Origin of the sequence: Actinomadura sp. K4S16 (assembly GCF_008327685.1) — a bacterium.
GTDB lineage: Bacteria > Actinomycetota > Actinomycetes > Streptosporangiales > Streptosporangiaceae > Spirillospora.
In genome coordinates, this window is record NZ_BDDE01000013.1 from 57672 (window position 1) to 169888 (window position 112217).

A 112217-nucleotide genomic window follows, 5' to 3' on the forward strand; every position below is an offset into this window, starting at 1 on the left:
ACCGCTTCCCCACCCGCCGCGTCTACTCCGACCCCGGCTACCCGGCGATCCGCCTGATCACCTGCGGCGGACGCTTCGACCGCGCCACCGGCCACTACGTCGACAACGTCATCGCCTTCGGCCACCTCGTGCGCTCCGCGGAGGCCCGCTGACATGCGTCCCGCCCACGAAGCGCCCGAAGGGTCCCGTCCGCGGCCCGGACGCCACCGGTTCACCAGCCCGGCGCCGCCCGGCGGCACGTCCCAGCTCCGGCGGACGTCCGGTTCGGGACACCTTGCGTCCCCGACGGCCTGGGGAGGCCCGCCCGCGTCCCACCGCGCCCCCTCACCGACCACCACCGTGCCCGACCGGATGGCGGCCGCGCTCATGCCGCCGCCGGTGCGGCGGCACCCGGTCGCGCCGCCCCGCCCGACCGGCCCTCGGCCGCGTCCGGTGCCCGGTCCGCCGCGCCAGGAGAAGCGGCCGAAGCAAGAGAAGCGGCCGAAGCAGAAGAAGCGGGACGGCAAGCGCGACCAGCCGCCGGTGCGCGCCGACGCGATGCGCGTGACCGTCCTGATCCCGGCGCACAACGAGGCGAAGCAGATCACCGAGACGATCGCCTCGCTCCGCCGCCAGGAGCGGCCCCCGGACCACATCATCGTGATCGCCGACAACTGCACCGACGCCACCGCCGCGTTCGCCCAGCTGTGCGGCGTCGAGATCGTCGGCACCCGCGGCAACGAGCACAAGAAGGCGGGCGCGCTGAACCAGGTCCTCGACCGGCTGCTGCCGATCTTCGGGCCGGACGACGCGGTCATGGTGATGGACGCCGACTCGGCGCTCGACCCGGGGTTCATCCGGCACGGCGTCGAGTACCTGGCCACCGGCCGGTACGCGGCCGTCGGCGGCACGTTCACCGGCAAGCCGGGCGGCGGCACGGTCGGCATGTTCCAGCGCAACGAGTACGCCCGCTACGCCCGGGACGTCCGGCGCCTGCAGGGCAAGGCCCTCGTCCTCACCGGGACCGCGACGATCTTCCGCGCCGCCACCCTCCAGGAGGTGGTCGCCGCCCGCCGGGAAGAACGCCTCCCCGGGCTGCCGCACGTCTACGACGTCCGCGTGCTGACCGAGGACAACGAGCTCACCCTCGCGATCCTGCACCTCGGGTTCCGCATCCTCTGCCCGAAGGAGTGCACGCTCACCACCGAGGTGATGCCGACCTGGCGGGAGCTGGCCCAGCAGCGGCTGCGCTGGAAGCGCGGCGCGCTGGAGAACCTCGTCGACTACGGCTGGACGCCCATCACCCGCCCCTACTGGGGACGGCAGCTGCTGTCCCTGCTCGGCATCCTGGTGATCACCGCCTACCTGCTCTCGCTCGCCTACTCGGCGGTCTACCTCGGCGGGATCCAGCTCAGCCCGGTGTGGGGCGGCATCACGGTGATCTTCATGGTGGAGCGCGTGGTGACCGTCCGCCAGCGCGGCCCGGCCCAGATGGCGATCGCCGCCACCATCGTCGTCGAAATGATCTTCGACGTCTTCCTCCAGATCGTCCAGGCGCGTGCGTTCTGGCAGGCCGCCTGGCGCAAAGAAAGGAAATGGTAGATGTACAACAACCCCCCGATCGGCGGCGTGGCCGCCGGTTTCGGCGGCGCCGCCGCCGCGTCCCCCTGGCTCGGCCTCCAGGCCCTCTGGCTCGGCCTCGCCCTCTTCACCCTGGTCTCCGCGGGCCTCGCGGTGAAGCGCATCCTCCCCGCCCGCAAGGGCTGACCGTGAGGGCCGGGGACCCCCCTCCCGGCCTTCACGCGCCCGCTCCGGTAGGTTCCGGCCGGTGAACGGAATCGCAGGGACGGTCGCGACGGCAGGCGGCCTGTTCGCGGCGACGAACGTCGACGACCTCATCGTCCTGACGGTCCTGTTCCTGTCCGGCCGCGCGACGGGCTCCCCGAAGCCCCGGCAGATCTGGGCGGGCCAGTACCTGGGCATCGCCGCCCTGGCCCTCGTCTCGGTGGTCGCCGCGCTGGGCCTGGAGATCGTCCCGGACGAATGGATCGGCCTGCTCGGCCTCGTCCCGCTGGCGCTGGGCATCCGCGGCCTCGTGGCGGCCGTCCGCTCCCGCGACCACGACGCCCCTCCCGCGGTGGCCTCGGGCCTGCTCCCGATCGCGGGCGTCACGATCGCCAACGGCGCCGACAACATCTCGGCCTACACGCCGGTCTTCCGCACCATCGGCCCGGCGCCCACCCTGGTCACCCTCGCGGTCTTCGCCGCCGGCGTCGCCCTGTGGTGCCTGGCCGCCTCCTGGCTCGGCTCCCACAAGAAGGTCATCGACCTGCTCGACCAGCACGGCCGCTGGCTGGTCCCGATCGCCTTCATCACCATCGGCACCCTGATAGTCCTGCAGTCGACCACCGCCCTCGGCCTGTAACCGCACACCGCCGCCTCGGCACCCCCGCCGCACGGACGGCAGGCCCGCCGACCGGCTACCCACCGCCCTCCGCCGCGGCATCGGCCTTGATCGCCTGAAGTACCTGCTGGTGGAAGCGATCCATGGCCGTATCGACGGTACGAACGAACCCTGCTTCCTCGGCGCCCCGCTTGGTGCCCATGCCGGTGGCCAGGGTGAGGCGGAACGAGGTGATCTGCGCACCGCCCTCGGGGACGAGAAGGCCGGGCTCGGCCTGGAGGTTCTTGAGGAGGTCGCAGGGCCCGGTCGTCCGGCGCGGGCTGAGAGCCTCGACTCGCATCTCCGGTGGGGCGTCGACCAGTTGCCGGAGCAGCCACTGGACGCGGGTGAGGGTCCGGGCCCGCTCGGCCGCGGGGATCTCCACGGTGGTCTCGATCTGCCCGGTCCGCAGATCGGCCTCGATGAGGACGGGGCCGCCGGCACTCGGAACACGCACCTCAGCGCTCATGCGCCCGTTCTCGACCAGCGAGGTGACGGTCTGGAGGCGCCGCACGGTCGCGTCGCCGTCCCGCCGCCTGCGCAGCACGGGAGCGATGGTCAACCCCGTCTCCCCGCTGAGCCGCAGGCACAGCTGCCAGATCAGCTTCTCCCAGTTCTCGGCGATCTGCATCGCGCGTTTGTCGCCCAGCCGCAGCGTGCCCGAGGCGACGGCATTGCGCACCGGCACCCAGGCGGGCCCCATGTCCTGGAAGCCCTGGCAGCCTGCGTTGTCCTGGCGCAGGTAGTAGAGCAGTTCGTTGAGCAGCCATGCATGGGCCGGATTGGCGACGCCGTGATGATGGCAGAGCATGTGGGCTTCATGGGCGACCTCAGCCCATGACAGGTGACGCAGGGCGGCCTTGCGCAAGCGTCGCTTGTCGACGGGCAGAGGGTGTTCGCCATCCGGGGCGAGGTCGTTGGACAGGGTGATGACGGTTTCGTACCCGTGCCGTGCCGCGACGTCCAGATAGGACTCGACCTGCTCCAGCTTGAGCGGGTTGCCGCCCGTCTTGGTCTCGATCAGGGCGGTCCAGATCCTGCCGGCGCGGGCGACACGAATGATGCCGTCGGGACGGACCTTGGAATCACCGTGCTTGAAGGAGGCTTCGGTGAAGGTCTGGATCGTTCCGGCAGGGGCGTTGAAACGTGCGGTGAGGCGCCGCCCGAACTCCGGTACCTGGGCCATCACCGCGAGCAGGGTGGATGTCGCCCGGGCCTCCCGCTCCTGGTTGCTGCGCAGACCGGAGACCGAGAACAGGCGCGCGTCGTGCCACGAGGCGTGCTCGGCGAGGTTCACCTTGGCCGCCTTGGGCAGCGTGGCCTTCTTCTTGGCGGTCCGGACCCGGCCGGGACGGCGGCGGTTCTCCACCTTGGTCGGCTGGACGTCCGGTTCTGCGGGGGCTGAGCCGTCGACCTCCGTCGGCTCGTCTGCTTTCGGCTCGGCCTGCGACTGGTCGTCGTCTTCGTCGATGCCGATACCGAAGTCGGTGGCCAGGCCCGCCAGACCCGCTTCGTACCCCTGGCCGACCGCCCGGAATTTCCAGCCCTCACCTCTGCGGTACAACTCGCCGAAGATGAAGGCCGCCTCCACCGTCGCGTCGTCGATGTCGAAGGCCAGCAGGACCTCCCCCGCGCTGTCGGACACGGAGAGGCGGAGGTCGTTCAGGTCTCCGAACGTGGCAGGCGCATCGCGGCTGGCCGCGATGAGCACGCGCTCCACCTCAGGCGGAAGCGCGCGCAGGTCGACGAGGATGCGGTCCTCACTGCCACTGCCGGTCGGTGTCTTGCCCAGCAGTTGGACTGACTGATCAGCCGTGGCCGGCTGGTTGTAGAAGATGAAGTCGCCCTCGCTCCGCACCCTGCCATCGGAGTCGAGCAGCAGCACCGACACATCGGCTTCTCCGGCACCGCTGGGATCGGTCCAACCGAGGACCACCGTGATCGGTCCTGAAGCTTCGGACAGGCTCGCCAGGTCGACGTTGGCGCCCTTGGACATCTGCTGCACAGTCCTCACCCCTCGGCTCTCGACGTCTTCGGCGTGAGCGGCCGCCGAAGCGACGACCCTCGATGCAGCGAGAAACCTTCGTGGCCCACGCGCCCGAGAAGTGTCGCTATCAGTGACCGGATGCACGCGTAGCGGCAACCATAGGGAAATTGGGGCGCATCGCAAAATCAGCAGGCCGAACTGGCCACGTACGGCCGGAAGACCCCGTGGAACCTCGGTCTTCGCTTACGCCCCACAGCTCAATCGGGGCGGCCGCGTCCCTTTACCGGGTGGGCTGCCTGAGGCTGATGGAGCCGTTGGAGTTCGTGTTTTCGACGGCGACCGACCTGCTGGCGTTGCGGGATTCGCGGCCTTAGGCGCGGTCGCCGGATGGGTGTCTCTCCGTCCCGCAGCCAGGCGTTTGGATCGGTTTCTGGGCGTCATCACGCTCGGAATGCCGGTCCAGGGTCGGCGCGCTACAACCTCAATTACGGTCTGCCCGGATGGACATCCATCCGGTTTCTCGCTGTCACTCGGTCGCGGCAATTCTTCCCTGCGGAGCCGGGTGTTTGAATCTTCATCAAGATGTGACGTGTTTCTCAGGGCCACCCGACTTACGATCTTGGTCGGCAGTCGTTTATGCGCGGATCGGGAGGAAGTCGATCATGTATCGCACCGGGGGAAGGAGGACCATCCTCAGCGTCCTGGCCGCGGTCGTTCTCGGGCTCTCCGGGCTCGCTGCGCCGGCCGTCGCCGACGCGTCCCCGAGCGCCTGCGGTCCGTGGCTCAAGGCGCTCGATCTCCCGGACGGGAAGGTTCATTCGGGGGCCAAGGCGCAAGGAACCGTGACGGTGAGCTGCAGTTCGCCGGTTCCCCTCGTCGTGGCGATGACGTCCGCGGATCCGTCCTGGGTGACCGTGCCCGACGAGGTCGTCGTCCCGGCCGGAGCCACGGAAGCGAGCTTCCCCATCCAGACGCACCAGCCGGACTACATCTACGAAGACCTCGGCATCCTCCTCTCGGCGGAGTTGCGGGACCGGACACTGACCCAGCCGCTGACGCTGCAGCCAGGGCTGAAATTCATCGACTTCGGTGGTGTTTCGTCGATCGTCAGCGGGGATCGGCCCTCGATCACCGTCGGTTTGAACGGCCCGGCGCCCGCCGGCGGGATGACCATCTCGCTGGAGAGCGACAACCCGGCCCTCGAGGTCCCCGCGAGCGTCACCATTCCGCGCGGTGCTCTCGGGATGGGAGTTCCGGCTCCGCTGGTGAAGAGCACGCGCATTCCGGAGGACGCGGACGTCACCGTGACGGCCGGCCTCGGCGGGCGGAGCATCAGCGGCGTCATCAAGCTTCTCGCGTGGAATTACGATCCCGGCGCCTGGAGCCTCTCCGGGCCGGCCGAGACATACGGCGGGTCCTACCCCATGGTCCTCGACCTGCCGAATCCCGTCCCGCACGGCGGCATCAAGGTCACCTTCAGCTCCGACAACCCGAAACTCGACAGTCTCCCTTCGCCGCGAGAATTCGCGGAGGGAACCACCGGAACGTTTCAGGTGCCGGTGTCGATACCCGCCGACATCGACGGTGACGTCACCATCACGGCGAACATCGAGGGAGTGGGCGCCCGGAGCCACACCTTCCGCGTCCACCCCGGCCTCATCGGCTTCGACATCGAGCCCATGCTGATCACGGGCGGCCAGCCGTTCGAGGCCACGCTCCGCCTGGGCACGACCACGAGCGTGCCGATCACGATCCAGCTCGAAAGCAGCGAGCCGATCGTTCAGCTCCCCGCAGAGGTGACCATCCCGGCGGGCCAGTCCTCGGTCTCCTTCCAGGGCACCACGTCCCAGGTGGACGACTTCGGGTTCGCCACCCTCACAGCCCGACTCCCGTCCGGCATGACATGGCAAACCGACGTCCTCATCGACCCCGCGTCGTAGCAGCCGCCAAGCCTCTTCCGTACTCGGCCCTGGTACGTCCATGGCGACGTCCCGCCGCGGCCTCATCCCAGGGCGGCTGAGCGGGCGGCCGTCGCTACCATCGGTCGATCATGGGGCGGATATCGACTTCGCGGGGAGTGCGGCTACTGGGCTTGGCGGCCGTCGCCGCGGCAGGTGCGCTGCTGGCACTCGGGTGGGGGCGCAGAAGCCTGGTGGTGGTCACCGTGCACGGGACCAGCATGATGCCCACAATGCGGGACGGCGACCGCGTGCTGGTCAGGCGGCGTCCTCTACGGCAGGTCAAGCGCGGGGACGTCGTCGTGCTCGAACCTCCCCTGGACGGGCCCTACCTGCCCGGCCCCGCGGGTCCCGACGGACGGATCTGGAACGTCAAGCGCGTCGCCGCCCTCCCCGGTGACGAACTGCCGGCCGGCATACCCGGCGCCTCGGGCCTCGCCGGGGAGCGGGGCACGGTGCCGCCGGGGGCGCTCGCGGTCCTCGGCGACAACCCCGACAGCATCGACTCCCGCCACCGGGGCCTGTTCTCGGGCGACCGGCTACTGGGCGTCGTGGTGCGCCGCCTGAGCGTCACACCGGACCCGAGTCAACGGCCGGGCGGGTGGCAGATGCCGACAAGATCCTTCAGATCTTGATCGGAGAGTGCACAAGGCGGCATCGCCGGCCGGCCGCCCCCTTGCCGTAAATGATCAACGTCATTAGCTTCGGCACCGGCGGGCGTGATCATCTTGGCGCGACGCGCCGCCGCTCGGAACCCCGGGCCGGAACGATCCGGCCCCGACTTGAGGAGTCCCTCATGATCCGTGCACTCAACCGCCTGGGCGACCGGATGCTCGGCCGGGTCCTGCCGAACACGACCGCCCGCGCCGAGCCCTGCTGGTGGACGTCGACCGGCGTCCGCTGCTGCATCTACGCCGGCAAGACCTACTGCGGCATCTGACACCCGCCGCCGCTCGCCTTGCAGTACGTCACGCTGACCGCGCGCTGCGCCCTGGGGCTGATCTTCCTGGTCGCGGTGATCGGCAAGGTCCGCGGCCGGGACGCCTTCCGGGAGTTCCGGCTGTCGGTGCCCGGCCTCGCGCCCGGCCTGCCTCCCACGGCGACGTCCGCCGCCGTGGTGGCCACGGAGTCCGCCGCTGTCATACTGCTGGCCGTCCCGCGGACGGCGCCGGCCGGCCTCGCGCTGGCCGGCGCCGTCCTGCTCGCGTTCGCCACGGCGATCCACCTGGCGGTCCGCGACGGCCGGACCGCCGCCTGCCGCTGCTTCGGCGCACGCCCGTCCCCCGCCGGACGCGTGCACGTCGCGCGCAACCTCGCCCTCACCGCGTTCGCCTGGGGCGGCCTGGCCTCGCACCTCGCGGCCCCCGGGCCGGTGCACCCCGCCGGCGCCGTCATCGCGATGGCGGGCGCGGGCGTCCTGACCCTGGTGTTCGTCTTCTTCGACGAACTCGCCGACCTGCTGCTCGCGCCGTCCGCACGCTCTACGCAGTGACGCGTCCCGGCACCATCATGAGGGAGCACCGTTGCCCTACCTCGCCGCGGGAGTCGTCTTCGTCGGCGCCCTCTGCGCGTTCGACCTGGTCCTGACGCTGGCCGTCGTCCGCCGCCTGCGCGAGCACGCGGCCCTGCTGGACGGCGGGCGGGCACAGGTCCCGTTCACGCCCCCGGGCACCTCGCTGCCCGAGTTCAGCGCGCCCGGCCTCGACGGCACCGCCGTGACCCGCGCCTTCTTCACCGAGCCGACGATCGTCGGCCTGTTCTCCACCACCTGCGCCGCATGCCGCGAACGGCTGCCCGAGTTCACCGAACGGGTCCGGGGCCTGGACGCCCGGCGCGTGCTGGCGGTGATCGAGGGCGAGCGGGACGACGCCGAGCCCTTCACCGCCGCGCTCACACCGGTCGCCACCGTGGTCGTCGAGCCGGTGAAGGGGCCTGTGAACACGGCGTTCGGGCACCCGGCGTCCCCCAGTTTCTACGTCGTCGGGCAGGACGCCGTGGTGACGTCCTCGACCCTCACGCCTGCCGGGCTGTCGCTGCCGGCCCGCACGTGAGCCGACCCGGGGCGCGCACCGCGGTCGTCGCCGCCCTGGCATGGCGCGCCCACCGGACCGCGACGGCCGCGTCGGTGGTCCTCGCCGTGCTCACCGGGCTGGCGCCGGTCGCGACCGCGTGGCTGACGAAACTCGTCCTGGACGCACTCGCCGGTGGCGGAGACCGGAGCGTCCTGCCGGGCCTCGCCGCAGGGCTGGCCGCCTGCGGACTGTGCGTCATCGTGCTGCCGCACGCGTCCACCTATGCCCAGGCCCAGCTGCGCCGCGCCGTGCGCGCCCTCGTCGTCGAGCGCCTGTTCGGCGCGGTCAACGCCCATACGGGCCTGCGCCGCCTTGAGAACCCGGCGTTCCAGGACACGCTGCGGCTGGCGCACGAGTCCAGCCAGACCGCGCCGGACCGGCTGATCCTCGGGACGCTGGCCATCGGCCAGGCGGCCATCACCATGTCCGGATTCGTCGGCACGCTGCTGGTGATCAACCCGCTGCTGGTCCTGGTGATCTTCCTGGCGGCGCTGCCGTCGGTCTGGATCCAGCTCGGCCTGAGCCGGGAACGGGCCCGGACGATGTGGAGCATCAGCCCCGGGAAGCGCCGCGAAGTCTTCTACGGGGAACTGCTGACCAGGCCGGAGGCGGCCAAGGAGGTGCGCCTGTTCGGGCTCGGCGGGCACTTCCGTTCCCGGATGCTCGACGAGGTCCGCTCGACCGGCGACGCCGAGCGGCGGATCGACCTGAAGACGCTCCGCAGTCAGGGGCTGCTGGCACTGGTGGGCAGCGCCGTCGCGGGCGGGGGCCTGGTATGGGCCGTGCTGGCGGCCGCATCCGGCGCCCTCACCGCGGGCGACGTGACGATGTTCATCGCGGCGGTCGCCGGAGTCCAGGCCGCGTTGACGTCGATCGTCGACCGGTGGGCGGACGCGCACAACGCACTCCTGCTGTTCGGCCACTTCACCGCGATCGTGGACGCCGAACCCGACCCGCCTCCACCTCCCCGCCCTCGCCCCGTCCCACCCCTGCGGCAGGGGATCGAATTGCGGGACGTATGGTTCCGCTACAGCGAAGCGCATCCCTGGATCCTTCGCGGCGTCGATCTGCACATCCCGTTCGGCCAGAGCGTCGCCCTGGTCGGAGTGAACGGGGCGGGCAAGAGCACGCTGGTCAAGCTCCTGTGCCGCCTGTACGACCCGGACAAGGGCGCCGTCCTCTGGGACGGCGCGGACCTGCGCGACCTCGACCCCGAGGAACTCCGCGAACGCATCGGCGCGGTATTCCAGGACTTCATGGAGTACGACCTGACCGCGTCCGACAACATCATGCTGGGCGACCTGAGCAGCACCGGCGAAAAGATCGTGGACGCCGCCCGGCGCGCCGGGGTCCACGAGGCGCTCGAGGCGCTGCCGCACGGCTACGACACCATGCTCAGCAAGATCTTCGGCAGCGACGGAACCGGCGTCGCCCTGTCCGGCGGCCAGTGGCAGCGCCTCGCCCTCGCCCGCGCGCTCCTGCGCCAGGACCGCGACCTCCTCCTACTGGACGAGCCGAGCTCCGGTCTGGACGCGGACGCGGAGCAGGCCGTCCACGCGTCCCTCCGCCGCCACCGCCACGGCCGCACCAGCGTCCTCATCTCCCACCGCCTGGGCGCGGTACGCGACGCCGACCTCATCGTCGTCCTCTCCGAAGGCAAGATCATCGAGCGCGGTCCGCACGACGCCCTGATGAACCTGAACGGCGAATACGCCCGCCTCTTCACCCTCCAATCCAGCGCCTACTCACCTTCCCGGGAAGGTCGGCACGCAGGTAGGGCCCCTTCTGGCGGACTTGGCTGACATGGTGGTGCCCCGGCCTGCCAGAAACCCAGAAGGGGTGATCGTGGACGGCGTCGGGGAGCAGCCGAGCACGCCGAGCAGGAACCGGCCGGCGAAGGCGAGCCTGTTCTTCGCCGGCTCCGGCCTGGCGGCACTGGCGAACTTCGCCACCGGCATCGCCTGGATCAATCCCATGATCTTCGTTGCCCTGGCGATGCTGTGCGCACTTGCGGCGATCGCCTTCGGGCACGTCGGCCGCCTCCGCGGCCGCCGTCTCGACGGGGACGGGCGCGGAACGGCGCTGCTCGGGATCCTGCTGGGCTGGCTGCTGATCTTCGTCTGTGTCCTGGCGGTCATCGCGGTGCTGGGACTCATCGCCGGCCTGGCCGTCCTCGTGGACTCTCTCGACTCCGAGTAGAGCCAGGCGCTTCCGCCATCGGCCCAGGTCACGATCGCGCAAGCTCCTCGGGCGTCAGGCGACCGCTCCGCCCTCAGGGGTCCCATGAAGATGATCGGGGCGTCGGCCAACAACAGGGTGACCGCGGCCCGAAAGGAAGTCGATGAAAGCTCCTCCGGAGGCAGGACCCGTGCCGGACGACGCCGAGCTCGTGGCATCGTCCGTGCGCGAGCCCGAACGCTTCGCTCTGCTGTACGACCGCTACTTCGATGACATCCACCGCTACCTCGCCGCGCGACTCGGCCGGGAGAACGCCGACGACCTCGCCGCCGAGACGTTCCTCATCGCCTTCCGCCGCAGGACGGACTTCGACGCCTCGCGCGGCGGCGCCCTCCGTCCCTGGCTGTACGGGATCGCCACCAATCTGGTGTCCCAGCACAAGCGCACCGAGCAGCGCCGGCTCAAGGCGCTCGGCAGGGTGAAGGCCGATTACGCCACCGACGGCCATGAGGAGCACGTGGCCTCACGCGTCACGGCCGAAGCCCTCCGGCCGGATCTGGTGCGGGCGATGCGGGACCTCGCGCCAGGCGACCGGGACGTGGTGTTCCTGTCGGTCCTGGGCGGGCTCGGCTACGACGACATCGCCCAAGCCCTCGGCATCCCCAGCGGCACCGTGGGCTCCCGCCTCAACCGTGCCCGAAAGCGGCTTCGACGCGCTCTGGGCAGCGGAATCAACTCGACGGAGGAGGACTGATGGACGAGATGACGCTGATCGAGCGCGTTTTCAGCGAGCCGAAGGCCGACCCGAGCGTCGCGGCAGCGGGCCGGGCCCGGCTCCTGGACCTGGCGAAGGCCGCCGAACCCGCCCCGCGCCGGCGGCCAGGACGGCCGCGCGGCCGCTGGCTGCTCGGGGCGGGGCTGCTGCCCGTGGCGGCGGCGGCCACCGCGGCGATCGTGGTGGCCGGGGGCACGTCGACGCCGGCTCCCCGTCCCGCGGACCCCTCGGCCCGCAGGATCCTCCTCGCCGCGGCGACCCGGTCCGCGGCGGTACCCGCGACCGGCCGCTACTTCCGGTTCACCAAGGAGGAAGCGCAAGCGCACACCGTCGGCTCGAAGGAACGTCCGTACCGGATGCTGAGCCGCAGCGTCGACGACCTGTGGTACTCCACGGAGCCCGGCGCCACCGGTTGGGTCTCCTCCCAGGATCTGGGCGCCCAGCCCGCGACTCCCGCGGACGCCGCGGCATGGCGTGCCGCGGGAAGCCCGAAGCGGGTCAGGGAGCAGTGCGACGAGGGCAAGATCATCGGATCCAGGTCCGGCAAGCGGCGATCCGACGGCACCTTCGAAGAGGTCCCGGTCAGGCAGCGGTGCAGCTGGTTCGACGTCCGGCCCGGGCCGAAGACGACCACGCGGATGCCGGGCGGCGAGGGCATGATGGGGCGGCCGCCCGCCGGTCTGGACATCGCCAAGCTCTCCGACGACCCGGCCACCCTGCGGCGCCAGCTCCTGACCTGGACCCGCTCAGGCGGCCTCGCCGGCCCGGTGGAGGGCGACTCCGCCCAGTTGTGGGCGGCCGCCGGCATCCTCATCGCCTCCCCCGTCGGCCCCGTGCGCCCGAACGTGCGCGCGGCCGCATACCGGGTCCTGGCGGACCTCCCGGACGTCCGCTCGCTCGGCCCGGTCACCGACCAGAAGGGGCGGCAGGGCCAGGCGCTGGCCCGGACGGGCACGGGCGGCGAGGGCGTCGGGCCCGGCACCTACAGGCTCATCATCGATCCGAAGACCGGGTCGCCGTTGGGGACCGACTACCGAGGGGCCGGTTCCGGGGAGTACTCCCTGGTGCTCAACTACGGGTACACCGACGAAGCCCCGAAGATCCCGAACAGCAACCGCCCCTGACCCCGGGCACCTAGCCTGGCGAAGCCGGAAACGAGGCTGGCCGCAGGCATCGCGCTGGGGTAGCCGCCGGCCGGCCGCAGCACTCGGCGATGGCTCAGATGCCCTGCACCACCTGGCCGTGTCCAGGTGGTGCAGGGCCGAGGTGCAAGCAGCTCAGGTGGCCGAATGCGCGGAGGTCTCGTGAGCAAGACGTGCTTCGATGATCGAGCTGCGGCGCGACACGGTCGATACGGCGCCGGTGGTCGAACTTGGACAAGGTGTGCTGCAACTCCTCCGTGAGACCCTTCAGCCCGCCCCCGAGGGAACGTGGTGGTTCTACGGCGTGCAAGGCGGCCGTCAGACCATCCCCATGCGGCACACGGAGCGCTGAACTCGTTTGCGGGTCGTCTCGTCCGCCGTCGGAGCCGCCTCTGCTCATGCGGGTGCTAGGAGTTGACCGCCGCGCGCTTGCGGGCGCTTCGGACCGCAGCGGAGAGGGTGGCGATGTCGTAGGCGCCGACGTGGCGCCGTCCGTTGACGAAGAACGTCGGGGTTCCGGAGACGCCGCTCAGGTCGGCCGAGTCGACGTCTTCGGCGATCCGTCCGGCACCGGTGTGGCGGCGCAGGTCGGCACGGAAGCGCTCGACGTCGAGTCCGATCTCGCCGGCGTAGCGGACCAGGTCCCGGGGTCTCAGCGCGTCCTGGCGGTCGAGCAGCAGGTCGTGCATCTCCCAGAACCGGCCCTGCGCGGCGGCCGCCTCGGCGGCCTCGGCCGCGAGCTGCGCCTGGGGATGGATGTCGTTGAGCGGCAGGTGGCGCCACACATACCGGACGTCGCCATGGTCGGCGAGCAGTTCCCGGACGACGGCCTCCGCCCGCCCGCAGTACGGGCATTCGAAGTCGCCGTACTCCACCACGGTGACCGGCGCCTTCGCGGGACCGCGGACATGGTCGCGCTCCGGCTCGACCGGTGCGGCCAGGTCGATGATGCTCTCCGCCGTCCCGAGCAGCGCGCGCAACCGCCTGCGCGGCGGCAGCAGCGCGGTCGCGCGGACGACGCCCCAGGTCACGACCGTGGCGCCCAGCGCCGCGGACAGCACACCGATCTTGGCCTCCTCCAGCCGCGCACCGGTGAAGGAGAGCGTCGCGATCAACAGGGCCACGGTGAAGCCGATACCGGCGATCGCGCCGCCGCCGCCGACCGCGGCCCACCCGACCGGCGGACGCAACCGGCCCCGGCTCAGCTTGGTCACCAGCCATGAGGACCCGAGGATCCCGAGCGGCTTCCCGGCCACGTAGCCGACCACGATGCCGAGCGTCACCGGCGAGGTGAAGGCGCGGCCGAGGAACCCGGCAGTGATCGTGACGCCCGCGTTGGCCAGCGCGAACAGCGGCACGACCACGTAGCTCGCCCACGGGTGGATCAGCAGCTGGAGCCGCTCGTTGGGGGAGATCGCCGCGGCCACCCCCGTCCGGGCCGACCGGGCGAACTCCGGGGTGGGCTGCTCCCGGAACAGCCTGAAGACCTCCGTGGCGCGTTCCAGGTCGTCGCGCGCCGCCGGATGGGCGTACGTCAGCAGTCCCATGACCAGGCCGACGACCACCGGCTCCACCCCGGCGGACTGGACCGCCGCCCACGCGGCGACGCCCAGCACGACGTACACCGGTACCTGCCGGACCCCGAGGGCGCGCACCAGCACGGTCACCGCGAAGATGCCGACCGCCAGCAGCAGCGGCGGCGCCGCGACCTCGCCGCTGTAGACGACCGCGATCACCACGAGCGCGATGACGTCGTCCACGACGGTGGCCGTCAGCAGGTAGGTGCGCAGCCGTGCGGGGAAGGTCCGTCCGACCAGCGCGAGCACGCCCAGCGCGAACGCGGTGTCGGTCGACATCGCGATGCCCCAGCCGTGGGCTGCCGGACCGCCGGCGTTGAAGGCGAGGTAGATGGCCACCGGCACGACCATCCCGCCGACACCGGCGGCCAGCGGCAGCGCGAACCGCCGCCGGTCGCGGAGCTCTCCCATGTCGAACTCGCGGCGCGCCTCCAGCCCGACCACGAAGAAGAACACCGTCATCAGGCCGCTGTTGACCCACGTCCGCAGATCCTGCGAGAGACCGGCGCCGCCGATCCGGATGGACGCCCGCGTCTCCCACACCCGCGCGTAGGAGGACGCGTCCGCGTTCGCCCAGACCAGTGCGGCGAGCGTCGCGGCCAGCAGGACCACGGCGCCGCCCGTCTCGGTGCGCATGAACTCCCGCAGCGGGGTCTGCAGGTTGCGCGCCCATGCGGTCCGGTCGGCGAACGATCCGGAGGGCGGGCCCGCTCGTCGCTCCGTCATCGCCGGACGCTCACGAGCGCCCCTCGCCCGCGTCCGGCAGCCGGACGTGCAGGGAGACGGTTCCGGTCAGGTCGATCCAGGCCGAGTCCGGCGTCCGGACGAAGCGCACGAGGACGTGGTCGCATCCGGGACACCGGGCGACCAGGCCGGGCGCCCGGTCGTACACCCGCAGCTCGGCGATCGGGCCGGTGCGCCCGCAGTTGACGCAGCGGCAGGTGGCCGCCGTGACGTCCACGGCGAACAGCTCGCCCAGCGGACCGGCCAGCACGTTGCCGTCCACATGATCCGCGGGACGCCGGTCCGGTTCTCCATGGGGCGCGTTCATCTCGATCAGCCTCCGCTCAGCCGAACCGTTCGGTCTTGATCCGCCGCGGGTCGTGACCGCGGGCGAGCAGCATGTCGGCCGCCGCCTCCACGAACCCTGTCGGCCCGCAGACGAAGCAGTCATGGTCCGGCGGGCCGTCGCCGAGATCGGCCGGCATCAGCCGACCGGGCGGGCGGGCCCAGCCCTCGGGCGCCACCCGGGTGTAGACGTGCGTGACGTCCAGGCCGGGCTCGGGACGCCGCAGCTCGTCGGCGTAGAACACGTCTTCGGGCGTGCGCGTGGAGTACACCAGCCGGAACCGCGCTCCACTCCCGGCCAGGCGGCGGGCACGGACCATGGCCATCAGCGGCGCGATGCCGGAACCGCCCGCGATGAGCAGGACGTCCCGTCCCGACTCGGGCCGCCACACGAACCAGCCGCCCACCGGACCCCGCATCTCAACGGGATCCCCGACTGCAAGCCCGTCGATGAGATACGGGGAGACCTCACCGTCCGGGACCCGCTGCACGGTGAGCTCGACCCGGTCAGGCGCGGAGAGCGAGTAGCTGCGCTGCGCGGCATAGCCGTCCTCGGCGGTCAGCCGCACGTCGACATGCTGACCGGCCAGGTGCCCCGGCCAGTCCGGCACATCGAAGACCAGCGTGCGGGCCGTGCTCGTCTCCGGGCGCGTCTCGGCCAGCCGCGCCACGCGCCACGCTAGTCGCCCTGGTACCGCTGCTCGCGCCATGGGTCCCCATAGTCGTGATAGCCGGCGGTCTCCCAGAAGCCCGGCTCGTTCTCGGTCAGCAGGTCGATGCCGCGCAACCACTTGGCCGACTTCCAGAAGTACAGGTGCGGCACCAGAAGCCGCACCGGCCCCCCGTGCTCCGGCTCCAGCTCCTCACCGTCATAGCGGTAGACGACCCATGCCTGGCCGTCGAGCAGATCCTCGAGCGGCAGGTTGGTGGTGTACCCGCCATAGGAGGACACGAGCGCGAAATCGGCCGTGGTCTCCACGTCGTCGAGCAGGACGTCCAGCGACACCCCCTGCCAGTCCGTGCCGAGCTTGGACCACTTGGTGACGCAGTGGATGTCCACCCTCGGCGTCTCGAACGGCAGGTCCAGCAGCTCCTCCCACGTCCACCGGTGTTGCTGCCCGGTCTCCGTGGTCACCGTGAGCTCCCACTCCCCAGCCGGGATCCGCGGGGTCGGACCGGCCGACAGCACGGGAAAATCCTCGGTCAGGTACTGCCCCGGCGGCAACTGGACCTTAGAATCCCGCCGCCGCCCATGGAACCCGGGCGAAACGATCCCCATCACAGCCTCCTCTCATCAGGCCGAACGGCCCCCGTCCCTCGGGCCCTACCTTCCCAATCCCACCAACCCCGATGCGATTCCCCTCGCACTCCCCCTCGCCCCCGCCACCCCACCCGACTCAACCTCCAGCCAGCCTGACAGGACGCTTCCGGCGGGGCACCGCCCGCCCGTGATCTCCTTCGCCCGGGAGCCCCCTCCGGCTCGCAGGGCCCGTGGGACGCAGCCCCCAGCTACAAGCTCGCTCAGCCGGATTTCCGTGGGAGCCCCGTGGGAGCATGACGACTGTGATCACCTACCGTGTCCTGCGGTTCGACGAGGTCGTGGCGCGAGGCGGCCACGGAATCGACATCTCATGGATCTGGGAGCTGGATCGCGACCTGATCCCGATGCTCTGGCACCTGTTGGCATACGCCGACACGATGTTCAACAGCTCCCAGGCAGCCTCACTGCTCACTGAGCTTGACCGCTTGCCTGTGAGCAGTGCCTTGGTCCCCGCCGTGCGGGACGACCTCAAGCGCCTGTGCGAGATCACCAGCCGGCACGGACACAGCCAACTCTGGTTCTTCGGAGACTGAGAGGGTCGGCGGGCCGCCACAGCGAGCAGACGGGACGAGGCCGGCAACCCGCCACGATGCGCATCCCGGCGCGATGCGCATCCCGGCGCGGCGACCGGTGACCGCCGCCCATGCCCGGAGCTGGGGTCCCTCCGGCTCAGGTGGCCGAGTGGGCTGGGCCGAACTGTCAGTCCGCGTTGCCAAGGACGCCGCGGGCCTGGACACGGAACTCACTGACTGCCTGGTAGAGCCGTCGCTCTTGCGCTGCGGCGGTGGCGGAGTGTTGCGCTCTCTCGCCGGTGTCTCCCGCGTGGGCATCCTTCACCATGCGCTGCATGACCTCGGAGAGGCCGCTGGACTCCTTTGCGATTCGGTCGATTGCTTCGACGATGGAGGGCGGGCCTTCAAGGATGACGACTTCCGCTGCGCGGTGGACATCGCGGGCCCGAGCGATGAAGTGCTGCACTGTCCCGTCCAGTTCAGGCAGGTCGAGAGAAGGCCCCCGCAGAACGCTGAGGATCGCGTCCATGGCGATATCGCGGTCATGGAGAACACTGAGGTAGGCGGCATAGGCGTCGCGTCGATGCTGACGGCGCCACTGGACGTGTTGTGTTCGTGCTTGCGCCCTGCCGTTCACGACAGCCGCACCCAGCGTGCCGAGGGAGCCAACGGCGGTACCGAGTAGGGCGGCAAGACCTGCGTCCATGGCCACATTGTGGCGTCACGAGCTTGAGGTTCGTGAGACCCACATCCTGGGCGGCGGCGCGCACTCCCACGGAGAGCGGACGGAGCGGACCGGCTCCGGCGTTCCGGGCGACCGAGGTCGCCGAACGCGCCTGGCACAGCGCAAGGTTCTGATGCGGGTCTACGCCATGCCGACCGGGCAGATCAGCGATGCGCTCGACGACGGGGCTCCGGTTCGCTCCGGAGCCCCTTCGGCGTTCCCGGGCGACCTGCGCGAATGCGCTCGGAGTCGTTCCGCGTATATTCCGGACCGATGACATCCGAGTACACCCGGTGGCGCCTTGCCGCGCGTGGGGATCTTGGAGACGAGAACAGCCCCTGACCGCGTTGATGCTGGTCAGAGGCTGTTTCGCTTGGTGTGGCGGGTGCAGGGTTCGAACCTGCGTAGGCTAAGCCGACGGATTTACAGTCCGCTCCCATTGGCCACTCGGGCAACCCGCCGTGGTGTTTCGCTGGAAAGGATAGCGGACCATCGGGGTGGGTGTGACATCGAGGCGGGGCGTGCGGGGGTGGGGAGTCGATACGCTCTGTGGATCAATGATGCTGCTGAGGGGATGTGTGGGCGATGGCCGACTCGTCGTTTGACATCGTGTCGAAGCTCGACCGGCAGGAGGTCGACAACGCGCTGAACCAGGCCGCCAAGGAGGTGGCGAACCGGTTCGACTTCCGGAACGTGGACGCGGGGATCAAGTGGTCCGGGGAGACGATCGAGATCCAGGCGAACACCGAGGAGCGGGCGAACGCCGTGTTGGACGTGCTGAAGGACAAGCTCGTCAAGCGGGGGATCTCGCTGAAGGCGATCGATCCGGGTGAGCCGAAGCTGTCCGGCAAGGTGTACAAGCTGGGCGTGGGGCTGAAGGAGGGCATCGCCCAGGAGGACGCCAAGAAGATCGGGAAGATCATCCGGGAAGAGGGGCCGAAGGGCGTGAAGGCCCAGGTCCAGGGGGACGAGCTGCGGGTCACCTCGAAGAAGAGGGACGACCTCCAGCAGGTCATCTCCCTGTTGAAGGGCAAGGAACTGGATGTCGCCCTGCAGTTCGTGAACTACCGGTAGGACGAAGGGGAGCGCGCCGGCCCCATCCCCCGCAGAAGTGGCCGGCGCGCTCTTGTGTCTTATGACGCGGCCGCGTCCCGAGTGGTTCGGTCGAATCAGCGGCGGCCGGCCATGCGTTCCAGGCGGGCGATGCGGTCGGCGGTCGGGGGGTGGGTGGAGAAGAGCTTGCCGATGCCGGCGCCCTGGAAGGGGTTGGCGATCATCAGGGAGCTGGTGGTGGCGAGCTCGGGGTCCTGCGGGAGCGGCAGGGCTCGGGTGCCCGCGTCGATCTTGCGGAGGGCCGAGGCGAGGGCCAGCGGGTCGCCGGTGAGGCGGGCGCCGGCGGCGTCGGCGGAGTACTCGCGGGTGCGGCTGATCGCCATCTGGACGACGGCGGCGGCGACCGGGCCGAGGACGAGCATCAGGAGCGCGCCCAGGATGCCGGGGCCGTCGTCGTCCTCGGAGCGCCCGATCGGCAGGAAGATCGCCAGATGGGACAGGTACGTGATGACCGTGGCGATGGCGGCGGCCACGGAGGAGATGAGGATGTCCCGGTTGTAGACGTGGGACAGCTCGTGGCCGAGGACGGCGCGCAGTTCCCGCTCGTCCAGCATCTGGAGGATGCCGCGGGTGCAGCAGACGGCGGCGTTGCGCGGGTTGCGTCCGGTGGCGAACGCGTTGGGCTGGCGGGTCTCCGAGACGTACAGGCGCGGCATGGGCTGGCGGGCGGAGGTCGACAGCTCCCGGACGAGCCGGTAGAGCACCGGCGCCTCGACCTCGCCGACCGGGTGGGCCAGCATCGAGCGCAGCGCGATGCGGTCGCTGAAGAAGTACGCGACACCGTTGGTTCCGAGGGCTATGACCAGCGCGATCGCCAGGCCGGTGCTGCCGCCGAACGCCCAGCCGGCGACCAGCATCAACGCCGACAGTGCGGCGATCAGTGCTGCCGTCTTGACGCCGTTGAACTGCACCTGCGTCGCCTCCCCGTCGGTCCTGCCATGAACATCAACGGTTTGACCTGGGCGAACGTTCCCAAACGTGGACGGGTTACGTGGCCTGTCCGACCGTCTGCAGGACGATCTGCGGCGCGACCGACAGCACGACGGCGCCGGCCGCCGCGGCGGTGATCGCGACGCGGACGGCGGGGCCGGGGGCGGCGTCGTAGTCCTCGCCGGTGGCGGACGGGGTGAACAGGCGGACCGCCCAGGCGAGGTAGTAGTACAGCCCGATCACCGTGTTGATCGCCATCACGACGGCGAGCCAGGTGACGCCGCCGGCGAGGGTGGCGCGGAACACCACGACCTTCGCGAACAGCCCCATGACGCCGGGGGGCAGGCCGGCGAGGCAGATGAGGAAGAAGGCGAGGGCGGTGGCGACGGCGGGGCTGCGGCGGGCGAGGCCGCGGTAGTCGTCGAGGGTGTCCCGGCGTCCGGTGGCGGTGCCGCGGCGGGAGAAGCCGATCACGACGGCGAACGCGCCGATGTTCATGACGGCGTAGAGGGCGACGTAGGCCGTGGTGGCGGCGACGGCCTCGGGGAGGCGGTGCGAGCCGACCGCGAGCGGGGCGAGCATGTAGCCGGACTGGGCGACGGACGACCAGGCGAGCAGGCGGATCGCGGTCCGCTGGCGGAGCGCGGCGAGGTTCCCGAGCGTCATGGTGAGCGCTGCGAGGACGGCGATGACGGGCCCCCACACGTGGCCGTAGGCGGGCAGGCCCAGGGCGAGGACGATCGCGAGCCCGGCGAACCCGGCGGCCTTGGACACCACGGCGAGGAAGGCGGCGACGGGCAGCGGGGAGCCCTGGTAGACGTCCGGGGCCCAGAAGTGGAACGGGACGGCGGCGACCTTGAACGCGAACCCGGCGAGGACGAGCACCGAGCCGAGCCCGGCGACGGGGTCGAGGTCGGCGGGCAGCCGGGACAGGGCGGGGGCGATCCGGTCCAGGTGCATGGCGCCGGTCGCGCCGTACACGAGGCTGATCCCGAACAGCATGACCGCGGTGGAGACGACGGAGACCAGGAAGAGCTTGAGCGCGGCCTCGGACGCCGTCCCGTCGTAGCGGCGCAGCGCGGCCAGCGCGAACACCGGGAGGGAGAGGGTCTCCAGCGCGACGAGCAGGAGGACGAGGTCGCGGGCGGCGACCAGGGAGAGGGCTCCTATGACGGCCGAGAGGAGGAGGAAGTGGTACTCCCCGACCGGGATCTTCGAGTCGGTGATCTCCTGGAGGGACAGCAGCACGACGATCACGGCGGCGCCGAGGATGATCCCCTGGAAGAGCAGGGTGAAGTCGTCCGCGACGTAGGAGCAGGAGGCGGGGCCGCCCGAGCGCAGGCCGTCCGGCAGGCAGAAGGTGGCGCGGCGGTCCCCGGCGGCCAGCGCGACCACGGCGGCCAGCGCCGCGGCGAGGGACCCGCCGGACAGCAGGGTCAGGACGCGGCGGGGCGCGTCGAAGGCGTCGGCGAGCAGCAGCCCGATCGCGGCGACGGCGAGGACCAGCGGCGGCGCGATCGCCGCGTAGTCGATGCTCTGGATCATCAGCCGCCTCCGAACAGCGCGCGGACCGGACCCGTGGTCACGTCCAGCAGGGTCTTCGGCCAGAGGCCGACCAGCAGCGTCAGCGCGATCAGCGGCACCCAGGCGGCGTACTCCTGGAGGGAGACCGGCGCGACCGGGCCGCGCGGCACGGCGACGCCGTCGGACGGCCCGTGGGTGAGCTTGGCGAGCATCCGCAGGAAGTAGGCGGCGGTCAGGACGGTGCCGAGCGCGGCGACGGCCATGAACGTCACGAACGTCTCGCGGGGCAGGGATGCGTGCGGGCGGTACGCGCCGATCAGCGCGAGCACCTCGCCCCAGAACCCGGCCAGCCCGGGCAGCCCGAGGGACGCGACGGACGCGAAGGTCAGGATCGAGGCCAGCCGCGGGGACGTGCTGAGCATGCCGCCGCCGATGGCGTTCATGTCGCCGGTGCCCCAGCGCTCCTTGACCGAGCCCGCGAGGAAGAACAGCAGGCCGGTGATGAGGCCGTGCGCGATGTTGCCGAACAGGGCGGCGTTGACGCCGACGGGGGTGAGGGTCGCGATGCCGAGCAGGACGAACCCCATGTGCCCGACGGACGAGTAGGCGATCATCCGTTTGAGGTCGCGCTGGGCGAGGCAGGCGAGGGCGCCGTAGACGATCCCGATGACGGCGAGGAGGCCGAGCCACGGCGCCCAGACCTGCGCGCCGTCCGGGGCGAGCGGCAGCGCGACGCGGACCAGGCCGTAGGTGCCCATCTTCAGCAGCACGCCGGCCAGCAGGACGGACCCGACCGTCGGGGCCTCGGTGTGCGCGTCCGGCAGCCAGGTGTGCAGCGGCCACATCGGCGCCTTGACCGCGAACCCGATTCCCATCAGGGCGAACGCGGTGACCTGGAGGCCGTGCGACAGGCCGGACCCGTGCCGGGCGGCCAGGTCGGTCATGTCGAGCGTGCCGGCCTCGGCGCCGACGAGCAGCATCCCGGCGAGCAGGAGCCCGGAGCCGAGCAGCGTGTAGAGGATGAACTTGGTGGCGGCGGCGCGGCGCCCCGTCCCGCCCCACAGCATGATCACCACGTACATGGGGACGAGGACGGTCTCGAAGAAGACGAAGAACAGCACGAGGTCGAGCGCGACGAACGTGCCGAGCATCCCGACCTCCAGGACGAGCAGCAGCGCGGTCAGCAGCCGGATCCGGCCGCCTTCCGGCGGGTGCCGCAGCGTGTAGAGGAAGCACAGGAACGTCAGCAGGGCGGTCAGCACGACGAGCGGCAGGGAGATCCCGTCCACGCCGAGGTGGAACCGCAGGCCGATGGCGGGCGCCCAGGGCCGGTCGACCTCCAGCTGCATGCGGGACGTGTCGCCGAAGTCGAACGCCGTCGCCGCCGACACCGCGACGAGGAGGGTCGCGGCGGACACGGCCGTCCCGAACGCGCGGACGGCGAATCCGGTGCGCAGGAACCGGTCCGCCGGGACGAGCATGGCGAGCGCCCCGAGCAGCGGGATCGCCATCATCAGCACGAAGATCACTGGAAGATCACCACCGCGGCCGCGATGACGGCGACACCGGCGAGCAGGCCGGTGAGGTAGGTCTGGGGGTTTCCGTTCTGGACGAACCTGACCAGGCCGCCGAGCCTGCTCGTGGCCCTTCCGGTGCCGACGACGGCCCCGTCCACGCGTCTCTGGTCGAAGATGACGACGTGCCGCGCCAGCGTCTGGACGGGCCGGACGATGACCGCCGTGTAGAGCTCGTCCACGAAGAAGGCCCGCGCGAAGACGGTGCGGACCGGGCCGAGCGCCCGCGCGGGGTCCAGAGCCGGGTCGCGGTTCCACACGAGGAACGCGCCTCCGGCGCCGGCGGCGAGGAGCAGGATGCTGAGCACCGAGGCCCCGAACTGGGGACGCAGCTCCGACGCCCCGAGCCCGAAGAACCCGAGAATCGCGGCGGGGACGGCCAGCGCCGCCACGGTCCACGACATGAAGCGCGACGGGTCGCGCACCTCGTACGGTCCGCGACGTTCACCGAAGAACGTCATCAACCACGCGCGCATCGCATAGGCGGCCGTCAGGACGACCGTGACGAGCAACCCCAGGTAGACCAGCCACGCGATCCCGCCCGACACACTGATCGAGTTGGGCCCTGCGCCAGGGGCCTGTGAGAGGGGCGCGTAGGAGAACCAGCCGGCCGTCTCGATCTCGCCGCCGTGCAGGGCCGCGTGCTGGGCGGCCTCGATGACGGCGTCCTTGCTGAACCATCCGCTGAACGGCGGGACGCCCGCGAGGGCGGCGAAACCCACGGTCATCGACCAGAACGTGAGGGGCATGCCGCGCCGGAGCCCGCCGTACTGGGCGAGCAGGTTCGACCCGGCGGTCACGATCACGCAGCCGGCGGCGAGGAACAGCAGCGCCTTGAACGCCGCGTGCGTCAGCAGGTGGAAGACCGCCGCCGACCGCGCGCCCACCGCGAGCCCGGCGGCCATGACGGCGAGCTGGCTGATGGTCGAGTACGCCAGGACGCGCTTCAGGTCGTCCTGCGCGAGGGCCGCGCACGCCGAGCCGACCATGGAGACCACGGCGATGACGCCCAGCACGGCGAGCGCGGACGGGGCCACGAGGAACACCCCGTACAGGCGCGCCACGACGTAGATCCCGGCCGCGACCATCGTCGCCGCATGGATGAGGGCGCTGATCGGCGTGGGGCCCGCCATCGCGTCCGGGAGCCAGGTGTGCAGCGGGAACTGGGCGCTCTTGCCCGCGACCCCGGCGAGCAGCAGCAGCGCGGCCGCCGTCGCCGTCGTCTGCGGGAGCTCGCCCGCCGTCCGGACGATCCGGTCGATCTGGAACGTCCCGGCGCCCACGCCGAGGACGATCACGCCGATGAGGAAGCCGACGTCGCCGAGCCGCGTGACGAGGAACGCCTTGACCGCCGCCCGCGAGTTGGCCCGGTCCTCCCAGTGGTGGCCGATCAGGAAGTACGAGCAGATGCCCATGACCTCCCAGCCGACGTACAGGACGAGGAGGTCGCCGGAGTAGACGACCAGCAGCATCGCGGACGTGAACAGCGAGATGAACGCGGCGTAGGACGAGTACCGCCGGTCCCCCGACATGTACGCGACCGAGTACACCTGGACGGCCAGCGCCACGCAGCAGACCATGAGCCCGACGACCGCGGCGAGGCCGTCCACCTGGAGCCCGACGCTGATCGGCACCGAGCCGGTGTCGACCAGCGCGAGCGCGCCGGTGCGCTCGCCCGGGTCCCGCCAGACGACGAACGCGACGATCGCCGACAGGACGAGCGACACCGCGACCGGCGCGCAGGCGATCAGCGCCGGGCCGTTGCGCAGCGGCGAGCCCGCGGGGGTGCCGCGCAGCACCCGGGTCAGGGACGGGCCGAACAGCATCCCGGCGAAGGCGGCGAGGAAGGGCAGCAGCGCGACGAGCGACGCGAGCCAGATCACGGCGACGCCTCCTCGCGCTCGGGTTGCGGTCCGGGTTCGTCCCCTCGTCCGGCGGCTCCGTGGTCTACGGGTCCGCGTCGGGCCAGAGCGGGGCTCGCGGAATCCGCGGGCTCCTCGGGGTTCTCGGAGAGGGTGCGCAGCCGGTCTACGTCGATCATCTGGCGGTTGCGGAACACCAGCAGCACGATCGCGAGGCCGAGCCCGACCTCGGCCGCGGCGATCACGATGGTGAACAGCGTGAGGACCTGGCCGCCGTGCAGGCGGTCGCGGTACCAGACGTCGAACGTGACGAGGTTGAGGTTCACCGCGTTCAGCATCAGCTCGACCGACATCAGGACGAGGATCGCGTTGCGGCGCGCCAGCACCCCGTACACGCCGACGGAGAACAGCAGGGCGGCGACGACCGTCGGGTAGGCGAGATGCATCAGGCGCCGCCCTTCCCGTCCGGCGTCGCCGCGGGCTCCGCACCGGGCTTCGCGCCGGATTCCGCCCCGGGTTTCGCGCCGGGTTCCGCGCCGGGCTTCGCCTTCCGCTTCGCGCGGGGCTTCCCGCCGGCGGCGGGACGGGCCCGGATGTCCGACCGCGAGAGGACGATCGCGCCGACCAGTGAGGCCAGCAGCAGCACCGACAGGACCTCGAACGGCAGCACCCACGTCCGGAACACCGCGCCGCCGAGCTCGTCCGCCGATCCGCCGCCCGCGCGCAGCGGCATCCGCGCGTCGCCGAACCCCATGACCATCACCGCGACCAGGACGGCGGCGGTGCCGGCGGCGACGGCCAGCGCGGCCCACCGGTTCCCGGAGTCGAGGTCGGCGGACTCCCCGATCGGCGCGCGCGTCAGCATGATCCCGAACAGCAGCAGCACCACGATGGCGCCGACGTAGATGAGGACCTGCACCCAGGCGACGAACTCCGCGGTGAGGACGAGGTAGCCGCCGGCGAGCGCGCCGAACGACACCACCAGCCACAGCGCCGCGTGAACGAGTTGCCGCGTCGTCACCACGAGGACCGCGGACCCGACCGCCACCACGCCGAGCAGCGCGAACACGATCTCCTGGCCGCTCATGCGCGCGCCCCGGGCGGGGGCCGGCGGGCGGCCCGCGCGGCGGCCTTCTCCGCCGCGGCCACTTCCTTCGGCGGCTCGGCGGCCGGGTCGTGGGCCTGCGGCGGCGGGACGGTCCACATCCACTCCCGCAGGCGCTCCTTCTCGTGGGTCAGCTCGGCGATGTCGTACTCGGCGTACTCGAACTCCGGCGACCAGAACAGCGCGTCGAACGGGCACACCTCGATGCAGATGCCGCAGTACATGCACAGCGCGAAGTCGATCGCGAACCGGTCGAGGACGTTGCGCGTCCGGGGACGCCCGCCGCCCTCGGCCGGGAGCGTCTCCTTGTGCGAATCGATGTAGATGCACCAGTCGGGGCACTCGCGGGCGCAGAGCATGCACACCGTGCAGTTCTCCTCGAACAGCGCGATGACGCCCCTGCTGCGCGGCGGCAGGTCCGGTTGCACTTCGGGGTACTGGCGCGTTATGGACCGCCGCGTCATCGTCCGCAACGTGACCGCCAGCCCCTTGGCCAGCCCGCCTCCTGGTAGCCGTCCCACGCGCCCCATGATTGCGCACGATCGGCGCGGGGGGAACGCGGCGGGTTCCGCGTTCGTCCAACGAGGTATAGGTCGTGTGCTGATGAGCTGGTTTGCGGCCGGGGAGGGCATGTGAGTCATCACGCGGACCGCCCGCACGACCCGGAGCCCGGTCACCGCCCCGGTCCGGCGTCCGACCGCGCCCGTCCCGCGCACCGGCACCCGCCGCGGCCTCGGCAGAAGCCGCGCACCCCACCCGGCTGGAGTCCCCCGTACCCCGGGCCGCCGGTGCCTCCGCAGCCGCCCTATCCGCCGCCCATTCCGGCACCGACCCCGGAGACGGCCCGAGGTTTCGTTTGGGCCTGCGTGCCCTTCCTCACTCTCGGCTACGGGACGCCGGTCTCGTTCCTGTACGCGGCCGTCCGGCGTCGGTCGCCGGGGCTCGCGGTCACCGCCGCCGGGTACGGCGCCGGGTCGGCCGCCGTACTGATGATGCTCCAGTCCGGCCAGCTGTTCCTCACCGCACTCGGCGTGTTCGCGGCGATCCTGCTGTGGATCGCCGGTACGGGGCACGCGATCGCCCTCCGGACGTCCGTCTTCCCCCGGGAGGTCCCCCGCCACCGGCTCAACGAGCACGCGGTCGAGGTCGCCAAGTACCGCCGGTCGCTGCGGGAGGAGGCCCGCGCACTCGCCGCCGAGGACCCGGCGCTCGCCCGCGAGCTGCGCATCGGCCGCCCGGACATGCCGCGCACCTACGACGACGGCGGCCTCGTGGACGTCAACCACGCGTCCCGCGAGATCATCGAGGCGCTGCCCGGCGCGACCCCGGAGATCGCAGACCGGATCGTCCGCCGCCGCGAGCAGACGGGCGGGTTCGTCTCGGCCGAGGAGATGGCCGTCGACGCCGACGTCCCGCCGGACGTCCTCCCGCTGATGGCCGACTTCACGATCTTCCTCAGGTGACGCCGGGGCCGACGAGGCTGCGAGGGCTACCGGGGCCGATGGCGCTCAGAGGGCGACCTTGAGGACGCCGGTCAGCGCGAGCTGGGCGAGCGACAGCGGGACGAGCCACGCCCAAGCGAGCTTCTGCAACTGGTCCTCGCGCATGCGCGGATAGCTGACCCGCAGCCAGATCACGCAGAACGCCAGCACGCCGGCCTTCAGCAGCGTCCAGAGCCAGCCCAGCTCGGTGTTCAGGAACGGGCCCTTCCAGCCGCCGAGGAACAGCACGGCCGTCAGCGCGCACAGCACGACGATCCCGGCGTACTCGGCCAGGATGAACAGCGCGAACCGCAGCCCGCCGTACTCCGTGTACGGGCCGAAGATGATCTCCGAGTCGGCCACCGGCATGTCGAACGGCGGCCGCCGCAGCTCCGCCAGGCCCGCGACGAAGAACACCACGCCGCCGACCGCCTGCCACGGCAGCCACCACCAGCGCCACTCCTCCACGACGCCCTGCAGCGACAGCGTCCCCGCCGCCATCGCCACCGACGACGCCGCGAACACCATCGGCAGCTCGTAGGACATCAGCTGCGCGGCGACCCGCATCCCGCCGAGCAGCGAGTACTTGTTCGCGCTCGCCCAGCCCGCCATGATCGCGCCGATCACGCCGACGCCCATCACGGCGAGGGCGAAGAACACCCCGGGACCGAGGTCGAGCGCGACCTGCCCGCCCGGCCCGACCGGGACCACGAGCAGCACGAGCAGGTACGGCACGATCGCGACGCCCGGCGCCAGCTTGAACACCCACCGGTCGGCGTCGCGCGGGACCACGTCCTCCTTCTGCGCGAACTTGACCCCGTCGGCGACGAGCTGCGCCCAGCCGTGGAAGCCGCCCGCGTACATCGGGCCGAGGCGGCCCTGCATGTGCGCCATCACCTTGTGCTCGGCCTGCCCCACCAGCAGCGGGAGCACCGCGAACGCGCCCGCGACCAGCACCAGCTTGACCACGACCTCAAGCATTCGGACCCCAGCCCTCCGGGACGCCGGGCGGGCGGACGCGGCGGCGGCTCGGCGCGCCGTGCCCCGACTCGCCCGGTTCCTTCGCACCCGGCCACGGCTTGGCGACGCGGGCGGCGAGCACGAAGTCCTTGCGGAGCGGATGGCCCTCGAAGCCCTCCGGCAGCAGCAGCGGGACGAGGTTCGGGTGGCCCTCGAAGAGGATGCCGAACATCTCCGACGTCTCCCGCTCGTGCCACGCGGCGCCCCGGTAGACGCCCGTCGCGGTCGCCAGCACGGGCGCGCGCTTGGAGACGCGCGTGCGGATCAGCAGATGGTGGCGGCGCTCCAGCGAGTAGACGTGGACGACGACCGCGAAGCCGTCCTCCATCTCGTCCACGCCGGTCAGCCAGTCGAAGAACCCGCAGGACAGCTCGTCGCGCGCGAATGTGAGCGCGTCGATCCAGTGCTCGGGCGGCACCCCGACGGCCAGGCCGCCGTGCGTCTCCTCGCTGGTGATCTCGTCGCCGAAGCGGGCCGTCCAGGCGTCCATGAGTTCCGCCGCGAGGGATTCGGAGCTCATCGGTCACGTCCGATCTGGTCGTCGTGCTCGTCGTCGACCAGGCCGGGGATGATCGAAGGATCGTGCTCCGGGTTCACGCCCCCGCCCTCGGGCGCGGTGGCGTGCTCGTCCTCGGGCATGTGGACGGGCTGCGTCGTGTCCGTCGGCAGGACGGGCGGCGTCTCGGGCTCGGGCTCGGTCTCGGTCTCGCCCAGGTTCCGGACGGGCTGCGTGACGTCGGCCGGCCCGACGGCCTCCGGCTCGGGTTCCGCGGGCGGCTCCGCATCGCCGAGATGTCCGACCGGCTGGGTGACGTCGGTCGGTTCGACGGGCGGCGCCTGGGGCTCGGGCCTCCCCGGGGCCTCGGCATCGTCGAGGTGCCGGACGGGCTGGGTCGTGTCCGTCGGCCGGGCGGCCGGCGCCTGCGGCTCCGGCTCGGCCGGAGGTTCGGCCTCGCCCAGATGCGGGACGGGCAGCGTCTCGTTCTCCGCGGCCTCGTGCCCCACCGCTTCCGGCTGCACCGCCTCGTCCTCCGCCCCCTCCTCCGGTGCGCTGTTCCAGTGCTCGAAGGTCTCGTGCTGGTCGGGCGGGGGCGGCGGCTGGAGCGGGCGGCGCAGGACGGTCGCCGTGAGCGGGCGCGGCGCGGGCGGCGGGGCCACGGGCTCGCGGTCGGCGCCGTCCCCGCCGTAGCGGTCGCCGAGCGACTCGGCCGCGATCTTCTCCTGGAGGTGGACGATGCCGTGCAGCAGCGCCTCCGGGCGGGGCGGGCAGCCGGGCACGTAGACGTCCACGGGGATGATCTGGTCGACGCCCTTGGTCACGCAGTAGGAGTCCCAGTACGGGCCGCCGCAGTTGGAGCAGGCGCCGAAGGAGATGACGTACTTGGGTTCGGGCATCTGCTCGTAGAGGCGGCGCACGGCCGGGGCCATCTTGTCGCTGACGGTCCCGGAGACGACCATCAGGTCGGCCTGCCGCGGGCCGGGGGCGAACGGGATGACGCCGAGCCGGATGAAGTCGTGCCGGCTCATCGACGTCGCGATGAACTCGATGGCGCAGCAGGCCAGCCCGAAGTTGAACACCCAGAGCGAGTAGCGGCGGCCCCAGTTGAGCACGAACCTGATCGGCTTGGGCGCGAGCCGCGACAGCGGCCCGACGCTCGGCGGGGGTAGATCGATGGTGCCCACACCGCCATTGTTACAGCGCCCGGCGGTCAGACCCAGGACAGGACGCCCTTCTTGCCCGCGTATGCGAGCCCCGTGGCGAGGAACGCCAGGAAGACGAACATCTCGCCGAGCGTCGTCGCGCCGTAGCCGGGGTCCGAGAAGACGGTCGCCCAGGGGAACAGGAAGACCGCGTCCACCGCGAACACCACGTACAGGTAGCCGAAGACGTAATAGCGCACGTAGGAGTGGGCCCAGCCCTCACCGACCGGATCGACGCCGCACTCGTACGTGGTCAGCTTCTCGACCGTGGGACGATGGGGACGCAGCAGCCGGTTCGCCGCGAGCGCTCCCCCGACGATCCCGGCGCCCACGAGGAGCAGCACGACCACGACGACATATGTGTCGAAATAGTTATGCACCAGATCCTCCTCGCGTGCGTCACATCAAGTATCTCGCGGAGCAGCCAGTATCTCGCGGAGCAGCATCGAGCTATGTGACGTCGTACCTCCACACCAGGGGGATCACAATGTCATGGTCTTGCTGCACACTAGGTTCGCATGGGTCAGTTTGACCTGGAAGGACGTGACCGGATGAGCAACCCCCCTCCTCCCCCGGGCTGGGAATCCCCGGGCGGGGCCTCCTGGCCGCCTCCGCCGCCGCCAGCGGGCCCGGGCGGGCCCGGTCCCGGCGGGCCCGGCGGCCCGGGCGGGGCTCCGCCGCCCGGCGGCTTCGGTGGTCCCGGAACCCCGCCTCCCTTCTTCCCGCCGCCCCCCGGCGCCCCGATGGGCCCCCCGATGCCGCCGCCGAGGCGCGGCGGTGGCGGCGGCCTGGTGATCGGCCTCGTCGGCGGCGGCGTCGCCCTGCTGGTGATCATCGCGATCGTGGTGTTCGTGGTGGCCAAGGGCGGCGGCAAGTCCCCCGAGGAGAAGCTGACCGCGGCCGCCTCCGACATGGACTCCGCCCGCGCGGTCGCGCTGAAGGGCACGTTCGGGGGCAGCGAGACGCTGCGCGGCGAGCTGAACGTCACCAAGGGCGGCCGCGCGATGGGGCCCGTCACCTGGAACAGCGACCAGGTCACCGTGCTGTCGGCCGACGGCAAGCTGTTCGTGAAGGGCGACAAGTCGTACTGGACGCGGCAGATCTCCTCCACCGACGACCCGTACTACCTCACCTCGGGTGAGCAGTGGGGCCGCCTGAGCGCGGACGAGCTCGACCTCGACTTCAAGGAGCAGCTGTCCCCGACGGCGCTGGCGAGCAAGATCCGCTCGGCCCGGCTGTCGCGGGTCAAGCCGATCGAGACGACGTGGATGGGCAAGAAGGCCCTCAAGTTCAGCACCTTCTCCTCCACCCTCTACATCACCGACGAGGACGACGCGAAGCTGCTGCGCTACGAGGCGACCACGCCGCGCGTGGCGGTCGACGTCACCCCGAAGGACTCCAGCGACGCCTCGTCCATCATCTCGGACATGCGCACGAGCATGGGCGAGCTGAAGGACTCCTTCAACGGCTCGGCCCGGCCCACGGTCGACGAGTGGAAGAAGGGCGGCTGCAACGGCAACTCGGGCTGCACGGTCGAGGCCAAGATCCGGCCGCCGTACGACGCGGAGAAGCCCGTCTCCATCGACGTCCGGTTCCGGCTCACGGCCGGCACGCTGACCGGCCGCGACCTCGGCAACTGCACCACCCGCATCACGATCACGAGCACCCTCGCCCAGTGGGCGAGCTGCCGGGTCGTCAGCAGCGCGTGGACGAGCTGGGCCAAGGCCACCGGCGGCACCTTCTTCAAGCACGCCGAGTACAAGGTGATCGGCGCCACCTCGGCCGAGGTGTCCGCCCTGCAGAACGGCCTCGACAGCGAATGACGCCGCAGGTGAGGCGCATCGCGCGCTGAGCCGCGGCCGCAAGGGTGCCCGGCGGCGCCCTCCTCTTCCGGGGGGAGGCGCCGCCGGGCACCCTTATGCTCTTTGTGGACGGCCCCTCCAGGGCCCGGCGGCCGCCCCCATCCCCCGGAACGTTCCCGAGCCCGTCGGTGCCCAGCGGGGGACGCCTCCTACCCCTTGCTTTGTGTCTGACGGTCGGGCCGAAACCGGGCCCCGGAAGTGAGCAGAGTGAGCCCCGAGTGAGCGTTGACAAGGACGAGCCGTCACCGACGGCCTCTTCCCGACCCCCGTCCCCGGACGGTCCCGGGACGGCCGCCCCCCGCCCGGACGCCCGCCCCCGCCAGGGCGGCCCCGTCCAGGAGGGGCCCCACCCCGGAGACGTCCGCGTCGCCGGCGGCCAGGCCCCGCCGGGCGCGGCCTCCACCACGGATCCGGGCACGGGGCCACAGGCGGCGCCGGCCCCCGCGGCTCCCTCCGGTTCGGACCCGGGCGCGACCCCGACCGACCCGCACGGCACGCCCACCCTCGTCCCGCCCGGCGCGGACTCCGCCCTCCCGCCCGGCGTGGTCCCCATGGTCCCCGTGATGCAGCCCGGCGCGGCGTCCCCCTCCCCGCCCGCGGCGCCCTCCGGTCCGGGCTTCGGTCCGCCGCCCGGTGCGGGCGGCCCCGTCCCGCCTGACTCGGGCTTTCCGGGCGCGGCGTTCCCGCAGGGCGGCCCCGTCCCGCCGGGCTCTCCCCGGCCTGGCCAGAAGCGCAAGCCTCGGGGGCGGCGAGTGGTGGTCGTCGCCGGGGCGGCGGCCGCCGTGGTCGTCGTCGGCGCGGTGACGGCCGTGGCGCTCACCGGAGGCGAGGAGTCCGCGAAGAAGAAGCCGAAGCCGACCGCGTCGGCCGCGCCTCCCGCGTGGACGATCGCGGCGGGCCGCGACCTCACCTCCGGGACGGGCCTGCGCTACGACGGCACCGTGACGGTCAACGGGCAGCCCGTCCAGGCGCACCTGCGCGTGACGCCCGCGGGGGCGGCGACCGGCACGCTCACCGGGGGCGTGCTGACGGCGGAGGTCGTCGCGGTCGGCGGCGTCACCTACCTCAAGGCAGGGACGTCGTTCTGGCAGACCTACGCGAGCGGCGTCGCGCATCCGGAGTACTACGCGGGGCGCTGGTCCAAGGCGCCCGCGTCGGTGCCCGGCTTCGACGTCCCGGACGTCCTCGGGCCCAAGGCGATCGCGAAAGCGCTGGCCAAGGCTCCCGCGAAGCCGCCCACGGAGGACGTGAACGGCGTCCGCGCCTTCAGGGTGAAGACGTCCGACGCGGAGTACGTGCTCACAGCGGCCGCCCCCTACCGGCTACTGGCGGTGCGGCCGAGCGGGCAGGCGGGGCCGCGCTTCACCGCCGCGCCCGTCGCGGCCCCGGCCACGCTGTTCGCCGAGCTGCGCCCGCGCGTGGCCAGGCTCGGCGGGGCGTCCGATCCCGGCCTGCGCTTCACGCCGGGGACGCTGACGTTCAGCAACTGCGACCAGAACACCAGCGGCTGCACGGTGAGCATGCCCGCCACGCTCACCGAGCCCGCGACGGTGCCGGACGGCGCGCGCGCGGCGCTGCGGGCGGCGATCTCGTCGAAGGGCGAGCCGCTCGGGACCTGCACCGGGTCGGGACCGGTCCCGGCCAACCGTTCGCTGGTTCTGCGTTGCACCGTGACGAGCAAACTGTGGCGGCACTGGATGCGCGCCGCCCTCGACAACCCCGGCTCCTACCCGTACGAGGCGAAGGCGCGCGTCGTCGGCGAGGCGCTGGACGTCGCCGACGTGCCGAAACTCCTCGCCCGCGTCGACAAGGAGCGCAAGGCGGTCATGAAGGCCGTCACCGCCACGCCGGGCCCGGCGGTGTCGGGGGAGCCGTCCGTCAAGCACTCGGAGGGGCCAGAAGTCGCCACATCCCAGACACCAGGGACACCGTGAACCCCACCTTCAGGGGCGGTGCGGTCGAACGGGATTCCGGCTGTCTACACTTCGGGTCGTGAACTCCACGCCTCTGGGGAGCGAATGCTCCTCGACGAGTCCCGCGCGGCTGCTGGTCCGGCGTCTGCACGTCGACCTGTGCCGCCAGCGCAGCTGCCTGTGTTCGGGATGAACCCGGGGGCCCGTCCAGGTCGTATCGCCCGATAGGACCTGCGGAGCGTTCCGCCGCCGTCGCTCGCCTCCAAGACGCGCGGCCACCGGCACCCCGCGGGGAGCGCACGTCTTCATCCTGTGCGGTCATCCCGGTGTGCGGCCTGTCCCCGCTCATCCATCCCGTCCCGGACATACCATGAAGGTAAGCCTTAGTAGCATCACGATCCTGGGTGCCTCCCCCAGGACGGATGCTGCGCGTCGAGGAGGTCTTCCTCTGTGACCAAACAGGTCCAGCAGCTCGACCGCGTCATCATCCGCTTCGCCGGGGACTCCGGCGACGGCATGCAGCTGACCGGCGACCGCTTCACCCAGGAGACCGCGGCGTTCGGCAACGACCTTTCGACGTTGCCGAACTTCCCGGCCGAAATCCGCGCCCCCGCCGGGACCCTCCCCGGCGTGTCCAGCTTCCAGTTGCACTTCGCCGACCACGACATCCTGACGCCCGGCGACGCGCCCAACGTCCTGGTGGCGATGAACCCCGCCGCCCTCAAGGCGAACCTCGGGGACCTGCCGCACGGCGCCGACCTCATCGTCAACACCGACGAGTTCACCAAGCGCAACCTCGCCAAGGTCGGCTACGCGACCAGCCCCGTCGAGGACGACTCGCTGTCGGAGTACCGGGTCCACGCGCTGCCGCTGACCTCGATGACGGTGAAGGCGCTGGAGGACTTCGACATCTCCAAGAAGGACGCCGAGCGCGCGAAGAACATGTTCGCGCTCGGCCTCCTGTCGTGGCTGTACCACCGTCCCACCGAGGGGACGCTGGCCTTCCTGGAGCGCAAGTTCGCCAGCAAGCCCGAGATCATGAAGGCCAACATCGCGGCCTTCCAGGCGGGCTGGTCCTACGGCGAGACCACCGAGGCGTTCTCGGTGCAGTACGAGATCAAGCCGGCCGAGCACGAGCCCGGGCTGTACCGCAACATCACCGGGAACCTCGCGCTGGCGTACGGGCTGGTCGCGGCGGGCGTGCAGAGCGGGCTGCCGATCTTCCTCGGCTCCTACCCGATCACGCCGGCGTCCGACATCCTGCACGAGATCTCCAAGCACAAGCGGTTCGGCGTCCGGACCTTCCAGGCCGAGGACGAGATCGCCGCGGTCGGCGCGGCGCTCGGCGCCTCGTTCGGCGGGTCGCTCGGCGTCACCACGACGTCCGGGCCCGGCATCGCGCTGAAGAGCGAGACGATCGGCCTCGGCGTCGCCACCGAGCTTCCGCTGCTGGTCATCGACGTGCAGCGGGCCGGGCCGTCCACCGGCCTGCCGACCAAGACCGAGCAGGCCGACCTGCTGCAGGCCATGTACGGCCGCAACGGCGAGGCCCCCGTCCCGGTGGTCGCGCCGCAGTCCCCGTCGGACTGCTTCGACGCGGCGATCGAGGCGGCGCGGATCGCGGTGAAGTACCGCACGCCGGTCATCCTGCTGTCGGACGGCTACCTCGCCAACGGGTCCGAGCCGTGGAAGCTGCCGGACGTGGCGTCCCTGCCGAAGATCGAGCCGAACTTCGCCGAGCCCTCGCAGGAGGAGTTCCAGCCGTTCGAGCGCGACCCGGCCACCCTCGCCCGCCCGTGGGCGGTCCCGGGCACGGCGGGGCTGGAGCACCGGATCGGCGGCCTGGAGAAGGCCGACGTCACCGGCAACATCTCCTACGACCCCGCGAACCACGACCGCATGGTCCGGCTCCGCCAGGCCAAGATCGACGGCATCGCGAACGACATCGCGCCGCTCGCCGTGGACGACCCGTCCGGCGACGCCCGCGTCCTGGTGATGGGCTGGGGCGGGACGTACGGGGCCATCTCCGCGGCCGTCCGGCGCGTCCGGGCGTCCGGGCGGAACATCGCGCAGGCGCACCTGCGGCACCTCAACCCGTTCCCCGCGAACCTGCCCGAGGTGCTGCGCTCCTACGACAAGGTGATCGTCCCTGAGATCAACCTCGGCCAGCTCGCGCTGCTGCTGCGCGGCCGGCTGCTCATCGACGTGATCGGCTACAACCAGGTCCGCGGCCTGCCCTTCAAGGCCGAGGAGCTCCAGGGCGTCATCCAGGATGTGATCGACAGTGAGTGACAACGGAGCGAACGGCAACGGCTCCCCGAACGGGAACGGCAACGGCGCGCCGACCGGGAACGGCCTGCTCTCCCTCGTCCCGAAGGCGGACGGGAAGCAGACGATGAAGGACTTCAAGACCGACCAGGAGGTGCGCTGGTGCCCCGGGTGCGGTGACTACGCGATCCTCGCGGCCGTCCAGTCCTTCCTTCCCGAGCTCGGGCTGCGCCGCGAGAACATCACGTTCATCTCCGGCATCGGCTGCTCGTCGCGGTTCCCGTACTACATGAACACCTACGGGTTCCACTCGATCCACGGCCGCGCGCCCGCGATCGCGACGGGCCTCGCCACGTCCCGTCCGGACCTGTCGGTGTGGGTGGTGACCGGCGACGGCGACTCGCTGTCCATCGGCGGCAACCACCTGATCCACGCGCTGCGCCGCAACGTCAACCTCAAGATCCTGCTGTTCAACAACCGGATCTACGGGCTGACGAAGGGCCAGTACTCGCCCACCTCGGAGCTCGGCAAGATCACCAAGTCGACGCCGATGGGCTCGCTCGACGCCCCCTTCAACCCGCTGTCGCTCGCGATCGGCGCAGAGGGCACGTTCGTCGCCCGCACCATCGACTCCGACCGCAAGCACCTCCAGTCGGTGCTGCGGGCCGCCGCGCAGCACCGCGGCACCGCGCTCGTCGAGATCTACCAGAACTGCAACATCTTCAACGACGGCGCGTTCGACCCGCTGAAGGACGCGGCGGTGCGCGACGACGTCACCGTCCGGCTGGAGCACGGCGAGCCGATCGTGTTCGGGGCCGACCGCGCCAAGGCGCTGCGCCGCACCCCGTCGGGGTCGTTCGAGGTCGTGAACGTCGCGGACGTGGACCCGTCCGAGATCGCCGTGCACGACGCCCACAACCCGGACCCGTCGCAGGCGTTCGCGCTGTCGCGGCTGGACCAGCCGGCGTTCGAGCACACCCCGATCGGCATCTTCCGCGACGTCGACCGCCCGTCCTACGACGAGTTGATGCGGGCCCAGCTCGACGAGGCCGTCCGGACGCAGGGCGAGGGCGACCTCGCGGCCCTGCTCGGCAGCGGCGACACCTGGCGCATCGACTGATCGCGACGACGTAGGAGAGCACTCTCCGAGGCCCGGCCCCGCCACCGCGGGGCCGGGCCTGCGCACGCTTGGAAACCCCGGGAACGGGGCACTGTCTCTCACGTGCCGACGGCCGGCGATCCGCGGGAGTCTTCCAGACGGGACGCCATGCGCGGCGGCGTCCCCGCCTGACAGACTGAGGAGATCATGAACCGGGGAGGTGACGATGCGGGTCATACCGCGCCGTAACAAGGGTCGTTCGCGGGACGAGGATCCCGCGCCCACCCCGGCGCCTCCCGCCCCGTCCCCCGAACCCTCGCCTTCGAACGTGAAGCGGCAGGCCCCGCTCATCCCCGAAGATGCCGCGCAGCCGACGCAGCCCCAGCCTCCCGTCCCCGCCCCGTCCGGCGACACGCGTCCCATGAAGGCCTCGCCCGAACCGGGCCGCGACCCCGCCGAGGCGCTGGGGCAGAAGAGCCTGCGCGACGCGGACCGGCGCGCCGAGGCCACGACGGCCGTGCTGCCCGCGGCCTCCCGACCGCTGGACACGGAGGCGGAGCGGCGGCGTGCGCGGGCCGCGCAGCGGCAGCGGCAGGCCGCGGAGATGAAGCGGAGCCGGGCGGCGCGGCGGCGGGGCCGCACCTACCGGGAGGCCCCGCCCGCGGGGGCCGCCGAGCAGCACCGGTCGGCGATGCTGGTCATGGTGCTCACGCTGGGCCTGCTGATCGCCGCCGTCGCGGTGACCGGCGGGCTGATCGCGTCCTCGATGCGGACGCGGCCGGTGACGCTGGCCGCGCCGCTGCACATCTACCCGGTCGCGCAGGCGGTCCCGGGCCAGTGCCCCGCCGGGACGCAGGGCATCACCGGGCAGACCGCCACCGGGGTGACCTGCTACCGCCTCACCCAGGGGCTCGCCATCCACAAGGTCGCCGACCTGCGCGTGCAGAAGTCGCGCGTGAAGCCCGGCGGGTACGACGTGGCGGTGACGCTCCGCCCGAGCGACCGGCAGGCGTTCGCCCAGCTGACCCGCGCGACGGTCGGCCGCGACCTGGCCTTCGTCGTCCGCGAGCGGCTGGTCACCCTGCCGCGCGTCGACATGGCCATCACCGACGGCAAGGTCATCGTGACCGGCTCCCCCGACCGCGCCTCAGCGAACGCCCTGGTCCGCCAACTAAAGGGGCACGCTGGCTAATTGCGTTTCTCTCCTCCTTCGGGCCTGGCGGCCCTCCATCGTCGAGAAACGCGGGCGATCGCTGGCATCGCTCCGGCTCGCCTTGCGGCTCGCTGCGCGATCAGATTCTTGCTTCGCTCGAATCTGCCTTCGGACGCGATCGCAACCATTCAGGTTGTCGGGTGGTGCGGCGCGGGCTGAGGTCGGTGCGCGGCTCGTTCTTACGTCGGCAGGTCTTCGCCTTGGACGGCTTGGATTTCCAGTTCGACCTTCAGGCTTTCGCCTACCAGGGCTACGCCCGCTTCGACGATCTGGTTGAAGCGGATGCCGAAGTCGGTGCGGCGGAGTTCGGCGGTCGCGCGGAACGCGGCGCGGAGGCCGCCCCACAGGTCGCCGCCGCTGCCGAGGTAGGTCATGTCGAGGTCGACCGGCTGGGTGACGCCGTTGAGGGTGAGGCGGCCGTGGACGGTCCAGCGGTCGGGCCCGGCGGCGGTCAGCCCCTCGCCCTCGTAGGTGACGACCGGGTGGACGTCGGCGTTCAGGAAGTCGGCAGAGCGCAGATGGTCGTCGCGCATCTTGTTGCCGGTGTCGATGGACGCCGCCTCGATGCGCGCCGTGACGCGTGACTCCTCGACCGGCTCGGCGATCTCGATGCGTCCCTCGAAGGCGCCGAACCGGCCGCGGACGCTCGACAGGCCGAGGTGCTGCGCGACGGCGCCGACGTTGGAGTGCGCCGGGTCGATCGTCCAGGCGCCGGCCGGCGGGAGCTCGGTGCCGCCCGCCCGGCCGAGGACGATCTTCCCGATGTCGGCGGTGCCCGCGCTGGAGACGATCATCGTTGAGGCGGCCGGCTGGAAGCCCATCGCCGTCACGATCACCGTGTAGGTGCCGGGGGGCAGCGGGCCGGCGGCGAGCACGCCGTCCTCCCCGGTCTGCTCGCGCGCGACCTGGTCGCCCGCCAGGTTCGTGACCGTGACGATGGCGTGCCGCACCGCCCAGCCGTCCTTCGTCCGCACCGTCCCGCGCAGACCTCGGTTCGCGTCCATCAACGACCCGCACTCCAGGTTCCGTGTTCTGGGGCCGCCGCCCGCGGGCGGCCCGGCTCGCTCGCGTCCGTCACTCGTCCGGGTAGCCGAGCTTCAGGTCGTGGTCGTCCAGTCCGCCGCCGGAAAGCGACAGACCGGTCGCGACCGGAGGATATCCGGACGCGATCAGCGTGTACTGGCCGCCGGTGAGGTCGGTGAAGGCGTACTCGCCGTCCGGTCCGGTGATGACCATCGCGACGACGTTCCCGGCGGCGTCGACGAGCGTGACCCGCGCGTCCCCGACCGGTTCGCCCGACTCGTTGCGGACCGTCCCGCGAATCCGGGCGCCGGGCGGCATGTCCACGTCCAGCACCGTCTGCCCGCTCCCGGCGACCTCCACCGGCATCGCGACCGGGCGGTGCGCGGCGGCGCTGACGGCGAGCGTGTAGGCGCCGGTCACGATGTCCTTGAACGCGTAGCGGCCGTCGGGGTCGGTGCGTCCGGTGCCGACGACGTCGCCGCGCACGTCGGTGACGACGACCATCGCGTTGACGATGGGGGTGCCGTCGGCGCTGCGGACCGTTCCGACGAGGCCGCCGCTGCCGGCCAGCAGCACTTCGAACTCGACCGGCCGGTCGCCGACGACGAGCGTCGCGGCCTGCGGCTCGTGCCCGCCGGTCGCGGCGATCAGCACGTAGCTGCCGGGGCCGGGCGTCGGCAGCGCGTACCGCCCGTCCTCCCGGGTGATGGTGCGGGCGAGCTGGTGGCCGTCCACGCCGATGAGAGTGAGGGCGGCCGAGGCGACGGGCTCGCCTTCGCGCGTCCGGACGACGCCCCGCACCGGAACGCCGCCGGGCTCGTGCAGCCCGTTCTGCTGGGCCAGGAGGTGCACCTGGGAGGCCAGGTCCAGAGTGGCCGAGGGCGCCGCCGGCTCCTCGGGCGGGGTCGGCGGCGTGGCGGTCTTGGCGAAGCGGCCGTCGTCCTGGGGGCCGTGGCCGCGCGCGTGCCTGCCGGCGCCGATCGCACCGACGGCACCCGTCCGCACCGCCGGGGACGGCGGGTGGACGACGCCGCTCTCCGCGGGCGCCTCCTGCTGGACGGCGGGCGCCGGCTCGCCCTTGCCGCGGTGCGCCGAGCCGCGCAAGGGGAGTTCCTTCAGCGCGAGCACCGCGAGGAACCCGACCAGGGCCACCGGGATGCCGACGAGGAAGACGGTCTGCAGCGAGTTCGTGAACGCCTCCTGGATGATGCCCCTGACCGGCGGGGGAAGCTTGCTGATCTCCTCCGGGGAGCCGAGACCGTGCGCACCGCCGCCCGGCATGGGGATGCCCGCGGCGCGGAAGCCACTGGTGATCTCGTCCGCGACCCGGTTGGTGAGGATAGCGCCGAACGCGGCCACGCCCATAGCACCACCGAGATTACGGAAGAACGAGACACCGGACGTCGTGGAGGCGAGATCGGCGGGCGCCGCGGCGTTCTGCGCGGCGAGGATGAGGATCTGCAGGCTGAGACCCATCCCGACGCCGAGGACGGCGAGGTCGGTCCCGACGAGCACCTTGGGCGAGTCGGTGTGCAGCAGCGACAGCAGATACAGCCCGCCGGCGACGCACAGCAGCCCGAACACCGGGAAGATCTTGTAGCGGCCGGTGCGGGTGACGACCTGCCCGGAACCGGTGGAGGTGACGAGCATGCCGACCACCAGCGGCAGCGTCATCAGGCCGGACGCCGTCGGGCTCATCCCCTTGACGATCTGCAGGTACTGCGGCATGTAGATCATCACGCCGAACATCGCCATGCCGACGCAGACGGAGACGAACGAGGTCAGCAGGAAAGTGGGGTTGCGGAACAGCCGCGGCGGCAGGATCGGGTCGCGCGCGACGCGCTCGGCGACGATCGCGAGGACGAGCAGCACGGCCGCGGCGCCGAGCAGGATGTAGGTCCACTGGGAGTTCCAGGCGAACTCCGTCCCGCCCATGGACAGCATCAGCATCAGCAGCGCGGCGCTGCCGGTGATGGTGAACGCGCCGAAGACGTCGATGCGGGTGTCGCGGCGCACCTTCGGCAGCTTGAGCACCTTCTGGATGACGAGGAACGCGACGACCGCGAGCGGCACGCACACGTAGAAGCACCAGCGCCAGCCCAGGCCGTCGGTGTCCACGATGAACCCGCCGAGCAGCGGCCCGGCGACGGTCGAGACGCCGAAGACCGCGCCCATGAACCCGGCGTAGCGGCCGCGCTGCCGGGGCTCGACGACGTCCCCGAGGATGACCTGGGCGAGCGCGGACAGGCCGCCGACGCCGAGGCCCTGGAACGCGCGGGCCGCGATGAGCTGGCCGATGTCCTGCGACAGGCCCGCGCCCACCGAGGCCGCCACGAAGATGATCAGGGCGGTCTGGAACATGAGCTTGCGCCCGGCGATGTCCGACAGCTTGCCCCACAGCGGCGTGGACGCCGTCATGGTCAGCAGCGAGGCGCTCGCGACCCAGGAGAGCTTGTCCTGGCCGCCGAGGTCGCCGACGATCGTCGGCAGCGCCGTCGCGACCACCGACGTCGAGATCATCGACGTCAGCATCGCCATCATCAGACCGGCGAGGATCTCCAGGATCTGACGGTGCGTGTAGTGCGGTCGCGCTTGCTCTGGCGCCGCCGGGCCGTGCGACGCCACGCTCGCCTGAGCCACCCTGCCCCCACAACTCGGATGAAATACCTGTGTTCTGCATATACCTTATGTAGACGGTTGTTTACTTGCAACTCATTGGATAATGGGGATGGACCGTTACCGGTGACCGGGAGCTGGGGATGCAGGTCGAGAAGGAGCCCCGCCGCGAGGCCGCGCGGCGGCGCAAGCGCGACCGGGAGGCCACCCGGCGCCGCATCCTGGACGCCGCCCGCGACCTGTTCGGCGAGCACGGCTACGACGGCGTCACCGTCCGGATGATCGCCGCACGCGCCGAGGCGAACATGGCGCTGGTGAACCGGTACTTCGGCTCGAAGGCGGCGCTGTTCGGCGAGGTGCTGGCCGGGGAGTCGGTGATCCGCGGCGTCATCGCGGGCGCCCCCGAGGGGCTGCCGCGCCGCCTCGCCGAGCACTTCGTCCGGCAGGTCGACCAGCGCTCGGCCACCGCCATGTCCCGGATGCTGGACCGGTCGGCCGGCCACCCCGAGGTCAAGGAGATCCTGCTCCGCTACCTGGAGGACGTGATCGTCGAGCCGATGGTGGCGCAGCTGGACGGGCCCGACGCGCGGGCGCGGGCGCTGCTGGCGTCCACGATCATTATGGGCGGCGGGCCGGTGCGGCGGCTGCTCGGCCTCGGCGACCTGCGCGCCGCCGACCCCGCCGAACTCACCGACCGCCTCACCGCGATGTTCACCGCCGCCCTCGCCCCGTCCGTCCGTCGCGAGGCGTAGCGGCGCCGGGCCGCGTACCGCGGCGGGAGCAGCCGAGATCGGCTTCAGGGCGGAGCGGACGGTCGCGGGGCGCGCATAGGGTTCTGGCATGAGGCGGGCGGGCGCGCTCAAGGCGCGGTGGGGCAGGACGGGACGGTCCGCGCGCTGGACTGCGGCCGGGGTCGCCGTGGTGATCGCGGGCGGTGCCGCGGCGTGGGGCGCGACGGCCGACGGGGAGGCCCGCGTCCGGGAGACCGAGCAGCGCGTCACCGTCGTCGACGGGCCGAAGGACGACCAGCGCGTCACGCTCGACACGACGTTCTACAAGCCGGTCGGGCGGGCGAAGGGCCCGGCGGTCCTGCTGGGGCACGGCTTCGGCGGCAGCAAGCGGGACGTCGCGGGCGAGGCGCGCGGCCTGGCCCGCGCCGGGTACGCGGTGCTGGCCTGGTCGGCGCGCGGCTTCGGGCGCTCGACCGGCGAGATCGCCCTCAACTCCCCCGACTACGAGGTGAAGGACACCCGGCAGCTGATCGACTGGCTGGCGCGGCGCCCGGAGGTCCGGCTCGACGGCCCCGGCGACCCGCGCGTCGGGATGGCGGGCGAGTCCTACGGCGGCGCGATCGCGCTGATGACCGCCGCGTACGACCGGCGGGTGGACGCCATCGCGCCGCAGATCACCTGGAACAGCCTGCCCGACGCGCTCTTCCCCGACGCCGCCGCGGGCGCGAAGCCCACCGACGGCGTCTTCAAGAAGCTGTGGGCGGGCCTGTTCTTCACGGGCAGCGCCGGCCGGACGGCGTGCGGGCGTTTCCTGCCGTCCCTGTGCGACATGTACCAGGAGGTCGCGGAGAAGGGCCGTCCGACCGAGTCGGCGATCGCGACGCTGCGGCGGTCGAGCCCCGCGTCCGTCGCCGACCGGATCAGGGTGCCGGCGCTGATCGTCCAGGGGCAGTCCGACTCGCTGTTCCCCCTCGACCAGGGCGACGCCAACGCGCGGGCGATCGCGCGGAACGGCGCGCCGGTGTCGGTGGTGTGGTTCCAGGGCGGGCACGACGGCGGCGACCCGGAGACCGAGCGGGTCGAGGGGCTCGTGCGCGACTTCTTCGACGCGCGGCTCATGCGGACGTCGGCGCCGTCCCCGGACGGGTTCACGGTGACGCGGGCGGGCGGGCTCGACTCCTCCACCCAGGCGGTCGTCGTGGACGAGGCGTCGACGCGGCGTTATCCGGGGCTTTCTGGTGACTCGTCGAACCTGCCGCTGGCCGGGAGCGAGCAGACGATCTTCAACCCGGCGGGCGGGGCGCCCGCGTCGATCTCGGCCCTGCCGGGGCTGGGGGCGCTCGGTTCCCTGGGCGGGTCGCTCGGCGGCTCCCTGGGCGGGCAACTGCCCTCGGACATGCCCGGACAGACCGCCACGTTCGACACTCGTCCGCTGGACCGTCCGCTGTGGCTGACGGGCGCCGCGACCGTCCGGCTGAAGGTCAGCGGGGACGGCCCGCTGTTCGCGAAGCTCTACGACGTCCCCCCGGGCGGGGCGGCGGTCCCGGCGCGGCGGCTGGCGGCGCCGTTCCGGGTGTCGGGCGGCGAGGTCACCGTGACGCTCCCGGCGATGGACTACCGCTTCGACCGCGGGCACCGGCTCCGCCTGGCCATCGCCACCACCGACATGGGCTTCGCGACGCCCGCCGAGCCCTCGTCGTACAAGGTGCAGGTGGTGTCGCCGCTGAGCGTCCCGTCCGTCCCGTCGCTGAAGACCGCGCCGGCGCCTCTGCCCGCCTGGGTGTGGGCACTGCCTCTCGTTGCCGTCGCGTTGGCGCTCGCCATCCTTCTCCCTGGACGCCGCAGGCGCGGCACCGAAACGGACAACGACGTTCCCCTGGAGATAACCGGGCTAACGAAGGCGTACAAGAACGGGCATCTCGCGGTTTCGGACCTGTCGTTCCGTGTGGAGAAGGGGCAGGTGCTAGGGCTTCTCGGGCCGAACGGTGCAGGGAAGACGACGACGCTGCGCATGCTGATGGGGCTGATCCATCCGGACTCAGGCTCGATCCGCATCTTCGGGCACCGCGTGTACCCGGGCGCGCCCGTGCTGTCCCGCCTGGGGTCGTTCGTAGAGGGACCTGGATTCCTGCCCCATCTTTCCGGCCGCGACAACCTGGACCTCTACTGGCGCGCCACCGGCCGTCCCCTGGACGAGGCCCACTTGGACGAAGCGCTGAAGATAGCCGACCTGGGCTCGGCGCTGGACCGGGCCGTCCGCACGTACTCGCAGGGGATGCGGCAACGTCTCGCCATAGCGCAGGCCATGCTGGGGCTGCCCGACCTCCTCGTCCTGGACGAGCCCACCAACGGACTCGACCCGCCCCAGATCCGCGAGATGCGGGAGGTGCTCGTCCGGTACGCGGCCGCCGGACGGACGGTCATCGTCTCCAGCCACCTGCTCGCCGAGGTCGAGCAGACCTGCACGCACGCGGTCGTCATGGCCGCCGGCCGCCGCGTGGCCGCCGGCCCGGTCGCCGAGATCACCGGGTCCGGCCGCCGCCTGGAGGACGCGTTCCTGGAGATCATCGGAGAGGGTCCATGACCGCCTACCACGTCCGGCGCACCCTTCCGCTGCGGGTGGAGGCCGTCCGGCAGTTCCGGCGCCGGCGCACGCTGGTGGCCTTCGCGATCCTGCTCGTGCTGCCGTGGGTGCTGGTCGCCGCGTTCAAGCTCGGCGGCGACCCGGGCCCGGACGGCGTCCCCAGCCTGGTCGACGTCGCCACGTCGTCCGCGCTGAACTTCGCCCTGTTCGCCCTCTTTGTCTCGACCGGTTTCCTGCTGGTGGTCGCGGTCGCCCTGTTCTGCGGCGACACGGTGGCGAGCGAAGCGGGCTGGTCGTCCCTGCGCTACCTTCTCGCCGCGCCCGTGCCGCGCGCCCGGCTGCTGCGGCAGAAGCTGATCGTCGCCCTGTCCTACGCGGTCGTCGCGGTCGTCAGCCTGCCGCTGATGGCGCTGGTCGCCGGGACGGCCGGGTTCGGCTGGGGCGACGTCGAGCTCCCGACCGGCGGCACCGTCCCGGTGAGCACCGCGCTCGGCCGCATGGCGATCATCATCGGCTACTCCCTGGTCGCGCAGCTCGTCGTCGCCGCCCTGGCGTTCCTGCTCTCCGTGACGACCGACTCCCCTCTGGGCGCGGTCGGCGGCGCGGTCGGGCTCGTCATCGTCAGCAACATCCTGGACGCCGTCACAGCGCTCGGCTCCTGGCGCGACTTCCTGCCGACGCACTGGATGTACTCCTGGATGGACGCCCTGCAGCCCGAAGTCCAGTGGGCGGGCATGGCCAAGGGCGCCGCCATCTCCGTCTCCTACGCCGCCGTCCTGTTCGCCCTGGCGTTCCGCCGTTTCCGGACGCGCGACATCGTCTCTTGATTCGATACCGTCACCTGATTTCGGCCACGATCCGCGATCTTCTGGACGCGAACCGTGGAAATGGGCTTCCCAAAAATCGGTCGAACGGGCAGTGTTGGTCGCATAAGCTCAGCGAACCTCGTCCGGCCCGGCCGCGTCACATGAGGTAACCGCTCGATCCACGGGTTTTAAAGGCAGCCCGGCGGGGGGAGATGATCACCATGGCACGGCAGCAGCTCATCAAGCGCCCCAAGCCCCCACGTCAACCGAGCCAGCCCGACCTGCGAACCCCCTCGGGCCGCCTCCTGCCGTACTGACCCTCAACGGGAGAGCCGCGAAAGGAAGCTCTCCCTGTCCACGACCACCCGCTCGACCCGGCCCTCACCCACCACCGCGCCCCGTCCGTCGACGGCTTCGAACGCGAAGGCCAGGCGCGTCCCGTCCACGCCCCGCAACTCGGCGGTGACCGTCACCCGTCCGCCGACGGGTGTGGCCGCGCGATGCCGGACCTCGACCCGCGTCCCGACCGAGGTCGCGCCCTCCTCCAGCCAGGGCCCGACCGCCTTCACCGTGGCCGCCTCGGCGAGCGCGAGCAGCCGCGGCGTCGCCAGCACGGGCACGTCCCCGCTCCCCACCTGGACGGCCGTGTCCGCCTCCGCGACCACGATCTCGACCTCGCCCCGCAGCCCCGGCGTCAGTTTCATGCGCCCATCCTGCCCGGCTAGGCGTGCAGCTCACGCTCGAGCCGCGCGGCCACCTCCCGATACCGGCTGACCGGCACCAGGTGCACCCCGTCGAACGCCCCGCTGTCGCGCACGGCCAGCACCTGCTCGCACGCCGCCGCGACCCCGGCCGCCCGGTCGCGCTCGACCGCCTCGACCAGCTCGTCCGGGATGTCGATGTCCGGAATCGACGCGGCCAGGTTGCGGGCCATCCCCGCGCTCGCCAGCACCATCACCCCGGCGTACACGGGCCCCTCGACGTCAACGGTGTCCCGCCACCGCAGCAGGCTCTCCACCGAGTAGCTGACCTGGACGAACATGAAGTCCGCCGCCCGCTTCCAGTCAGGGACCCGCCGCAGCCCGGAGGTCACCCCCACCTGGAACGGGGCACACCCGGCGAAAGCGGCATCCTCCCCCGCCGCCCGGGCCTCCTCGATCATCGCGCGCACGGTCAGCTCGCTCGTCCGTCCGCCGGCCGAGGGCTTGTCCCCGTAGACGAAGAGGAACCGCTCGACCCCGTAGGCAGCAGCCGTCAGCAGGTCGCGCCGGAACCCGAGCAGGTTCCGGTCGCGGGAGTTCAGGCACGCGATCCCGCGCGCCCCCATCGCCTGCACCTCATGAGCGACGGCCACACTCGACACCGTCGCCCGCCCGATGTGGTTGTCCGGGATCAGGAACGAGTCCGCCACCGGACTCAACACCCCGATCTGATGCCGCACCCGCCGCAGATCCGGCCGCGTAGGCGGCTCCACCTCACAAACAACCTCAAACCCCATCCCCCAACCCTAGCGAGCGACCAGAGGTCGGGGCCATCCAGAAGGCAAAACGCCATATGGCACAACGCGAGGTGTCCACACGCCACCCCGCAAGATACAACTGAACTCTTGCCGTGACGTCTATGCAGGTGAAGGAGCGGTGGCAGTCTGCTCCGCCCTTAGCCAGAAGCTACCGGCGAAGTGCCATGTTGCTAACCGACTCATGTTGCCCTGCACATAGCAGGATGCATCGGGCACAATCGAACTGACGGCGGCTTCTAGGACGGCAGATGATGCTTCGATGGCCCTGGCCCACCGGTGGGAGGCGGCTCGCGTACCGCCTGCTCCTCGCCGTGGACCTGGAGAAGTACAGTCACCTGGACGCGCAGCGGCAACTCGCCGCCCAGAAGGACCTTCGCAGGTTACTCAACGGCTCCGCGAGAAGGTCCGGGCTCCGAACCAGCGGCTGGTACCGCCAGCCGGGCGGGGACGGGGAACTCGTCGTCATGCCCGCCGACGTCGACATCCCCCACGTGGTGGGCGCCTTCGCCTGCGACCTCGAACACGCGCTCGCCGAGCTCAACGAGCATCGGGCCACCCGCCTGCGCATGCGGCTCGCGTTCCACTACGGCACCATGATCGAAGGGCCGCTCGGCCCGGCCGGCGACGCCCCCGTCGTGGTCTCCCGGTTGCTGGACGCGGCACCGCTGCGCGACCACCTCGCCGAGCACCAGGACCGTGACCTGGCCCTGGTGGTGTCCGACATCCTGTACAAGGACGTCGTGGGGAGCGGCTTCTGTGCCCTGGACCCCACGAACTTCGTCAAGCTGGAAGTAGTGATCAAAGAGAAGCCGTACAGCGGCTACATCCACCACGACCCGGTGCTGCCGCGGGAGCCTCTCCTCCCGGAGCCCGCCGCATGATCGGTCTTCAGTCCTGCGCAGCGCCGTACCGCCTGCGGAGCGAGCTCCGCAGAAGCAGCCACTGCACGCTCGAAATCGACAGGACAGCGCTCAGGCGATCAGTGGAATCCCGCATCAGGACGGAGTCCCCGTCAAAGGCGATCTCGACGCAGTTCCCGCCCCCGCTGCGGCTGCTCTTTCTCCAGACCACCTGCGATCGTTCCGTCCTGTCCACACTGGCCCCTTCCAACCGCCGGCCCTCGCGACGCGGCTGTCAGAATTCCTGGGCACAACCTTGGAGGCGTCCTCGCAGGCCGATCAGGATGCGAACGGCGACCTTCTGTTCGGGCGGACATCCTCAAGCTCGGCCATGCCCTTCGGCGCACGATCTCAGGCACACCACAGTCCTGTGTCGTGCTCTGTCAATGTGAAAGTGTAAGTGTTCACCGTAGATCAAGCCATAGGTGGATCAATCACCCGTCGCCGGTGATGCGGGCAAGGCTTCTCAGAGGGATTCCGCGGCCGTGTTGAGCAGCACGGCCGAGCCTTCCGGGCCGAGCGAAATTCGGCGCAGCACCTCGAACTTCTCGCGATACCGGACGATGTCCTCGCGATAGTCGCGCCCGATCAACTCCCCCTGTGCGCCTTCGAGGTAGAGCACGTCGTCGTCCTCGGGCTCAACGAACTCGATGAGCTTGAACGGCCCGCTCAGCCCCGGATGCGCTCCATGGCCGAACGGGACGATCTCGATCGTCACGTTGGGGCGCTTCGTCATCTCCAGCAGATGCGACAACTGGGCCCGCATCACAGCGGCACCGCCGACCGGCCTGCGTATCGCCGCCTCGTCGATGACGAAGTAGAACCTGGGCGGAGCGTCGCCTTCGAAGATGTCCTGTCTGCGCAGCCGCACCTCGACCAGTTCGTTGATCTGCTCGGGTGCGGCCTCTCCGCGCAGGTTGGTGAGGATCTCCTTGGCATAGGCGCTGGTCTGCAGCAGCCCGGGAATGAGCAGAGGATCGAACTCCCGGCATACGCCGGCGGCCGACTCGAAGCCGATGAGCTCGGCCATCTGCGAACTGAGCACCCTGCGATAGGCGCTCCACCACGCCGTTTCGCGAGCTGCCCGTGCCAGGCCCAGGAACTCGTCGAACCGCTCCGGCCCCACCCCGTACTCCTGCAACATGACACGGACGTCGCTCACCGCGACCCGGACCGTCCCACCCTCAATACGAATGATCTTCGAGAGGGACCAGTCCAAGGCCTTCGCCGCCTGCTCCTGCGTCAGCCCGGCGGCCTCGCGCGCCCTGCGGAGCTCTACCCGAAGGCGTCGCTGGTGAACAGTCGGACTGTCCGGCATGCCCCTACACCTTCCACTGCTCTGCCAGACGGCAGAGTGCAACCTTTCAAAGTGCCTAGGTCGCAAAGACTAGTGCACCACCAGCCGTATGGGGCCCCGCTCGTCCAAGGATTTGCCTAAACGGGACAGTCGAACACCCACAGAAGTACGCACTCGGCCACATGCGCCACATCCCACGCCTGAACTGCTAAGCAGCCCCAATCCGGGCTTGATGGGTCGTCCTTCCTCCTAAAGGAACAACCACACGACAAGCCACGCCAGGCATGGCAGCAGCCACAGAACCGTCGGCGGCGTCTCCCAAGTCATCAGGTCGCTCTCGCTCGGTACCGAGGGAGAAAGTAGCGTACGGTCCATGCAAAACCGGACACCATGAGGTCGGCTAATTCGACCCGATCTGCGGGCCCACCGAGGTCGGCGGGCCCATGCCGAGGTGTTCGGGATCAGCGGCCCCGGCCGGGGGCTCTAGGGTTCTCGGGTGCGCATGTATCTGTCTTCCTGGCGGACCGGGGAGCATCCACAACAGATGCTGGGGCTGCTGACCGGTGCCGCCGGGACGCGGGCCGCGGTGATCGCCAACGCTGTTGACGCCCTGCCCGACGCCGAGCGCCGAGCGGCGGTCGAGCGGGAGATCGACGCCCTCGCCGCCCTCGGCCTGCGGCCGGTCGAAGTCGACTTGCGGGCGTTCTTCGGCCAGGACCCCAGCCGAGTCGCGGCCACGCTTCGCGGATTCCCCCTCCTCTGGGTCCGGGGAGGCAACGTGTTCGTCCTGCGCCACGCTCTGGCGGCGAGCGGCGCCGACCGCGCCATCGCCGAACTGCTGCGCGAGGACGCCGCCGTCTATGCCGGTTACAGCGCCGGCGCTTGCGTCCTGGCCCCGGACCTTCACGGCCTAGATCGGTGCGACGCCCCCGAGGCAGTGCAGACCGCCTATGGCACCCCGGCCCGTTTCGACGGCCTCGCCGTCCTCGATTACGTCGTGGTGCCGCATATCGACTCCCCCGGCCATCCCGAGACCAAGATCCTCGGTGAGGTCGCCGACCACTACCGCGCGCAAGGCACCGCCCATCGCACCTTGCGCGATGGTCAATCTCTCGTGATCAACGGCCCCACCACCGCCGTCCACTGACCCGACGCCGCCGGGTCAGTCATCGAGGATGCTGTTCAGCTCCGCGAGGATGTCGTGCCAGCCGGGCATGCGCGCCTCCGGAGGGGCGGCAGGGTCGAAGAGCACGTGGGCGCCCATAGCGCGAAGAGCTTCCAGATTCCGGCGGAAGGCCACATGGCCGGCCAGTTCGGCTTTGACCTGCGGCACCGCCAACGTCGGCACGCCCATGCCCAGGAGCTCGCACAGCATCCCGACCGCGACCGTGTCCGTGATGCCCAGCGCCCACTTGTTGATCGTGTTGAACGTGGCCGGAGCCACCACGACGGCATCGGCGGGAGGCAGGCCGTTCGACGTCTCGTGCGGCCGGCGGAAGTCGGTCCGCACCGGCCCGCCCGTCAGGTCTGCGAGCCGCTCCATGTCCAGGAACTTGGCCCCCATCGGGGTCGCGATCACCCGGACATGCCAACCCTCGCCCTGCGCCAGCCGTACAAAGACCTCCACATCGGACGCCGCAGAGGCTCCACAAGCGATCACGTAGAGGACCCGTCCTGTGGGCATGCCCTTACTCGGCGGGGGCCAGGCCGCCGGAACGGCTCAGCCCTGTGCCGCCGAGGCCCCGAACGAAGCTTCCACCGAGCGTGCCCCACCACATCCGTGTCGCCACCTACCCGCGTACCTCGACTGAACAAGAACGAGATGAGCATCGCACCCGGCGCGGGCACGAGGTCAAGTCCGCCGCCAAGTACGACATCATCACGCGGCTTCCTCCGCGCACACCGCGCCGGGGAAGCGAGTGCGTTTGCTACGCGGCCGCACGGGCTCGGCCGATCGGTACCGGCCGGTTGAACCGACATATACCGGACGCTTTGCGATAGGCTCCGCGCATGCGCGCGGACCAGCAATGGGAAGTCCATCGGACGCCGGCCGATTCGATACGGACCATTGTCACCACGCTGGACGGGCTGAACTGGAAGGACATTGCCTGCCAGGGTGACACCATCCACGCTCGGAAAGGCTCCCGATTGCTACTTCGCCTCTTCGGCGCTCTTATCCGGAGCGGAGCTTTCCCTATGAAGGCATCCATCGTCGCAACTCCATCGCATTCGGGCACCCTGATCAACATGACACTGGCCAGCGACGAAGGCTGGTATGCGTTCAGGCTTCCCGTCGTTCAATCGATGTTCGAATTCGCGGCCGCGCGCTGGTTCGCAGCCGTACAAGCCGCGACCAAGGGATAACGCACTCCGGATTCAGCCATCACCACAAGATGGCACCTCCCCCGCAGAGCGCGGCACGTGCGCTGGGGAGGGGTTCACGCCCGCTTGGCACCGGCATGTCGTAACCCAGACGGGGCCGGCCTGCCGATGAGCTGGCGGCGGGGCCGTCGACTCGCCCCACAGGGCATCCGGGCAACGGCCGAGCCCGAATACCACGACCTACGGCTACGGCGCTTGACCTGCGCCGCTATCGAAGAGATGCAGTAGATGCGTCTAAATTCGATCGACAGGTATGCGCGAGGCCCGCATCCTGCCTTTATGGGAAAAATGGATACGATCGCCGCGCGAGTCGCGGAGGGGGCCACCGTGGAGTTCCGGCCTTCCGGGTCCTCCATGGTGCCGCTGATCCGAAGCGGGGATCTGGTCACCGTCGCGCCGGTCGATCCGGTGAAACTCGAGGTCGGCGACATCGTGCTCGCTCGGGTGGCCGGGACGGTCTACCTGCATCTCGTCTCGGGCATCGATGCCGCCAAGGGCCGTGTGCGGATCAGCAACAACCGCGGCCGGATCAATGGCTGGACAGGACGGGAGCGGATCTTCGGAATCTGCGTCGCCGTCAGGGGCAACCCCCGGCCGGGCGCCCTGGCGAAGACCGCGCCCCAAGAGCCAGACGCACAAATCTGACCGTTAGCCACCAAGCTGCAGCCACACGGGACGGCCCCCCAGGTGCACGAAGTGCTCGACACCTACGTCGCCTGAGCGTCACCGCTACCGCAGAGAAGCGGCGATCAGTTCCGCCATGCGGAGCAAGCGGGCCACGTACTCGGCGCCGTCGCCACGCAGCTGCGGCATGACGCCACGAAGATCGCTCAGCAGGCCGTTCAAGGCGGACCGGCGTTCGGTATCAAGAGTCCCTCCCAGCAGGTACGCGGAGATGCAACCCGCCACGTAGGCGTCGAGCGTCGCCACTGACTCACCGCTTGGAGCGTCCAGCCACCGCAAGGCGTCTGGGAACGCGAGATCCAAATGCTCTGCCCAGAGGGCCGAGACCTCTTCGTCCGCCGTCCAAGTCACCCCGCGGAGGCTACTCCTGCGGGGGACGAGAGGCCGGTGCCGCCTGGGCCGCGGTAGCCGTTGGGGTTTTTCTGGAGGTAGGCCTCGGCGAAGTGGAAGTCGGTGGCGGAGGTTAGTCCGGTACCGGGATGGGCTCGTCCCTGCCGGGGAGCGCCTTTTCTGGAGTGACCATCTTGGTCTTCGCTAAGCCGAACATGCTCTCAAGGTCAGTGAGCCAAATGACATGAGCGTTGTTCCGTTTGGTTGATTACCTGCTGGTATGTTGCGTTCGTGAGGCGGGGCATGGTGTGCGGGGTCGCGGCGTACGTGATGTGGGGGTTGTTCCCCCTGTACTGGCCGCTGCTGAAGCCCGCGGGGGCGGGAGAGATCCTCGCGCACCGGATCATGTGGTCGCTCGTGGCGGTGGTCGCGGTGCTCGCCGTGCGGCGGAGCCGGGGGTGGCTGCGGACGCTGGGATGGCGGCGGGGCGTCCTGCTGACGCTGGCGGCGCTGGCGATCAGCGTCAACTGGGGGACGTACATCTACGCCGTCAACAGCGGGCACACGATCGAGTCCGCGCTGGGGTACTTCATCAACCCGCTGATCACCGTGGTGTTCGGGGTGCTGGTCTTCCGGGAGCGGCTGCGGCCATGGCAGTGGGCGGCGGTCGGGACGGGGGCGGCCGCGGTGGTCGTGCTGACCGTCGACTACGGGCGGCCTCCGTGGATCGCGCTGGTGCTGGCGTTCGCGTTCGGGGTGTACGGCCTGCTCAAGAAGTTCGCCGACATGCCGTCGGCCGAGAGCCTGGCCGTCGAGACGGCCGTGACGTTCCTGCCGGCGCTGGCGTTCGTGCTGGTGCTGGAGGGACGGGGCGAGGCGGCGTTCGGGCATCACGGCGTGGGGCACGCGGCGCTGCTGGCCGCGGCCGGGATCGTGACGGCCGTCCCGTTGATGCTGTTCAACGCGGCGGCCGTGAGGCTGCCGCTGAGCGCCCTCGGCATGCTCCAGTACCTGGCGCCGGTGCTGCAGTTCGCGATCGGTCTCCTCGTGCAGCACGAGGAGATGCCGCCGAGCCGGTGGGCGGGGTTCCTGCTGGTCTGGGTCGCGCTGGTGACGCTCACGTGGGACGGGTTGCGCGCCGGACGCCGGGAAGCGGTGCCCGAAACCGCCCTGAGGGGCTAAAGTGCCGGACGTCACACGCCCGAGTGAGGGAGTCGTCGTTGCGTCTGCTCAGCGTCACCGTGTTGGGAACGGCGCTCGTGGCGGCGGGCATGCTGGCTCCGGCGACGGGAGAGGCGACCGCGACCGGGAGGAGCCCGGTGTCGGTGGAGCCCCGCGCCGTGCGGCCCGGTGAGCGGGTCCGGCTGGCGGTGCCCGGTTGCACGGGCAGGGTGACCGCGAGGTCTGAGGCGTTCGCCGGACGCGCGGTGGACGGCGCCGCCGTCGTCAGGCGGGACGCCCCGCCGAGCACGTACCCGGTCGTGGCGCGCTGCGGATCACGGACGGTGATCGGCGAGGTGCGGGTGGCGGGGCGCGTCGCGTGGCCCGATCTGGCCCCGATCGACCGCGCCGCAAAGTAATTCGGTATAAACCGGAAGAGAGCTCCACTTAACCGGCATCACTCTCTGTGGTGTCCGGTGGGAGCGTACGCCCTTTTCGCGAGCCATTTGATCATGCTTGTAAGGCCGACTCGACAACGGGACAACACAGCCGGCAAGTGATAAGGGTCACGTCGAAAAGGTTGAGATTTCTACCGCTCCAAGCCTTGCCGATGTTAATTGATCATGTGATACTCCCACAGAAAGCTACATAACACCGCAACCTTCCCACATACCCCTAATCACTCATTCCTGGCGTCCCGCCGCGAGGGGCGCCGGACGTCCCGGGCGGCCCCGCGCTCCGGGACGGTGTGACCGCGAGCACTGGCACTCCAACTCAACATCGAGGGGCAGTCGGTAATGTCCGTTGACGTCGGCGCCGTCCCAGTCCAGAAGGCGAAGAACTTCCCCCTGTACCGCACGGTCGCCGGATTCGTCCGCGACCCGCTGCGCCAACTGGAGCGGATCAGCACGGAGGGGGACGGCCGGCTCATCCGGCTCGACCTCGGTGCATCGCACCCCTACCTCGTCACCCATCCCGACCACATCCAGCAGGTCCTGCGGCGCGAGTCGGAGATCTTCCAGCGGGACGGGGTGTTCTGGCGGCCCCTGCGGGAGTTGATGGGCGACAGCATCCTGTCCGAAGGCGCTGAGTGGGAGCACAGCAAGCGAGTGCTGCAGCCGGTGTTCACCACCCGCAACGTCAACCGGCTCACGGGGCTGATGGCGGAGGCGATCAACGACGCCGTCGCCAAGCTGGACGAGCCGGCGCGCGCGGGACGGCCCATCGACGTGCTGCCGGAGATGAGCCGGATCGTCAACGAGACCGTGATCAAGGTCCTGTTCGGCGACAAGATCTCCCCCGTCGAAGCCAACAAGCTGATCCCGACGTTCGACCAGATCGCGACCTCGATCTCGGTCCGGTTCCTGCTGCCGTTCCTGCCCCGCGTCCTGCCGATGCCGGGCGACAAGGCGTTCAAGGACGCCGTCCAGGTGATGGACGAGGTCCTGTTCGAGCTGGTGGCGCGCTACCGGGACGACCCGGGCGACGGCAGCGACATCTTCACCGCGCTCTGCCAGGCCCGGACCGAGGACGGCGCCCCGCCTGACGACAAGTGGATCCGCGACAACCTGCTCGCCATGTTCGCGACCAGTACCGAGACCACGACGCTGGCACTGACCTGGCTGTGGCCGCTGCTGCACGACCACCCCGACGTCAGGGACAGGCTGGTCGAGGAGATCGAGGGCGTGGTCGGCGGCGAGCCGGTCCGTCCGGACCACCTTCCGCAACTGCCGTACGTGTCGCAGGTCGTCCAGGAACTGCTGCGCCTTTACCCGGTGGGTTGGATGTTCCCGCGCATGGCGACCGCCCCGACGATCCTCGGCGGCGTGCACATCGAGCCGGGCGACCCGGTCCTCATCAGCCCGTTCCTCACGCACCGGCTCGCGTCGGTGTGGGAACGTCCGCTGGAGTTCGACCCGGAGCGGTTCACGCCGGAGAACTCCCGCAAGCGGCACCGCTACGCCTACTTCCCGTTCGGCGGCGGGCCGCACCAGTGCATCGGCCGCCACGTGTTCGACGTCGAGGCGCGGATGATCCTGACGAGCATCCTGAACCGGTTCCGTCCGACCCTGTCCGACGCCATCCCCGCCATGCCGCGCATCGGCGCGACCCTGCGGCCGCGGGAGTCGCTGGAGATGACGCTGACCCCGGTCAGGCGGGACGCGTGACGGCGGTGGACGGGGCGCCCCCGCATACCGGCGGCCCCGCGAAGCCCGATGCCCTCCAGGACGCGCGGCACAACGGGGCCGTGATGGCGCAGGCCGTGAAGTGCGCCCGCGACCTGGCGAAGTGCGCCGAGTCCTATCCCGACCTGTTCGACGCCAAGCCGATCGACGAGACCCTGTTCAACGCCGTGGCCTGCGCGAACGCCTTCGGGTCGCCGTGGCTGAGCGCGTCCGGGATCCGGATGGCGGCGCGCACCTCGCTGTGGATCTTCGGCCTGGACTGGCTGGTGGACCATGTCGCGACGTCGAGGGACGAGGTCGACGACATCAACCGCCGCTGCCTCGCCGTGGCCGAGGGCGCCGCGCCGACCCCGGGCGACGGGCTCACGAGGTTCCTCGCCGACATCCGGGACGACGCGGCCGCGTCTCCGGCCTTCGCGGCGCTGCGCGACGACTGGCTCGCGCAGCTCGGACGGCTCCTGGAGTGCGGCGCACGCGAGCTGACGTGGAAGTCGGGCGACAAGGCGGCCTGGCCGACGTTCGACGAGTACCTGGACAACGCCGACAACTACGGCTCGGCCTGGGTCAACGTCTCGCACTGGATCGTGCACGCCGACCAGGGCGTCCTCGACCACATCGGCGAGTTGCAGGCCGCGAGCCGGGACGTCCAGAAGGTGCTGCGGCTGCTCAACGACCTCGCCACCTACGAGCGGGACGTCACCTGGGGCGACCTGAACGCGCAGATGCTCGGCGTGGAACGTGCCGAGATCACCGCGCGGATCGACGAGATCGTGGCGGGCTGCCGCGACCGCGTCCGGCCGCTGCGGGCCGACTGCCCCGAGGCCGTCGCCTACCTCGAACGGCAGATCGGCTACAGCACGGGCTTCTACGAGCTGAGCGACTACTGGGGGTCGCTGTGACCGTCGAGGAGGCGGGTCCGGACGCGCCCGAAGCCGCGGACCCGGACCCCCACGATCTTCACACGGCCGCCGACGCGCTGGTGGCCGACCTCGTGCGCGCCCCGTGGGGACGCTCGTCCCCGTCCGTCTACGAGACCGGGCGGCTGGTGAGCCTGGCCCCGTGGCTGACCGGGCATTCCCGGCGGATCCGGTTCCTGCTCGACACGCAGCGGCCCGACGGCGGCTGGGGGCCGCCCGATCCGGGCTACGCGCTCGTCCCTAGCCTGAGCGCGACCGAGGCGCTGCTGTCCGTGCTCGTCTCGGAGGGTCGGCGCTGGCCGTCCGGCGTCTACGTCGCCGAGGTGACCCGCGGCGCCGGGCGCGCCATGCGGACCGTCGCGCGGTGGATCTACGGCGGGGCGGCGACGGACGTCCCGGACATGCCGGCGATCGAGCACATCACCCCGGCCCTCATCGAGGCGATCAACGGGCACCTCGATCGGCTCCGCGACGACCCCGCCTTCGCGACCTGGTGGACCGGCGGCCGGCTGGCCCCGCCCGCCGGGATGGACGGAGCGTTCGTCGCCGCCGCCAGGGCCCATCTCGAAGGCGGGGGCGCCGTCCCGCTGAAGGTGCAGCACGCGCTCGAAGTGGCGGGTGCGTCGGCACGCCGCGCCGAGTCCGTCCACCCCGTACCGCTGCCGGGCCCGCACCCCTCCCGCGATCCTTCCGCGCCGGAGGCGCCGGGACGGTTCGCGACCGTCGGCGCCTCCACCGCCGCCACCGCCGCCTGGCTCGGCACTCCGGGCCGGGGCGGGGAGGCGGACGAGGCCGTGCTGCGCTACCTGGAGGCCGCCGTCGAGCAGCACGGCGGTCCCGTTCCCGTCGCCGTCCCGGTGACCAACTTCGAGCGCGGCTGGGTGCTGGGCTGGCTGGCCCGCGCAGGGCTCGCGCCGGCCGTCCCGCCGGAGCTGATCGCCCAGATGCGGACGGCGCTCGGCGAGGACGGCGCGCCGGGGGGCACCGGCCTGCCTCCGGACGCCGACACCAGTTCCGGTCTGCTGTACGCGTTGTCGCTTCTCGGGGAACCGCACCCACCCGACCTGCTGTGGAAGTACGAAACGAAGACGCATTTCTGTAGCTGGCCCGGTGAGAACGGACGCTCCGTCACGACCAACTCGCACGTACTTGAGGCGTTCGGCCATTACCTGGAGTGCGGCGGCGCCGACCCGGCAGGCCGTTACGCGGCGAGCGCGCGAAAGGCGGCGTCCTGGCTGAGGGGCGAGCAGTTGAACGACGGCCGCTGGGAAGACCGGTGGCATGCCTCACCGCTCTACGCGACCGCTTGCGCGGCCCTCGCGCTGGACGGGTTCGGCGGCCCGGAATCCGCGGACGCGGTGCGCCGGGCCGTCGGGTGGGTGCTGCGCGAACAGCGCCCGGACGGCTCGTGGGGACGCTGGTGCGGGACCGCCGAGGAGACGGCCTACGCCGTGCACGTCCTCACGCTGGCCCGTCCGTCCGGCGACGCCGCGACCGACTCGGCGGTGCGGGAGGCGGCGGAGCGAGCGGTCCGGCGGGGCGACGCCTACCTGAGATCGGCCCTGCGGACCGCCTCCGGCGCCTTGACCGGCGGTCCGGAGGACGTTGACTCCGGCAAGCCGCCTCTATGGCATGACAAAGACCTATATCGCCCAACGACGATCGTCCGGGCGGCGGTGCTGGCGGCTCTTCGTCTCGCCCGGTGTGACGCCAGTGTTTCGGTGCGGTGAATTTCACCACGTTGTATGAGGGTGACCTGCTTGTACGGCTGAGACGGAAACCATTCACCTTGAGTGGGTTTGGTGGCGTTGGTAAGGTTCAGCGGTGCGTTGCCGGTGACACGGCATAGCGCTACCCGCACTCACGCCACCAGTGTCTCGCAGCCGGGCCCCAGTACCTCGCATTGCAGGCACCTTGACAATTGTTGGGGCGATCATAATGCGTTTCCGCAACTCACGGCTGCGGACCAAGATTGCGGCCCTGCTGGTCTCGCTGACCGCGCTGTGGGCCTTCGCCGCCTGGGTGACGTTGCGCGAAGGCGTGAACCTGCTCTTCGTGAGCACCCTGGACAGCGTCGTGGCCCCGAGCGACCCGCTGCTCGTCGAGCTGCAGCAGGAGCGCCGCCTCACCGTGACCATGCTCGCGTCCGGCCAGCGGCGGCCCGACCTGCTCGCCGCCCAGCGCGCCCGCACCGACAAGGAGCGGGCCATCGTCGTCGAGAAGGCCCGCAGCGGCTCGGTCCGCCGCGCCGCCGACGACGAGATGGACCGGCGGCTCGACGCGATGGTCCGGCTGCTCGGCCGGCTCGACGGCGACCGCCGCTCGATCGACTCCGGCGTCTACGACCGCCGGCACATCATGGACGTCTACTCCGACACCATCGAGTCGATCTTCCACATGTACGACGGGACGACGACGCTCGACGACAAGGGCTTCACCGCCGACCTGCGCGCGGAGATCGCCGTCAACCGCTCCTGGGAGCTGCTGTCCCAGGAGGACGCGCTCATCGCCGGCGTCCTGGCGTCCGGCCGGATCACCCCGGTCGACCAGCTGGACATCGCCAAGGCCGTCGGCGCGCGCCGCCTCAACTACGACCGCGCCCTGGTCGACCTGGAGTTCGCCGACCGGCAGGCGTGGAACGAGCTGAACGCCAACAAGCGCCTCAACACCGTCGTCAACATGGAGGACGCGCTCCTCACGCGGAACAAGGCGCAGCGCCCCAACGTGAGCGCCGAGCAGTGGCGCGGCGCGACGGAGCCCGCGATCGCCCAGATGCGCAAGACGATCCAGGACGCCGGCGACCGGCTTGTGGAGCGCGCCACCCCGATCGCCGCCTGGGTCATCGTCCGGCTGCTGCTCGCCGGTGGACTCGGCCTCCTCGCGGTCATCGCGTCCATCGTCGTGTCGATCACCACGGCGCGCGCGCTCGTCCGGCAGCTGGAACGGCTGCGCGGCGCCGCCTGGGAGCTGGCCGAGCAGCGGCTGCCCGGCGTCGTCGAACGCCTCGGGCACGGCGAGCAGGTGGACGTCGCCGTCGAGGCGCCGCCGCTGCGGTTCGGCACGGACGAGATCGGGCAGGTGGGCCGCGCGTTCAACGCCGTCCAGGAGACCGCGATCCGCACCGCCGTCGAGCAGGCGGAGCTGCGCCGCGGCATCCGGGACGTCCTGCTGAGCCTGGCCCGCCGCACCCAGACGCTGGTGCACCGGCAGCTCACCATGCTGGACACCATGGAGCGCCGCCGCGACATCGAGACCAAGGAGCTGGAGGAGCTCTTCCGTCTCGACCACCTCGCGACCCGAATGCGGCGCAACGCCGAGAACCTCATCGTGCTCTCCGGCGCCCTCCCGGCCCGCGGCTGGCGCAACGCCGTCCCGATGGTGGACGTCGTCCGCGCCGCCGTCGGCGAGGTCGAGGACTACACCCGCGTCACCGTCCTGCCGTTCGGCCCGGTCGAACTGGCCGGACGCGCGGTCGGCGACGTCACCCACCTGCTCGCCGAGCTGATCGAGAACGCCGTGTCGTTCTCCCCGCCCGACACCATCGTGCAGGTCGGCGGGCACCTGGTCGCCAGCGGCTTCGCCATCGACATCGAGGACCGCGGGCTCGGCATGACCGACGAGAAGCTCGCCGAGATCAACGCGCGGATCGCCGACCCGCCCGACTTCAACCTGCAGAGCTCGGTCCAGCTCGGCCTGTTCGTGGTCAGCAAGCTCGCCGAGCGCTACAACCTGCAGGTGTCGCTGAAGCGGTCCGCCTACGGCGGCACGACCGCCGTCGTCGTCATCCCCCGGGAACTGATCGTCGAGCAGGGCCCGGCGCAGGTCCCGGCCGGCACCACCACCACGAACGGCCTGGAGGTGCGGCGCCCCGCCGCGGTCGGCGCCGCGCCGGCGGCCGCCGTCCGCACCACCGCGCCCACGGCGACGCTCCCCCCGGCGAGCACCGGACCGCAGCCCGTAGGGCCCGCCCTCGTCGCGGTCCCCCCGCCGGCGGCGGAACCGCCGACCGCCCAGGCGTCCGGCGGCAGCGTCCCCGAACCGCGGCCCGAGGCCCCCGCGCCCGCGCGGCGCGACGAGGACCCCGAGGACGGCGCACGTCCCGACCCCATCGAGCCGGAGGACCTGCCACCCGTGCCCGACATCTCCACGACACCGTCCGGTCTGCCCGTCCGGGTGCCGCAGGCGAACCTGGCCGACCCCCTGCGCACCGATGAGCCCGTCGTCGCCGACGAGCAGGACGAGCAGGACGACCCGGGCCGCTCCCCCGAGGAGATCCAGCGGATCATGGGTTCCTATCAGCGCGGTACCCAGCGGGGCCGCTCTGAGGCGGCGGAAGCCCTCGGCACCAACGCAGCGGAAGGCGAGGCAGATCAGTGACGCAGAAGACCGGTTCCTCCTCCGATCTCGGCTGGCTGCTGGACGACCTGGTGCACCGGCTGCCGCACGCCCGCAGCGCGGTCGTGCTCTCGGCCGACGGCCTGCTCATGGCGTCCTCCGAGGGCATGACGCAGGACGACGGCGAGCACCTCGCCGCCGTCGCGGCGGGCATCCAGAGCCTGGCCAAGGGCGCCGGCACCCGCTTCGGCGGCGGCCCCGTCCGGCAGACGATCGTCGAGATGGCCTCGGCGTTCCTGCTGGTCACGGTGGCCGGCAAGGGCGCCTGCCTTGCCGTCCTCGCCGGTGAGGAGGCCGACGTCGGCCTCATCGCCTACGAGATGGCGATGCTCGTCACCGCCATGGGCCACCACCTCACCACGCCGTCGCGTTCGGAGACCGCGCAGGAGGGGCGCCCGGCATGATGCCCCCCGAGGACCCCACCCAGGAGCCCTGGGTGGACGAGACCGCGACGCGGCCGCCCGTCCAGGACCGCTTCCTGGACGAGCACGCCGGCCCGATGGTGCGGCCGTACGTGATGACCAGCGGCCGCATCGAGCCGACCCGCGGCAAGTTCGACCTCATCACCCTGGTGGTGGCGGTCGGCCCCGAACCGGAGGGCGCGATCGGCCTCGGCCCCGAGCACCTGGCCATCATCCGGCTCTGCCAGGCGGTGATGTCGGTGGCCGAGATCACCGGCCATCTCGACCTGCCCGTGGCGACCGTGCGGGTGATGCTCGGCGACCTGCTCGACAAGGGTTTCGTCTCCCTGCAGGAACCCGAACCAGAGGCGGACATGCATGACATCAGGCTCTACAAGGCGGTGATCGATGGTCTCCGGGCCCTCTAGGCGCGACGTGCGCGCCCGCCGGCTCCCCACCGCGGTCAAGATCGTGATCGCGGGCGGCTTCGGGGTCGGCAAGACCACGATGGTGGGCACGGTCTCGGAGACCCGCCCGCTTCGCACCGAGGAGTTGCTCACCGACGAGAGCGTCGGCATCGACGACATCTCCGGGGTGGAGCGCAAGCAGACCACCACGGTCGCGATGGACTTCGGCCGCATCACGATGCGCAACGAGTACGTCCTCTACCTGTTCGGCACCCCCGGCCAGGAGCGCTTCTGGTTCATGTGGGACGAGGTCTCCCTCGGCGCGCTCGGCGCCGTCGTCCTCGCCGACACCCGCCGCCTGTCGGACTGCTTCCCGTCCGTCGACTACTTCGAGCGCCGCGGCACCCCGTTCATCGTCGCCGTGAACTGCTTCGAGGGCGCCCAGCGCTACGACCTCGCGGAGATCCAGATGGCCCTCAACCTGGGCCCCAAGGTCCCCGTCATGCTCTGCGACGCCCGCCGCCTGGACTCCTGCAAGGAAGTCCTCATCGACCTCGTCCTGCACGCCATGAAGACCCGAGGCCTAACCGAAGAACCCGAACCCCAGAACGCCTAAAAGACAAAAGCGGGGCCGTGTGGCCGCCGGCATCACCCGGCGGTCCCGCGGCCCCGTTTAGTCTCGCGCTCGATCTCGCCGCGAACGTGCGGCCACTCAGGTGCGGGTCGAGGTCAGCCCGTCCTGGAAATCACGTAGTCGCAGAGGTTGGTGAGGGCGTCTCGGGCGGGGATTTCGGGGAGGGTCAGGAGTTCGGTGCGGGCGTCCTCGGCCCAGCGGCGGAGGTCGGCGCGGGCGCGGTCCATGGCGGGGTGGGCGCGCAGGAGGGCGAGGGCCTCGGCGTGCAGGGCGTCGTCGGTGAGGTCCTGGACGAGCAGCTCGCGGAGGCGGGCGTCGTCCGGGCCGGAGCCGATGCCGGCGAGGACGTGGTGCATGGGGAGGGTGCGGATGCCCTCGCGCAGGTCGGTGCCGGGCGTCTTGCCGGACTCCTCGGTCTCGGAGGCGATGTCGAGGATGTCGTCGGACAGCTGGAAGGCGATGCCGATCTTCTCGCAGGCGGAGGTGACCGTGTCGACGACGTGGGCGGGGGCGCCGGAGAGCAGGGCGCCGAACTGGCCGGAGACGGCGATCAGGGACGCGGTCTTGTCGGCGACGACCTGGAGGTAGTGCTTGAGGGGGTCGGCGTCCTCGGCGGGGCCGACGGTCTCCTGGATCTGGCCGCGCACCAGGCGGGCGAACGCGCGGGCCTGGATGCGGACGGCCTCCGGGCCGAGGTCGGCGAGCAGGTCCGACGCGCGGGCGAACAGGTAGTCGCCGGTGAGGATGGCGACGGTGTTCGTCCAGCGGGAGTTCGCGGACTGCTGGCCGCGCCGGACGGTGGCCTCGTCCATGACGTCGTCGTGGTAGAGGGTGCCGAGGTGGGTGAGCTCGACGACGACGGCGGCCGGGACGACGCCGGGCGCCGCGGGGTCGCCGAAGTGGGAGGCCAGCAGCACCAGCATCGGCCGGAACCGCTTGCCGCCCGCCTCGACGAGGTGCTGCGACGCCTCGGTGAGCAGCGGATCCTCGCCGCGGACGCAGTCCAGGAGCAGGGACTCGACGGAGGCCAGGCGCTCCTTGGCGTCGGCCGCCAGCGCGGCGTCGACGGGAAGCCCGAACGGGCCGGTCTCCTGGAGGGCCGGCCCGCCGGACTTCTCAGCGAATGGGTTGCTCACCCAAGACTCCCTACCGGACGAACATGTGGGTCGTGGCCTGACCCGCGAGGTCCAGAACGGGCTGCGGGATCACGCCGAGTACCACAGTAGCCGTCACCCCGAGGGCGACCGCGACCGCGGTCGCCGGGCCGGCCACCACGACCGGGCCCTCGGCGTCCGGCTCACTGAAGAACATGACGACGATCACACGGACGTAGAAGAACGCGGCCACCGCGGAGGAGATCACGGCGACGACCACCAGGGGCGTCGCGCCGCTTTCGACGGCGGCCTTGAACACCGCGAACTTCCCGGTGAAGCCGCTGGTCAGCGGGATGCCCGCGAAGCCCAGGAGGAAGAAGGCGAACACGCCCGCGACCACCGGGGACCGCTTGCCGAGCCCCGCCCACCGCGACAGGTGGCCGGCCTCGCCGCCCGCGTCCCGCACCATCGTCACGACGGCGAACGCGCCGATCGAGGTGAAGCCGTAGGCGACCAGGTAGAACATCGTGCTGGACAGGCCGTCCGCGGAGCTGGCGATCACGCCCATGAGCAGGAAGCCCGCGTGCGCGATGGACGAGTAGGCCAGCATCCGCTTGATGTCGGTCTGCGTGATCGCGATGATCGAGCCGGCGACCATCGTGAGAATCGCCACACCCCACATGACGGGCCGCCAGTCCCACTTCAGCGTCTCGAACGCGACGTAGTAGACGCGCAGGATCCCGCCGAACGCGGCGACGACGGTGCAGGACGCCATCAGCGCCGTGATCGGCGTGGGGGCGCCCTGGTAGACGTCCGGCTTCCACATGTGGAACGGGACGCCGCCGAGCTTGAACAGCAGCCCGACCGACAGCAGCGCGACGCCCGACAGGAGCAGGGTCTCGCTGCCCGCGTCCTTGCCGATCTGTGCGGAGATGTCCGACAGCCGGACGGACCCGGCGTACCCGTACAGCAGCGCCGCCCCGTACAGGAAGAACGCCGAGGAGAACGCGCCGAGCAGGAAGTACTTGACCGCCGCCTCCTGGGAGAGGAGGCGCCGCCGGCGGGCGAGCCCGCACAGCAGGTACAGCGGCAGCGACATGACCTCCAGCGCCACGAACATGGTGAGCAGGTCGTTGGCCGCCGGGAACATCATCATGCCCGCGACGGCGAACATCATCAGCGGGAACACCTCGGTCTGGGTGAACCCCATCGCGGTGGTGCGCTGCTCGGCCTCGCTGCCGGGCAGGGCGGACGCCTGCGCGGCGAAGTGGCCGCCGGCCTTGTCCCCGCGCTCGGCGATGAGCAGGAGGCTGACCAGTGCCAGCACCAGGATCGTGCCCTGGATGAACAGGGTGGGCCCGTCCACGCCGAGGGCGCCCTCGGCGGCGACGTGGTGCGGGTTGTCGCGCCACGCCAGCGCGATCGTCCACGCGAACCCGCCCGCGAGGCCGAGGAACGCGACCGGCACCTGGAGGTAGTAGCGCGCGTTCCGGCCGGCGAACGCCTCGACGAGCACGCCCACGACGGCGGCGCCGAGGACCAGCAGCAGCGGGGCGATCTGCCCGTACTCGATGTGCGGCGCGGGGATGTCACCCCCCTGCGCGAGGACCGCGCTCACCTGACTGGTGGTGCTCATGGACGGGCTCCGTTCTCGGCGACGTTACCGGTGATGTCCGGCGCCGGGTCGTGCTCGCCGACCCGGGCCAGCGTGTGGTCCACCGACGGGTTGATCACGTGCAGCACCGGCTGCGGGAAGAAGCCCATCGCCACGATGATCGCGATGATCGGGGCGATGGCCCACTTCTCCCGGGCGGACAGGTCCTTCATGCCCTCGACCGCGGGCACCTTGGGGCCGCCCATGGTCCGCTGGTACATCCACAGGACGTAGATGGCGGCGAGCACGACGCCGCTCACCGCGAGCGCGCCCGCCCACTCGTACCGGCTGAACGTCCCGACGATGACGAGGAACTCCGAGACGAACGTGGACAGGCCGGGCAGCGACAGCGCGGACAGGCCCGCGATCAGGAACATCCCGGCGAGCACCGGCGCGACCTTCTGCACGCCGCCGAAGTCGGAGATCCGCGCGGACCTCCGCCGGACGATCATGAAGCCGACGACGAGGAACAGCGCGCCGGTGGAGAACCCGTGGTTCACCATGTAGAGCGCGGCGCCGGACTGGCCCTGCGACGTCATCGCGAAGATGCCGAGGACGATGAACCCGAAGTGCGAGACCGACGTGTAGGCGATCAGGCGCTTCATGTCGACCTGGCCGATCGCGAGGACCGCGCCGTAGATGATGCTGAGCACCGCGAACCCGAGCACGACCGGGGTCGCCCACTTGGCGGCGCCGGGGAACAACTCCAGGCAGAACCGGAGCATCCCGTAGGTGCCGACCTTGTCCAGGACGCCGACGATCAGCACCAGCGCGCCGGGCGGGGACTGCTGCGCCGCGTCCGGCAGCCAGGTGTGCACCGGCACCATCGGCGCCTTGATCGCGAACGCGACGAAGAAGCCGAGGAACAGCCACTTGGCCGTCGTCGGGTCGATGTTCATCTTCGACAGCTCGTCGAACATGAACGTGCCCTGCCCGAGGCCGCCCTTCTCGACCGCCCGGCTCGACAGCGGGTACAGCCAGATGACGGCGACGAGCATCAGCAGCCCGCCGAACAGCGAGTACAGCAGGAACTTCACCGCGGCGTAGGAGCGCTGCGGGCCGCCGAAGTACCCGATGATGAAGTACACCGGGATCAGCATCGCCTCGAAGAAGACGTAGAACAGGAACACGTCCGTCGCGGCGAACACGCCGATCATGGCCGATTCGAGCGCCAGCAGCAGCGCGAAGTACGTCTTCGCCGATCGCTTCGCGGGGACGTCCACGCCGCCGGACCGGTCGGCCTCGCCCCACGACGCCAGCATGACCAGCGGGACGAGGATCACCGACAGCAGGATCAGCACCAGCGCGACGCCGTCGACGCCGAGCGCCCAGTGGACGCCGAACTCCTTGATCCACCAGTACTTCTCGGTGAACTGGAAGCGCGGGCCGCCCGCGTCGAAGCCCGCCGCCATGACCCCGGTGAGGGCGGCGACGAGGAGGGAGACGCCGAGCGAGAACTGCTTGACCAGCGCCTCCCGCTCGCGCGGGATGGCGCTGAGCAGCACCGCGCCCACGAGTGGCAGCGCGATGAGGACGCTCAGCCAGGGAAAGTCGCTCATGACACGTTCACCACCAGGAGCGCCGCGACCACGAGGGCCGCGCCGCCGAGCATCGATAGGGCGTAGGAGCGGGCGAAGCCGGTCTGGACGCGCCGGAGCCGGCCGGAGCTGCCGCCGACGCCGGCGGCCGTGCCGTTGACGGCGCCGTCGACGCCGCGCCCGTCGAACCAGACCGCGAGCCGGGTCAGCCACTGGCCGGGCCGCATCAGCAGCGACTCGTTCAGCGCGTCGCCGTAGAGGTCCTTGCGGGCCGCGACGGTGATGAAGGAGCCCTTCGGCGCCTCGCGCGGCACCTTGCGGGCGCCGTACTGCATCCAGGCGATCCCGGCACCGACGACCATCAGGACGAAGGTGGCGGCGCCCGGCGCGGTGAGCCACTTGAACTCGTGCGCGTGCTCGGGCGCCCCGACGACCGGTTCGAGGAAGTCGGCGAAGCCGCCGAGGATGAGGAACCCGCCCGCGAAGACGGAGCCGACCGCGAGCAGCATCAGCGGCCAGGTCATGACGGCCGGCGACTCGTGCGGGTGGACGTCGTCCTCCCAGCGCTTCTCACCGAAGAACGTCATGAACATGACCCGCGACATGTAGTACGCGGTGATCCCGGCGCCGATCAGCGCGCAGGAGCCGAGGATCATCCCGGACGTGCCGCCCTTGTCGTAGGCGGCCTCGATGATGCCGTCCTTGGTGAACCAGCCGGACAGGCCGGGGAACCCGATGATGGCGAGGTACCCGAGCCCGAACGTCGCGTAGGTGATCACCATCACCGTGCGCAGCGCGCCGTAGTGGCGCATGTTCACATCGTCCTTCATGCCGTGCATGACCGAGCCGGCGCCGAGGAACAGGCCCGCCTTGAAGAAGCCGTGCGCGACGAGGTGCGCGATGGCGAACACGTAGCCCGCCGGGCCGAGCCCGGCGGCCAGCACCATGTAGCCGATCTGCGACATCGTCGATCCGGCGAGGGCCTTCTTGATGTCGTCCTTGCCGCAACCGATGATCGCACCGGCGAGCAGCGTGGCCGCGCCGACGATCGTCACCACCAGCTGCGCGGTCTCGGACATCTCGAAGATCGGCCCGGAGCGGACGATCAGGTAGACGCCCGCGGTCACCATCGTGGCCGCGTGGATGAGGGCCGACACCGGGGTCGGGCCCTCCATCGCGTCCAGCAGCCAGGACTGGAGCGGCAGCTGGGCCGACTTGCCGCACGCGCCGACGAGGAGCAGCAGCCCGATGGCCGTCGCGGTGCCGGTGCCGAGCTTGTCGGCGAGCCCCGCGTGCTCGGCGCCGGTGCCGAGCACCGGCCCGAAGTCGATGGTGCCGAACGTGGCGAAGATCAGCGCGATCGCGATGATCAGCCCCATGTCGCCGACGCGGTTGACGACGAACGCCTTCTTCGCGGCGGTCGCGGCCGTCGGCTTGTGCTGCCAGAACCCGATGAGCAGGTAGGAGGCGAGACCGACGCCCTCCCAGCCGAGGAACAGGATCAGGAAGTTGTTCCCCAGCACCAGCAGCAGCATCGCCGCCAGGAACAGGTTCAGGTAGGCGAAGAACCGGCGCCGGTCGGGGTCACCCGACATGTAGCCGATCGAGTAGATGTGGATGAGCGAGCCCACCCCGGTGATCAGCAGGACGAAGGTGATGGACAGCGGGTCCACCAGCAGGTCCATGCCGACCTTGAACGTGCCGACGTCGATGAAGTCCCACAGGTGCACGGTGCGGCGCCGGGTCTCGGCGTCGTACCCGAGCATCTGCGCGAACATCGCGGCGCCCACCGCGAACGACCCCACCGACAGCGCGGTGCCGAGCAGGTGGCCCCACTTGTCGGTGCGCCTCCCCCCCAGCAGGAGGATCGCGGCGCCCGCGAGCGGGAGCGCGACGAGGAGCCAGGACGCGGCCTGGATGCCTTCCGCTTTCATCCCTGGCCTCTCAGTACTTCAGCAGGTTCGCGTCGTCGACCGACGAGGACCTGCGGGTCCGGAAGATGGTCATGATGATCGCCAGACCCACCACGACCTCCGCGGCGGCCACCACCATCACGAAGAAGGCGATGATCTGGCCGTCGAGGTTGCCGTGCATGCGGGAGAACGAGACGAACGCCAGGTTCGTCGCGTTCAGCATCAGCTCGACGCACATGAACACCACGATGGCGTTGCGGCGCACGAGGACGCCGAGCGCTCCGATGGTGAACAGGATCGCCGAGAGCGCCAGGTAGTGCCCCGGACTCATTCGCCTGCCTCGCCTTCACTCGCGCCGCCGCCGGCGGCCGGGGTCCCCGACTTGACCGAGCGCTCCTCGGCGTCGGTGTCGCGGACGTCCTCGGTGACCGCCTTGACCGCGGCCACGTCCCGTTCGAGGGCCTCCTCCTCGGAGCCGCCGTACAGGTCGGCGTGCCGCTCCGCGGTGTCGGTGCGGGCCGCGATGACCGGGTTGACCGACAGCTCAGAAGGCGTCCCGTCGGGCAGCAGCGCCGGCATGTCGACGGCGTTGTGCCGGGCGTAGGTGCCGGGGCCCGGCAGCGGGCCCGGGTGCGAGCCGGACAGGAACCGCTGCCGCGACAGGTCCTTCTGCGTCGCCTTCGGCTCGGTGCGCTCCCGGTGCGCCAGCACCATCGCGCCCAGCGCCGCGGTGATCAGCAGGGCGCTGGTCGCCTCGAACGCGAACACGTACTTGGAGAACAGGAGCCGGGCCAGGCCGATGACGTTGCCCTCGGAGTTGGCCTGGGTGAGCCCGGCCGAGTTGCCGAGCGCGGCGTTGCCGACCCCGACGGTGAGCAGGACGAGGAAGCCGACCGCGGCGATCACCGCCCAGAACCGCTGCCCCCGGATCGTCTCCACCAGCGAGTCGGTGGAGCTGACGCCGACGAGCATCAGCACGAACAGGAACAGCATCAGCACCGCGCCGGTGTAGACGATCACCTGCACGAACGCCAGGAAGGGCGCGTTCTGGATCGCGTACAGCGCGGCCAGGGAGAGCATCACGGTCGCCAGCAGCAGCGCCGAGTGCACCGCCTTGCGCGCGAGGATCATGCCGAGTGCGCCGAGCACCGAGACGACCGCCAGCAGCCAGAAGAAGAACGGCTCGCCGGACTGCTTGTCGGCGACCTGGGCGGCGAGCACGTGCGCGCTCGCGACGGAGCCGGTCACTTGCCCTCACCGCCCTTGCGCGCCTTCTCGCGCTTGACGGCCTGGTCCATGCCGGCGCGGCCGCCGCTCTCGGAAGGAACGGTTGGAGCCGAAGGCGATCCGGGGGGCGTGGGGGGTCGTCCCCCCTCGGAGGACGCGGTCGGCGCGGAGTCGCTCTCCTGGAGGCCGAGGCGGTAGTAGTCCTCCTCGGTGTCGCCGAGCCGCATCTCGTGCGGGGGCGCCTCCATGCCCTCGCGCAGCGGCGCCAGCAGCATCTCCTTGGTGTAGATGAGGCTCTCGCGGCTGTCGTCGGCGAGTTCGTACTCGTTGGTCATCGTGAGCGCCCGGGTCGGGCACGCCTCGATGCACAGGCCGCACAGGATGCACCGCAGATAGTTGATCTGGTAGGTGCGCCCGTACCGCTCGCCGGGCGAGTACCGCTCATCGGCCGTGTTGTCGGCGCCCTCGACGAAGATCGCGTCCGCGGGGCACGCCCACGCGCACAGCTCGCAGCCGACGCACTTCTCCAGGCCGTCCGGCCACCGGTTCAGCTGGTGCCGCCCGTGGAAGCGAGGAGCCGTCGGCTTCTTCACCTCGGGGTACTGAACGGTCTCGCTCTTCATGAACATCTGGTGGAACGAGACCCCGAACCCCTTGACCGGGTTCAGGAAATCAGTGAGTCCCACTGGTGACCTCCTCGGAGGGGGTTTCGATCGTGGCCGGCCGGACCGGCTCGGGAGCGCGGCCGTGGTAATGGGGCGCGTCCATCGGCGGGACCGGGAACCCGCCCGCCGACGGGTCGGTGCGCGGACCCTCCGTCGCCCCCGGGACGATCTCCTTGCCGTCCTCGCGGCCGCGGGCCATCTCCCACACCACCGTGGCGACCAGCACGACCGCGGCGACCACGGCGGCGGCGATGAACAGCTGCCGCATCTCGTAGCCGTCGTTGCGCAGCGCGCGGATCGTCGCGACCAGCAGGATCCAGCCGAGCGAGAAGGGCATCAGCACCTTCCAGCCGAGCTTCATGAGCTGGTCGTAGCGGACCCGCGGCAGCGAGCCGCGCAGCCAGATGAAGAAGAAGATGAACAGGAAGACCTTGACCAGGAACCACAGCACCGGCCACCAGCCGGAGTTGGCGCCCGCCCACACCGTGGAGATCGGCGCGGGAGCGCGCCAGCCGCCGAGGAACAGCGTGGTGGCCAGGGCCGACAGCGTCGCCAGGTTGATGTACTCCGCGAGGAAGAACATCGCGAACTTCAGCGACGAGTACTCGGTGTGGAAGCCGCCGACCAGCTCGCCCTCGCCCTCGGGCAGGTCGAACGGGATGCGGTTCGACTCGCCCATCATCGTGATGACGTACACGACGAACGACGGCGCGAGCAGCACCACGAACCACTTGTCGTGCTGCGCCGCGACGATCTCCGAGGTGGACATCGAGCCCGCGAACATGAACACGGCCACGAACGACAGGCCCATCGCGATCTCGTAGGAGATCATCTGGGCGGACGAGCGCAGCCCGCCGAGCAGCGAGTACGGCGACATCGAGGACCAGCCGGCCAGCACGATGCCGTAGATCCCCATCGACGACATCGCGAGGACGAGCAGCACCGCGACCGGCAGGTCGGTGCCCTGCAGCGCCGTCTGGTGCCCGAACACCGACACCGTCGGCCCGAACGGGATGATGATGAACGAGATGAACGCCGGCACCGCCGACATCACCGGCGCGAGGACGAACACGACCTTGTCCACCTGGCGGGGGACGATGTCCTCCTTCAGCGCCAGCTTGACGCCGTCGGCGAGGCCCTGCAGCAGGCCGAAGGGCCCGGCGCGGTTGGGGCCGACGCGCAGCTGCATCCGGCCGATGACGCGCCGCTCGATCCACATCGTCATCAGCACGGTGACGACGAGGAACACGAAGACGGCGAGGACCTTGCCGCCGATCAGCCACCACGGGTCCGACCCGAAGTCCTGCAGCTGCGGGTCGGGCGCCGGCGCCGCGGCCAGGTAGCTCATCGGATGCCTCCAGCGTTCTCGGTCGCGGTCGCGAGCACCGCGCTCGCGATCTTGACGACGCCTCCCGCCTCCGCGCCGAGGTCCCGGTGCACGGCGCAGCCGGCCGAGTTCGTCGGCAGCCACACCACCCGGTCGGGCAGGTCGGGGGTGATCTCCAGCGGGAGCGTGACCTCGCCGCGCGCGGCCGTGACGGTCACCGCGCCGGTCGCGCCGATCTCCGCGGCGGTCGCGGGCGACAGCCGGGCGACGGCGTGCTTGGCGGTGCCCGCGAGGAACGGCTCGCCGTCCTGCAGGCGGCCCCGGTCCAGCAGCAGCCGCCACGTCGCGAGGAGTGCCTCGCCCTGCTCGGGGTGCGGGGGCAGGCCCTGCGCGACGTTCGGCGCGTCCGGGCGCTCGCCGCGGTAGGCGCCGAGGGCGGCCATCTCGCGGCGCGCGGCCTCGGGCTCCGGCAGACCGAGGTGGACGTCCATCTCGTCGGCCAGCGCGTGCAGCACCCGCAGGTCGGACATCCGCCCGGCGGACTTGAGCACCACGTCGAACTGGCGGCCGCGGCCCTCCCAGTCGACGAACGTCCCGGACTTCTCCGCGACCGCCGCGACCGGCAGGACGACGTCGGCGCGGTCGGTGACCGCGCTCGGCCGCTGCTCCAGGCTCACCACGAACGGGGCGGCCTCCAGCGCCCGCAGCATCGCCTCCGGGTCGGCCAGGTCGTAGGGGTCGACGCCGCCGACGAGCAGCGCGCCGCGCCGCCCCGCGGCCGCCTCCGCGATGATGCCGGCCGTGTCCTCGCCGGGCCCGGCGGGCAGGTCGGCGACGCCCCAGGCGCGGGCGACCTCGGCGCGCGCCTGCGGGTCGGTGACCGGGCGGCCGATCGGCAGCAGCCCGGGCAGCGCCCCGGCCTCGATCGCGCCGCGCTCACCGGCCCGGCGCGGCACCCAGGCCAGCCGGGCGCCGGTCGCCTGCGCCACCCGGACCGCCGACGTCAGCGCGCCGGGGCTGGTGGCGAGCCGCTCGCCGACGAGGATGACGGCGCCGGGCGTCTCCAGCAGCGTGCGGATGTCGGACTTGGCGGCGTCCCCGATGAGGGAGCCGAGGGTCTCGGCCTCCGCGCCGGGCGGCGTCGGCAGCAGCGTGCCGCCGACCTTCCCCAGCCCGCGGGTGGCGAACGGGGCCGCGGCGAACACCTTCAGGCGGTTCTTGCGGAACGCCTTGCGGAGCCGCAGGAAGACGATCGGCGACTCCTCCTCGGGCTCGAACCCGGCGAGGAGGACGACCGGCGCCTTCTCCAGGTCGGCGTAGGTGACCTCGATCGGGTGCCCCGCGACGGAGGAGGCCAGGAACCGCGACTCCTCGTCCGACAGCGGCCGGGCCCGGAAGTCGACGTCGTTGGTGCCGAGCGCGATCCGGGCGAACTTGCTGTAGGCGTAGGCGTCCTCGAGCGTGACGCGGCCGCCGGTCAGGACGCCGGCGGAGCCGCGCGCCGCCGCGAGGCCGCGCGCCGCGATGGTGAGCGCCTCGGGCCAGGACGCCGGCTCCAGCTCGCCGTCCTCGCCCCGGACGAGCGGGTGCGTGAACCGGTCGGGCTGCGTGGTGTAGGCGAACGCCCAGCGGCCCTTGTCGCAGTTCCATTCCTCGTTGACCTGCGGGTCGTCCCCGGCCAGCCGCCGCGTGATCTTCCCGCGGCGGTGGTCGGTGCGCATCGAACAGCCGGACGCGCAGTGCTCGCACACGCTCGGCTGCGACACGAGGTCGAACGGGCGGGACCGGAACCGGTAGGCGGTGCCGGTGAGCGCTCCCACCGGGCAGATCTGCACGGTGTTGCCGGAGAAGTAGGAGTGGAACGGGTTGCCGTCGGCGGTCCCGACCTCCTCCTTCGCGCCCCGGGCGAACAGGTCGATGAACGGGTCGCCCGCGATCTGCTCGGAGAACCGGGTGCAGCGGGTGCACTGGATGCAGCGCTCGCGGTCGAGCAGCACGCCGCTGGACAGCGGGAGCGGCTTCGGCCAGGTCCGCTTGGTCTCCAGGAACCGGGTCTCGCCGCGCCCGTTGGACATCGCCTGGTTCTGCAGGGGGCACTCGCCGCCCTTGTCGCAGATCGGGCAGTCCAGCGGGTGGTTGATGAGCAGGAACTCCATGATGCCGTGCTGGGCCTTGTCGGCCACCGGCGAGGTGAGCTGGGTCTTGACGACCATGCCCGGCATCACGGCGGTGGTGCAGGACGCCTGCGGCTTCGGCATCCCGCGGCCGTTCCCGGCGTCCGGGATCTCGACCAGGCACTGCCGGCAGGCGCCGATCGGGTCGAGCAGCGGGTGCTCGCAGAACCGGGGGATCTGGATGCCGAGCAGCTCGGCGGCCCGGATGATCAGGGTGCCCTTCGGCACCTCGATCTCGAAGCCGTCGATGGTGCAGGAGACCATCTCCACCTGCTCAACCGACTTGCCCGACTTGTCGTCGGTGACGGTCACTTGGCACCTCCCCAGAGGGTGGACTTGGCCGGGTCGAACGGGCAGGCGCCCAGCTCGAAGTGCCGGAGGTACTCGTCCCGGAACAGCTTGATGGACGAGACGACCGGGCTGGTCGCGCCGTCGCCGAGGGCGCAGAACGCCCGGCCGAGGATGTTGTCGGAGATGTCGAGCAGGGTCTCCAGGTCCTCCTCGGTGCCCTGTCCGGCCTCCAGCCGCTTCAGCATCTGCTTGTACCAGTAGGTGCCTTCGCGGCACGGCGTGCACTTGCCGCACGACTCGTGCGCGTAGAACTCCGACCAGCGCAGCACGGCGCGGACGACGCAGGTCGTCTCGTCGAAGATCTGCAGGGCCCGGGTGCCGAGCATGGACCCGGCGGCGCCGACGGACTCGAAGTCCAGCGGCACGTCCAGGTGCTCCTCGGTGAAGATCGGCGTGGACGACCCGCCGGGCGTCCAGAACTTCAGCCGGTGCCCCTCGCGGACGCCGCCCGCCATGTCGAGCAGCTCCCGCAGCGTGATGCCGAGCGGCGCCTCGTACTGCCCGGGCCGCGTGACGTGCCCGGACAGCGAGAAGATCCCGAAGCCCTGGGACTTCTCGGTGCCCATCGCGGCGAACCACTCCGGCCCGTTGGCGATGATCGAGGGAACCGAGGAGATCGACTCGACGTTGTTGATGACGGTGGGCCCGCCGTACAGGCCCGCGACCGCCGGGAAGGGGGGCTTCAACCTGGGCTGACCGCGGAACCCTTCGAGGGAGTCCAGCAGCGCCGTCTCCTCGCCGCAGATGTAGGCCCCGGCGCCGCTGTGCACGACCACGTCCAGGTCGTAGCCGGAGCCGAGGATGTCCTTGCCGAGGTAGCCGGCCTCGTACGCCTCCGCCACCGCCTGGTGGAGGCGGCGGATCACGTGCAGCACCTCGCCGCGCACGTAGACGAACGCGAGGTTCGACTTGATCGCGTACGCGCTGATGATGATGCCCTCGACGAGCACGTGCGGGTTGGCCATCATCAGCGGGATGTCCTTGCACGTCCCCGGCTCGGACTCGTCGGCGTTGACGACGAGGTAGCGCGGGTTCGGGCTGGACGGCGGCAGGAAGCCCCACTTCATCCCGGTGGGGAAGCCCGCGCCGCCGCGGCCGCGAAGGCCGGAGTCCTTGACCGCCTGGACGATCTCGTCCGGCTCCATGCGGAACGCCTTGCGCAGCGCCTCGTAGCCGCCGTCGCGCTCGTAGCCCGCGCGGGTGAACGAGTCGGCCTGGTCCCAGTTCTTGGTGAGGATCGGGGTGAGCGTGGTCACTTGTTCCGCCCCTCCTGCGACCCGGGCTTGGCCTCGCCGCCGACCGGCTTGCCCGGCTCCTGCGGCGGGGAGCCCATGTCCTCGGGCTTCACCGGCTCCTCGGGACGCTCGCGCTCGACGTCGGCGCGGGGCGCCTCCCAGCCGCGCTGCTTCGCGATCTCCAGTCCGACCAGCGACTCCGGCCCGGCCTGGACGCCCTCGCCGGCGCGCCCGTCCGGGAACCCGGCGAGCACGCGGGACGCCTCCTTCCAGGTGGCCAGGCTCTTCGGGCCACGCGAAGGAAGCACTTGCTTACCAGAGCGCAGGTCGTCGACGAGCCGCTTGGCCTTCTCGGGAGTCATGTTGTCGAAGAACTCCCAGTTGACCATCATCACCGGCGCGAAGTCGCAGGCCGCGTTGCACTCGATCCGCTCCAGGCTGACCTTGCCGTCCGGGGTGGCCTCGTCGTGGCCGACCCCGGTGTGCTCGCTCAGCTCGTCCCAGATCTGGTCGCCGCCCATGACGGCGCACAGCGTGTTGATGCAGACGCCGACGTGGTAGTCGCCGACCGGCGCGTGCTTGTACTGCGTGTAGAAGGTGGCGACGCCCGTCACCTGCGCCGGGGTGATGCCGAGCTGCTCCGCGCAGAACTCGATCCCGGCCTCGGTGATGTGGCCCTCCTCCGACTGCACCAGGTGCAGCAGCGGCAGCAGCGCGGAGCGCGGCCGGGGGTACCGGCCGATGATCTCCTTGGCGTCGCGCTCCAGCCGCTCGCGGACCTCAGGTCCGTATGTCATCGGTCCACTCCCCCCATGACCGGGTCGATGCTGGCTACCGCCGCGATGACGTCGGCGACCATGCCGCCCTCCGCCATCGCCGGGGTGGCCTGCAGGTTGACGAAGGACGGCTCCCGGAAGTGGACCCGGTAAGGCCGGGTGCCGCCGTCGCTGACCACGTGGGCGCCGAGCTCGCCGCGCGGCGACTCGATCGGCGCGTACGCCTGCCCCGCGGGTACCCGGAAGCCCTCCGTCACCAGCTTGAAGTGATGGATCAGGGCCTCCATCGAGGTGCCCATGATGTGCGCGATGTGCCGGGGCGAGTTGCCCATGCCGTCCGCGCCGATCGCCAGCTGCGCCGGCCAGCCGATCTTCTTGTCCTCGATCATCACCGGGCCCTTGACCGACTGGAGCCGGTCCAGGCACTGCTCGACGATCTTCAGCGACTGCTCCATCTCGTCCATCCGGACGAGGTAGCGGCCGTAGACGTCGCTGGTGTCCTGCGTGGCGACCTCGAAGTCGTAGGTCTCGTAGCCGCAGTAGGGCTGCGACTTGCGCAGGTCCCACGGGAGCCCGGTCGCGCGCAGCACGGGGCCCGTGACGCCGAGCGCCATGCAGCCGGTCAGGTCGAGGTACGCGATGTTCTGCGTGCGCGCCAGGTAGACCGGGTTGGCGTCCATCAGCTTGCGCATCGCCTGGATGCGCTTCGGCATGCGGTCCAGGTAGTCGCGGATCTTGCTGGTCGCGCCGCTCGGCAGGTCCTGCGCGACCCCGCCCGGACGGACGTAGGCCATGTTCATCCGCAGGCCGGTGATCTCCTCGAACAGGTCGAGGGTGTACTCGCGCTCGATGAAGCCGTTCAGCATCACCGTCGTCGCGCCGAGCTCCAGCCCGAACGTGGCGATCGCGACCAGGTGCGAGGAGATCCGGTTCAGCTCCATCATCATCACGCGGATGATCTGGGCCCGCTCCGGGATCTGGTCGGTGATGCCGAGCAGCTTCTCCACGCTCAGGCAGTACGCCGTCTCGTTGAAGATCGGCGCGAGGTAGTCCATCCGGGTGCAGAACGTGGTGCCCTGCGTCCAGGTGCGGAACTCCATGTTCTTCTCGATGCCGGTGTGCAGGTACCCGATGCCCACCCGGGCCTCGTTCACCGTCTCACCGTCGAGCGTCAGGATGAGCCGGAGCACGCCGTGCGTGGACGGGTGCTGCGGGCCCATGTTGACGACGAGCCGCTCGTCGCCGAGGTCCTCCGCGCCGGCGACGACCTGGTCCCAGTCCTGGCCGTTGACGTCGAAGACCTTGCCCTCGGCCGCCTCCTCGGCGGCGTAGGCGTCGTATTCGGTGTACTTCGTGGAACTCATACGTACGACCTCCGCTCGTCGGGCGGGGGGATCTCCGCGCCGCGGTACTCGACGGGGATGCCGCCGAGGGGGTAGTCCTTGCGCTGCGGATGGCCGACCCAGTCGTCGGGCATCTCGATCCGCGTGAGCGCCGGGTGGCCGTCGTAGATGATCCCGAAGAAGTCGTAGGTCTCCCGCTCGTGCCAGTCGCTCGTCGGGTAGACCGGCACCAGCGACGGGACGTGCGGGTCGGCGTCCGGGCAGGTCACTTCCAGCCGGACGCGCCGGTTGTGCGTGATCGACAGCAGGTGCACCACCGAGTGCAGCTCGGCGCCCTCGTCCTTCGGGTAGTGCACGCCCGAAACGCCCGAGCACATCTCGAAGCGCAGGGACGGCTCGTCCCGCATGGTCCGCGCGACCTCCACCAGGTGCTCGCGCTTGACGAAGAACGTGATCTCGCCGCGGTCGACGACGACCCGCTCGACCGCGTCGCCGAAGTGGGGGTAGGCCCGCTCCAGCTCGTCGGCGACCTCGTCGAACTCGCCGGCCTCGGCGGCGCCGCCGGGCCCGCCGTACGGGCGCTGCGCGGACACCTTCGGGCTCTGCCGGATGACGAGCCCGCCGTAGCCGGAGGTGTCGCCGGTGGTCCGCGCGCCGAACATGCCCTTGCGGACGACCGGCTGCTCGCGGCGCTCCTCCTCCGCCTGCGCGGGGAGCTTGTCGGCGTTCTGCTCGGCCTGCTGCTCAGGGTTCTGAGAGCTCATTTCACGCTCCCTGCCCGAGCAGCGGAAGACGGCGGCGCTTGGCCTCTTCCAGCTCGGCGATCTGCTTCGCGCGCTGCGGCCCGAGCTTGGTGTTCTGGATCTTGTCGTGCAGCTTCAGGATCGCGTCCAGCAGCATCTCGGGCCGCGGCGGGCAGCCGGGAAGGTAGATGTCCACCGGGACGATGTGGTCCACGCCCTGCACGACCGCGTAGTTGTTGAACATGCCGCCGGACGAGGCGCACACGCCCATCGCGATGACCCACTTCGGCTCGGTCATCTGGTCGTAGATCTGCCGCAGCACCGGCGCCATCTTCTGGCTCACCCGGCCCGCGACGATCATCAGGTCGGCCTGCCGCGGCGTCGCCGAGGCGCGCTCCATCCCCCACCGGGAGAAGTCGTGCCGGGGGTCGCCGGCGGCCATCATCTCGATCGCGCAGCACGCGAGGCCGAACGTCGCCGGCCAGACCGAGGAACTGCGCGCCCACCCCGCCGCCTGCTCGACCGTGCTCAGCAGGAATCCGCTGGGGAGTTTCTCCTCTAGACCCATGTCAGTCCCACTCCAGACCGCCGCGCCGCCAGATGTAGGCGTACGCCACAAGGACGGTGACGATGAAAAGGACCATCTCGACAAGGCCGAAGAGCCCCATCCGGTCGAACGCGACCGCCCAGGGGTAAAGGAAGATGATCTCAATGTCGAAGACGATGAAGAGCATCGCCGTCAGGTAGTACTTGATCGGGAAGCGCCCGCCGCCGACGGGCTGCGGGGTCGGCTCGATGCCGCACTCGTAGGCGTCCAACCGGGCGCGGTTCCAGCGCTTGGGACCCGTGAACGCGGCCATCGCCACCGAGCCGGCGGCGAAGGCGAAGGCGAGCACCCCCAGCACGATGATCGGAATATAGAGATCCATATCTCTACAGCCTCTCCTCGGGACGTACGACGTTGTACGGGGCGGGCCGCCTGCGACCCGCCACCCTAGCCAAGGTGATCAATAGCGCTCCCCTCAGGGGGTCGGGTACTGCACTGTAGTCCGCTCACCTGCGGAAGTATGAATTCCACGCGCGCTCTCATGCCGTCGGCGCCACCTTCTGCATCGCGTTGATGACACGGTCCATCGCGTCGCCGCCCTTGGGGTCGGTGAGGTTCGCGAGGAGCTTCAGCGTGAAGCGCATGAGCGTGGGGTGCGGCAGGCCGTGCGAGGTCAGGAACTTCATGACCCGCGGGTCGCCGATCGCCTGCACGAACACGCGGGCGAGGGTGAAGTAGCCGCCGTGCTCGTCCTTCAGGATGCGCGGGTACTCGTACAGGGTCCGCTCCCGCTGCGCGGGAGTGCGGCGGGCGAGCGCCTGCACCATGATGTCGGCGGCCAGCCGGCCGGACTCCAGGGCGTAGTCGATGCCCTCGCCGTTGAACGGGTTGATCATGCCGCCGGCGTCGCCGACGAGCAGCATGCCGCGGGTGTAGTGCGGCTGCCGGTTGAAGCCCATCGGCAGCGCCGCGCCGCGGATCTTGGAGGTCGCGTGCTCCTCGTCGAACTGCCAGTCCTCCGGCATCTGCGCGCACCAGCGCTTGAGCATGCCGCGGTAGTCGACGTTCTGGAACGCCTTGCTGGTGTTGAGCAGGCCCAGGCCGACGTTGGAGGTGCCGTCGCCCACGCCGAACACCCAGCCGTAGCCGGGCAGGAGGCGCTCGCCGTCCCACAGCTCCAGCCACGCCTCCATGAAGTCGTCGTCGTGGCGCGGGGTCTGGAAGTAGCGGCGGACCGCGACGCCCATCGGGCGGTCCTCGCGCCGGCGCAGCCCCATGGCGAGCGACAGCCGGGTCGAGTTGCCGTCGGCGGCGACGACCAGGGGCGCGTGGAACTCCAGCTTCTCGCCCTCGTAGTCGGCGGTGACGCCGGTGATGCGGTCGGTGCGCTCGTCGACGATCGGGCCGGTCACGTTGCAGCCCTGCAGGAGCTGGGCGCCGGCCTTGGCGGCGTGCTCGGCGAGGAGCTGGTCGAGGTCGGTGCGCTTGCGGACGAGGCCGAAGTCGGGGAAGGACGCGAGCTCCGGCCACGGCAGCTCGACCTTCACGCCGCCGCCGTAGATGCGCAGCCCCCGGTTGCGCCCCCAGCCGGGGTCGTTGATGTCGACGCCCATGCCGATGAGGGCGCGGACGGCCCGCGGGGTGAGCCCGTCACCGCAGATCTTGTCGCGCGGGAAGGTGGCCTTCTCCAGCAGGAACACGTCCAGGCCGGCCTGCGCGAGCCAATAGGCGGTCGCCGATCCGGCGGGGCCTGCCCCGACGACGATGACGTCCGCGTGTCGGGTGGAGTCGGTCACGATGGTCCTCTTCGCTCGTTCGCTTGTGAAGTACTTCACAAACATCCGGTGGGGAGTCTATTCCTTTATCACGACTGGTGGGTACTTCTGGGCCGGTCCGAGTCTGGACCGGTCCCGCGCCACCGGCCGCCGCACGTCAAGAGGGCTTGACGACAGGGTTCACCGCGTGGTGCAGCGCGACCACGCCGAACGTGAGGTCGCGCCAGCGCACCCCGTCCCAGCCCGCGTCCTGGATGAGCCGCGCCAGCCCCGCCTGGTCGGGCCAGGCGAGCGTCGACTCGGCGAGGTAGTGGTAGGAGTCGGGATTGGAGCTGACCCGCGCCAGCAGCGGCAGTCCGTAGCGCAGGTGCGCCTTGTGGCCGAGCGCCAGGACCGCGTTCGGGGGGTGGCTCACCTCGCAGATCAGCAGCCGCCCGCCGGGCCTGGTGACCCGGCGGAGCTCGCGCAGCGCGAGCGCCGTGTCGGCGACGTTGCGGAGCCCGAAGGAGATCGTGACGGCGTCGAAGGAGCCGTCCGCGAAGGGCAGCCGCAGCGCGTCGCCGGCCACGAAGCGCAGGCCCGCGACGCCGGCCTGGCGGCGCACCCCGACGCGCAGCATGCCGAGCGAGAAGTCGCACGCGACCGTGTCGGCCCCCGCCTCGGCGAACGGCACCGACGAGGTGCCCGTCCCCGCGGCGAGGTCGAGGATCCGCTCGCCCGGACGCGCCCCGATCGCCCGGACGACCTCCCGCCGCCACCGCCGGTCCTGGCCGCCGGTCATCAGCGTGTTCATCAGGTCGTACCGCTCGGCGGTCCCGTCGAACATCGCCGCGACGTCGGCGGGCTGCTTGTCGAGTGAAGCGCGGGTCATGAATCCAGCCTAGGCCGCTCAAGCCCCTGCACGCGGGGGCGGGGGGCCGGTTCTCGCCTCGCGCGGCGGGCATCGGACCGCCGGCCGGGCGCGGGCCGGTCGGGCACGGGCCGGTCCGCGCAGGTCAGTCCGCGCGCGGGCGCGGCGCGTCCTCCTTGGCGACCGACCGCTCGAACCTCTCGCGCTGCGAGCGCACGCCGCCGGCGACCGCGGCGGACATCCGGTCGCGCTGCGCGGACAGCAGGACGTAGCTGACGACCCCGCTGATCAGCAGGGCCAGCAGCAGGAGGAGGAACCCGCGGGCCCCGAAGAGCGCGAGCACGCCCGCGGTGACCGCGAAGATCGCGGCCCTGGCGAGGGTGTAGAAGATGACGGAACGCATGGCCCTTCGAGGTTATCCCCGGTCCCGAGCGATCTCTCCCCGGGGTCGCGGGTCGGCGGCTTCGCGTGCCCGTACCGGCGCCGCGGTCAGCTCAGCACGTCCAGGAGGAGGGCCGGGTCCACGTTGCCCCCGGAGAGGATCGAGACGTAGGTACGGCCCTCGGGAAGCTCCGCGAGGTGGTAGAGGAAGGCGGCGGTGGCGACGGCGCCGCCGGGCTCGGCGACGAGGCGGGCCTCGCGGACGAGGCGGCGCATCGTCTGCCGGATCTCGTCCTCGGTGACCGTGACGACGGCGTCGACGTGCGCGCGCATGTGCGCGTAGGGCAGGTCGCCGACCCGCTGGACGCGCAGCGCGTCGGCGAGGGTGCGGCCGGTCTCCTCCGCCGCCCACTCGACGGGGCGTCCCGCCGCCATCGAGTCGCGGGCGTCGGCGGCGAGGGCCGGCTCGACACCGACGATCTTCGCCTCCGGGCGCAGCGCCTTGACCGCGGCGGACACCCCGGCGACCAGGCCGCCGCCGCCGATCGGGACGAGCACGACGTCCACGTCAGGGCGGTCCTGGACGATCTCCAGCCCGACGGTGCCCTGCCCGGCGATGACCCGGGCGTCGTCGTAGGGCGGGATCAGCGCGAAGCCGTGCGCGGCGGCGAGTTTGTCCGCGGTCTCGGCGCGCGCCTGGGCGGTCGGCTCGACGTGGACGACCTCGGCGCCGAGCGCGATGCACGCCTCGACCTTCACGGCCGGAGCGGTGTGCGGCATGACGAGGACGGCCTTGGTGCCGAGGGCGCGGGCGGCGTAGGCGACGGCCTGCGCGTGGTTGCCGCTGGAGTGCGTGACGACGCCGCGCGAGCGCTCCTCCGGGTCGAGGGAGGAGATCGCGGAGTACGCGCCGCGCAGCTTGAAGGCGCCGATCGGCTGGAGCGACTCGGCCTTCACCAGCAGCGCGGGCGCGCCGGACGCGGACGGGGCCGGGTCGCGGCGGAACGGGACGAGCGGCGTCCGGAGGGCGACCCCCGCGATGCGCTCGGCGGCCCGCTCGATCTCCGGCGTCGTAACGAGATCGGACATGCCCGGGAGACTACTTCTCCCGGCCGGTCGCGGGGGCGCTGACGGCGTGACATGGCAGGTCAGCGGGGGTCAGGGTGATCACTGTGACCCATGCCGGAATCACCGTGCGTGATCGCTCCAGTTCACCGGACTACGGTCGGTGATCTTTTCCGAAAACAAGGGAGAAATCGGTCTTGACCCGCCACACTGTTAAACAGTCCACCCGCGCCGAGAGCGGGACAAAGGGGGAGAGAAAACGTGGAAAGCACGAGCGAGCGCCTGCTGACCCCAGGAGAGGTCGCCGCCCTCTTCCGGGTCGACCCGAAGACGGTCACCCGGTGGGCCGCCGCGGGCCGGATCAGCAGCATCCGCACTCCGGGGGGCCACCGGCGCTTCCGCGAGTCGGAGGTGCACGCGCTGCTGCGCGGCGAGGAGCCCGTCGCCGAGCATTCGGCCCACTGACGCGGGCCCACCGCCCGGACCCGCGGTCCTGAACCGCCCGGACCGCCCGCCGAAGCAGTCCTTGGCCGAAGGCAGTCCTCGCCGGGCGGCCTGGGCGCCCCCCGCCCCGCCCCCGCTCACTCCTCAGCGCTCACTCTCCGGGCCGCCCGCCTTCCACTCCTCGAACCTGCGGAGCAGGTCAGCGTCCTCGTCCCGCCAGCGGCGCCGCCGTTCCGCCAGCTCCTCCTCGGTGAGCGACTCCTCCAGGAGCCGGTCGTAGTCGGGGTCGTCCGGGCCGATCTCGATGTAGGCGTCGGCGATGATCCGCCCCTCGCGCGCCTCGGGCCCGTCCTCGCCGTCGGCGAGGACGCTGTGGGGGACCCGGAGCGTGCCGTCGGGAAGCCGGATCACGTACATCGTCGATCACCTTCGCCGTCTGTCGTCGGGCGGCCTGACCATCTCGTGTCCTAGATCCCGTACTTGCGGTTGAAGAAGAGCATGACCTCTAGGGCCGTGCGGATGTTGCCGGCGAGCATATCGACCAGTGCGGGCCGCTGCCGGGAGGAGATCGCGGCGAACGCGTCGGCGAAGAACTCGCGGCGGCCGAGCGCGTTCGGCTGCTTGTGGAACGCGCTCGCCAGGTACGGCAGGCACTCCTCGTACAGCTGCCGGAAGGCGGGGCTGTCGGACGTCCACTCGCCGTCGTCGCCGTCGATGTCGTCGAGCGCGTGCCCGACCTCGTGCAGCATCACGTCCGGCGTCGGGGACGGCCGGTCCCCTACGACGATCTTGCGGTCGCCGTAGGCGCCGGCGCAGATGTCCCAGGTGGCGCGGCCCGACGGCAGCGGCCGGTCGCGCAGGTGGCCCATGTCGTCGAGCTGGGGGACGCCGCCGGGGCCGACGTAGATGCCGTCGAGGCCGTTCGCCAGCTTCTCCTTCAGCGGCTCGGGCAGCGACGCCAGGCTGTCGACCGCGCCGATCACCTCGGGGGGCGGCGGCCCGTCCCGCAGGTCCCACTGCCGGTGCAGGACGGCCTCGAGCACGCCGCAGTCGCGGCGCCCGTCGGCGGCGTGCGGCATGCCCGGCGGGTGGGGCTCCACGCGCGGCCGCTCGTCCTCCAGCTCGAAGTCGCTCCAGGAGTAGTCGCCCGACCGCGGCCTGCCGTGCCCGCGCCGCCCGAGCCGGCCGGTCATCCCGCGCAGGCCGCCCGCCGTGTCGACGGGCCCGGCCTCCGGGCGCTCCGGCCCGAGCGCGTAGTCGTCGTCGCGGCCCGCCTTGCGGAACCGGCCGAAGCGGTCGCGCGGCTGGTTGCTGCGCGGCCGCACCTGCCCCGAGTCGGGCGGGGACGGCGCGTAGGCGACCTCGTCGCCGGGCGGGTCGCCGGCCGCGTCCGCGCGGAACCGTCCGCCGCGGAACGTCTCCCGGGGCTTGCGGTGCACGCCTTTGAAGCGCATCGGGCTCCTCTGTCAGCGGGACCCGCGGGGGTATCGGGCGGCGTCCGCCGCCGGACCGGGCTCCCGAAGGAAGGGTAAGCCGGAAGCCGACTCCCCGTCATCCCAGGGAGTCACGGGACCGTGGCGGACCGCCGCCGTCAGGCGTAGGAGTGCAGGCCGGAGAACATGTAGTTCACGCCGAAGAAGTTGAAGAGGAGCGCGGCGAACGCGACCAGCGACAGGATCGCCGCCTTGCGGCCCTTCCAGCCGGCGGTGGCGCGGGCGTGCAGGTAGGCCGCGTAGATGACCCAGGTGACGAAGGACCAGATCTCCTTGGGGTCCCAACCCCAGTAGCGGCCCCACGCCTGGTCGGCCCAGATGGCGCCCATGATGATCGCGGCCGTCCAGATCGGGAAGGCGAACATCGTGACCCGCATCGAGAGCCGGTCGAGGGACTCCACCGACGGCAGGCGCGACAGCACGCCGCCGTCCGCCACCCCGCCGCGCGACTCCGCCCGCTCCTTCACCAGGTAAAGGACGGTCGCGGCGCCCGCGACGGTGAACGCGCCGGTCGCGATGATCGCCGCGGTCACGTGGATGGCGATCCAGTAGGAGTTCAGCGCCGGGCTGACCGGGCCCACCGAGTCGTACAGCCAGATGTTGGCGACGCCGAGCGCGATGACCGCGGCGGCCATGACGAACGCGCCGAGGAAGCGCGCCCGGTAGCGGAACATGACGACCATGAACGCGGTGACCGCCGCGAACGCGATGGCGGTGAGGAACTCGTACATGTTCCCCCACGGCCACCGGTTGGCGGCGAGCCCGCGGGTCACGAGGACGCCGAGGTGCGCGCCCCAGCCGAGCACGTTCAGCAGGACGGCGAGCCGGATCCAGTCGACCTGGGGGCGCTCGGCCCCGTCGTCGGCGTCCGTGCCGGGGGCGGCGCCGTCCGCCGCGGCCTCGCCGGACCCGGCTCCGCCCGCGGTCTCGGCTCCGGCGGTGCCCACCAGCACCTTCGCCTCGGCCTTCGCCGTGCTCTCCGCCGAGTTCTCCGCCGGGCCGGCGGCCACCGCGCGGCGGCGGCCGAAGCCCATGTCGGCGGCGTAGGCGACCAGCGCGATGATGTACATCACCACGGTGGTCAGCATGAGCTTGTCGCTCAGGTTCGCGAGGTCGGCGTGGCTCACCTCGTCACTCCTTCGGTTCGGTCGCCGCACCCGAGGGGCCGTCGGCGGCGGGGTCGGTCTCGCCGGGCTCGGATGCGGGCCCGTCCTGCGGACCGCGCAGCGCGGTCACGATGTCGTCGAACTCCGAGGTCGGGTTCCCCAGCGTGAGACCGCCGACCTCCACAACCGTACGCCCGCCCTCTCCGGCGCTCGCACGGACCCACACCCTGCGGCGGCGGACCATGAACGAGGTCGCCACGCCGAGCACCGCGAGGACCGCGGCGATCAGCGCGGGGATGCGGCCGGGGTCGCGGTTGACCGACAGGCTCGTCCACTCCTTGAGCCCGTCGAAGGTGACCGTGCCCGCGTCGCCGGGGAGCTTGAAGGTCTCCCCCGGCTCCAGCAGCTTCTGGCCGCCCTTGATCGGCTGGAGCGTCTTGCCGAGGCCCTCCAGCTTGTAGACCGACTGGGGGCTGCCGGAGTCCAGGCCGAGGTCGCCCTTGAACGCGGTGATGGTGACGACCGGCCGGATCGGCGCGGGGAACGCCGAGACGATCTGCTTGCCGTCCTCGCTCGCCACGGCGGTCGGCCACAGGATGGCGTAGAAGGCGAGCTGGTCGGGCTCGGCGTCGGGGACCTTGATGACGCCCTCGGAGGTGAGGTTCCGCGGCTCCATCTCCAGGAACGGGACCGAGTCCTGGAAGGCGACGTTGCCCTTGGCGTCCCGGACGGTGAACACCGGCGCGTACCCGTGGCCGAGCAGGTACACCTTCGCGCCGCCGACCTTGAGCGGATGGTTGATCTGCAGGTCGTAGGGCTTGTTCCGGGCGTCCGGGCTCGACCGGTAGTGGATCTTCGCGTTGAACGCGGTGGCCTGGCCCCGCTTGTCGCCCTTGGTCTCGTACTCGGCCTTGAAGTCGTCCAGCGTGAGCGTGAACGGGGCAAGCTCGCCGCCGGTGAACGCGCGTCCCGGCTGGAACTGGTCGTAGAGGCCGAGCGAGTTCGCGAACGTCTTGCCCTCGGTCAGCAGGACGTTGCCCCGGTAGCCGAACAGGTTGCCGAGTCCGAGCGCGAACAGCAGCGCCAGCAGCGCGAGGTGGAAGAGCAGGTTGCCCGTCTCGCCCAGGTAGCCCTTCTCGGCGGACGCGGCGCCGCCGGAGACGTCCACCCGGAAGCGGCGCTCGCGCAGCGCCGTGCGCGCCTCGGCGAGCACCTCCTCGGGGGAGGCGTCGGTCTCGTACGTCGCCGACTGCGGCAGCTTCGCGAGGTTGCGGGGCGCCGCGGGCGGGCGCGCCCGCATCGACCTGTAGTGCTTGACGGCGCGCGGGATCACGCAGCCGGCGAGCGAGACGAACAGCAGGATGTAGATGGCCGCGAACCAGGGCGCCGCGAACACGTCGAACATCGAGAACTTGTCGAGCCAGGGCCCGAGCGTCTCGTGCTTGTCCAGGTAGGCGGCGACCTTCTCGGGCGCCTGGCCGCGCTGCGGCAGGATCGAGCCGGGCACCGCGCCGAGCGCCACCAGGAACAGCAGGATCAGGGCGGTCCGCATGGTGGTGAGCTGCCGCCAGCCCCACCGCAGCCATCCGAGCGGCCCGATGCCGGAGGGGCGCGGCACCTCCTCCGGCGCCTGCCGCGCGGCGGGCGCCTCGGTGCCGGTCTCCTCGGCCCTGTCCTCGGCCTGGTCCGTGCCGGCGTGGTCGGTGTCGGTGTCGACGTGGTCCGTGTCAGTCATCTCAAATCACCGGTTCGAAGCCGCTGATCCACGACCTCAGCTCGATGGTCAGGTCACCCCACAGGCCGCTCACGAGCAGCACCCCGATGAGGACGAGCATCCCCCCGCCGATCCGCATGACCAGGGGGTAGTGGCGCTTCACGGCGCCGAACGCGCCGAGTGCCCTACGGTAGGCGATCGCGGTGGCCACGAACGGCAGGCCCAGGCCCGCGCAGTACGCCAGCGACAGCAGCGCGCCGCGCCAGGCGCTGGCCTCGGTGATCGCGAGGCCCTGCACCGCGCCGAGCGTCGGGCCGATGCACGGCGTCCAGCCCAATCCGAACAGGACGCCGAGGAGCGGCGCCCCGGCGAGCCCGGCAGCCGGGAGGCGCCCCGACTTCACCGTCCGCTGCAGGCCGGGGACGAAGCCCATGAACGCGAGCCCGAACACGATCGTGATGATGCCGAGGACGCGGGTGATCGTGTCCTGGTACTCCAGCAGCCACCGGCCGAGCCCGCCGAAGACCGCCCCGTAGCTGACGAAGACCGCGCTGAAGCCCGCGACGAACAGCAGGACCCCGGCGAGGAGCCGCCCGCGCCGCTGCTCGGCGAGGTCGACGCCGCTCATCCCCGTCACGTACGACAGGTAGCCCGGGACCAGTGGCAGGACGCATGGCGAGGCGAACGAGACGAGCCCGGCGAGGGCCGCCAGCGGCGCCGCCGCCACCAACGACCCGCTCACGACCGTCTCGTCCAGGGAGCTCACTTCTCCGCGAGGACCTTGCCGACCAGGGGGTTCAGCTTGGTGTAGGTCGTCGCGCCGATGATGCGGGCGGCGACGCGGCCCTGCCGGTCCAGCACGAGCGTGCTCGGGATCGCGCTCGGCGGGACGTCCCGGAACGCCAGCGTCACGCGGCCGTCGGCGTCGAAGAGGCTGGGGTAGGTGACCTTGAACTTGCGCTCGAACGCCTGCGCGTTGGGCTTGGCGTCCTTGAAGTTGACGCCGAGGAACTCCACGCCCTGCGCCTTCTTCTCGTCGTAGACCTGCTGGAGGGACGGTGCCTCGCCGCGGCAGGGCGCGCACCAGGACGCCCAGAAGTTGACGACGACGACCTTGCCCTTGAGGTCGGCGAGCTTGAAGGCCTTGCCGTCGAGCTGCTCGCCGCCGACGGCGGGGAGGCCCTTGCGGTCGGCCGCCTTGTACTCGGTCACGTTGCCGTCGCCGGAGATGAAGCGGTTGTCGCCGCCGTCCGGCCCTCCGTCGGCGGCGCCGGTGCCGGCGCAGCCGGCGAGCAGCGCGCAGAGCGCGACGGCGGCCCCCGCGCGGAAGGGGGCGCGGGAAGGCGAGATGCGGCGGGGGTTCACGTGCCCCTCCTCGGTCCTACAGGGCTTCGGTACAAGGCGTTCGGTGCAGTCGTTCAGCGCGAGACGCCCGGTTCGGGACGTCCCGCGAAGACGCGCGGCACGGGATATTGAGTACTACAAGATGTAGTACACAACTTAGCGGTGCGGTCAGGCACCCGCGACACTGGGGCCCTTCGCGATCCCGGCGGCGGGCTCGCGGTAGGCGACCTCCACCAGCCGGCTGCCCTCGAAGGTCAGGCTGGTGAGGCTGGCGAGCGAGCACTCCCGCCGCGCCGGGTGGTGCCAGAGCTTGCGGCGCTCGGCGTGCAGCCGCAGGATCCAGATCGGCAGCTGGTGGCTGACGCAGACGGCCTCGTGGCCGCGCGCCGCCTCCCGGGCCCTGATGACGGCGGCGCGCATCCGGGCGGCGAGCATCTTGTACGGCTCGCCCCAGGACGGCCGGAACGGGTTGACGAGGTGGCGCCAGTGCTCGGGGCGGCGCAGCGAGCCGGTCCCGATCCCGAAGGTGAGCCCCTCGAAGTGGTTGCCGGCCTCGATCAGGCGGTCGTCCACCGTGACGGGCAGGCCGAACGCGTCGGCCAGCGGCGCGGCCGTCTCCAGCGCCCGCTGCATCGGCGAGGAGAACAGCGCGGTGACGTCCCGGTCGCCGAGCCACCGGGCGGCGGCCTTCGCCATGAGGACGCCGTCCTCGCTCAGGCGGTAGCCGGGCAGGCGCCCGTAGAGGATTCCCTCGGGGTTGTGCACCTCGCCGTGCCGCAGGAGGTGAACGATCGTGGTCTCAGTCATGGCCTCGCCAGATTACCCGCGCTCGAATCACCCGCGTTCACCGCCCGCCCCGCCCCCCTGTCCCGGCGGGTGAGACGGGGCGGTCGGGCGGGTCAGATGCGGGTGGAGGCGACGAAGTCGGAGATGGCCTTGGCGGCGCGGTCGAGGTCGGCCTTCGGGACCTTGGCGTCCTCCAGCCGCTGGGTGAACCAGTAGAGGAGCGCGGCGTCGCAGATGGCGGACTGGGCGGCCGGGGCCGTGCAGGTGATCGGCCAGGCGACGCCGCGCGGTGTCAGGACGGCCAGCTCGGCCTTCACGGCGGGCGACGGCGGGAGGTTGTCGGTGCCGGGGCCGCGGGTGAGCACCGCCTGGTAGCCGGGCACGCCCGTCGCCAGGGCCTGTCGCGTCGACAGGATGGACGAGCATTCGTTGCCCTGCGCGCGTTCGCGCTGCGCCTGGGCGGAGTCCGGGAAGTACGTGCACATCTGGATGCGGATGCCGCCGACCGAGCCCTGCCAGTTCTGCTCGACCAGGGCCGTCCCGAAGTCCCCGACCGAGGCGGCGCCCGCGTTCGCGCCGACCGACGCCTCGCACTCCGCGCCCGCCGGGCCGATCAGCAGCCCCTGCCCGGAGCGGTAGACGGCGGCGTTCTTCGGCATCTTGACCTGCGCGGGGAGCGTCACCTTCGCGGGCCCGTCGGACGGTGTGATCACCGCACCCGGCGCCCGCGTGACGCAGGGCCTCACGTCCGCGACGGTGGCCGCGACCCTGGCGGTCGCCGAGGGGCGCGGGGCGGGGTCCTGCTTCGTCACCTGCTGGACGGCGACGGCGCCCGCCCCGACGACCACGACCGTACCGACCGCGGCGGCGGTGAGGCCCGCGCCGCTGCCGAGGAACGCCTTGACGGCCGAGCCCGCGGCGACCTTCCCGGCGACCGACGCCGTCCCGGCACCGGACACTCCAGAGGCTCCGGCGGCAGCGCCCGTCCCCGCGGCGGCGGCGCCGGCGGCGGACGCCGCGCCCGGCATCAGCCAAGCGGCGAGCGGGAACAGCGCGGCGAGCGCGACGGCGCCCGCGGACAGGGCGTGCACGCCCCGGGCCTCCCAGTCCCGGCCGTAGGCGGCCTGGGCGGTGCGCTCCAGGTCGTCCACGAACGCGGCGGCCCCGGCCGGACGCTCCTCCGGCGCCTTGGCCATGCCCTTCAGGACGAGCGGCCGCAGCGCCTCGGGCACGGCGTCGACGGGGATCTCTCCGGTCAGGTGGGCCCGCATCAGCTCGGCACGGGCACCCGTGTAGGGCCGCCGCCCGGTCACGCACTCCACGAAAACGCAGGTCGCGGCGTACACGTCGGTCCTGGGCGTGGCGACGTGCCTGCTCCACTGCTCCGGCGCCATGTAGTACGGGGTCCCGGCGCCGCCCGCCTCCTCCCCGGCGGGGGTGGCGATGCCGAAGTCGACGAGGCGGCTCCGCCCGTCCGCCGGGACGACGACGTTGGCGGGCTTGTAGTCGCGGTGGACGACGCCGACCGCGTGTGCGGCCGCCAGCCCCAGCAGCGAGCCCTTGAGGACGGCCAGCGCCGCCTCCGGGCCGAGCGCGCCGTACCGCGCCAGCACCTCCTTGAGGGAGACGCCGTCGACGGCCTCCATCACGATCGCGGCGGTGCCCGGCCCCTCGACGAGCCGGAAGAGCCGCGCCACGTGCGGGCTGTTCGCGCGGCCGAGCATGAGCGCCTCATGGCGGAGCCGCTCCCGGTCGGCCTCGTCCGCCCGCACCGCCAGGTACTTGATCGCCACCGGGGTGCCGGACGCGTCGTCCCGGGCGAGCACGACCCGCCCCTGGGCGCCCGCGCCCAGCTCGCGCACCTCGGTGTACCCGCCGACCCGCCACTCACCGGCCCACCGCTCACCGGCCTGCTCCGCGCCGTCCCGCCACTCGCCTTCCATGATCGCGAGAACCTACCGAACAAGTTCGCGCGCGACGACCCGGGGCGGGTGCCAGGCAGGTCAGGCCGGGGCGGGGACGTCGGTGGGGGCGTCGGCCGCGACGGCCGTGCGCAGGGCGGTGACGGCGGCGCGGATCGCGGGACGGCGGGCGGCCTCCTCGCGCCAGACGGCGTAGACGCGGCGCGACAGCGGGGCCGACAGCGGGACGATCGCGACGCCGGGCGGGACGTCGCAGCGGCCGAGGCGGGGCAGGATGACGTTGCCGAGCCCGGCGGCGACCAGGGAGAGCTGGGTGGCGAACTCGTAGGCCATGTGGTCGATCTTGGGTTCGCTGTCGATGGCGCGCAGCGTGCGCAGCAGCCAGTCGCAGCAGATGCTGTCGGGCGAGGAGCTGATCCAGGTGTCCCCGGCGAGCTCCTTGAGGTCGACCGTGTCGCGGCCGGCGAGGTCGTGGTCCGCGGGCAGCGCCACGTCGGCGACGTCCTCGCAGATGACGCCCTTGTGCAGGCCCTCGGGCAGCGGGAGCGGCTCGTTGTTCCAGTCCTGGACGACCGCCATGTCGAAGTCGCCGCGCAGGACGAGCGGCATGCTGCGCATGGGGTCCTCCTCGCGGAGCAGGACGCGCAGCTCGGGGTGGTCGGCGCGCAGGGCGCTCAGGGCGGCGGGCATCAGCCCGCGGATCGCGGTGGGGAACGCGGCGACGGTGAGCTGGCCGACGACGGAGCCGCGGTGCGCCTCCAGGTCGGCCTGCGCCTGCTCGACGAGCGACAGGATCCGCTCGGCGTGCGCTACGAGGAGTTCGGCGGCGTCGGTGAGGCGGACGCCGCGGCCGTTGCGTTCGAGGAGCTTCTGGCCTGTCTCGCGCTCCAGCTTGGCGAGCTGCTGGGACACCGCGGACGTGGTGACGTGGAGGACGTCCGCGGCGGCGCTGACCGACCCGTAGGTCGCGACCGAGTGCAGAGCGCGCAGCCGTTCCAGATCAAGCATGAAGCAATACTAAAACGAGGTGTCAAGAAGTTCTCGCTTGTCCTAAAGCGAGTGTTTCCTCACGATCGAGGCATGAAATCGCGCCACGTCCTGCTGGCCACTTTGATCGCCGCCCTCTGGGGTTTCAACTTCGTGCCCATCAAAGTCGCGCTGGAGGACTTTCCGCCGCTGCTGATGGCCGCGCTGCGGTTCACGGCCGCGGCGGTGCCCGCGGTCTTCCTCGTCCGCCGCCCGCCGGTCGCCGCCCGCTGGTTCGTCCTGGTCGGCGTCCCGCTCGGCGTGGGGCAGTTCGGCCTGCTGTTCCTCGGCATGAGCATGGGCATGCCCGCCGGCCAGGCATCGGTCGTGCTCCAGGTGCAGGCGATCTTCACCGCGCTGTTCGCGGGCCTGCTGCTGGGCGAGCGCGTCGGCGGCCGGCAGGTCGCCGGGATGGTCGTCGCGTTCAGCGGCGTCACGCTGCTCGGCGTCGCGCAGGGCGAGGGCGGGAGCCCGGTGGGGGCGTTCCTGGTCTGCCTCGCCGGCGCGGCCGCCTGGGGGCTGGCGAACGTCGCGATGCGGGGGATGAACCAGTCCACCGAGGAGCCGGTCGACGCGTTCGCGTTCATGGTGTGGATGTCGCTGGTGCCGCCCCTCCCCCTGCTCGCCCTGTCGCTGGTCTTCGAGGGGCCGGGGGCTGTGCCGGAGGCGGCGCGGAACCTCTCGCTCGCCGGGGTGGCCTCGATCGCGTTCATCGCCTATGTCGCCACGCTGTTCTGCTTCGGCGGATGGGCGTGGCTGATCCGCCGGTACGAGGTCGGCACCGTCGCCATGTACTCGCTGCTCGTCCCGCCGTTCGGGCTCGTCTCGGCGGCCCTGCTGCTGGACGAGCACGTGGACGGGACGCGGCTCGCCGGCGCCGCACTGATCATCGCGGGGGTCGCGGCCGGCAGCATCCGGCTCCGCGGCCGCGGCCTGCCCGTCCCGCCCGCGCCCGCCGTGTCGGCCGAACCGCCCGCGCCGGTCGAAGCGGCCGCGCCGGTCGAAGCGGCCGCGCCGGTCGAAGCGGCCGCGCCGGTCGAAGCGGCCGCGCCGTCCGCATCCCCCGCTCCGGCCGCCCGGCCGGCCCGAACGAGGTGAGACCCATGCACGGAATCCACGCGTCGCTCGTCACGCCGTTCACCCGCTCCGGCGAGGTGGACGCCAAGTCCCTCGAACGCCTCGCCCGCCACTGCCTGGAGAACGGCGCCGCCGGCCTGGTGGCGCTGGGCACCACCGGCGAGGCCGCGCTGCTGAGCGCCGCCGAGCAGCGGACGGTGCTGGAGGTGTGCCGCGCCGTCTCGATCGAGCACGGGACGCCCCTGACGGTGGGCGCCGGGACGATGGGCACCGAGGACTCGATCCGGCAGGCCCGCGAACGCGCCCCGCTCGCCGACGCGCTGCTCGTCGTCGTCCCGTACTACCTGCGGCCGTCGGAGGAGGGGGTCATCGACCACTTCGCCGCCGTCGGCGCTGCCGTGGACGTCCCGCTGATCCCCTACAACGTGCCGTACCGGACGGCGAAGCCGCTGTCCGCCGGCGCGCTTCTGGAGATCCTCGCGCTCGACTGCGTCGTCGGCATGAAGCACTGCGCGGGCGCGATCGACCAGGACACTCTGGCCGTGCTGGCGGCCAACCCGGGCAAGGCGATCCTGTCCGGGGACGACGCCTACATCTATCCCATGCTCCAACTCGGCGCGGCGGGCGGCGTCGCCGCCTGCGCGTGCCTCGCGCCGGCCGCCTACGCCGCCATGGCGCGGGCCACGCGGGAGGGGAACGCGGCGCGGGCGCTGACGTTCCACAACGCCCTGCTCCCGATGGCGGAGGCGCTGTTCAGCGAGCCGTCCCCGGCCGTCCTGAAGGCCTGCCTCGCCGACGAGGGGCTGATCGACGACCCCGCGGTGCGCGCACCCCTGCACGCACCGCGTCCCGAATCGGTCGTCGCCGCCCTGAGAGCGCTCCGCGCCCTGCCGTTCTAGGAAGCCGCCGTTCTAGGAAGCCGCCGCTCGGGCCGCGGCGCGGGCGGCGTGCGGGAGGGCCTCCAGGACGCGTTCCAGCGCCTCGTCGTCGTGCGCGGCCGACAGGAACCACACCTCGTACGCGGACGGGGGCAGGTACACGCCGCGCTCCAGCGCGGCGTGGAAGAAGGCGGCGTAGGCCTTGGAGTCCTGCCGCTGCGCGGCGGCGAAGTCGCCCACCGCCCCGTCCGTGAAGAAGATCGAGAAGAGGTTGCTCGCGTTCTGCAGCGTGTGCGGGACGCCCTCGCGCTCCAGCGCCTCGGACGCGGCCGTCGACACGATCCGCGCCGAGCGGTCGATCGCGGCGTACACCTCGTCCGTGGCGTGCCGCAGCGTGGCGAGCCCGGCGGCGGTGGCGAGCGGGTTCCCCGACAGGGTGCCGGCCTGGTAGACGGGCCCGGCCGGGGCGAGGTGGTCCATGACGTCGGCGCGCCCGCCGAACGCGGCGGCGGGCAGCCCGCCGCCCATCACCTTGCCGAACGTCATCAGGTCGCCGGGGACGCCCTCGACCCCGAACCACCCGGACCGCGACGCCCGGAACCCGGTGAGCACCTCGTCGAGCACCAGCAGCGCGCCGTACCGCTCGCACAGCCGCTTCAGCAGCGCGTTGAACCCGGCCAGCGGCGGGACCACGCCCATGTTGCACGGCACGGCCTCGGTGATCACGCAGGCGATGTCGTTGCCGTGGTCGTGGAAGGCCGTCTCCACGGCCGCGACGTCGTTGTAGGGCAGGATCAGCGTGTCGGCGGTGGTCGCGCCGGTCACGCCCGGCGTGTCGGGGAGCCCGAACGTGGCGACGCCGGAGCCCGCCGCGGCGAGCAGCGAGTCCACGTGCCCGTGGTAGCAGCCCGCGAACTTCATGATCTTGGTGCGGCCGGTGAACCCGCGGGCCAGCCGGATCGCCGACATCGTCGCCTCGGTCCCCGAGTTGACCAGCCGGACCTTCTCGGCCGGGGTGCGGGAGACGATCTCCTCGGCGAGCTCCACCTCGCCCTGCGTGGGCGCGCCGTAGGACGTCCCGCGCCCGGCCGCGTCCCGCACCGCCTCCACGACGGCCGGGTGCGCGTGCCCGAGGATCATCGGACCCCACGAACACACCAGATCGACATAGGTATTGCCGTCGACGTCGGTAAGGTACGGACCACGCCCGGACGCCATGAAACGGGGCGTTCCGCCAACGGCGCCGAAGGCGCGGACCGGAGAGTTGACGCCGCCGGGGACAACGGCGGCGGAACGGTCGAACAACTGCCGGGAGCGATCGAAGTCAGTCACGGTTGCAGTCTCTCAGTTGCAGTTCGGCGACTTGCCTTGACCCGGCGGCGTATGGGCCGATATTCCACCAAGTGACGACATCGGAGGGATGGCTTCTACCGTGGTCAACGGCTGGACGGTCCCGGGCTTCACCCACGAACGCGAACTGGGCGGCGGAGCCTCGGGCCGGGTGGTGCTGGCGGTCGACGACATGACCGGCACGCGGGTCGCGATCAAATACCTCGACACGGCGCTCGGCGCCGACGAGGCGTTTCTCGCGCGCTTCCGCGTGGCGGCACGGGGCCTGTCCCAGCTGGAAGACCCGAACGTGGTCGACCTCTACGACTTCGTGGAGACCGCCGACGGCGCCGCGCTCGTGATGCAGTACGTCGAGGGGGTGAGCCTGCGGCGCATGATCGCCGCGCAGGGCCCGAGCGGCCCCCTCGCGGCGCTGTCGATGCTGGGCGGGATGCTCCTCGGCCTCGCCGTCGCGCACGAGCACGACCTCGTCCACGGCGCGATGCGCCCGGCGAACATCCTGGTCGACGGCGAGGGCAACGCCCGGCTCACCGACTTCGCGACGGCGCCCGCGGGCACCGAGGCGCAGCAGGCCCCGCAGTACGCGGCGCCCGAACTGTGGGACGGCGAACCGGCAACGGTCGCCACCGACCTGTACGCCGCCACCGCGATCTTCTACGAGTGCCTCACCGGACGGCCCCCGTACGCGGGCCGCAACATGGCGCGCCAGCACCGCGAGGCGCCGATCCCGGCCGAGGAGGTGCCGGGGCCGCTGCGCGACCTGATCCACCAGGGCCTGGCCAAGGAGCCGGAGGAGCGCCCGAAGTCGGCCGCCGACTTCCTCGGCGCGCTGGAGGACGCGGCCGTCTCCGCTTACGGGCCGTCCTGGGAGGCGCAGGGCCGCGGCCGCCTCACCGAGCTCGCCGCGCAGGCCGCGCAACAGCCCGAGCCGCCGAAGCCGAAGCCGTCCCGCAGCAGCGGCCGCACCCCGGTCGTCGCGGGCGCGCAGGGGGGCGGCCGGTCCCGGACGCGCTGGGTGGTCGCCGCCGTCGCCGTGGTGGTCGCCGCCGCCGGGGCGGGCGCGGCGGTCCTGTTCAAGGGCGGCACGTCGCTGAGCGGTGACAAGGAGCCGCCCGAGCCGACGCCCGCGCAGAGCAGCAGCCCGCAGCCGACGCTGCCGGTCGGCGGCGTCGACCCCGCGCCGCTCGTCGCCCGCATCGACCAGGCCGTCGCCAAGACGCCCGGCGCCGCGTTCAGCTACCGGCAGACCGGCTGCTGCGGCTTCGCGGCCACCGGCAAGGGGACGATGGTGGTCCAGGGCGGGAACCCGTCCTACACCCTCACGCTGGCTGGGGCGGGCGCGTCCCGCAAGCCGGTGCGGGCCGTCATCGTCCAGGACCGGCTGTACGTCCGGGCGGGCAAGAAGTGGCGGGCGTCGCCGCTCGGCGGGCGCGGCTACCCGGCCGTCGCCGACCAGGTGCGCATGGGCGGCTCGGTCGCGAGCCTGACGGCGCTGATGCGGTCGGCGACCAGGCTCTCCAAGTCTGGAGCGATCTATGAGGGCGAGGCCCCTGCCGCGAAGCTGACGGAGGCCCCGGGCGTCGGCCCCCTGTACGCGCAGATGGCGCAGGCGACGGGCGCGCAGCAGATCGCGTTCGCCGTCAAGCTCGACGCCGACTTCCGCCCCGTGAAGTTCTGGGTGCGCGCCGGCCCCGAGAAGGGCCGCAACGAGATGCAGCGCGGCTCCTTCAGCGGCTGGACCCGCAAGCCCCCCATCAAGGCCCCCCACTGACCGGACCGAGCCGAACGCCCGCCGGAGCGGCCCGCAGCCCGTAAGGGCCGCACCCGGCGGAGAGCCGCACCCGCTGAAGGCCGGGCCCGCCTGGCTAGGGTCGCGCGCGAACGCGTGACCTGCCCGGTGGAGCGAAGCCGGAGGCGAGCGGAACCGGGCAGATCGCGAAGCGATGCCGCGTTCGCCCAGGCCCGGTCACGTAGCGAGCCGCCAGGCGAGCTACGTGGGCCGGGACTGCATTAACACAGCCGCCAGGCGAGCGAAGTGGGCCGGGACTGCTAAAGCAAGGCGTCCTCGCAGGCGTCTGAGAGGACTTCCAGGAGGCGGAGGGGGTCGGGGAGCGGGTCGCGGGACGGTGGGCGCAGCCAGGACGCCTCGCGCCCGTGCGGCAGGATGGACGGCGGCGCTACGACATAGCTGTCACGGCAGTGCCAGCGCATCCCGGGCGTCTCGGCGACGTCCTCCGGGGAGCAGTCGAGGTGGCAGGACCACCACTCGTCCTCGTCGACGGGCGCGCCGCGCGTGGCGACGAAGAACAGGTGCCGGTCGCCCCCGAACGACGCGACCGGACCGACGGGAAGGTGTTCCCGCTCGATCCGGTCGAGGGCGATGGTCCCGGCCGCGGCCGGTACGTCGAACACGTCGAACACCCGGCCCGTCGGCAAGATGATGTTCGCCTGCGGCCGCTCGTCCCACCAGCGTTCGATCGTGCCCGCGTCGACGCTGGCCTGGTGCGCCCAGGCGGCCGACACCGGGTGCGCACCGGGGTCGGGACAGCCGATCCGGTCGCACGAACACGCCCGGTCACCGCCGGCCGGGGGATGGGCTCCGGGGAAGCAGGGCCAGCCCAGGTCGGCGTACTCCCGCGCGGCCGCGGCCATCCGGTCGCGCGCCGCCCGCTGCTTCTTGCTCCCCGAGACCGCCAGCATCTCCGCCCCCCATTACCCAAGGTCGCACGTGGGTTCCTGGTTAACGATGATGCCCGCCGGGGTGAACGCCGGACACGGCAACCCCGGGAAAACAACCCTAAGTGACTAGAGGGCGGAGGGACCGGAGGGACGGATGGGCTAGACGATGATCTAGGCCAGCCGGCGGGCGACCTCGGTGGCCCAGTAGGTGAGGGCGATGTCGGCGCCGGCGCGGCGGATCGACAGCAGCGACTCCATGATCGTGCGCTCGCGGTCGATCCAGCCCTTCTCCGCGGCGGCCTCGATCATCGCGTACTCGCCGCTCACCTGGTAGGCGACCACCGGGACGTCGACCGCGTCGCGGACGCGGCGCACGATGTCGAGGTAGGCGCCGGCGGGCTTGACCATGACCATGTCGGCGCCCTCGTCGAGGTCGAGGAAGACCTCGCGGAGCGACTCGTCGGCGTTGGCCGGGTCCTGCTGGTGGGTGGACCGGTCGCCGAACCGCGGGGCGCACTCGGCCGCCTCCCGGAACGGGCCGTAGTAGGCGGAGGCGTACTTGATCGAGTAGCCGAGGATCGCGGTGTCGGAGTGTCCGGCGCCGTCGAGGGCCTCGCGGATCGCGCCGACCTGGCCGTCCATCATCCCGGACGGGCCGACGACCGCCGCGCCCGCCTCGGCCTGCGCCACGGCGATCGAGGCGTACCGCTCCAGCGTGGCGTCGTTGTCGATCTCGCCGGACTCGGTGAGGATGCCGCAGTGCCCGTGGTCGGTGTACTCGTCCAGGCACAGGTCGGTCATGATCACGGTCGAGTCGCCGAGGTCGGACGCCAGGTCGCGCAGCGCGAGCTGGACGATGCCGTCCGGGTCGTCGGCGGCCGAGCCCGTGCCGTCCTTCTCGGCCGGGATGCCGAACAGGATGAGGCCGCCGACGCCGGCCTCGGCCGCCTCGTGCGCGGCCTTGCGGAGGCTGTCGCGGGTGTGCTGGAAGACGCCCGGCATGGACGCGACCGGCTGCGGCTCGGAGATGCCCTCCTTGACGAAGACGGGCAGCACCAGGTCGGCGGGGCTGAGCCGGGTCTCGGCGACGAGCCGCCGCATCGCGGGCGTGCGCCGCAGCCGTCGCGGGCGGGCGACGGGGAACTGTGCAGACATGATCCCTCGGTTTTCCGGGTGCGGGTCTACTTCCGGCGCCGGGCGCCCCGGCGCATCTGGCTGGGCTTGCGGAGCGGGTCCCCCGCCTCGATCTGGGCCGCCCTCCGCTTGGCACCGTACTCCGCCAGCGCCTCCGCGAGGGCCGACACCGACGGCTTCTCGGCCATGACGTCGACCCGCAGCCCGTACTCCTCGGCCGTCTTGGCCGTCTGCGGGCCGATCACCGCGATCACGGTCACGTTGTGGGGCTTGCCGGCGATGCCGATCAGGTTCTTCACCGTGGAGGACGAGGTGAACAGCACGGCGTCGAACCCGCCGCCCTTGATCGCCTCGCGGATCGGCGCGGGCGGCGGCGCGGCCCGGACGGTCCGGTAGGCGGTCACGTCCTCGCACTCCCAGCCGAGCTCGGTCAGCCTGGCGATGAGCACGTCGGTGGCGATGTCGGCGCGCGGCAGCAGGACCCGGTTGATGGGGTCGAGGTCCTCGTCGTAGGGCGGCCACTCCCGGGCGAGGCCCTCGCCGGACTGCTCGCCGGACGGGGTCAGGTCGGGGACGACGCCGAACTCGACCAGCGCGGCGGCGGTCTGCTCCCCGACGGCGGCGACCTTCAGGCCGGCGAACGCGCGGGCGTCGAGGCCGTAGTCGGTGAACTTCTCCCGGACCGCCTTCACCGCGTTCGTGGAGGTGAACACCACCCACTCGTAGCGGCCGGTGACAAGGCCCTTCACGGCCCGGTCCATCTGCTGCGGGGTGCGCGGCGGCTCGACCGAGATCGTCGGGACCTCGTCCGGGACGGCCCCGTACCCGCGGAGCTGGTCCGACAGCGACGCGGCCTGCTCCTTGGTGCGCGGCACGAGGACCCGCCAGCCGAACAGCGGCTTGGTCTCGAACCAGGACAGCTTGTCGCGCCAGTTCACCACGTCGCCGACGACGATCAGGCCCGGGGTCTCCATGCCCTTGGTGTCGGGCGCGAGCCTGGCGAGCGTCGAGACGACGGTCTCCTGCTCGGTGGTGGTGCCGAGGCTGGTCATCGCGGCCGGGGTGGAGTCGGGACGTCCCGCCGCCACCAGGCCCTTGGCGACCTCGGCGACCGCGCCCTCGGCCCCGAGGATGACGAGGGTGGTGTCCGGGGCGGCGAACCGCTCCCAGTCGACGCCGCCCTCGGAGGCGTCGATGACGCGGACCTCGCGGGTCGCGTCGTCGGTCAGCGGGATTCCCGCGTACCCGGGCACGGCCGTCACGGAGGAGACGCCGGGCACCACCTCGAACGGGACGCCGGCCTTGGCCAGGGCACCGCCCTCGACGGCGTAGTGGCAGGCCAGCCCCGGGTCGCCGCGGAACAGCCGGACGACCCGGCGGCCCGCCTTCGCGGCCCGCGCGGCAAGCTTCACCGGGTCGGCGTCGGCCGTGTCGAGGATCTCGGCGTCCGGACGGCAGTGGGTCAGGATCCCGGGCGGGCAGTGCGCGCGGCTCACGACGACGGTGTCGGCGCGCTCCAGCTCGGCGGCGGCGCGCAGGGTCAGCAGGTCGGGGTCGCCGGGCCCCATGCCGACGAACGCGACCGTCCCCGGGCCGGCCGTCCGGTGCGGGGCGGCGGATGCGGAGGCCGTGCTCTTCGCGGGCTTCGCGGTCTTGCCGGTCGTCGAGGTCTTCCCGGTGGTCGTGTTCTTGTCGGCGGCGGTCTTGTCGGCGGCGGTGTTCTCGACCACGCTCTCGTCGGCCGCGGCGTCCGTCGCGGCCGTGCTCTTCGTGGTGCTCTTCGCGGCGGGGCTCACTCGCGCTCCCCCATCAACTGGTCGGCCCCCTGCGCGAGAAGCCGGGCCGCGAGGTCGCGTCCGAGCCGCTCGGCGTCATCCGGGTGGCCGCTTGCGGACAGCCGCACCTGCCTGCTGCCGTCGTATGCCGCGACGGTCGCCGTCAGATGCAGCCTTTCATCTACTTCGGCAGCGTATGTTCCCACGGGCGCGGAGCAGCCCGCCTCCAGCACCGCCAGGACCGTCCGCTCGGCGGTGACGGCGCGCCGGGTCGCGGCGTCGTCGACCGTTCCAAGCAGTTCGCGGAGGTCGTCGCGGTCGGCGCGGCATTCGAGCGCGAGCGCGCCCTGCCCGGGGGCGGGCAGCATCTGGTCCGGGTCGAAGACCTCGCCGACCGCGTCCAGCCGGCCGATCCGCTTGAGGCCCGCGTGCGCGAGCACCACCGCGTCGAGCTCGCCGTCGCCGACCTTGCGGAGCCGGGTGTCGGCGTTGCCGCGGATCGGGACGATCTCCAGGTCCGGGCGGAGGGCGCGCAGCTGCGCGACGCGGCGCGGCGAGCCGGTGCCGATCCGAGCGCCGCGCGGCAGGTCGGCGAGTTTCGAGGGGCCGCACAGGGCGTCGCGCGGGTCGTCGCGGGCCGGGGTGGCCGCGAGGACGATCCCGGGCGTCTCGGACGTCGGCAGGTCCTTCAGCGAGTGCACCGCGAAGTCCACCTCGCCGGACAGCACCTTGTCGCGGAGCGCGTTGACGAACACGCCCGTCCCGCCGATCTGGGCGAGCAGGGCCTTGGACACATCACCCTGCGTCGTTACCCCGACCAGCTCGACGGCATGCCCCGTGAGCTCGGACAACGTGTCGGCGACGCCCTGCGACTGGGTCGTCGCCATCAGGCTCTTCCGGGTGCCCAGCCGAAGCGGGCCCCTGCTCCCCGTACTCACGTCTCGTCTCCTTCGTGCGCCGGGACGGCGTCCCGGGCGCTGACCGCCCGCACGCTCGCGGCCTGCGCGTTAACCGTCTCGGCGTTCACGCCGTCCGACATCGCGTCCGACACGGCGTCGGCCACGACCTCGGACACGGCATCGGACACCGCCTCGGACAGCGCGTCCCGGCCCGGCGCGGACGCCGGGCTGACGCAGTCGGCCTCGGCGCATTCCTGGTTCGGGTCCCGGCCGTCGAGCCGGGGGACGGCCGCCTCGGGGACGTCGGCCTCGCGGATGTCCGCGCGCGCCACCGCCTCGGGGGCCTTCGGGTCCAGGTCGAACAGCTCGCGCAGCGCGTCGGCGTAGGAGTCGCCGCCCGGCGCCGCCGCCAGCTCCTTGACCCGGACGGTCGGCGCGTGGAGCAGCTTGTCCACCACGCGCCGCACAGTCTGCTCGATCTCCTTGCGGGCCCGGACGTCCATCTCGGGCACCCGCCCGCTCAGCCGGGCCAGCTCGGCGTCCACGACCTCGGCGGCCTTGCTGCGCAGCGCGACGACGGTCGGCGCGACGGCGGCGGCGCGGGCGGCGCTGAGGAACGCCTCGACCTCGGCGCACACGATCCGCCGCGCGGCCTCGACCGCCTCCGGGCCGATGGCCTCGGCCGCCTCCTGCGCGGTGCGCAGGTCGTCCAGGCCCGCCAGCCCGACGCCGGGCAGGTCGCGGACGGCGCGGTCCACGTCGTGGGGCAGCGCCAGGTCGAGGAGGAAGCGGCGCCGTCCGTCGGCCCCGATCCCCTGCGCCGCGAGCTGCTCGGCAGTGATCACCAGGCCGGCGGCGCCGGTGCACGACACCACGAGGTCGGCCTCGGCGAGGGCCGCGTCCAGCTCCGCCAGCCCGATCGCGCGGGAGGGGACGTCCAGCGACTCCGCAAGGCGCTGCGCTCGCGCGGGGGTCCGGTTGGCGATCACCACCTCGCGCGCTCCCGCGCGGCTCAGCGTGGCGGCGGCCAGCGAGCTCATCGAGCCGGCGCCGACCACCAGCGCCCGGACGTCCTCCAGCGGGCCGAGATGCCGGACCGCGACGTCCAGGCCGACGCTGACCAGCGAAGCGCCGGCCTTGTCGATCCCGGTCTCGTGGTGCGCGCGCTTGCCCACCCGCAGCGACTGCTGCAGGACGTCGTGCAGGTCACGGCCGAGCGTGCCCTCCTCCTGGGCCAGCCGGAACGCCTGCCGGATCTGCCCGAGGATCTGCCCCTCGCCGACGACCATCGACTCCAGCCCGCACGCCACCGCGAACACGTGCTGGACGGCCCGCTCCTCGTAGTGGACGTACAGGTGCCGCGACAGGTCGTCCAGCGGGACGCCGGAGTGCAGGGCCAGCAGCTCCGAGATCGCCGAGACGCCGCCGTGGAACTTCTCCACGACCGCGTAGATCTCGACCCGGTTGCAGGTCGAGACGATGGCGGCCTCGGCGACGTTCGCGGACGCGTGCACGGCGTGCAGCAGTTTGACGAGATCGTCACCGGCCACCGCCGCCCGCTCCAGCACCGCCACGGGCGCGCTTCGGTGGCTGAGGCCCACGACCAGAATGCTCATTTCCCGTCTCCAGGGTCTTCCGCGTCTCCGCCCACCCGCGCCGTGCGAGCTCCTGGTGAGGAGGCGCCTGCCGGCGCCCCTTTCTCCGCTCCGCTCCTGCCTGCCGCTTGCGGGGGGACGACCCTCCACGCCCCCGGGTCTGACCCCCTCATGCTTCCACCGTTTCCACGTACTGTGCAGCGCCGGTCGGCGGTTCGCCGCCCGCCAGCGGGGCGAAGCCGTCGGGCCCGCCCGCCTTGCGCTGCTCGTGGAACGCGAGGATCTGCAGCTCAATGGAAAGATCGACCTTGCGCACATCGACCCCGTCGGGCACCGACAGCACCACCGGGGCGAAGTTCAGAACGCTCGTCACGCCGGCCGCCACCACGCGGTCGCACACGCCCTGGGCGGCGCCGGCCGGGGTCGCGATCACGGCGATGGACACGCCGTGCTCGGCGATCATGTCCTCCAGGCGGTCGATGTGCTGCACCGTCATGCCGGAGATCTCCTGTCCGACGATGGACTCGTCAGCGTCGAGCAGGCCCGCCACGCGGAAGCCGCGGGACGCGAAACCGCCGTAGCCGGCCAGGGCCCGGCCAAGGTTACCGACACCGATGATCGCGACCACCCAGTCCTGGGTGAGGCCGAGTTCGCGGGAGATCTGGTAGACGAGGTACTCGACCTCGTAGCCGACGCCGCGGGTCCCGTAGGAGCCGAGGTGGGAGAGGTCCTTGCGGAGCTTGGCCGAGTTGACGCCGGCCGCGGCCGCGAGCTCCTCGGAGGAGACGGTGGCGACGCCGCGATCCTGCAGCCCGGTGAGGGCCCGCAGGTAGACCGGGAGCCGCGCCACGGTGGCTTCGGGGATGCCGCGGCCCGCGCGGTCGCGGTGGCGGTTCTGTCGAGGTGTCACGGCCTGCTCTTCGGCTCGACGGTGTGTCCCCCAGGTTAAGCCTTTGTGAATACGCGCACAAAGTCGGCCCCCCGGCTTCGCGGCGAGCGCGCGTCCCGGGCGGCATCCCGGGAGAGCCGTCCATCAGGGACTTTTCAGCATACGACCGGGATAGCGGAGATCGGCGGGGTGTGACCGACCAGACATGCCCGCGCGGGCAACCGCCGGGCGCCGGCCGGACGCACGACGCGACGGCGCCCCGTGGGCCGCTGCTCCACGGGGCGCCGTCGTCAGGCGGTCAGCGACTCGACCGCGAGGTGAACGTGTAGTTCTTGACCTTGGCGTGGCCCCTGAAGCTCATGGAAGGGGTGCCCTTGCAGCCCTTCTTGGACCAGAACGTCGTGCCCACGGAGCTGTTGATCTTGAAGGACTTCATCTTGAAGGCCTTGTCGTAGGAGACGCATTTGTTCCTGTAGTGGTTGTAGCCCTTCCACGAGCCCTTGAAGTTCGTCTTGGTGTACATGCAGACGTCATAGGTGCAGGCCCGCTGGGCGGTGACCGGAGCGGCCTGCGCGGCGGTCGCGGCGAAAGGAACGAAGGCGGCCGCGGCGGCGACGCCGACGCCCAGCGTGCGCATCTTGAAGGACATGGGAGCTCCTCTTCGCGGTTCGGGTGAACGGCCGTACCTTCAAACGATCTTCGATCGGGCGAACGGCTCACAAGGTGCCCTGGCACCCTCAACGCGGGAGAACAATGGCCCTGCGGCACTAATCACGGAGGGGCGCTCCTGCCGTACCACTCCCTCTTGCCGCCGGACCGAAACCCAGGTCGCGGCGCTGCCGGGCTAGCGCTGGCGGAGGTCCTCGATCGCCTTGCGGAGCCGGTTCTCGTCGACGCGCCAGAAGTCGTGCTGGACGCCGTTGACCAGCGTGACGGGGATCTGCTCCCAGTACTGCTCGGTGTCCTGCTCCGACTGGGTGATGTCGCGCTCCTCCCACGGCACGCCGAGGTCGCGGGCGACGCGCTCGATCACCGCGCGGGCGTCCTCGCACAGGTGGCAGCCCGGCTTGCCGAGCAGCGTGATCATGATCTCGCGCGGCATGTCACCTTCCGGGGAACTCCGGCGCCGGGAGCGGCACCTTGGCCGGGCCGAGCTTCAGTTCGATCACGTTCGTGGCGATCACGTGGGTGCGCGACTCGGCGAGGAAGCGCTGCAGGTGCGGCTGCCGGCGGTGCGCGGCGAACGCGGACTCGTCCCGGAACAGCTGGTAGAAGATCCGCTGCGTGGGGCCGCCGACCACCTCGTGGCAGGCGAAGACCAGCGTGTCGGGCTCGGTCGCCAGCGCGGCCTTCACGAGGTCGGCGGCGAGCCGGTCGAAGGCGTCCTCGCGCCCGTCCAGCAGCGTGTAGACGGTGATCTGGCCGCAGGCGTTGGCCAGCTCGCCGCCGAGCGCGCCCGGCTTGGCCAGGCCGGCGAGCGGGGAGCGGTCGAGCGGACCGCCGAGCGGACCGTCGATCGCCGTGGGCCCGGCCGGGTTGTCGGGGTACATGGACCGCTCCGGGACGCCGGTGTTCTCGGGGATGCTGGTGTTCTCGGGGTAGCGCAGCTCCTCGGACGCGGGCTCCGGGAAGCGCAGCTCGCCGCGCCGGGGGTCCGGGGGTGGGGTGGGCGCCGGGACGGGCTCGGCCTTGGCGCGCCGGGGGTAGCCCTGCTCCTCGTAGCCGGTGTCGGGCTCGTCGCCGTACTCGTCGTAGCCGTCAGCGTCCTCGTCGTAGACGGGGATCGTGCGCATCGACCCGTACCAGACGAGGCCCGCGGCGGCGCCGAGCGCGATCAGCGCGAGCGGCGCGGGCAGGAACCCGCGGGTGCCGCTGACCACCAGCACGCCCGCCAGGGCGACCAGCGCCACCGGGATGAGCAGCTCCGCCGCCTCCTGGTCGCGCTTGCTGGCCAGCCACGCGGTCACGCCGGTGCACCCCGCGAGCGCGAGCACGGCGACGACGTGCCCGCCGTCGATCAGCAGCAGCGGCAGCGCGTCGTAGGTGGCGCCGGGCTTCGGCAGGCTCTTGCCGAGCGAGCCCTTCAGCGGGTCCAGGATCAGGATGACGATCGCGACGACCGTGTAGGAGATCGTGAACAACCAGGCGCCGAACCGGACCTGCACGTACCGGGCGATCAGCTCGATCATGCCGAGCGCGAGCCAGACCGGCCCGATCAGCGCCGCGCCGAGCTCCATGACGCGGAACAGCGCGCCGTTGAAGCCCATCATGAAGCCGAGGCTCATGGACAGCAGCGCGAGCGTCAGCCCGACCTGCGTGAACGACCAGGCGATCAGATAGAGCAGCCGGTCCTTGTAGGCGCGCTGAACCAGCAACCCGGTGGCCGCCAGGGCACCAAGGGTCGCCAGCAACGCGAGAAGAGCATCGACCATCGCGCCCCCATGGTGCCCGATGCGCGGGGTTGACGGGTAACCGCGGGCAAGGAACGCACCATTGCCTCGCGTACCTTTCGGTATCTAGAGTGGCACTTCACGCCGGAGGTCGCGTACGCCCCGAGGAGAACTGCATGAGCAGCTTGACCCTCGATGCCGGGGTCATCCCGCTTCCCCGGCATTCCCGCGGCTCCCTGACGCGTCCCGCCGACCGCTCGTCCGACAGGGCCGAGGTCCTCAAGGCGCTGGTGCTGCGGGCGCGGGACGGCGACGCCGAGGCGTTCGGCTCCCTCTACGACCACTACGTGGAACTCGTCTACCGGTACGTCTACTACCGGGTCGGGACGCACGCGCTCGCCGAGGACATCACCAGCGAGACGTTCCTGCGGGCGCTCCGCCGCATCTGCGACTTCCACTGGCAGGGCAAGGACTTCGGGGCCTGGCTGGTCACGATCGCCCGCAACCTGGTCGCCGACCACTTCAAGTCCGGCCGCTACCGGCTGGAGGTCTGCACTGCCGAGCTGATCGAGCCGGACCGCCCGCAGGAGGGGCCGGAGCGGGCCGTCCTGGACGCGATGACCAACCGAACCCTGCTGCGGGCCGTCCGGCGGCTGAACTCCGAGCAGCAGGAGTGCGTCGTGCTGCGCTTCCTGCACGGGCTGTCGGTCGCCGAGACCGCGCTGATCATGGACAAGAAGCCGGGCGCGATCAAGGCGCTGCAGTACCGCGCGGTCCGGTCGCTGGCCCGCATGCTCCCGGACGACCTGCGCGGATGACCCCGCCCGCGGCGCTGATCCGCCGCGCCGACCCGCCGGGGCCGACCTGATCCGTCGCTTGAACCGCCAGTGCGGGCCGACTGGATGGTTTATTAATGAACTACTGGGCCGTAACCCGGCCCACCGTCCGATCGTTCAAGCGGACAGGAGCGCGTTCGCGCCTGACGTCCGCAAGGGAGCGGCGAGTGAGAGCTCGGTGTTGACGAGGCGAGGAAAGATCGCAGAGCAGGGGAACGCGCTGGCCCGGTTGCGGGAGAGCGCCGCGGGTCCCGACCCGCGGTTCCGCGCCGTGCTGCGCGAGCGGTTGATGGCGGCCGCGAGCGACAGGGGTGAGGACTGTCGCAATCGCGACCGGAGGGAGGGGCACGGGGAGGCGGTTGACTAGGCTTCGCCTCATGCGGCGATTCTGGCAGCCTCCGTTCTGGGGGCGCGGCAGGGACGAGGACCACAAGAGCGCGGGGCAGGTGGCCGCCGCCGCGGCGGCCGAGCCCGCCCCGCTCCCCGCGCCCGACCCCGCCGCCGCGGCGTTCTTCGACGTCGACAACACGATGATGCGCGGCGCGTCGATCTACTACTTCGCGCGCGGTCTCGCCGCCCGCAAGCTCTTCACCATGCGCGACCTCGCCATGTTCGCCTGGGGGCAGGCGGCGTTCCGCCTGCGCGGCAGCGAGAACTCCGAGCACATCGGCAGCGCCAAGGAGGCCGCGCTCGCGTTCGTCGCCGGGCAGAAGGTCAGCGCGATCGTCAAGCTGAGCGAGGAGATCTACGACGAGGTGATGGCCGACCGCATCTGGCACGGCACCCGCACCCTCGCGCTCCAGCACCTCGACTCGGGCCAGCAGGTGTGGCTCGTCACCGCCACACCCGTCGAGGTCGCCCGGACGATCGCGCACCGGCTCGGCCTCACCGGCGCCCTCGGCACGGTCGCCGAGACCCGCGAGGGCGTCTACACCGGCCGGCTCGTCGGGAACCTGCTGCACGGGCCGGCGAAGGCGGAGGCCGTCCGGGCCCTGGCGCAGCGCGAGGGGCTCGACCTCGCGCGCTGCTCGGCCTACAGCGACTCGATCAACGACCTGCCGATGCTGACCGCCGTCGGCCACCCGCACGCCGTCAACCCGGACGCGGAGCTGCGCGCCCACGCCCGCGACCACGGCTGGCCGATCCACGACTTCCGCACCGGCCGCAAGGTCACGATGGTCGCCCTCCCCGCCGCCGCAGGCGCCGGCGCCCTCGCGGGCGGCGTCGCGGCGGGCATAGCCCTCCGCCGCCACTACCGCACAAGCTGAAACGAGACCATTCGCGGCTGCCGGGCGCGCAATGCCTGCCCCGTGGAGCCGACCTCGCTGTCGCGGGTCGCGTGCCATGGGCAGGCGTCAGCGAAAGCGGTCGGCGATCATCATGGTCCAGGCATAGAAGGCCGCGGGTTCGCCCAGTTCGTTCTGGATGCCAGGGGGGATGACCGGGGCGTTGGCGGCGTTGAGAAGGTCGCACAGGCCGAGATGGGCCCATTCCCAGACCATGGCGTCGAAATTGTAGGCGTGCATCAGCGGAGTGAGGCGCCGACGGATTTCAGCGACCTCCCGTGAGAGGAACCCGGCCTCGCGCAGACGGGTGAGGGTGGCGCGTTCGTCTTCGGGGTCGAAGCGGGTGTCGAGGAAGGGTTCGAGGAGGTCCGCCCAGGCGTCGAAGCGGGACCTGCGGGCGACGCCATTGCGGACACAGAACCGCTCAAGCTCCGACCGTTGCGCGCTGGGCAGGAACAGGGTCTCGCCGAGAGTCGTCCGGATCTCGGGTCTGATGGCCTTCCAGTCGGCGTCGCGGATCTGCGCGGGGGTGACCATTCCGGTGGGGTGGACGGTGGCACCGCGGAAGTCGTAGTACAGGAAGCGGATGTGCTTCTCGGCGAAGACGACCTCCATCGGTTCAGGATGGCACTTCGCCAACCCCTCAAGAAGAGGACCGCACTGTGAAGCGCACCGCCTCGTCTGAACCGCTCTCGCCCCTCGCACACCCCCGTATAGTGACCGGCGACAACGCACGGGAGGCCAGACGGATGGACGCGGCGCAAGCGATTTCCCTGGTAGTGGAATGGATCCGCTCTCGCGGCCTGGATTACCCCACGACGGGATTGGTGGCGGACCGTTTCGGGGCCGGTTGGAGCGTGTACGCGCCGGTGGACCCTGCACGCCACTCGCGCTGACGTCCGGCGCCCTGCGGCGGGGAGCGCGACGTCGACGACGTCCCCCGCTGCCGGGCGGCGGGGCGACATTCGTCGCCGAGCCGGCCGACGCGCATCTCGCCCGTAACGCCGACTACCGCCGCGCCGTCGCATTTCATCGCGCGTATGCGCCGCGAGCCGCGACGGTGTCCCATACTGAACTGGTGGTCGCGCTGCCCGAAGTCGCGCCGGCCCGCCCGGCGTCGAGGTCGTCGGCGAGAAGCACGTGAACATCCTGTGCCATGGGCCCAGAGCATGCAGGTCAGGCCACATGGCCAACCAGAAGTGGGGTGTCAAGGCTAGAGTTTCCCGATTTAGTCGGATGACTGCCCGTCAAGCACGCCTACGCTGACCGGGACAGCAAGCACCGCGTCTCTTCGCCGAGCCCGGTCTCGCTGCAGGTAGAGCCCCCCGGGGGTGGTAGCCCGGGGGGCTACCGTCTTTCCCTCCTCGCCTCGAGTGCGGTCGCCGCGCCCTCTACCCGGTGCTTAGCGCGGGTCTACCGTGAATGCACGAAACATGCGCGTGCCATCACCGGATCTTCGCTCCCCTACCAGGGCGATCTTGAGCAGCCGCGAGGCGTTCGCCGATCCAGTGAGTGCGCGCATCGGGCTCGGCGAAGGGACCAGGTGATGTCCACCCGCTTTCG

At 71.5% G+C, this 112217-nt stretch carries 108 protein-coding genes, 1 tRNA gene and 1 pseudogene (2 of these 110 cut by a window edge); 45 read left to right on the forward strand and 65 right to left on the reverse strand.

Annotated features, from left to right (window positions below):
• The 4 genes from K4S16_RS15385 to K4S16_RS15395 form a co-directional block, all read left to right on the forward strand.
• Positions 1-152 carry the 3' end of a class F sortase gene (locus K4S16_RS15385; RefSeq protein WP_149259642.1) on the forward strand. 496 nt of this gene lie to the left of the window's left edge, so only the last 152 of its 648 coding nucleotides appear in the window; its start codon lies off the left edge, out of view; the stop codon is at positions 150-152.
• Position 153: 1 nt separating this feature from the next.
• Positions 154-1581: a glycosyltransferase family 2 protein gene (locus K4S16_RS15390; RefSeq protein WP_200841903.1), complete on the forward strand. Its 1428-nt coding sequence runs from the start codon at positions 154-156 to the stop codon at positions 1579-1581.
• A complete protein-coding gene (locus tag K4S16_RS44360) occupies positions 1582-1746 on the forward strand; it encodes a hypothetical protein (RefSeq protein ID WP_160160924.1) in 165 nt (54 codons plus the stop codon).
• 61 nt (positions 1747-1807) lie between these two features.
• The gene (locus tag K4S16_RS15395; protein WP_235036823.1) at positions 1808-2404 is read left to right on the forward strand and encodes a cadmium resistance transporter; all 597 of its coding nucleotides are present in this window, start codon (positions 1808-1810) and stop codon (positions 2402-2404) included.
• Positions 2405-2459: 55 nt separating this feature from the next.
• On the opposite strand, the gene K4S16_RS15400 is transcribed toward K4S16_RS15395, so the two are convergent.
• On the reverse strand, positions 2460-4418 hold the full coding sequence (locus K4S16_RS15400) for a TerD family protein (protein ID WP_235036824.1): 1959 nt from the start codon (positions 4416-4418) through the stop codon (positions 2460-2462).
• 491 nt (positions 4419-4909) lie between these two features.
• Between K4S16_RS15400 and K4S16_RS15405 the strand changes: the two genes are divergently transcribed.
• The 10 genes from K4S16_RS15405 (at position 4910) to K4S16_RS44365 (ending at position 12886) form a co-directional block, all read left to right on the forward strand.
• The gene (locus K4S16_RS15405) at positions 4910-6349 is read left to right on the forward strand and encodes a hypothetical protein (RefSeq protein WP_149259644.1); all 1440 of its coding nucleotides are present in this window, start codon (positions 4910-4912) and stop codon (positions 6347-6349) included.
• 110 nt (positions 6350-6459) lie between these two features.
• Positions 6460-7002, forward strand: coding sequence for a S26 family signal peptidase (locus K4S16_RS15410; protein ID WP_149259645.1), 543 nt, complete (start codon positions 6460-6462; stop codon positions 7000-7002).
• 161 nt (positions 7003-7163) lie between these two features.
• Entirely contained in the window at positions 7164-7307 is a 144-nt protein-coding gene (locus K4S16_RS45060; protein WP_200841904.1) for a hypothetical protein, read from the forward strand.
• 18 nt (positions 7308-7325) lie between these two features.
• Positions 7326-7859, forward strand: a complete 534-nt coding sequence (locus K4S16_RS15415) for a MauE/DoxX family redox-associated membrane protein (protein WP_149259646.1) — start codon at positions 7326-7328, stop codon at positions 7857-7859.
• 31 nt (positions 7860-7890) lie between these two features.
• Positions 7891-8418, forward strand: a complete 528-nt coding sequence (locus K4S16_RS15420; RefSeq protein ID WP_149259647.1) for a redoxin domain-containing protein — start codon at positions 7891-7893, stop codon at positions 8416-8418.
• A complete protein-coding gene (locus K4S16_RS15425) occupies positions 8415-10241 on the forward strand; it encodes an ABC transporter ATP-binding protein (protein WP_149259648.1) in 1827 nt (608 codons plus the stop codon). Before K4S16_RS15420 ends, K4S16_RS15425 begins: the two co-directional genes overlap by 4 nt.
• A 43-nt stretch (positions 10242-10284) precedes the next feature.
• Complete coding sequence (locus K4S16_RS15430) at positions 10285-10638, forward strand: DUF4190 domain-containing protein (RefSeq protein ID WP_149259649.1); 354 nt, start codon at positions 10285-10287, stop codon at positions 10636-10638.
• 142 nt (positions 10639-10780) lie between these two features.
• Positions 10781-11371 (forward strand): RNA polymerase sigma factor, encoded by a 591-nt coding sequence (locus K4S16_RS15435; protein WP_149259650.1) that lies wholly within the window; start codon positions 10781-10783, stop codon positions 11369-11371.
• Complete coding sequence (locus tag K4S16_RS15440) at positions 11371-12516, forward strand: CU044_5270 family protein (RefSeq protein WP_149259651.1); 1146 nt, start codon at positions 11371-11373, stop codon at positions 12514-12516. Before K4S16_RS15435 ends, K4S16_RS15440 begins: the two co-directional genes overlap by 1 nt.
• A gap of 199 nt (positions 12517-12715) precedes the next feature.
• A complete protein-coding gene (locus K4S16_RS44365) occupies positions 12716-12886 on the forward strand; it encodes a hypothetical protein (protein WP_160160925.1) in 171 nt (56 codons plus the stop codon).
• A 55-nt stretch (positions 12887-12941) separates the two neighbouring features.
• On the opposite strand, the gene nhaA is transcribed toward K4S16_RS44365, so the two are convergent.
• Genes nhaA through K4S16_RS15460 form a run of 4 tightly spaced genes read right to left on the reverse strand, consistent with a single transcriptional unit; the run spans position 12942 to position 16458 of the window.
• Positions 12942-14837: a Na+/H+ antiporter NhaA gene (nhaA, locus tag K4S16_RS15445; protein WP_149259652.1), complete on the reverse strand. Its 1896-nt coding sequence runs from the start codon at positions 14835-14837 to the stop codon at positions 12942-12944.
• 10 nt (positions 14838-14847) lie between these two features.
• Positions 14848-15162, reverse strand: coding sequence for a DUF6510 family protein (locus K4S16_RS15450; protein WP_149259653.1), 315 nt, complete (start codon positions 15160-15162; stop codon positions 14848-14850).
• 16 nt (positions 15163-15178) lie between these two features.
• A complete protein-coding gene (locus K4S16_RS15455) occupies positions 15179-15850 on the reverse strand; it encodes a ferredoxin reductase (RefSeq protein WP_235036825.1) in 672 nt (223 codons plus the stop codon).
• Positions 15851-15858: 8 nt separating this feature from the next.
• The gene (locus K4S16_RS15460) at positions 15859-16458 is read right to left on the reverse strand and encodes a molybdopterin-dependent oxidoreductase (RefSeq protein ID WP_149259655.1); all 600 of its coding nucleotides are present in this window, start codon (positions 16456-16458) and stop codon (positions 15859-15861) included.
• Between the two features lie 275 nt (positions 16459-16733).
• Here K4S16_RS15460 and K4S16_RS45065 point away from each other — a divergent pair, with 275 nt between their 5' ends.
• Positions 16734-17033, forward strand: coding sequence for a hypothetical protein (locus K4S16_RS45065; RefSeq protein WP_200841905.1), 300 nt, complete (start codon positions 16734-16736; stop codon positions 17031-17033).
• A 166-nt stretch (positions 17034-17199) separates the two neighbouring features.
• Here the strand turns inward: K4S16_RS45065 and K4S16_RS15470 are convergent, their stop codons facing one another.
• Both K4S16_RS15470 and K4S16_RS15475 read right to left on the reverse strand, forming a co-directional pair.
• Complete coding sequence (locus tag K4S16_RS15470; protein WP_149259656.1) at positions 17200-17718, reverse strand: proline dehydrogenase; 519 nt, start codon at positions 17716-17718, stop codon at positions 17200-17202.
• Positions 17719-18115: 397 nt separating this feature from the next.
• A tRNA-Tyr gene (locus K4S16_RS15475) sits at positions 18116-18197 on the reverse strand.
• A 124-nt stretch (positions 18198-18321) separates the two neighbouring features.
• On the opposite strand from K4S16_RS15475, the gene K4S16_RS15480 reads away from it, so the two are divergent.
• A complete protein-coding gene (locus K4S16_RS15480) occupies positions 18322-18810 on the forward strand; it encodes a YajQ family cyclic di-GMP-binding protein (protein WP_149259657.1) in 489 nt (162 codons plus the stop codon).
• 95 nt (positions 18811-18905) lie between these two features.
• On the opposite strand, the gene htpX is transcribed toward K4S16_RS15480, so the two are convergent.
• From htpX to K4S16_RS15515, 7 genes are all read right to left on the reverse strand, one after another.
• On the reverse strand, positions 18906-19760 hold the full coding sequence (gene htpX, locus K4S16_RS15485) for a zinc metalloprotease HtpX (protein ID WP_149259658.1): 855 nt from the start codon (positions 19758-19760) through the stop codon (positions 18906-18908).
• 76 nt (positions 19761-19836) lie between these two features.
• Complete coding sequence (locus tag K4S16_RS15490) at positions 19837-21324, reverse strand: NADH-quinone oxidoreductase subunit N (protein ID WP_149259659.1); 1488 nt, start codon at positions 21322-21324, stop codon at positions 19837-19839.
• Entirely contained in the window at positions 21324-22832 is a 1509-nt protein-coding gene (locus tag K4S16_RS15495; RefSeq protein ID WP_308800795.1) for an NADH-quinone oxidoreductase subunit M, read from the reverse strand. The genes K4S16_RS15490 and K4S16_RS15495 overlap by 1 nt, the downstream gene beginning before the upstream one ends.
• Positions 22829-24760, reverse strand: a complete 1932-nt coding sequence (locus tag K4S16_RS15500; protein WP_149259660.1) for an NADH-quinone oxidoreductase subunit L — start codon at positions 24758-24760, stop codon at positions 22829-22831. Before K4S16_RS15500 ends, K4S16_RS15495 begins: the two co-directional genes overlap by 4 nt.
• On the reverse strand, positions 24757-25185 hold the full coding sequence (nuoK, locus tag K4S16_RS46470) for an NADH-quinone oxidoreductase subunit NuoK (protein ID WP_149259661.1): 429 nt from the start codon (positions 25183-25185) through the stop codon (positions 24757-24759). Before nuoK (K4S16_RS46470) ends, K4S16_RS15500 begins: the two co-directional genes overlap by 4 nt.
• Positions 25185-25826, reverse strand: coding sequence for an NADH-quinone oxidoreductase subunit J (locus K4S16_RS15510; protein ID WP_149259662.1), 642 nt, complete (start codon positions 25824-25826; stop codon positions 25185-25187). The genes nuoK (K4S16_RS46470) and K4S16_RS15510 overlap by 1 nt, the downstream gene beginning before the upstream one ends.
• Complete coding sequence (locus K4S16_RS15515; protein WP_235036827.1) at positions 25823-26365, reverse strand: NADH-quinone oxidoreductase subunit I; 543 nt, start codon at positions 26363-26365, stop codon at positions 25823-25825. The genes K4S16_RS15510 and K4S16_RS15515 overlap by 4 nt, the downstream gene beginning before the upstream one ends.
• Positions 26366-26710: 345 nt before the next feature.
• Here K4S16_RS15515 and K4S16_RS15520 point away from each other — a divergent pair, with 345 nt between their 5' ends.
• A complete protein-coding gene (locus K4S16_RS15520) occupies positions 26711-27307 on the forward strand; it encodes a helix-hairpin-helix domain-containing protein (protein WP_235036889.1) in 597 nt (198 codons plus the stop codon).
• Between the two features lie 45 nt (positions 27308-27352).
• Here K4S16_RS15520 and K4S16_RS15525 read toward each other — a convergent pair whose 3' ends face one another.
• The 4 genes and pseudogenes from K4S16_RS15525 to K4S16_RS15540 all read right to left on the reverse strand — a co-directional run bounded on the left by K4S16_RS15525 (position 27353) and on the right by K4S16_RS15540 (position 30426).
• Positions 27353-28306 (reverse strand): complex I subunit 1 family protein, encoded by a 954-nt coding sequence (locus tag K4S16_RS15525; protein WP_149259664.1) that lies wholly within the window; start codon positions 28304-28306, stop codon positions 27353-27355.
• The gene (locus K4S16_RS15530) at positions 28299-28865 is read right to left on the reverse strand and encodes an NADH-quinone oxidoreductase subunit C (RefSeq protein WP_235036828.1); all 567 of its coding nucleotides are present in this window, start codon (positions 28863-28865) and stop codon (positions 28299-28301) included. Before K4S16_RS15530 ends, K4S16_RS15525 begins: the two co-directional genes overlap by 8 nt.
• Positions 28866-29545: 680 nt before the next feature.
• Positions 29546-29989: pseudogene (locus K4S16_RS46930) on the reverse strand (NADH-quinone oxidoreductase subunit B); the annotation flags it as partial.
• A 65-nt stretch (positions 29990-30054) separates the two neighbouring features.
• Positions 30055-30426, reverse strand: coding sequence for an NADH-quinone oxidoreductase subunit A (locus tag K4S16_RS15540; protein ID WP_149259666.1), 372 nt, complete (start codon positions 30424-30426; stop codon positions 30055-30057).
• A 375-nt stretch (positions 30427-30801) separates the two neighbouring features.
• On the opposite strand from K4S16_RS15540, the gene K4S16_RS15545 reads away from it, so the two are divergent.
• From K4S16_RS15545 to K4S16_RS15565, 5 genes are all read left to right on the forward strand, one after another.
• A complete protein-coding gene (locus tag K4S16_RS15545) occupies positions 30802-31869 on the forward strand; it encodes a hypothetical protein (protein ID WP_235036829.1) in 1068 nt (355 codons plus the stop codon).
• 257 nt (positions 31870-32126) lie between these two features.
• On the forward strand, positions 32127-33842 hold the full coding sequence (locus K4S16_RS15550) for a hypothetical protein (protein WP_149259668.1): 1716 nt from the start codon (positions 32127-32129) through the stop codon (positions 33840-33842).
• A gap of 429 nt (positions 33843-34271) precedes the next feature.
• Positions 34272-36113: a 2-oxoacid:acceptor oxidoreductase subunit alpha gene (locus K4S16_RS15555; RefSeq protein WP_149259669.1), complete on the forward strand. Its 1842-nt coding sequence runs from the start codon at positions 34272-34274 to the stop codon at positions 36111-36113.
• The gene (locus K4S16_RS15560) at positions 36106-37209 is read left to right on the forward strand and encodes a 2-oxoacid:ferredoxin oxidoreductase subunit beta (protein ID WP_235036830.1); all 1104 of its coding nucleotides are present in this window, start codon (positions 36106-36108) and stop codon (positions 37207-37209) included. The genes K4S16_RS15555 and K4S16_RS15560 overlap by 8 nt, the downstream gene beginning before the upstream one ends.
• Positions 37210-37516: 307 nt before the next feature.
• Complete coding sequence (locus K4S16_RS15565; RefSeq protein ID WP_149259670.1) at positions 37517-38380, forward strand: hypothetical protein; 864 nt, start codon at positions 37517-37519, stop codon at positions 38378-38380.
• Positions 38381-38580: 200 nt separating this feature from the next.
• Here the strand turns inward: K4S16_RS15565 and K4S16_RS15570 are convergent, their stop codons facing one another.
• Complete coding sequence (locus K4S16_RS15570) at positions 38581-39405, reverse strand: YceI family protein (RefSeq protein WP_149259671.1); 825 nt, start codon at positions 39403-39405, stop codon at positions 38581-38583.
• A gap of 70 nt (positions 39406-39475) precedes the next feature.
• On the reverse strand, positions 39476-42064 hold the full coding sequence (locus K4S16_RS46800; RefSeq protein ID WP_149259672.1) for an MFS transporter: 2589 nt from the start codon (positions 42062-42064) through the stop codon (positions 39476-39478).
• Positions 42065-42183: 119 nt separating this feature from the next.
• Between K4S16_RS46800 and K4S16_RS15580 the strand changes: the two genes are divergently transcribed.
• The 3 genes from K4S16_RS15580 (at position 42184) to K4S16_RS15590 (ending at position 46182) form a co-directional block, all read left to right on the forward strand.
• Entirely contained in the window at positions 42184-42792 is a 609-nt protein-coding gene (locus K4S16_RS15580; protein ID WP_149259673.1) for a TetR/AcrR family transcriptional regulator, read from the forward strand.
• Positions 42793-42880: 88 nt separating this feature from the next.
• A complete protein-coding gene (locus K4S16_RS15585) occupies positions 42881-45355 on the forward strand; it encodes an alpha/beta fold hydrolase (protein WP_149259674.1) in 2475 nt (824 codons plus the stop codon).
• Entirely contained in the window at positions 45352-46182 is an 831-nt protein-coding gene (locus tag K4S16_RS15590; RefSeq protein WP_149259675.1) for an ABC transporter permease, read from the forward strand. Before K4S16_RS15585 ends, K4S16_RS15590 begins: the two co-directional genes overlap by 4 nt.
• Before the next feature lie 299 nt (positions 46183-46481).
• Here K4S16_RS15590 and K4S16_RS15595 read toward each other — a convergent pair whose 3' ends face one another.
• On the reverse strand, positions 46482-46865 hold the full coding sequence (locus K4S16_RS15595) for a thioesterase family protein (RefSeq protein ID WP_149259676.1): 384 nt from the start codon (positions 46863-46865) through the stop codon (positions 46482-46484).
• Between the two features lie 17 nt (positions 46866-46882).
• Complete coding sequence (locus K4S16_RS15600) at positions 46883-47572, reverse strand: methylenetetrahydrofolate reductase (RefSeq protein ID WP_235036831.1); 690 nt, start codon at positions 47570-47572, stop codon at positions 46883-46885.
• 356 nt (positions 47573-47928) lie between these two features.
• Between K4S16_RS15600 and K4S16_RS15605 the strand changes: the two genes are divergently transcribed.
• The gene (locus K4S16_RS15605; RefSeq protein ID WP_149259678.1) at positions 47929-48561 is read left to right on the forward strand and encodes a hypothetical protein; all 633 of its coding nucleotides are present in this window, start codon (positions 47929-47931) and stop codon (positions 48559-48561) included.
• A 7-nt stretch (positions 48562-48568) separates the two neighbouring features.
• Here K4S16_RS15605 and K4S16_RS15610 read toward each other — a convergent pair whose 3' ends face one another.
• Both K4S16_RS15610 and K4S16_RS15615 read right to left on the reverse strand, forming a co-directional pair.
• A complete protein-coding gene (locus tag K4S16_RS15610) occupies positions 48569-48775 on the reverse strand; it encodes a DUF397 domain-containing protein (protein ID WP_149259679.1) in 207 nt (68 codons plus the stop codon).
• 270 nt (positions 48776-49045) lie between these two features.
• Positions 49046-49897, reverse strand: coding sequence for a helix-turn-helix transcriptional regulator (locus K4S16_RS15615; protein WP_149259680.1), 852 nt, complete (start codon positions 49895-49897; stop codon positions 49046-49048).
• Positions 49898-50378: 481 nt separating this feature from the next.
• Between K4S16_RS15615 and K4S16_RS15620 the strand changes: the two genes are divergently transcribed.
• Positions 50379-51023 (forward strand): Type 1 glutamine amidotransferase-like domain-containing protein, encoded by a 645-nt coding sequence (locus K4S16_RS15620; RefSeq protein WP_235036892.1) that lies wholly within the window; start codon positions 50379-50381, stop codon positions 51021-51023.
• A gap of 15 nt (positions 51024-51038) precedes the next feature.
• On the opposite strand, the gene K4S16_RS15625 is transcribed toward K4S16_RS15620, so the two are convergent.
• Positions 51039-51560: a flavoprotein gene (locus tag K4S16_RS15625; protein WP_149259682.1), complete on the reverse strand. Its 522-nt coding sequence runs from the start codon at positions 51558-51560 to the stop codon at positions 51039-51041.
• 326 nt (positions 51561-51886) lie between these two features.
• Between K4S16_RS15625 and K4S16_RS15630 the strand changes: the two genes are divergently transcribed.
• Both K4S16_RS15630 and K4S16_RS15635 read left to right on the forward strand, forming a co-directional pair.
• A complete protein-coding gene (locus tag K4S16_RS15630) occupies positions 51887-52240 on the forward strand; it encodes a hypothetical protein (RefSeq protein ID WP_149259683.1) in 354 nt (117 codons plus the stop codon).
• Positions 52241-52546: 306 nt separating this feature from the next.
• Positions 52547-52903 carry a S24 family peptidase gene (locus K4S16_RS15635; RefSeq protein ID WP_200841906.1) on the forward strand — a complete coding sequence of 119 codons (357 nt, stop codon included), beginning with the start codon at positions 52547-52549 and terminating at the stop codon, positions 52901-52903.
• Positions 52904-52987: 84 nt separating this feature from the next.
• Here K4S16_RS15635 and K4S16_RS15640 read toward each other — a convergent pair whose 3' ends face one another.
• Positions 52988-53188: a hypothetical protein gene (locus K4S16_RS15640; RefSeq protein ID WP_149259685.1), complete on the reverse strand. Its 201-nt coding sequence runs from the start codon at positions 53186-53188 to the stop codon at positions 52988-52990.
• Positions 53189-53575: 387 nt separating this feature from the next.
• Between K4S16_RS15640 and rarD the strand changes: the two genes are divergently transcribed.
• The 9 genes from rarD (at position 53576) to K4S16_RS15690 (ending at position 63355) form a co-directional block, all read left to right on the forward strand.
• Positions 53576-54454: an EamA family transporter RarD gene (gene rarD, locus K4S16_RS15650; protein WP_149260142.1), complete on the forward strand. Its 879-nt coding sequence runs from the start codon at positions 53576-53578 to the stop codon at positions 54452-54454.
• Positions 54455-54492: 38 nt separating this feature from the next.
• Positions 54493-54852: a hypothetical protein gene (locus K4S16_RS15655; RefSeq protein ID WP_149259686.1), complete on the forward strand. Its 360-nt coding sequence runs from the start codon at positions 54493-54495 to the stop codon at positions 54850-54852.
• A 378-nt stretch (positions 54853-55230) separates the two neighbouring features.
• Positions 55231-56601, forward strand: coding sequence for a cytochrome P450 (locus K4S16_RS15660; protein ID WP_149259687.1), 1371 nt, complete (start codon positions 55231-55233; stop codon positions 56599-56601).
• Entirely contained in the window at positions 56598-57518 is a 921-nt protein-coding gene (locus tag K4S16_RS15665; protein ID WP_235036832.1) for a terpene synthase family protein, read from the forward strand. The genes K4S16_RS15660 and K4S16_RS15665 overlap by 4 nt, the downstream gene beginning before the upstream one ends.
• Positions 57515-59266, forward strand: coding sequence for a prenyltransferase/squalene oxidase repeat-containing protein (locus K4S16_RS15670; RefSeq protein WP_149259688.1), 1752 nt, complete (start codon positions 57515-57517; stop codon positions 59264-59266). Before K4S16_RS15665 ends, K4S16_RS15670 begins: the two co-directional genes overlap by 4 nt.
• Positions 59267-59474: 208 nt before the next feature.
• On the forward strand, positions 59475-61913 hold the full coding sequence (locus tag K4S16_RS15675) for a nitrate- and nitrite sensing domain-containing protein (RefSeq protein ID WP_149259689.1): 2439 nt from the start codon (positions 59475-59477) through the stop codon (positions 61911-61913).
• Positions 61910-62335, forward strand: coding sequence for a roadblock/LC7 domain-containing protein (locus K4S16_RS15680; RefSeq protein WP_149259690.1), 426 nt, complete (start codon positions 61910-61912; stop codon positions 62333-62335). Before K4S16_RS15675 ends, K4S16_RS15680 begins: the two co-directional genes overlap by 4 nt.
• The gene (locus tag K4S16_RS15685) at positions 62332-62760 is read left to right on the forward strand and encodes a DUF742 domain-containing protein (protein WP_149259691.1); all 429 of its coding nucleotides are present in this window, start codon (positions 62332-62334) and stop codon (positions 62758-62760) included. The genes K4S16_RS15680 and K4S16_RS15685 overlap by 4 nt, the downstream gene beginning before the upstream one ends.
• The gene (locus K4S16_RS15690; protein WP_149259692.1) at positions 62741-63355 is read left to right on the forward strand and encodes an ATP/GTP-binding protein; all 615 of its coding nucleotides are present in this window, start codon (positions 62741-62743) and stop codon (positions 63353-63355) included. Before K4S16_RS15685 ends, K4S16_RS15690 begins: the two co-directional genes overlap by 20 nt.
• A 113-nt stretch (positions 63356-63468) precedes the next feature.
• On the opposite strand, the gene K4S16_RS15695 is transcribed toward K4S16_RS15690, so the two are convergent.
• The 19 genes from K4S16_RS15695 to K4S16_RS15785 form a co-directional block, all read right to left on the reverse strand.
• Positions 63469-64428, reverse strand: a complete 960-nt coding sequence (locus K4S16_RS15695; RefSeq protein ID WP_235036893.1) for a polyprenyl synthetase family protein — start codon at positions 64426-64428, stop codon at positions 63469-63471.
• A gap of 91 nt (positions 64429-64519) precedes the next feature.
• Positions 64520-66103 (reverse strand): NADH-quinone oxidoreductase subunit NuoN, encoded by a 1584-nt coding sequence (nuoN, locus tag K4S16_RS15700; protein WP_149259694.1) that lies wholly within the window; start codon positions 66101-66103, stop codon positions 64520-64522.
• Positions 66100-67680 carry an NADH-quinone oxidoreductase subunit M gene (locus tag K4S16_RS15705; protein WP_149259695.1) on the reverse strand — a complete coding sequence of 527 codons (1581 nt, stop codon included), beginning with the start codon at positions 67678-67680 and terminating at the stop codon, positions 66100-66102. Before K4S16_RS15705 ends, nuoN begins: the two co-directional genes overlap by 4 nt.
• On the reverse strand, positions 67677-69593 hold the full coding sequence (gene nuoL / locus K4S16_RS15710) for an NADH-quinone oxidoreductase subunit L (protein WP_149259696.1): 1917 nt from the start codon (positions 69591-69593) through the stop codon (positions 67677-67679). Before nuoL ends, K4S16_RS15705 begins: the two co-directional genes overlap by 4 nt.
• Before the next feature lie 10 nt (positions 69594-69603).
• A complete protein-coding gene (gene nuoK / locus K4S16_RS15715) occupies positions 69604-69903 on the reverse strand; it encodes an NADH-quinone oxidoreductase subunit NuoK (RefSeq protein ID WP_021593191.1) in 300 nt (99 codons plus the stop codon).
• Positions 69900-70820 (reverse strand): NADH-quinone oxidoreductase subunit J, encoded by a 921-nt coding sequence (locus K4S16_RS15720; RefSeq protein ID WP_149259697.1) that lies wholly within the window; start codon positions 70818-70820, stop codon positions 69900-69902. The genes nuoK (K4S16_RS15715) and K4S16_RS15720 overlap by 4 nt, the downstream gene beginning before the upstream one ends.
• Positions 70817-71428 (reverse strand): NADH-quinone oxidoreductase subunit NuoI, encoded by a 612-nt coding sequence (gene nuoI, locus K4S16_RS15725; protein WP_375708335.1) that lies wholly within the window; start codon positions 71426-71428, stop codon positions 70817-70819. The genes K4S16_RS15720 and nuoI overlap by 4 nt, the downstream gene beginning before the upstream one ends.
• 43 nt (positions 71429-71471) lie before the next feature.
• Positions 71472-72812 carry an NADH-quinone oxidoreductase subunit NuoH gene (gene nuoH / locus K4S16_RS15730; protein WP_149259698.1) on the reverse strand — a complete coding sequence of 447 codons (1341 nt, stop codon included), beginning with the start codon at positions 72810-72812 and terminating at the stop codon, positions 71472-71474.
• Positions 72809-75277 carry an NADH-quinone oxidoreductase subunit G gene (locus K4S16_RS15735; protein WP_149259699.1) on the reverse strand — a complete coding sequence of 823 codons (2469 nt, stop codon included), beginning with the start codon at positions 75275-75277 and terminating at the stop codon, positions 72809-72811. The genes nuoH and K4S16_RS15735 overlap by 4 nt, the downstream gene beginning before the upstream one ends.
• Entirely contained in the window at positions 75274-76572 is a 1299-nt protein-coding gene (gene nuoF, locus K4S16_RS15740; RefSeq protein WP_149259700.1) for an NADH-quinone oxidoreductase subunit NuoF, read from the reverse strand. The genes K4S16_RS15735 and nuoF overlap by 4 nt, the downstream gene beginning before the upstream one ends.
• Positions 76569-77348, reverse strand: coding sequence for an NADH-quinone oxidoreductase subunit NuoE (gene nuoE, locus K4S16_RS15745; protein WP_149259701.1), 780 nt, complete (start codon positions 77346-77348; stop codon positions 76569-76571). The genes nuoF and nuoE overlap by 4 nt, the downstream gene beginning before the upstream one ends.
• A complete protein-coding gene (locus K4S16_RS15750; RefSeq protein ID WP_149259702.1) occupies positions 77345-78691 on the reverse strand; it encodes an NADH-quinone oxidoreductase subunit D in 1347 nt (448 codons plus the stop codon). The genes nuoE and K4S16_RS15750 overlap by 4 nt, the downstream gene beginning before the upstream one ends.
• A complete protein-coding gene (locus K4S16_RS15755) occupies positions 78688-79434 on the reverse strand; it encodes an NADH-quinone oxidoreductase subunit C (protein ID WP_149259703.1) in 747 nt (248 codons plus the stop codon). The genes K4S16_RS15750 and K4S16_RS15755 overlap by 4 nt, the downstream gene beginning before the upstream one ends.
• A gap of 1 nt (position 79435) precedes the next feature.
• Complete coding sequence (locus K4S16_RS15760) at positions 79436-79981, reverse strand: NADH-quinone oxidoreductase subunit B family protein (protein WP_149259704.1); 546 nt, start codon at positions 79979-79981, stop codon at positions 79436-79438.
• Position 79982: 1 nt separating this feature from the next.
• On the reverse strand, positions 79983-80342 hold the full coding sequence (locus K4S16_RS15765; protein WP_149259705.1) for an NADH-quinone oxidoreductase subunit A: 360 nt from the start codon (positions 80340-80342) through the stop codon (positions 79983-79985).
• Between the two features lie 157 nt (positions 80343-80499).
• Complete coding sequence (locus tag K4S16_RS15770) at positions 80500-81756, reverse strand: geranylgeranyl reductase family protein (protein ID WP_235036833.1); 1257 nt, start codon at positions 81754-81756, stop codon at positions 80500-80502.
• A 136-nt stretch (positions 81757-81892) separates the two neighbouring features.
• Entirely contained in the window at positions 81893-82606 is a 714-nt protein-coding gene (locus tag K4S16_RS15775) for a demethylmenaquinone methyltransferase (protein WP_149259707.1), read from the reverse strand.
• A 124-nt stretch (positions 82607-82730) separates the two neighbouring features.
• Complete coding sequence (locus tag K4S16_RS15780; RefSeq protein ID WP_149259708.1) at positions 82731-82988, reverse strand: DUF4229 domain-containing protein; 258 nt, start codon at positions 82986-82988, stop codon at positions 82731-82733.
• Positions 82989-83074: 86 nt separating this feature from the next.
• Positions 83075-84055 (reverse strand): threonine/serine dehydratase, encoded by a 981-nt coding sequence (locus K4S16_RS15785; protein WP_149259709.1) that lies wholly within the window; start codon positions 84053-84055, stop codon positions 83075-83077.
• A gap of 237 nt (positions 84056-84292) precedes the next feature.
• Here K4S16_RS15785 and K4S16_RS15790 point away from each other — a divergent pair, with 237 nt between their 5' ends.
• The gene (locus tag K4S16_RS15790) at positions 84293-84496 is read left to right on the forward strand and encodes a BldC family transcriptional regulator (protein WP_141580358.1); all 204 of its coding nucleotides are present in this window, start codon (positions 84293-84295) and stop codon (positions 84494-84496) included.
• Between the two features lie 123 nt (positions 84497-84619).
• Here the strand turns inward: K4S16_RS15790 and K4S16_RS15795 are convergent, their stop codons facing one another.
• The 9 genes from K4S16_RS15795 to K4S16_RS15835 all read right to left on the reverse strand — a co-directional run bounded on the left by K4S16_RS15795 (position 84620) and on the right by K4S16_RS15835 (position 93848).
• Entirely contained in the window at positions 84620-84892 is a 273-nt protein-coding gene (locus K4S16_RS15795; RefSeq protein WP_149259710.1) for a hypothetical protein, read from the reverse strand.
• Between the two features lie 50 nt (positions 84893-84942).
• The gene (locus K4S16_RS15800) at positions 84943-85929 is read right to left on the reverse strand and encodes a hypothetical protein (RefSeq protein WP_149259711.1); all 987 of its coding nucleotides are present in this window, start codon (positions 85927-85929) and stop codon (positions 84943-84945) included.
• 137 nt (positions 85930-86066) lie between these two features.
• Positions 86067-87095: a c-type cytochrome biogenesis protein CcsB gene (gene ccsB / locus K4S16_RS15805; protein ID WP_149259712.1), complete on the reverse strand. Its 1029-nt coding sequence runs from the start codon at positions 87093-87095 to the stop codon at positions 86067-86069.
• Between the two features lie 4 nt (positions 87096-87099).
• On the reverse strand, positions 87100-88809 hold the full coding sequence (locus K4S16_RS15810; RefSeq protein ID WP_149259713.1) for a cytochrome c biogenesis protein ResB: 1710 nt from the start codon (positions 88807-88809) through the stop codon (positions 87100-87102).
• Position 88810: 1 nt separating this feature from the next.
• Positions 88811-89530, reverse strand: coding sequence for a cytochrome c biogenesis CcdA family protein (locus tag K4S16_RS15815; RefSeq protein ID WP_235036834.1), 720 nt, complete (start codon positions 89528-89530; stop codon positions 88811-88813).
• Between the two features lie 20 nt (positions 89531-89550).
• The gene (locus K4S16_RS15820) at positions 89551-90153 is read right to left on the reverse strand and encodes a TlpA disulfide reductase family protein (RefSeq protein WP_235036835.1); all 603 of its coding nucleotides are present in this window, start codon (positions 90151-90153) and stop codon (positions 89551-89553) included.
• Positions 90154-90300: 147 nt separating this feature from the next.
• Positions 90301-90939, reverse strand: coding sequence for a histidine phosphatase family protein (locus K4S16_RS15825; protein ID WP_149259715.1), 639 nt, complete (start codon positions 90937-90939; stop codon positions 90301-90303).
• Positions 90940-91031: 92 nt separating this feature from the next.
• Complete coding sequence (locus K4S16_RS45070; protein WP_200841907.1) at positions 91032-92861, reverse strand: serine/threonine-protein kinase; 1830 nt, start codon at positions 92859-92861, stop codon at positions 91032-91034.
• 60 nt (positions 92862-92921) lie between these two features.
• Entirely contained in the window at positions 92922-93848 is a 927-nt protein-coding gene (locus K4S16_RS15835; protein ID WP_149259716.1) for a LysR family transcriptional regulator, read from the reverse strand.
• Between the two features lie 72 nt (positions 93849-93920).
• On the opposite strand from K4S16_RS15835, the gene K4S16_RS15840 reads away from it, so the two are divergent.
• Both K4S16_RS15840 and K4S16_RS15845 read left to right on the forward strand, forming a co-directional pair.
• Positions 93921-94964, forward strand: a complete 1044-nt coding sequence (locus tag K4S16_RS15840; RefSeq protein WP_149259717.1) for an EamA family transporter — start codon at positions 93921-93923, stop codon at positions 94962-94964.
• A gap of 5 nt (positions 94965-94969) precedes the next feature.
• Positions 94970-95842 (forward strand): dihydrodipicolinate synthase family protein, encoded by an 873-nt coding sequence (locus tag K4S16_RS15845; protein ID WP_149259718.1) that lies wholly within the window; start codon positions 94970-94972, stop codon positions 95840-95842.
• A 12-nt stretch (positions 95843-95854) separates the two neighbouring features.
• On the opposite strand, the gene hemL is transcribed toward K4S16_RS15845, so the two are convergent.
• A complete protein-coding gene (gene hemL / locus K4S16_RS15850) occupies positions 95855-97153 on the reverse strand; it encodes a glutamate-1-semialdehyde 2,1-aminomutase (RefSeq protein ID WP_149259719.1) in 1299 nt (432 codons plus the stop codon).
• Positions 97154-97241: 88 nt separating this feature from the next.
• Here hemL and K4S16_RS15855 point away from each other — a divergent pair, with 88 nt between their 5' ends.
• Entirely contained in the window at positions 97242-98942 is a 1701-nt protein-coding gene (locus tag K4S16_RS15855; protein WP_149259720.1) for a serine/threonine-protein kinase, read from the forward strand.
• A 278-nt stretch (positions 98943-99220) separates the two neighbouring features.
• Here the strand turns inward: K4S16_RS15855 and K4S16_RS15860 are convergent, their stop codons facing one another.
• The 9 genes from K4S16_RS15860 to K4S16_RS15900 form a co-directional block, all read right to left on the reverse strand.
• A complete protein-coding gene (locus K4S16_RS15860; RefSeq protein ID WP_149259721.1) occupies positions 99221-99871 on the reverse strand; it encodes a bifunctional DNA primase/polymerase in 651 nt (216 codons plus the stop codon).
• Positions 99872-100021: 150 nt separating this feature from the next.
• Positions 100022-101005: a porphobilinogen synthase gene (gene hemB / locus K4S16_RS15865; protein ID WP_149259722.1), complete on the reverse strand. Its 984-nt coding sequence runs from the start codon at positions 101003-101005 to the stop codon at positions 100022-100024.
• A gap of 26 nt (positions 101006-101031) precedes the next feature.
• Entirely contained in the window at positions 101032-102552 is a 1521-nt protein-coding gene (locus tag K4S16_RS15870) for a uroporphyrinogen-III synthase (protein WP_149260145.1), read from the reverse strand.
• Between the two features lie 224 nt (positions 102553-102776).
• Positions 102777-103697 carry a hydroxymethylbilane synthase gene (gene hemC / locus K4S16_RS15875; RefSeq protein ID WP_149259723.1) on the reverse strand — a complete coding sequence of 307 codons (921 nt, stop codon included), beginning with the start codon at positions 103695-103697 and terminating at the stop codon, positions 102777-102779.
• Complete coding sequence (locus K4S16_RS15880) at positions 103694-105274, reverse strand: glutamyl-tRNA reductase (protein ID WP_308800797.1); 1581 nt, start codon at positions 105272-105274, stop codon at positions 103694-103696. Before K4S16_RS15880 ends, hemC begins: the two co-directional genes overlap by 4 nt.
• Before the next feature lie 148 nt (positions 105275-105422).
• A complete protein-coding gene (locus K4S16_RS15885; RefSeq protein WP_149259724.1) occupies positions 105423-106163 on the reverse strand; it encodes a redox-sensing transcriptional repressor Rex in 741 nt (246 codons plus the stop codon).
• Between the two features lie 277 nt (positions 106164-106440).
• Entirely contained in the window at positions 106441-106791 is a 351-nt protein-coding gene (locus K4S16_RS15890) for a hypothetical protein (protein ID WP_149259725.1), read from the reverse strand.
• A 195-nt stretch (positions 106792-106986) separates the two neighbouring features.
• Entirely contained in the window at positions 106987-107244 is a 258-nt protein-coding gene (locus K4S16_RS15895; protein WP_149259726.1) for a glutaredoxin family protein, read from the reverse strand.
• A 1-nt stretch (position 107245) separates the two neighbouring features.
• Positions 107246-108574 carry a putative quinol monooxygenase gene (locus K4S16_RS15900; RefSeq protein ID WP_149259727.1) on the reverse strand — a complete coding sequence of 443 codons (1329 nt, stop codon included), beginning with the start codon at positions 108572-108574 and terminating at the stop codon, positions 107246-107248.
• A gap of 134 nt (positions 108575-108708) precedes the next feature.
• Here K4S16_RS15900 and K4S16_RS15905 point away from each other — a divergent pair, with 134 nt between their 5' ends.
• Complete coding sequence (locus K4S16_RS15905; RefSeq protein ID WP_149259728.1) at positions 108709-109350, forward strand: sigma-70 family RNA polymerase sigma factor; 642 nt, start codon at positions 108709-108711, stop codon at positions 109348-109350.
• A gap of 395 nt (positions 109351-109745) precedes the next feature.
• Entirely contained in the window at positions 109746-110636 is an 891-nt protein-coding gene (locus K4S16_RS15910; protein WP_149259729.1) for an HAD family phosphatase, read from the forward strand.
• Positions 110637-110723: 87 nt separating this feature from the next.
• Here the strand turns inward: K4S16_RS15910 and K4S16_RS15915 are convergent, their stop codons facing one another.
• Positions 110724-111269: a hypothetical protein gene (locus K4S16_RS15915; RefSeq protein ID WP_149259730.1), complete on the reverse strand. Its 546-nt coding sequence runs from the start codon at positions 111267-111269 to the stop codon at positions 110724-110726.
• 931 nt (positions 111270-112200) lie between these two features.
• On the opposite strand from K4S16_RS15915, the gene K4S16_RS15925 reads away from it, so the two are divergent.
• On the forward strand, positions 112201-112217 hold the start of the coding sequence (locus K4S16_RS15925) for a hypothetical protein (RefSeq protein WP_149259732.1). The gene runs 205 nt beyond the window's last position; only the first 17 of its 222 coding nucleotides appear in the window; the start codon lies at positions 112201-112203; the stop codon falls past the right edge of the window.

Excerpts from the sequence above, each read along its gene's own strand:
- nuoK (WP_021593191.1), bottom strand. The coding sequence starts at position 69,903 with ATGAGTCCGGGGCACTACCTGGCGCTCTCGGCGATCCTGTTCACCATC.
- K4S16_RS15400 (WP_235036824.1), bottom strand. The coding sequence starts at position 4,418 with ATGTCCAAGGGCGCCAACGTCGACCTGGCGAGCCTGTCCGAAGCTTCA.
- K4S16_RS15775 (WP_149259707.1), bottom strand. The coding sequence starts at position 82,606 with ATGACCCGCGCTTCACTCGACAAGCAGCCCGCCGACGTCGCGGCGATG.
- K4S16_RS15780 (WP_149259708.1), bottom strand. The coding sequence starts at position 82,988 with ATGCGTTCCGTCATCTTCTACACCCTCGCCAGGGCCGCGATCTTCGCG.
- K4S16_RS15625 (WP_149259682.1), bottom strand. The coding sequence starts at position 51,560 with ATGCCCACAGGACGGGTCCTCTACGTGATCGCTTGTGGAGCCTCTGCG.
- K4S16_RS15615 (WP_149259680.1), bottom strand. The coding sequence starts at position 49,897 with ATGCCGGACAGTCCGACTGTTCACCAGCGACGCCTTCGGGTAGAGCTC.
- K4S16_RS15685 (WP_149259691.1), top strand. The coding sequence starts at position 62,332 with ATGATGCCCCCCGAGGACCCCACCCAGGAGCCCTGGGTGGACGAGACC.
- K4S16_RS15435 (WP_149259650.1), top strand. The coding sequence starts at position 10,781 with ATGAAAGCTCCTCCGGAGGCAGGACCCGTGCCGGACGACGCCGAGCTC.
- K4S16_RS15410 (WP_149259645.1), top strand. The coding sequence starts at position 6,460 with ATGGGGCGGATATCGACTTCGCGGGGAGTGCGGCTACTGGGCTTGGCG.
- K4S16_RS15405 (WP_149259644.1), top strand. The coding sequence starts at position 4,910 with ATGGACATCCATCCGGTTTCTCGCTGTCACTCGGTCGCGGCAATTCTT.
- K4S16_RS15450 (WP_149259653.1), bottom strand. The coding sequence starts at position 15,162 with ATGAACGCGCCCCATGGAGAACCGGACCGGCGTCCCGCGGATCATGTG.
- K4S16_RS15845 (WP_149259718.1), top strand. The coding sequence starts at position 94,970 with ATGCACGGAATCCACGCGTCGCTCGTCACGCCGTTCACCCGCTCCGGC.
- K4S16_RS15605 (WP_149259678.1), top strand. The coding sequence starts at position 47,929 with ATGATGCTTCGATGGCCCTGGCCCACCGGTGGGAGGCGGCTCGCGTAC.
- K4S16_RS15675 (WP_149259689.1), top strand. The coding sequence starts at position 59,475 with ATGCGTTTCCGCAACTCACGGCTGCGGACCAAGATTGCGGCCCTGCTG.
- K4S16_RS15890 (WP_149259725.1), bottom strand. The coding sequence starts at position 106,791 with ATGTCCTTCAAGATGCGCACGCTGGGCGTCGGCGTCGCCGCCGCGGCC.
- K4S16_RS15590 (WP_149259675.1), top strand. The coding sequence starts at position 45,352 with ATGACCGCCTACCACGTCCGGCGCACCCTTCCGCTGCGGGTGGAGGCC.
- hemB (WP_149259722.1), bottom strand. The coding sequence starts at position 101,005 with ATGTCTGCACAGTTCCCCGTCGCCCGCCCGCGACGGCTGCGGCGCACG.
- K4S16_RS15510 (WP_149259662.1), bottom strand. The coding sequence starts at position 25,826 with ATGAGCGGCCAGGAGATCGTGTTCGCGCTGCTCGGCGTGGTGGCGGTC.
- K4S16_RS15580 (WP_149259673.1), top strand. The coding sequence starts at position 42,184 with ATGCAGGTCGAGAAGGAGCCCCGCCGCGAGGCCGCGCGGCGGCGCAAG.
- K4S16_RS15480 (WP_149259657.1), top strand. The coding sequence starts at position 18,322 with ATGGCCGACTCGTCGTTTGACATCGTGTCGAAGCTCGACCGGCAGGAG.
- K4S16_RS15895 (WP_149259726.1), bottom strand. The coding sequence starts at position 107,244 with ATGCCGCGCGAGATCATGATCACGCTGCTCGGCAAGCCGGGCTGCCAC.
- K4S16_RS15835 (WP_149259716.1), bottom strand. The coding sequence starts at position 93,848 with ATGCTTGATCTGGAACGGCTGCGCGCTCTGCACTCGGTCGCGACCTAC.
- K4S16_RS15750 (WP_149259702.1), bottom strand. The coding sequence starts at position 78,691 with ATGAGTTCCACGAAGTACACCGAATACGACGCCTACGCCGCCGAGGAG.
- K4S16_RS15860 (WP_149259721.1), bottom strand. The coding sequence starts at position 99,871 with ATGCTGGCGGTCTCGGGGAGCAAGAAGCAGCGGGCGGCGCGCGACCGG.
- K4S16_RS15870 (WP_149260145.1), bottom strand. The coding sequence starts at position 102,552 with ATGGGGCCCGGCGACCCCGACCTGCTGACCCTGCGCGCCGCCGCCGAG.
- K4S16_RS15545 (WP_235036829.1), top strand. The coding sequence starts at position 30,802 with ATGCCGCCGCCGAGGCGCGGCGGTGGCGGCGGCCTGGTGATCGGCCTC.
- nuoH (WP_149259698.1), bottom strand. The coding sequence starts at position 72,812 with ATGAGCTACCTGGCCGCGGCGCCGGCGCCCGACCCGCAGCTGCAGGAC.
- K4S16_RS45065 (WP_200841905.1), top strand. The coding sequence starts at position 16,734 with ATGACGACTGTGATCACCTACCGTGTCCTGCGGTTCGACGAGGTCGTG.
- K4S16_RS15880 (WP_308800797.1), bottom strand. The coding sequence starts at position 105,274 with ATGAGCATTCTGGTCGTGGGCCTCAGCCACCGAAGCGCGCCCGTGGCG.
- K4S16_RS15900 (WP_149259727.1), bottom strand. The coding sequence starts at position 108,574 with ATGGTCGATGCTCTTCTCGCGTTGCTGGCGACCCTTGGTGCCCTGGCG.
- nuoL (WP_149259696.1), bottom strand. The coding sequence starts at position 69,593 with ATGAAAGCGGAAGGCATCCAGGCCGCGTCCTGGCTCCTCGTCGCGCTC.
- K4S16_RS15635 (WP_200841906.1), top strand. The coding sequence starts at position 52,547 with ATGGATACGATCGCCGCGCGAGTCGCGGAGGGGGCCACCGTGGAGTTC.
- K4S16_RS44360 (WP_160160924.1), top strand. The coding sequence starts at position 1,582 with ATGTACAACAACCCCCCGATCGGCGGCGTGGCCGCCGGTTTCGGCGGC.
- K4S16_RS15910 (WP_149259729.1), top strand. The coding sequence starts at position 109,746 with ATGCGGCGATTCTGGCAGCCTCCGTTCTGGGGGCGCGGCAGGGACGAG.
- rarD (WP_149260142.1), top strand. The coding sequence starts at position 53,576 with ATGGTGTGCGGGGTCGCGGCGTACGTGATGTGGGGGTTGTTCCCCCTG.
- K4S16_RS15460 (WP_149259655.1), bottom strand. The coding sequence starts at position 16,458 with ATGGGGATCGTTTCGCCCGGGTTCCATGGGCGGCGGCGGGATTCTAAG.
- K4S16_RS15855 (WP_149259720.1), top strand. The coding sequence starts at position 97,242 with ATGGCTTCTACCGTGGTCAACGGCTGGACGGTCCCGGGCTTCACCCAC.
- K4S16_RS15470 (WP_149259656.1), bottom strand. The coding sequence starts at position 17,718 with ATGGACGCAGGTCTTGCCGCCCTACTCGGTACCGCCGTTGGCTCCCTC.
- K4S16_RS15840 (WP_149259717.1), top strand. The coding sequence starts at position 93,921 with ATGAAATCGCGCCACGTCCTGCTGGCCACTTTGATCGCCGCCCTCTGG.
- K4S16_RS15915 (WP_149259730.1), bottom strand. The coding sequence starts at position 111,269 with ATGGAGGTCGTCTTCGCCGAGAAGCACATCCGCTTCCTGTACTACGAC.
- K4S16_RS15705 (WP_149259695.1), bottom strand. The coding sequence starts at position 67,680 with ATGAGCGACTTTCCCTGGCTGAGCGTCCTCATCGCGCTGCCACTCGTG.
- K4S16_RS45070 (WP_200841907.1), bottom strand. The coding sequence starts at position 92,861 with ATGGAAGGCGAGTGGCGGGACGGCGCGGAGCAGGCCGGTGAGCGGTGG.
- K4S16_RS15530 (WP_235036828.1), bottom strand. The coding sequence starts at position 28,865 with ATGAGCTCCGAATCCCTCGCGGCGGAACTCATGGACGCCTGGACGGCC.
- K4S16_RS15630 (WP_149259683.1), top strand. The coding sequence starts at position 51,887 with ATGCGCGCGGACCAGCAATGGGAAGTCCATCGGACGCCGGCCGATTCG.
- K4S16_RS15755 (WP_149259703.1), bottom strand. The coding sequence starts at position 79,434 with ATGAGCTCTCAGAACCCTGAGCAGCAGGCCGAGCAGAACGCCGACAAG.
- K4S16_RS15795 (WP_149259710.1), bottom strand. The coding sequence starts at position 84,892 with ATGTACGTGATCCGGCTTCCCGACGGCACGCTCCGGGTCCCCCACAGC.
- K4S16_RS15690 (WP_149259692.1), top strand. The coding sequence starts at position 62,741 with ATGGTCTCCGGGCCCTCTAGGCGCGACGTGCGCGCCCGCCGGCTCCCC.
- K4S16_RS15440 (WP_149259651.1), top strand. The coding sequence starts at position 11,371 with ATGGACGAGATGACGCTGATCGAGCGCGTTTTCAGCGAGCCGAAGGCC.
- K4S16_RS15570 (WP_149259671.1), bottom strand. The coding sequence starts at position 39,405 with ATGGACGCGAACCGAGGTCTGCGCGGGACGGTGCGGACGAAGGACGGC.
- K4S16_RS15800 (WP_149259711.1), bottom strand. The coding sequence starts at position 85,929 with ATGCGCTTCAAAGGCGTGCACCGCAAGCCCCGGGAGACGTTCCGCGGC.
- K4S16_RS15490 (WP_149259659.1), bottom strand. The coding sequence starts at position 21,324 with ATGATCCAGAGCATCGACTACGCGGCGATCGCGCCGCCGCTGGTCCTC.
- nuoI (WP_375708335.1), bottom strand. The coding sequence starts at position 71,428 with ATGTTCATGAAGAGCGAGACCGTTCAGTACCCCGAGGTGAAGAAGCCG.
- K4S16_RS15810 (WP_149259713.1), bottom strand. The coding sequence starts at position 88,809 with ATGACTGACACGGACCACGTCGACACCGACACCGACCACGCCGGCACG.
- nuoN (WP_149259694.1), bottom strand. The coding sequence starts at position 66,103 with ATGAGCACCACCAGTCAGGTGAGCGCGGTCCTCGCGCAGGGGGGTGAC.
- K4S16_RS15660 (WP_149259687.1), top strand. The coding sequence starts at position 55,231 with ATGTCCGTTGACGTCGGCGCCGTCCCAGTCCAGAAGGCGAAGAACTTC.
- K4S16_RS15760 (WP_149259704.1), bottom strand. The coding sequence starts at position 79,981 with ATGGGTCTAGAGGAGAAACTCCCCAGCGGATTCCTGCTGAGCACGGTC.
- K4S16_RS44365 (WP_160160925.1), top strand. The coding sequence starts at position 12,716 with ATGATCGAGCTGCGGCGCGACACGGTCGATACGGCGCCGGTGGTCGAA.
- nuoE (WP_149259701.1), bottom strand. The coding sequence starts at position 77,348 with ATGACATACGGACCTGAGGTCCGCGAGCGGCTGGAGCGCGACGCCAAG.
- K4S16_RS15595 (WP_149259676.1), bottom strand. The coding sequence starts at position 46,865 with ATGAAACTGACGCCGGGGCTGCGGGGCGAGGTCGAGATCGTGGTCGCG.
- K4S16_RS15585 (WP_149259674.1), top strand. The coding sequence starts at position 42,881 with ATGAGGCGGGCGGGCGCGCTCAAGGCGCGGTGGGGCAGGACGGGACGG.
- K4S16_RS15905 (WP_149259728.1), top strand. The coding sequence starts at position 108,709 with ATGAGCAGCTTGACCCTCGATGCCGGGGTCATCCCGCTTCCCCGGCAT.
- K4S16_RS15390 (WP_200841903.1), top strand. The coding sequence starts at position 154 with ATGCGTCCCGCCCACGAAGCGCCCGAAGGGTCCCGTCCGCGGCCCGGA.
- K4S16_RS45060 (WP_200841904.1), top strand. The coding sequence starts at position 7,164 with ATGATCCGTGCACTCAACCGCCTGGGCGACCGGATGCTCGGCCGGGTC.
- K4S16_RS15765 (WP_149259705.1), bottom strand. The coding sequence starts at position 80,342 with ATGGATCTCTATATTCCGATCATCGTGCTGGGGGTGCTCGCCTTCGCC.
- K4S16_RS15525 (WP_149259664.1), bottom strand. The coding sequence starts at position 28,306 with ATGCTTGAGGTCGTGGTCAAGCTGGTGCTGGTCGCGGGCGCGTTCGCG.
- K4S16_RS15620 (WP_235036892.1), top strand. The coding sequence starts at position 50,379 with ATGTATCTGTCTTCCTGGCGGACCGGGGAGCATCCACAACAGATGCTG.
- K4S16_RS15785 (WP_149259709.1), bottom strand. The coding sequence starts at position 84,055 with ATGTCCGATCTCGTTACGACGCCGGAGATCGAGCGGGCCGCCGAGCGC.
- nuoK (WP_149259661.1), bottom strand. The coding sequence starts at position 25,185 with ATGCATCTCGCCTACCCGACGGTCGTCGCCGCCCTGCTGTTCTCCGTC.
- nhaA (WP_149259652.1), bottom strand. The coding sequence starts at position 14,837 with ATGACGGAGCGACGAGCGGGCCCGCCCTCCGGATCGTTCGCCGACCGG.
- K4S16_RS15825 (WP_149259715.1), bottom strand. The coding sequence starts at position 90,939 with ATGACTGAGACCACGATCGTTCACCTCCTGCGGCACGGCGAGGTGCAC.